Source organism: Moraxella lacunata, from assembly GCF_900453205.1.
Taxonomy (GTDB): Bacteria; Pseudomonadota; Gammaproteobacteria; order Pseudomonadales; family Moraxellaceae; genus Moraxella; species Moraxella lacunata_B.
Genome location: NZ_UGQU01000003.1, coordinates 345289 through 460236 on the forward strand (window position 1 = coordinate 345289; position 114948 = coordinate 460236).

The 114948-nt window shown below is 45.5% G+C and carries 120 protein-coding genes, 2 tRNA genes and 1 pseudogene (2 of these 123 cut by a window edge); 54 read left to right on the forward strand and 69 right to left on the reverse strand.

Annotated elements, in window-relative coordinates:
* A protein-coding gene (locus DX073_RS10615; protein WP_115008024.1) for an OmpA family protein crosses the window boundary here: on the reverse strand, window positions 1-2073 show its 5' portion. Its footprint begins 42 nt before the window's first position; only the first 2073 of its 2115 coding nucleotides appear in the window; its start codon is at window positions 2071-2073; its stop codon lies off the left edge, out of view.
* A 542-nt stretch (window positions 2074-2615) separates the two neighbouring features.
* On the opposite strand from DX073_RS10615, the gene DX073_RS10620 reads away from it, so the two are divergent.
* Window positions 2616-2861, forward strand: coding sequence for a hypothetical protein (locus tag DX073_RS10620; protein WP_115008025.1), 246 nt, complete (start codon window positions 2616-2618; stop codon window positions 2859-2861).
* Between the two features lie 256 nt (window positions 2862-3117).
* Window positions 3118-4140, forward strand: coding sequence for a tyrosine recombinase XerC (locus tag DX073_RS10625; RefSeq protein ID WP_115008340.1), 1023 nt, complete (start codon window positions 3118-3120; stop codon window positions 4138-4140).
* Here DX073_RS10625 and DX073_RS10630 read toward each other — a convergent pair whose 3' ends face one another.
* The gene (locus DX073_RS10630) at window positions 4141-5007 is read right to left on the reverse strand and encodes a nitrilase-related carbon-nitrogen hydrolase (RefSeq protein ID WP_115008026.1); all 867 of its coding nucleotides are present in this window, start codon (window positions 5005-5007) and stop codon (window positions 4141-4143) included. It abuts the gene before it with no gap.
* Window positions 5008-5300: 293 nt separating this feature from the next.
* Here DX073_RS10630 and rpoN point away from each other — a divergent pair, with 293 nt between their 5' ends.
* Window positions 5301-6911 carry an RNA polymerase factor sigma-54 gene (rpoN, locus tag DX073_RS10635; RefSeq protein ID WP_115008027.1) on the forward strand — a complete coding sequence of 537 codons (1611 nt, stop codon included), beginning with the start codon at window positions 5301-5303 and terminating at the stop codon, window positions 6909-6911.
* Between the two features lie 61 nt (window positions 6912-6972).
* Here the strand turns inward: rpoN and DX073_RS10640 are convergent, their stop codons facing one another.
* Complete coding sequence (locus tag DX073_RS10640) at window positions 6973-7437, reverse strand: DUF4124 domain-containing protein (protein WP_115008028.1); 465 nt, start codon at window positions 7435-7437, stop codon at window positions 6973-6975.
* Between the two features lie 581 nt (window positions 7438-8018).
* Here DX073_RS10640 and DX073_RS10645 point away from each other — a divergent pair.
* From DX073_RS10645 to DX073_RS10690, 10 genes are all read left to right on the forward strand, one after another.
* On the forward strand, window positions 8019-9737 hold the full coding sequence (locus DX073_RS10645; protein WP_258556951.1) for an acetolactate synthase 3 large subunit: 1719 nt from the start codon (window positions 8019-8021) through the stop codon (window positions 9735-9737).
* Window positions 9737-10249, forward strand: coding sequence for an acetolactate synthase small subunit (gene ilvN, locus DX073_RS10650; RefSeq protein WP_079324226.1), 513 nt, complete (start codon window positions 9737-9739; stop codon window positions 10247-10249). Before DX073_RS10645 ends, ilvN begins: the two co-directional genes overlap by 1 nt.
* Window positions 10250-10252: 3 nt before the next feature.
* The gene (locus DX073_RS10655; protein WP_115008030.1) at window positions 10253-10834 is read left to right on the forward strand and encodes a hypothetical protein; all 582 of its coding nucleotides are present in this window, start codon (window positions 10253-10255) and stop codon (window positions 10832-10834) included.
* Between the two features lie 216 nt (window positions 10835-11050).
* Window positions 11051-12073, forward strand: coding sequence for a ketol-acid reductoisomerase (gene ilvC / locus DX073_RS10660; RefSeq protein ID WP_115008031.1), 1023 nt, complete (start codon window positions 11051-11053; stop codon window positions 12071-12073).
* Window positions 12074-12097: 24 nt separating this feature from the next.
* The gene (locus DX073_RS10665; RefSeq protein WP_079324228.1) at window positions 12098-12625 is read left to right on the forward strand and encodes a hypothetical protein; all 528 of its coding nucleotides are present in this window, start codon (window positions 12098-12100) and stop codon (window positions 12623-12625) included.
* 291 nt (window positions 12626-12916) lie between these two features.
* Window positions 12917-13141 (forward strand): cold-shock protein, encoded by a 225-nt coding sequence (locus DX073_RS10670; protein WP_115008032.1) that lies wholly within the window; start codon window positions 12917-12919, stop codon window positions 13139-13141.
* Between the two features lie 419 nt (window positions 13142-13560).
* On the forward strand, window positions 13561-14310 hold the full coding sequence (locus DX073_RS10675; RefSeq protein WP_115008033.1) for an electron transfer flavoprotein subunit beta/FixA family protein: 750 nt from the start codon (window positions 13561-13563) through the stop codon (window positions 14308-14310).
* A 149-nt stretch (window positions 14311-14459) separates the two neighbouring features.
* Entirely contained in the window at window positions 14460-15392 is a 933-nt protein-coding gene (locus DX073_RS10680; RefSeq protein WP_115008034.1) for an electron transfer flavoprotein subunit alpha/FixB family protein, read from the forward strand.
* 153 nt (window positions 15393-15545) lie between these two features.
* Complete coding sequence (locus DX073_RS10685; RefSeq protein WP_029102738.1) at window positions 15546-16370, forward strand: threonine/serine exporter family protein; 825 nt, start codon at window positions 15546-15548, stop codon at window positions 16368-16370.
* Window positions 16370-16831, forward strand: a complete 462-nt coding sequence (locus DX073_RS10690) for a threonine/serine exporter family protein (RefSeq protein WP_115008035.1) — start codon at window positions 16370-16372, stop codon at window positions 16829-16831. The genes DX073_RS10685 and DX073_RS10690 overlap by 1 nt, the downstream gene beginning before the upstream one ends.
* On the opposite strand, the gene DX073_RS10695 is transcribed toward DX073_RS10690, so the two are convergent.
* Window positions 16832-17584, reverse strand: coding sequence for a ParA family protein (locus DX073_RS10695; RefSeq protein WP_115008036.1), 753 nt, complete (start codon window positions 17582-17584; stop codon window positions 16832-16834).
* A 68-nt stretch (window positions 17585-17652) separates the two neighbouring features.
* A complete protein-coding gene (gene rsmG / locus DX073_RS10700; RefSeq protein ID WP_404932942.1) occupies window positions 17653-18315 on the reverse strand; it encodes a 16S rRNA (guanine(527)-N(7))-methyltransferase RsmG in 663 nt (220 codons plus the stop codon).
* 82 nt (window positions 18316-18397) lie between these two features.
* Between rsmG and DX073_RS10705 the strand changes: the two genes are divergently transcribed.
* Window positions 18398-20770, forward strand: a complete 2373-nt coding sequence (locus DX073_RS10705) for a Lon protease family protein (protein WP_115008038.1) — start codon at window positions 18398-18400, stop codon at window positions 20768-20770.
* 438 nt (window positions 20771-21208) lie between these two features.
* Here DX073_RS10705 and DX073_RS10715 read toward each other — a convergent pair whose 3' ends face one another.
* Entirely contained in the window at window positions 21209-21802 is a 594-nt protein-coding gene (locus DX073_RS10715) for a 4'-phosphopantetheinyl transferase family protein (protein WP_115008040.1), read from the reverse strand.
* A 166-nt stretch (window positions 21803-21968) separates the two neighbouring features.
* Between DX073_RS10715 and nth the strand changes: the two genes are divergently transcribed.
* The 3 genes from nth to DX073_RS10730 all read left to right on the forward strand — a co-directional run bounded on the left by nth (window position 21969) and on the right by DX073_RS10730 (window position 23930).
* Window positions 21969-22616 (forward strand): endonuclease III, encoded by a 648-nt coding sequence (gene nth, locus DX073_RS10720; RefSeq protein ID WP_115008341.1) that lies wholly within the window; start codon window positions 21969-21971, stop codon window positions 22614-22616.
* Window positions 22613-23101 carry a hypothetical protein gene (locus DX073_RS10725; protein ID WP_147279723.1) on the forward strand — a complete coding sequence of 163 codons (489 nt, stop codon included), beginning with the start codon at window positions 22613-22615 and terminating at the stop codon, window positions 23099-23101. The genes nth and DX073_RS10725 overlap by 4 nt, the downstream gene beginning before the upstream one ends.
* An 85-nt stretch (window positions 23102-23186) precedes the next feature.
* Window positions 23187-23930, forward strand: a complete 744-nt coding sequence (locus DX073_RS10730; protein ID WP_062498129.1) for a Frag1/DRAM/Sfk1 family protein — start codon at window positions 23187-23189, stop codon at window positions 23928-23930.
* 89 nt (window positions 23931-24019) lie between these two features.
* Here the strand turns inward: DX073_RS10730 and DX073_RS10735 are convergent, their stop codons facing one another.
* From DX073_RS10735 to DX073_RS10750, 4 genes are all read right to left on the reverse strand, one after another.
* Complete coding sequence (locus DX073_RS10735; protein ID WP_115008042.1) at window positions 24020-25687, reverse strand: formate--tetrahydrofolate ligase; 1668 nt, start codon at window positions 25685-25687, stop codon at window positions 24020-24022.
* Between the two features lie 301 nt (window positions 25688-25988).
* Window positions 25989-26432 carry an Mpo1 family 2-hydroxy fatty acid dioxygenase gene (locus DX073_RS10740; RefSeq protein ID WP_115008043.1) on the reverse strand — a complete coding sequence of 148 codons (444 nt, stop codon included), beginning with the start codon at window positions 26430-26432 and terminating at the stop codon, window positions 25989-25991.
* Window positions 26433-26569: 137 nt separating this feature from the next.
* The gene (gene pnuC / locus DX073_RS10745; protein ID WP_115008044.1) at window positions 26570-27334 is read right to left on the reverse strand and encodes a nicotinamide riboside transporter PnuC; all 765 of its coding nucleotides are present in this window, start codon (window positions 27332-27334) and stop codon (window positions 26570-26572) included.
* Window positions 27335-27520: 186 nt separating this feature from the next.
* Window positions 27521-28750 (reverse strand): BaiN/RdsA family NAD(P)/FAD-dependent oxidoreductase, encoded by a 1230-nt coding sequence (locus DX073_RS10750; RefSeq protein ID WP_115008045.1) that lies wholly within the window; start codon window positions 28748-28750, stop codon window positions 27521-27523.
* 166 nt (window positions 28751-28916) lie between these two features.
* On the opposite strand from DX073_RS10750, the gene pgsA reads away from it, so the two are divergent.
* The 6 genes from pgsA to DX073_RS10780 all read left to right on the forward strand — a co-directional run bounded on the left by pgsA (window position 28917) and on the right by DX073_RS10780 (window position 36382).
* Entirely contained in the window at window positions 28917-29564 is a 648-nt protein-coding gene (gene pgsA, locus DX073_RS10755; RefSeq protein WP_115008046.1) for a CDP-diacylglycerol--glycerol-3-phosphate 3-phosphatidyltransferase, read from the forward strand.
* 282 nt (window positions 29565-29846) lie between these two features.
* Window positions 29847-32012 (forward strand): cytochrome c biogenesis protein CcdA, encoded by a 2166-nt coding sequence (locus DX073_RS10760; protein WP_115008047.1) that lies wholly within the window; start codon window positions 29847-29849, stop codon window positions 32010-32012.
* 475 nt (window positions 32013-32487) lie between these two features.
* Window positions 32488-33063, forward strand: coding sequence for a DUF3465 domain-containing protein (locus tag DX073_RS10765; protein WP_258556935.1), 576 nt, complete (start codon window positions 32488-32490; stop codon window positions 33061-33063).
* A gap of 127 nt (window positions 33064-33190) precedes the next feature.
* Window positions 33191-34459 carry a phospholipase A gene (locus DX073_RS10770; protein ID WP_115008048.1) on the forward strand — a complete coding sequence of 423 codons (1269 nt, stop codon included), beginning with the start codon at window positions 33191-33193 and terminating at the stop codon, window positions 34457-34459.
* A gap of 3 nt (window positions 34460-34462) precedes the next feature.
* Window positions 34463-35218, forward strand: coding sequence for a ComF family protein (locus DX073_RS10775; protein WP_147279724.1), 756 nt, complete (start codon window positions 34463-34465; stop codon window positions 35216-35218).
* Window positions 35219-35599: 381 nt separating this feature from the next.
* Window positions 35600-36382, forward strand: coding sequence for a hypothetical protein (locus DX073_RS10780; protein WP_258556936.1), 783 nt, complete (start codon window positions 35600-35602; stop codon window positions 36380-36382).
* Between the two features lie 113 nt (window positions 36383-36495).
* Here the strand turns inward: DX073_RS10780 and tfpB are convergent, their stop codons facing one another.
* On the reverse strand, window positions 36496-38262 hold the full coding sequence (tfpB, locus tag DX073_RS10785) for a type IV pilus assembly ATPase TfpB (protein WP_115008050.1): 1767 nt from the start codon (window positions 38260-38262) through the stop codon (window positions 36496-36498).
* 191 nt (window positions 38263-38453) lie between these two features.
* Complete coding sequence (locus DX073_RS10790) at window positions 38454-38681, reverse strand: hypothetical protein (protein WP_115008051.1); 228 nt, start codon at window positions 38679-38681, stop codon at window positions 38454-38456.
* 278 nt (window positions 38682-38959) lie between these two features.
* Here DX073_RS10790 and alaS point away from each other — a divergent pair, with 278 nt between their 5' ends.
* From alaS to rpmG, 7 genes and pseudogenes are all read left to right on the forward strand, one after another.
* Window positions 38960-41629 (forward strand): alanine--tRNA ligase, encoded by a 2670-nt coding sequence (gene alaS, locus DX073_RS10795; protein ID WP_115008052.1) that lies wholly within the window; start codon window positions 38960-38962, stop codon window positions 41627-41629.
* Between the two features lie 72 nt (window positions 41630-41701).
* Window positions 41702-42661 carry a WG repeat-containing protein gene (locus tag DX073_RS10800; protein ID WP_115008053.1) on the forward strand — a complete coding sequence of 320 codons (960 nt, stop codon included), beginning with the start codon at window positions 41702-41704 and terminating at the stop codon, window positions 42659-42661.
* A gap of 179 nt (window positions 42662-42840) precedes the next feature.
* On the forward strand, window positions 42841-44127 hold the full coding sequence (locus DX073_RS10805) for an aspartate kinase (RefSeq protein WP_115008054.1): 1287 nt from the start codon (window positions 42841-42843) through the stop codon (window positions 44125-44127).
* Window positions 44128-44282: 155 nt separating this feature from the next.
* Window positions 44283-44450: pseudogene (csrA, locus tag DX073_RS10810) on the forward strand (carbon storage regulator CsrA); the annotation flags it as partial.
* Between the two features lie 91 nt (window positions 44451-44541).
* The gene (locus DX073_RS10815; RefSeq protein WP_115008056.1) at window positions 44542-44886 is read left to right on the forward strand and encodes a HopJ type III effector protein; all 345 of its coding nucleotides are present in this window, start codon (window positions 44542-44544) and stop codon (window positions 44884-44886) included.
* A gap of 251 nt (window positions 44887-45137) precedes the next feature.
* Window positions 45138-45374 (forward strand): 50S ribosomal protein L28, encoded by a 237-nt coding sequence (gene rpmB, locus DX073_RS10820; RefSeq protein WP_029102716.1) that lies wholly within the window; start codon window positions 45138-45140, stop codon window positions 45372-45374.
* Window positions 45375-45394: 20 nt separating this feature from the next.
* A complete protein-coding gene (gene rpmG, locus DX073_RS10825; protein ID WP_003659281.1) occupies window positions 45395-45550 on the forward strand; it encodes a 50S ribosomal protein L33 in 156 nt (51 codons plus the stop codon).
* 414 nt (window positions 45551-45964) lie between these two features.
* Here the strand turns inward: rpmG and DX073_RS10830 are convergent.
* Window positions 45965-46051 (reverse strand) — tRNA-Leu (locus tag DX073_RS10830).
* Between the two features lie 23 nt (window positions 46052-46074).
* A tRNA-Cys gene (locus tag DX073_RS10835) sits at window positions 46075-46148 on the reverse strand.
* Window positions 46149-46578: 430 nt separating this feature from the next.
* On the opposite strand from DX073_RS10835, the gene DX073_RS10840 reads away from it, so the two are divergent.
* The 3 genes from DX073_RS10840 to DX073_RS10850 all read left to right on the forward strand — a co-directional run bounded on the left by DX073_RS10840 (window position 46579) and on the right by DX073_RS10850 (window position 53015).
* The gene (locus DX073_RS10840; protein ID WP_115008057.1) at window positions 46579-48045 is read left to right on the forward strand and encodes an efflux RND transporter periplasmic adaptor subunit; all 1467 of its coding nucleotides are present in this window, start codon (window positions 46579-46581) and stop codon (window positions 48043-48045) included.
* 9 nt (window positions 48046-48054) lie between these two features.
* Window positions 48055-51201, forward strand: coding sequence for an efflux RND transporter permease subunit (locus tag DX073_RS10845; protein WP_115008058.1), 3147 nt, complete (start codon window positions 48055-48057; stop codon window positions 51199-51201).
* Window positions 51202-51290: 89 nt separating this feature from the next.
* A complete protein-coding gene (locus DX073_RS10850; RefSeq protein ID WP_115008059.1) occupies window positions 51291-53015 on the forward strand; it encodes an efflux transporter outer membrane subunit in 1725 nt (574 codons plus the stop codon).
* Window positions 53016-53205: 190 nt separating this feature from the next.
* On the opposite strand, the gene DX073_RS10855 is transcribed toward DX073_RS10850, so the two are convergent.
* On the reverse strand, window positions 53206-54174 hold the full coding sequence (locus DX073_RS10855; RefSeq protein ID WP_115008060.1) for a hypothetical protein: 969 nt from the start codon (window positions 54172-54174) through the stop codon (window positions 53206-53208).
* Between the two features lie 172 nt (window positions 54175-54346).
* Between DX073_RS10855 and DX073_RS10860 the strand changes: the two genes are divergently transcribed.
* Complete coding sequence (locus DX073_RS10860) at window positions 54347-55585, forward strand: lipoprotein-releasing ABC transporter permease subunit (RefSeq protein ID WP_115008344.1); 1239 nt, start codon at window positions 54347-54349, stop codon at window positions 55583-55585.
* A 9-nt stretch (window positions 55586-55594) separates the two neighbouring features.
* Window positions 55595-56275 (forward strand): lipoprotein-releasing ABC transporter ATP-binding protein LolD, encoded by a 681-nt coding sequence (gene lolD / locus DX073_RS10865; RefSeq protein WP_115008061.1) that lies wholly within the window; start codon window positions 55595-55597, stop codon window positions 56273-56275.
* An 83-nt stretch (window positions 56276-56358) separates the two neighbouring features.
* On the opposite strand, the gene DX073_RS10870 is transcribed toward lolD, so the two are convergent.
* The 3 genes from DX073_RS10870 to DX073_RS10880 form a co-directional block, all read right to left on the reverse strand.
* The gene (locus DX073_RS10870) at window positions 56359-57567 is read right to left on the reverse strand and encodes an alpha-hydroxy acid oxidase (protein WP_115008062.1); all 1209 of its coding nucleotides are present in this window, start codon (window positions 57565-57567) and stop codon (window positions 56359-56361) included.
* A gap of 103 nt (window positions 57568-57670) precedes the next feature.
* Window positions 57671-59431 carry an L-lactate permease gene (locus tag DX073_RS10875; protein WP_115008063.1) on the reverse strand — a complete coding sequence of 587 codons (1761 nt, stop codon included), beginning with the start codon at window positions 59429-59431 and terminating at the stop codon, window positions 57671-57673.
* A gap of 350 nt (window positions 59432-59781) precedes the next feature.
* Window positions 59782-60192, reverse strand: coding sequence for a thioredoxin domain-containing protein (locus DX073_RS10880; RefSeq protein ID WP_115008064.1), 411 nt, complete (start codon window positions 60190-60192; stop codon window positions 59782-59784).
* Between the two features lie 167 nt (window positions 60193-60359).
* Here DX073_RS10880 and mtgA point away from each other — a divergent pair, with 167 nt between their 5' ends.
* Window positions 60360-61031, forward strand: a complete 672-nt coding sequence (mtgA, locus tag DX073_RS10885; protein WP_258556952.1) for a monofunctional biosynthetic peptidoglycan transglycosylase — start codon at window positions 60360-60362, stop codon at window positions 61029-61031.
* Window position 61032: 1 nt separating this feature from the next.
* On the opposite strand, the gene trmB is transcribed toward mtgA, so the two are convergent.
* Window positions 61033-61875 carry a tRNA (guanosine(46)-N7)-methyltransferase TrmB gene (gene trmB / locus DX073_RS10890; RefSeq protein ID WP_115008066.1) on the reverse strand — a complete coding sequence of 281 codons (843 nt, stop codon included), beginning with the start codon at window positions 61873-61875 and terminating at the stop codon, window positions 61033-61035.
* 69 nt (window positions 61876-61944) lie between these two features.
* On the opposite strand from trmB, the gene DX073_RS10895 reads away from it, so the two are divergent.
* Window positions 61945-62877 carry a DUF2628 domain-containing protein gene (locus tag DX073_RS10895; RefSeq protein WP_115008067.1) on the forward strand — a complete coding sequence of 311 codons (933 nt, stop codon included), beginning with the start codon at window positions 61945-61947 and terminating at the stop codon, window positions 62875-62877.
* A 373-nt stretch (window positions 62878-63250) separates the two neighbouring features.
* On the opposite strand, the gene DX073_RS10900 is transcribed toward DX073_RS10895, so the two are convergent.
* From DX073_RS10900 to DX073_RS10975, 16 genes are all read right to left on the reverse strand, one after another.
* On the reverse strand, window positions 63251-63673 hold the full coding sequence (locus DX073_RS10900; protein WP_115008068.1) for a hypothetical protein: 423 nt from the start codon (window positions 63671-63673) through the stop codon (window positions 63251-63253).
* Between the two features lie 89 nt (window positions 63674-63762).
* Entirely contained in the window at window positions 63763-64638 is an 876-nt protein-coding gene (locus DX073_RS10905; RefSeq protein WP_258556937.1) for a DNA adenine methylase, read from the reverse strand.
* 61 nt (window positions 64639-64699) lie between these two features.
* Complete coding sequence (locus DX073_RS10910) at window positions 64700-65602, reverse strand: DNA cytosine methyltransferase (protein ID WP_115008069.1); 903 nt, start codon at window positions 65600-65602, stop codon at window positions 64700-64702.
* Window positions 65559-65753 (reverse strand): Com family DNA-binding transcriptional regulator, encoded by a 195-nt coding sequence (locus tag DX073_RS10915; protein WP_115008070.1) that lies wholly within the window; start codon window positions 65751-65753, stop codon window positions 65559-65561. The genes DX073_RS10910 and DX073_RS10915 overlap by 44 nt, the downstream gene beginning before the upstream one ends.
* Before the next feature lie 158 nt (window positions 65754-65911).
* On the reverse strand, window positions 65912-66433 hold the full coding sequence (locus DX073_RS10920) for a D-Ala-D-Ala carboxypeptidase family metallohydrolase (protein ID WP_115008071.1): 522 nt from the start codon (window positions 66431-66433) through the stop codon (window positions 65912-65914).
* Window positions 66434-66459: 26 nt separating this feature from the next.
* Entirely contained in the window at window positions 66460-66915 is a 456-nt protein-coding gene (locus tag DX073_RS10925) for an enoyl-CoA hydratase (RefSeq protein ID WP_115008072.1), read from the reverse strand.
* Window positions 66908-67489, reverse strand: a complete 582-nt coding sequence (locus DX073_RS10930; protein ID WP_115008073.1) for a DUF4376 domain-containing protein — start codon at window positions 67487-67489, stop codon at window positions 66908-66910. The genes DX073_RS10925 and DX073_RS10930 overlap by 8 nt, the downstream gene beginning before the upstream one ends.
* Window positions 67489-69660 carry a hypothetical protein gene (locus DX073_RS10935; RefSeq protein ID WP_115008074.1) on the reverse strand — a complete coding sequence of 724 codons (2172 nt, stop codon included), beginning with the start codon at window positions 69658-69660 and terminating at the stop codon, window positions 67489-67491. The genes DX073_RS10930 and DX073_RS10935 overlap by 1 nt, the downstream gene beginning before the upstream one ends.
* Before the next feature lie 27 nt (window positions 69661-69687).
* Window positions 69688-70269 carry a phage tail protein gene (locus DX073_RS10940; protein WP_115008075.1) on the reverse strand — a complete coding sequence of 194 codons (582 nt, stop codon included), beginning with the start codon at window positions 70267-70269 and terminating at the stop codon, window positions 69688-69690.
* A complete protein-coding gene (locus DX073_RS10945; RefSeq protein WP_115008076.1) occupies window positions 70262-71401 on the reverse strand; it encodes a baseplate assembly protein in 1140 nt (379 codons plus the stop codon). Before DX073_RS10945 ends, DX073_RS10940 begins: the two co-directional genes overlap by 8 nt.
* A 39-nt stretch (window positions 71402-71440) precedes the next feature.
* On the reverse strand, window positions 71441-71791 hold the full coding sequence (locus DX073_RS10950) for a GPW/gp25 family protein (RefSeq protein ID WP_115008077.1): 351 nt from the start codon (window positions 71789-71791) through the stop codon (window positions 71441-71443).
* 91 nt (window positions 71792-71882) lie between these two features.
* Complete coding sequence (locus tag DX073_RS10955; RefSeq protein WP_115008078.1) at window positions 71883-72428, reverse strand: phage baseplate assembly protein V; 546 nt, start codon at window positions 72426-72428, stop codon at window positions 71883-71885.
* Window positions 72412-73485, reverse strand: coding sequence for a phage late control D family protein (locus tag DX073_RS10960; protein WP_115008079.1), 1074 nt, complete (start codon window positions 73483-73485; stop codon window positions 72412-72414). The genes DX073_RS10955 and DX073_RS10960 overlap by 17 nt, the downstream gene beginning before the upstream one ends.
* 2 nt (window positions 73486-73487) lie before the next feature.
* Window positions 73488-73706 carry a tail protein X gene (locus DX073_RS10965; protein ID WP_064606131.1) on the reverse strand — a complete coding sequence of 73 codons (219 nt, stop codon included), beginning with the start codon at window positions 73704-73706 and terminating at the stop codon, window positions 73488-73490.
* On the reverse strand, window positions 73703-74590 hold the full coding sequence (locus DX073_RS10970; RefSeq protein WP_115008080.1) for a phage tail protein: 888 nt from the start codon (window positions 74588-74590) through the stop codon (window positions 73703-73705). The genes DX073_RS10965 and DX073_RS10970 overlap by 4 nt, the downstream gene beginning before the upstream one ends.
* Window positions 74590-77379: a phage tail tape measure protein gene (locus DX073_RS10975; RefSeq protein WP_115008081.1), complete on the reverse strand. Its 2790-nt coding sequence runs from the start codon at window positions 77377-77379 to the stop codon at window positions 74590-74592. The genes DX073_RS10970 and DX073_RS10975 overlap by 1 nt, the downstream gene beginning before the upstream one ends.
* A gap of 36 nt (window positions 77380-77415) precedes the next feature.
* Between DX073_RS10975 and DX073_RS10980 the strand changes: the two genes are divergently transcribed.
* Window positions 77416-77607 (forward strand): hypothetical protein, encoded by a 192-nt coding sequence (locus DX073_RS10980; protein ID WP_029103122.1) that lies wholly within the window; start codon window positions 77416-77418, stop codon window positions 77605-77607.
* Here the strand turns inward: DX073_RS10980 and DX073_RS15090 are convergent.
* Together DX073_RS15090 and DX073_RS10990 are read right to left on the reverse strand one after the other, a co-directional pair.
* Window positions 77604-77747, reverse strand: coding sequence for a GpE family phage tail protein (locus DX073_RS15090; protein ID WP_115008082.1), 144 nt, complete (start codon window positions 77745-77747; stop codon window positions 77604-77606). The genes DX073_RS10980 and DX073_RS15090 overlap by 4 nt on opposite strands.
* Window positions 77748-77752: 5 nt before the next feature.
* Complete coding sequence (locus DX073_RS10990) at window positions 77753-78001, reverse strand: phage tail assembly protein (protein WP_115008083.1); 249 nt, start codon at window positions 77999-78001, stop codon at window positions 77753-77755.
* A 417-nt stretch (window positions 78002-78418) separates the two neighbouring features.
* On the opposite strand from DX073_RS10990, the gene DX073_RS11000 reads away from it, so the two are divergent.
* Together DX073_RS11000 and DX073_RS11005 are read left to right on the forward strand one after the other, a co-directional pair.
* Complete coding sequence (locus DX073_RS11000) at window positions 78419-79036, forward strand: antA/AntB antirepressor family protein (protein ID WP_115008085.1); 618 nt, start codon at window positions 78419-78421, stop codon at window positions 79034-79036.
* A 1-nt stretch (window position 79037) separates the two neighbouring features.
* Window positions 79038-79235, forward strand: a complete 198-nt coding sequence (locus DX073_RS11005) for a hypothetical protein (RefSeq protein ID WP_115008086.1) — start codon at window positions 79038-79040, stop codon at window positions 79233-79235.
* A 60-nt stretch (window positions 79236-79295) separates the two neighbouring features.
* Here the strand turns inward: DX073_RS11005 and DX073_RS11010 are convergent, their stop codons facing one another.
* The 21 genes from DX073_RS11010 to DX073_RS11115 form a co-directional block, all read right to left on the reverse strand.
* Window positions 79296-79808: a phage major tail tube protein gene (locus DX073_RS11010; protein ID WP_115008087.1), complete on the reverse strand. Its 513-nt coding sequence runs from the start codon at window positions 79806-79808 to the stop codon at window positions 79296-79298.
* A gap of 11 nt (window positions 79809-79819) precedes the next feature.
* Window positions 79820-81208 carry a phage tail sheath family protein gene (locus DX073_RS11015; RefSeq protein WP_115008088.1) on the reverse strand — a complete coding sequence of 463 codons (1389 nt, stop codon included), beginning with the start codon at window positions 81206-81208 and terminating at the stop codon, window positions 79820-79822.
* Between the two features lie 12 nt (window positions 81209-81220).
* Window positions 81221-81727: a Gp37 family protein gene (locus DX073_RS11020; RefSeq protein WP_115008089.1), complete on the reverse strand. Its 507-nt coding sequence runs from the start codon at window positions 81725-81727 to the stop codon at window positions 81221-81223.
* The gene (locus DX073_RS11025) at window positions 81727-82194 is read right to left on the reverse strand and encodes a gp436 family protein (RefSeq protein WP_115008090.1); all 468 of its coding nucleotides are present in this window, start codon (window positions 82192-82194) and stop codon (window positions 81727-81729) included. The genes DX073_RS11020 and DX073_RS11025 overlap by 1 nt, the downstream gene beginning before the upstream one ends.
* Before the next feature lie 3 nt (window positions 82195-82197).
* On the reverse strand, window positions 82198-82527 hold the full coding sequence (locus DX073_RS11030) for a hypothetical protein (protein ID WP_115008091.1): 330 nt from the start codon (window positions 82525-82527) through the stop codon (window positions 82198-82200).
* Window positions 82528-82537: 10 nt separating this feature from the next.
* A complete protein-coding gene (locus tag DX073_RS11035) occupies window positions 82538-82867 on the reverse strand; it encodes a DUF2190 family protein (protein WP_181814432.1) in 330 nt (109 codons plus the stop codon).
* A 2-nt stretch (window positions 82868-82869) separates the two neighbouring features.
* A complete protein-coding gene (locus DX073_RS11040; protein WP_115008093.1) occupies window positions 82870-83121 on the reverse strand; it encodes a Gp49 family protein in 252 nt (83 codons plus the stop codon).
* Window positions 83122-83136: 15 nt separating this feature from the next.
* Entirely contained in the window at window positions 83137-84066 is a 930-nt protein-coding gene (locus DX073_RS11045; protein ID WP_115008094.1) for a hypothetical protein, read from the reverse strand.
* A gap of 26 nt (window positions 84067-84092) precedes the next feature.
* A complete protein-coding gene (locus DX073_RS14365; RefSeq protein ID WP_181814433.1) occupies window positions 84093-85172 on the reverse strand; it encodes a 2-oxoacid:acceptor oxidoreductase in 1080 nt (359 codons plus the stop codon).
* Window positions 85173-85404: 232 nt separating this feature from the next.
* Window positions 85405-85746 carry a Mor transcription activator family protein gene (locus tag DX073_RS11060; RefSeq protein ID WP_115008097.1) on the reverse strand — a complete coding sequence of 114 codons (342 nt, stop codon included), beginning with the start codon at window positions 85744-85746 and terminating at the stop codon, window positions 85405-85407.
* A 15-nt stretch (window positions 85747-85761) separates the two neighbouring features.
* Window positions 85762-86235, reverse strand: coding sequence for a gp16 family protein (locus DX073_RS11065; RefSeq protein ID WP_115008098.1), 474 nt, complete (start codon window positions 86233-86235; stop codon window positions 85762-85764).
* Window positions 86236-86303: 68 nt separating this feature from the next.
* The gene (locus DX073_RS11070) at window positions 86304-86591 is read right to left on the reverse strand and encodes an HU family DNA-binding protein (RefSeq protein WP_115008099.1); all 288 of its coding nucleotides are present in this window, start codon (window positions 86589-86591) and stop codon (window positions 86304-86306) included.
* 78 nt (window positions 86592-86669) lie between these two features.
* Window positions 86670-87296 carry a DUF3164 family protein gene (locus DX073_RS11075; protein WP_115008100.1) on the reverse strand — a complete coding sequence of 209 codons (627 nt, stop codon included), beginning with the start codon at window positions 87294-87296 and terminating at the stop codon, window positions 86670-86672.
* Window positions 87297-87314: 18 nt separating this feature from the next.
* The gene (locus DX073_RS11080) at window positions 87315-87545 is read right to left on the reverse strand and encodes a hypothetical protein (RefSeq protein WP_115008101.1); all 231 of its coding nucleotides are present in this window, start codon (window positions 87543-87545) and stop codon (window positions 87315-87317) included.
* A gap of 22 nt (window positions 87546-87567) precedes the next feature.
* Window positions 87568-87816, reverse strand: a complete 249-nt coding sequence (locus tag DX073_RS11085) for a hypothetical protein (protein ID WP_115008102.1) — start codon at window positions 87814-87816, stop codon at window positions 87568-87570.
* Between the two features lie 9 nt (window positions 87817-87825).
* A complete protein-coding gene (locus tag DX073_RS11090) occupies window positions 87826-88053 on the reverse strand; it encodes a hypothetical protein (RefSeq protein ID WP_115008103.1) in 228 nt (75 codons plus the stop codon).
* A gap of 27 nt (window positions 88054-88080) precedes the next feature.
* Entirely contained in the window at window positions 88081-89220 is a 1140-nt protein-coding gene (locus DX073_RS11095; RefSeq protein WP_115008104.1) for an ExeA family protein, read from the reverse strand.
* A 9-nt stretch (window positions 89221-89229) separates the two neighbouring features.
* Window positions 89230-91023 (reverse strand): DDE-type integrase/transposase/recombinase, encoded by a 1794-nt coding sequence (locus DX073_RS11100; protein ID WP_115008105.1) that lies wholly within the window; start codon window positions 91021-91023, stop codon window positions 89230-89232.
* Between the two features lie 24 nt (window positions 91024-91047).
* Window positions 91048-91953 (reverse strand): hypothetical protein, encoded by a 906-nt coding sequence (locus tag DX073_RS11105; protein ID WP_220186746.1) that lies wholly within the window; start codon window positions 91951-91953, stop codon window positions 91048-91050.
* An 86-nt stretch (window positions 91954-92039) separates the two neighbouring features.
* Complete coding sequence (locus DX073_RS11110; RefSeq protein ID WP_046702073.1) at window positions 92040-92327, reverse strand: helix-turn-helix domain-containing protein; 288 nt, start codon at window positions 92325-92327, stop codon at window positions 92040-92042.
* The gene (locus tag DX073_RS11115; protein ID WP_115008106.1) at window positions 92317-92511 is read right to left on the reverse strand and encodes a DNA-binding protein; all 195 of its coding nucleotides are present in this window, start codon (window positions 92509-92511) and stop codon (window positions 92317-92319) included. Before DX073_RS11115 ends, DX073_RS11110 begins: the two co-directional genes overlap by 11 nt.
* Window positions 92512-92645: 134 nt before the next feature.
* Between DX073_RS11115 and DX073_RS11120 the strand changes: the two genes are divergently transcribed.
* The 12 genes from DX073_RS11120 (at window position 92646) to DX073_RS11175 (ending at window position 100852) form a co-directional block, all read left to right on the forward strand.
* Complete coding sequence (locus tag DX073_RS11120; RefSeq protein WP_115008107.1) at window positions 92646-93056, forward strand: helix-turn-helix domain-containing protein; 411 nt, start codon at window positions 92646-92648, stop codon at window positions 93054-93056.
* A 20-nt stretch (window positions 93057-93076) separates the two neighbouring features.
* A complete protein-coding gene (locus tag DX073_RS11125) occupies window positions 93077-93538 on the forward strand; it encodes a hypothetical protein (protein WP_115008108.1) in 462 nt (153 codons plus the stop codon).
* Complete coding sequence (locus DX073_RS11130; RefSeq protein ID WP_115008109.1) at window positions 93535-94206, forward strand: hypothetical protein; 672 nt, start codon at window positions 93535-93537, stop codon at window positions 94204-94206. The genes DX073_RS11125 and DX073_RS11130 overlap by 4 nt, the downstream gene beginning before the upstream one ends.
* 203 nt (window positions 94207-94409) lie before the next feature.
* Window positions 94410-94637 carry a hypothetical protein gene (locus tag DX073_RS11135; RefSeq protein ID WP_115008110.1) on the forward strand — a complete coding sequence of 76 codons (228 nt, stop codon included), beginning with the start codon at window positions 94410-94412 and terminating at the stop codon, window positions 94635-94637.
* Window positions 94634-94846 (forward strand): TraR/DksA C4-type zinc finger protein, encoded by a 213-nt coding sequence (locus tag DX073_RS11140; RefSeq protein ID WP_115008111.1) that lies wholly within the window; start codon window positions 94634-94636, stop codon window positions 94844-94846. The genes DX073_RS11135 and DX073_RS11140 overlap by 4 nt, the downstream gene beginning before the upstream one ends.
* Window positions 94847-94849: 3 nt before the next feature.
* Window positions 94850-95170 carry a hypothetical protein gene (locus DX073_RS11145; protein WP_115008112.1) on the forward strand — a complete coding sequence of 107 codons (321 nt, stop codon included), beginning with the start codon at window positions 94850-94852 and terminating at the stop codon, window positions 95168-95170.
* On the forward strand, window positions 95167-95472 hold the full coding sequence (locus DX073_RS11150) for a hypothetical protein (RefSeq protein ID WP_115008113.1): 306 nt from the start codon (window positions 95167-95169) through the stop codon (window positions 95470-95472). The genes DX073_RS11145 and DX073_RS11150 overlap by 4 nt, the downstream gene beginning before the upstream one ends.
* Window positions 95473-95480: 8 nt before the next feature.
* On the forward strand, window positions 95481-96020 hold the full coding sequence (locus tag DX073_RS11155; RefSeq protein WP_115008114.1) for a DUF3486 family protein: 540 nt from the start codon (window positions 95481-95483) through the stop codon (window positions 96018-96020).
* Window positions 96017-97540: a terminase family protein gene (locus tag DX073_RS11160; protein WP_115008115.1), complete on the forward strand. Its 1524-nt coding sequence runs from the start codon at window positions 96017-96019 to the stop codon at window positions 97538-97540. Before DX073_RS11155 ends, DX073_RS11160 begins: the two co-directional genes overlap by 4 nt.
* The gene (locus DX073_RS11165; protein WP_115008116.1) at window positions 97541-99016 is read left to right on the forward strand and encodes a DUF935 domain-containing protein; all 1476 of its coding nucleotides are present in this window, start codon (window positions 97541-97543) and stop codon (window positions 99014-99016) included.
* Complete coding sequence (locus DX073_RS11170; RefSeq protein WP_115008117.1) at window positions 99013-100242, forward strand: phage head morphogenesis protein; 1230 nt, start codon at window positions 99013-99015, stop codon at window positions 100240-100242. Before DX073_RS11165 ends, DX073_RS11170 begins: the two co-directional genes overlap by 4 nt.
* A gap of 127 nt (window positions 100243-100369) precedes the next feature.
* Window positions 100370-100852, forward strand: a complete 483-nt coding sequence (locus DX073_RS11175; protein WP_115008118.1) for a phage virion morphogenesis protein — start codon at window positions 100370-100372, stop codon at window positions 100850-100852.
* 270 nt (window positions 100853-101122) lie between these two features.
* Here DX073_RS11175 and DX073_RS11180 read toward each other — a convergent pair whose 3' ends face one another.
* The 5 genes from DX073_RS11180 to DX073_RS11200 form a co-directional block, all read right to left on the reverse strand.
* Window positions 101123-102778 (reverse strand): vWA domain-containing protein, encoded by a 1656-nt coding sequence (locus tag DX073_RS11180; protein WP_404932936.1) that lies wholly within the window; start codon window positions 102776-102778, stop codon window positions 101123-101125.
* A 235-nt stretch (window positions 102779-103013) separates the two neighbouring features.
* Window positions 103014-103856 (reverse strand): metallophosphoesterase, encoded by an 843-nt coding sequence (locus DX073_RS11185; RefSeq protein ID WP_115008119.1) that lies wholly within the window; start codon window positions 103854-103856, stop codon window positions 103014-103016.
* Window positions 103856-104509 (reverse strand): pyridoxamine 5'-phosphate oxidase, encoded by a 654-nt coding sequence (gene pdxH, locus DX073_RS11190; RefSeq protein ID WP_115008120.1) that lies wholly within the window; start codon window positions 104507-104509, stop codon window positions 103856-103858. Before pdxH ends, DX073_RS11185 begins: the two co-directional genes overlap by 1 nt.
* 46 nt (window positions 104510-104555) lie before the next feature.
* A complete protein-coding gene (locus DX073_RS11195) occupies window positions 104556-104918 on the reverse strand; it encodes a hypothetical protein (protein ID WP_115008121.1) in 363 nt (120 codons plus the stop codon).
* Window positions 104915-105187, reverse strand: a complete 273-nt coding sequence (locus DX073_RS11200; RefSeq protein WP_115008122.1) for a hypothetical protein — start codon at window positions 105185-105187, stop codon at window positions 104915-104917. Before DX073_RS11200 ends, DX073_RS11195 begins: the two co-directional genes overlap by 4 nt.
* A 160-nt stretch (window positions 105188-105347) precedes the next feature.
* Between DX073_RS11200 and DX073_RS11205 the strand changes: the two genes are divergently transcribed.
* Window positions 105348-106250, forward strand: coding sequence for an IS982 family transposase (locus tag DX073_RS11205; RefSeq protein ID WP_115005464.1), 903 nt, complete (start codon window positions 105348-105350; stop codon window positions 106248-106250).
* Between the two features lie 105 nt (window positions 106251-106355).
* Here DX073_RS11205 and glmM read toward each other — a convergent pair whose 3' ends face one another.
* Window positions 106356-107711, reverse strand: coding sequence for a phosphoglucosamine mutase (gene glmM, locus DX073_RS11210; RefSeq protein ID WP_115008123.1), 1356 nt, complete (start codon window positions 107709-107711; stop codon window positions 106356-106358).
* Window positions 107712-108102: 391 nt separating this feature from the next.
* Between glmM and DX073_RS11220 the strand changes: the two genes are divergently transcribed.
* The gene (locus DX073_RS11220) at window positions 108103-111066 is read left to right on the forward strand and encodes an insulinase family protein (protein WP_115008125.1); all 2964 of its coding nucleotides are present in this window, start codon (window positions 108103-108105) and stop codon (window positions 111064-111066) included.
* A gap of 54 nt (window positions 111067-111120) precedes the next feature.
* Here the strand turns inward: DX073_RS11220 and trpC are convergent, their stop codons facing one another.
* The 5 genes from trpC to DX073_RS11245 all read right to left on the reverse strand — a co-directional run.
* On the reverse strand, window positions 111121-111939 hold the full coding sequence (gene trpC / locus DX073_RS11225) for an indole-3-glycerol phosphate synthase TrpC (protein ID WP_115008126.1): 819 nt from the start codon (window positions 111937-111939) through the stop codon (window positions 111121-111123).
* A gap of 168 nt (window positions 111940-112107) precedes the next feature.
* Window positions 112108-113169, reverse strand: coding sequence for an anthranilate phosphoribosyltransferase (gene trpD, locus DX073_RS11230; RefSeq protein WP_115008127.1), 1062 nt, complete (start codon window positions 113167-113169; stop codon window positions 112108-112110).
* Between the two features lie 89 nt (window positions 113170-113258).
* Window positions 113259-113882, reverse strand: a complete 624-nt coding sequence (locus tag DX073_RS11235) for an anthranilate synthase component II (RefSeq protein WP_115008128.1) — start codon at window positions 113880-113882, stop codon at window positions 113259-113261.
* Between the two features lie 26 nt (window positions 113883-113908).
* On the reverse strand, window positions 113909-114598 hold the full coding sequence (gene rpiA / locus DX073_RS11240; protein WP_115008129.1) for a ribose-5-phosphate isomerase RpiA: 690 nt from the start codon (window positions 114596-114598) through the stop codon (window positions 113909-113911).
* A 107-nt stretch (window positions 114599-114705) separates the two neighbouring features.
* Window positions 114706-114948, reverse strand: partial view of a type II toxin-antitoxin system RelE family toxin gene (locus tag DX073_RS11245; protein ID WP_115008130.1) — the 3' portion only. 66 nt of this gene lie beyond the right edge of the window; the window shows 243 of its 309 coding nt (coding positions 67-309); the start codon falls outside the window, past its right edge; the stop codon is at window positions 114706-114708.

Here is a 114948-nt window from a genome sequence, read left to right on the forward strand (position 1 = left end):
AATTGTGGCATTACTAAGCTCAATAAAATCATCAGGTAAGGCAGGTGTACTTGCTGACGGGGTAGGGGGTGGGGTGGTGCCAATATAACCTGATGGGGCAGGGGCAGGATACACTTCGGGCAGGGGTTGTACATTTTGTACAGGTTGGGGTAGGTAGTTGCCATCGGGCATGCCTTGTACGGGCATGTTTTGCACAGGCATGGACTCTGGCATGGTCTGCATGGGTACATTTTGCACAGGCATGGGCATTTGTTGTACGGGGGCAGGCATGGGCATGCTTTGGGCAGGCATGGTGGTGTTTGGTGCTGGCACAAGCTGGGTCATGTCCACGTTGAGTGCGGTCATGGTCGCTTCATCAAACACCAAAAACTCTGTCCGCCCATTTTTAAAGCGACCCAACTCGGTCACGTTGTCCGATATTGGAAAGCTGTCGCCCACACCTTTGGGGGTCAGCTGGGTATCACTTACGCCCTGCTCTACCAAAAAGGCTTTGACCGCTTCGGCTTGACTTTGTGATAGGCTAAGATTTGCCATGCGGTCAGTGCCATCTCCGCCACTGGTGTGGGTTGCGATGATGAGCTTGATGCTCGGATTGGCTTTGATTTTCTCTGCCAGTAGTGACAGCACGCCATGGGTGTTGGCAGGCAACTCGCTTGTGCCATTAAAGTCAATCACCGCAAGGCTTGCCGAGCGTGACAAGTCGTAGCTGTTGGGCGGATTATCAAGACCATTTAGGGCGGTCGTGGCACGTTCAAAGCTCTGATTGATGACATTTGTCTTGTCCAACGCAGGAGCAGGCGAGACGTCAAACTGCGGGGCGAGCAGGGCGATGTCATTGACGATTCTAGGCAGGATGTCTATCTTTGGCGTATTGACATAGATGTGGTCGCCGATAATCTCAATGCTGGTAAACGGCTCAGCCTTGACCATCGCCATGATGCTCTCCAAGCGTTCTAGCCCTGTCAGCGATGTGCCAAAATTATCATCGATGTCCATGATACAGCCGATTTGCCCGAAGTTCTTTTGTAGCACCCCGAGCAGTTGTTCTTGGAGCTGGCTGTTGCCCACTTCGGCTTGACAGGCGTACAGCGTGCCGTTCTCGCCTGATGTTAGGGACAGACGGGGCGGATTTAGCGATTTGACGGTCGGTGTGGCGACATTGGGGTCATGGACGGGGGTGGTCTCTGATGAGCCTGATTTGTCTTTTAGTAGATACCATGCTCCACCCCCGACAGCCAAGGCGATAAGCCCTGCTCCGAGTCCCATTAATAAAGGGTTGGGGCGTGCTACCTTGGGTTTAACATGGGGTTTAATGGGGTGATGACCATTAAGATGATTATCATCATTGACGCCATCTTGGGCGGTTGTATCGGTATTGATATCATCATTTATATTATTATCAATACTGCCATTGATACCGCCATTAATGCCATTATTTATGCCATCTTGATAAATGCCATTGGTATTAATATTTTCCCCTTGTTTTTCACTATCAAAGGGTGTATTGGTATTATCATTAATATCAGCAGTTTTGGTGACACTAATAATTGGTGAGTCATCTGTGGCGATGGGAGTATTATCAATATCATCATCTGCTTGATTGGGCTGATTATCAGAATTGATAAATGCCAAATCAGCAGTTGGCGTTTGTCCATTTAATTGTTCAATCTTTTGAGCCAGCGAGCTTTGGATAAACTGGGGTGACCACGCAGGCAAATGCGTGCGACTTGATTCAAAATTCTGTGCCAAAAAAGCAATCAGCCCCTGACCCCCTGCCAAATTCGCCACTTCCACCATCATCGGCGGAGTAATGGCTTTTAGGAGTGTCATCGTGGACTGCTCATCCATGTGAAAACTGCGTGCCAAACGCCTTGCCAAAGGCTCTGCCTGCATGCCCCACAAGGCGGTCAGGCTGTGATTTTTGGCATTGGTGCTGTCAAAGCCATCATTAAGCTCAATCAAGCGTGCCGTGCTTAGGGCATAATACTGCTTTAACAAATCCGCACTCGTATCTTCGTTTGAGATGCCCATAGAGCTTGATACCAACCCATGCAAATACTGTACGATGTCCATCGCTCACCTTATCAACTGTTTTTATGCTAACCCTTTATTATACCGCAAATTCTTACAAAAATCTGTGCCATTATCGTCATCGCCTTGCCTTTTGTCTTGTTTTTGTGCTGTTTTATCATCTGATGCGGTAAGGGCTTGACATGGTGTTGGGCGGTGCGATAATCAATTGAAAAATTGAAAAATTGAAAAATTGAAAAATTGAAAAATTGAAAAATTGAAAAATTGAAAAATTGAAAAATTGAAAAATTGAAAAATTGAAAAATTGAAAAATTGAAAAATTGAAAAATTGAAAAATTGAAAAATTGAAAAATTGAAAAATTGAAAAATTGAAAAATTGAAAAATTGAAAAATTGAAAAATTGAAAAATTGAAAAATTGAAAAATTGAAAAATTGAAAAATTGAAAAATTGAAAAATTGAAAAATTGAAAAATTGAAAAATTGAAAAATTGAAAAATTGAAAAATTGAAAAATTGAAAAATTGAAAAATTGAAAAATTGAAAAATTGAAAAATTGAAAAATTGAAAAATTGAAAAATTGAAAAATTGAAAAATTGGGAAAATTGGGAAAATTGGGAAAATTGGGAAAATTGGGAAAATTGGGAAAATTGGGAAAATTGGGAAAATTGGGAAAATTGGGAAAATTGGGAAAATTGGGAAAATTGGGAAAATTGGGAAAATTGGGAAAATTGGGAAAATTGGGAAAATTGGGAAGGGAAAATTGGGAAAATTGGGAAAATTGGGAAAATTGGGAAAATTGGGAAAATTGGGAAAATTGGGAAAATTATTTAACATAACCAAAATTATTTGGTTGTCATGACAAATCGTGATAAGATAGTTGTTCCTAAATTTCCTAGTCTGATTTTACCAATTTACCAAATCCACCCAAATAATTTTCCCGATATTTATCCAATACTTATCTAGCATTTACCCAATAATAGCCATAGCCATGAGACTGTCCGCCATTTTAAACCAAACCCACTCCGCCCAATCATCCAGTGACGCTCATCCGCCAAGCCTAGCTAGGCAAGCAGAGCAGGCTCATGACATGCCCATTAGCCATGATACAGACCCAAGACAAGCCATGACTCAGACTCTGCTATCAGCGATAGAGCGGTGGCTGTCGTCACTGACAGGGCAGAATTATTCGCCCCACACGCTGTCGGCGTATCGGGCGAGCATGTACCGCTTTGGCGAGTTTTTGGGGCGTTATGGCGTGGACTGGCAGGACTGTCGCCCCAAGGATTTGGAGTGGTATGTCGTGACACGGTTGGAGCAGGATAGGGTGCAGACGGCGAGTGTCAAACGGGACATTTCTGCCATCAAGCGGTTTTATCAGTTTGCCATCAAGGAGCAGGAGCGGATGACAGACGGCAAAGCGACTATCTGTAACCCGACCATCGGTTATCGCCTAAAATCCGCCCCCAAGCCCTTGCCTGTGGTGTTGGATGTGGATTTGATGACACAGCTGTTGGAGCAAGCCCCACCCGATGACCCCGAGCAGGCGGATTTGTGGGTGCGAGATAAGGCGATGTTTGAGCTGATGTACAGTAGCGGACTGCGTTTGGCGGAACTGGCATCGCTTGATGTGGCAGATGTGGATTTGACCGCCAAATCGGTTAGGGTGCTGGGCAAAGGCAAAAAAATGCGTGTTGTTCCTATTGGCACCAAGGCGATGCAAGCCATCAATGCCTACCTGCCTTATCGCACATCATGGCAAGCCAAAAAAGTCGCCAAAACTGCCAAGCCTGATGACATCACGCCTGCCAGTACCGTCAAGGCGTTGTTCATCAGTGAGCGACATGGCAAAAGACTAAGCGAGCGTGCGATACAGCTTCGTCTGTCGCTGTGTGCCACTCGGGCAGGCATCGCCCAGGGTTTGCATCCACATTTGCTTCGCCACAGTTTTGCGTCGCACCTGTTGTCATCAAGTGGTGATTTGCGTGCGGTGCAGGAGCTGTTGGGGCATAGCAATCTTAGCACCACGCAGATTTATACCCATGTGGACTTTGGGTCACTGACCAAGGTTTATGATAAGACACATCCTAGGGCGACCGCCAAAAAGCCTTAATTATAATTCCACCCGACATTCAAATATCGGCATATTTTTACGAATATCATCTTGCTCATCTTTATCAAAATCAGCATAAATGATTATAAAGTCGCCACCGTCTGTCGTGTCTGTACCACTCACGATTTTCCCATTGGCATTTACTATCATGCCATGCCCCCACGTCTGGCGGGTTTGGGGCTTGTCCTTGTGGGTAAAATGGTGCGTGCCACCTTGTGCTGAGCCGATGATAAGGCATTGGCTGTCAAGCGAGCGAGCGGTTAGGAGTGATTGCCAATGAGCCTTGCCTGTGGTATGGGTAAAGGCAGACGGCACAGTGATGATGTCCGCCCCCATATCTCTAAGTTTTTGATAAAGCGTGGGAAATCGCACATCAAAACACACCGTCATGCCTATGCCAACCGCCATACCGCCTAGTATGCAGTGAGCCACCACGGGCGTATCGCCTGCTTCAAAGGTGCGACCTTCATCATAACTGCCCACGCCGTCCGCCACCGACGCCCGAAACAAGTGGATTTTGTCATAGCGGGTGATGAGCGTGCCTGTATTGTCAAACAGTAGGCTAGATTGGCGGAACTTGCCGTCTAATTTGCCGTCTATGGGCGTGCCATCAGGGCGAGTAGGGCAAGGGAGTGTGCCTGCTAAGATATGAATGTCGGTATCACGGGCAAGGCGTGCATAAAAATCCACCATTTCATCAAAACGGCTGGCAAGCTCTTTTTGCGACCCCATGACGCAGGCATTTTCGGGCAAAACTGCCAAATCCGCCCCGTTGTCTTTGGCGACAGAGACAGCCTGTTTGATAATGGCTAGATTGTTATCAATGTTATCTTGGGAATTTAGCTGAATGTTGGCAATCTTTGACATAGTTGTCCTTACTGGTAAATAACTTCGAATTTATTATAAAGCCATTTATCAAGCTAGGCAACTTTTGGGTAGATTTCGGATGACTTGATGATTGGCGTAATGGTCATGATGGATGGGGTTGTGATGGGATTTTAGGCAGGAAAATAAGTTATAAAATAACAATGATGGGTGTTATTGGGGTGTTATGTCGTAAAATTTACGCCTTTTGGCAAAATCTATGCAAAAATTATGCCAAAATGTTGTAAAATTTAAAAGTTGGTAGATATTTTAAAAATTAGGACAGTAGTACACCCATGAGTCTCTCATTTGGCTTGGGCGTTGGCTTAAACCAATCCCAAAAACTTACCCCACAAATGCAACAGGCGATTCGTCTGCTGGCTTTGTCGCACCTTGAATTAGAGCAAGAAGTGCAGATGAAGCTAGACAGCAACCCTTTGCTTGAACGGGTTGATGAGAGTTTTGAGGTAGAGTTTGACCGTGATGAGCTAAGTTTGGATGACTGGACGGATAATAATTGGCAAAAAAATGACAAGCAAAGCTCGGATGGCTCAGATGGTTTTGATGAGCCCTTTGAGAGTGACAGTTATGATAAGCTGACCAAGTCAGGGCTTGATGACGGGGCGATGGACAGTGATTGGGATAATGTCTATACCCCTGATTTTGAGTATGATGGCGACTTTGGTGCATCGGGCAGGCATGATGATGAGCATGAGTTTTTGGGGGCGACTCACACCAGTATCCAAGAGCATGTGCGTTTTCAGATGAATTTTAGTCCCATGAATGCCAAAGAGTCGCTGATTTTGGATTATTTGCTAGATGCCATGGATGAGATGGGTTATATCCGTTTGGGCGTGGATGAGCTGTATCAGAATTTGGCGACCCTTGCCAGCTTTTATCAGTGGGAAGAGGCGGTTAGCCCACCTGAGATTGTTTCGGTATTACAACGCATTCAGGCGTGTTCGCCAACGGGCGTGGGGGCGAGAAATCTGCCCGAGTGCTTAAGATTGCAACTTGACGAGCTGACCAAAGATGACCCTGATTTGCCTTTTGCTGATGAAGCTTATATGGTGCTTGGGGCGACCACTCATTTGGAGACGAACAACATCAAGGCACTCATGCAGGATACCGACCTAAGTTCTGCCGAGATAAAAGGGGCGATGGCGATTATCCGCAGTCTTAATCCCGAGCCTGCTTCTGAGTTTTATAAAAATGAAGGTAGTATTGACCAAAGTATTGATATTCCTGATATTTTAGTCATCGCCTTAGAAGAGGCCAAAGGCAGATATGCCAAAAAATCTTTGGTTAATGTCACCGATACCGACGCATGGCGAGTGGTGCTAAACCAAGACATCATTCCTAATTTACAAATTAACCAAGAATACGCCAGTCTCATCAAAAAAGGCGATGATGGCGATGATAATGTTTATCTTAAAGATAAACTAAATGATGCTCGTCTGTTCATTCGCAGTATCGATGAACGCAACCAAAACTTACTTAAAGTGGCAAGTTGTATCGTTCGCCGTCAGCAGGGATTTTTGGAGCGGGGCGTGGAAGCGATGATTCCTTTGACCCTAAAAAATATCGCCGATGAGATTGGACTGCATGAGTCCACCGTCTCACGATTGACCACCAATAAGACCATGCTCACCCCACAGGGTTTATACCCCTTAAAATACTTTTTCTCATCCAGTGTAGATAGTGAGGATGGCGAGGTGTCATCAATCGCCATCTCTGCCCAAATTCAAAGCATGATTCAAAACGAAGACCCCAAAAAGCCCCTGTCAGATGCTTATATTACTGGCGTATTAGAAGAGCGGGGCGTGAGTATTTCACGGCGAACCGTGACCAAGTACCGTGAAGCGATGGGGATTTTGCCATCAACATTGCGTAAGCAAAAAATTTAAGTAAAAAATAAACCCTACAACTTGATGGTGGTAGGGTTTATAATGGAGTGATATGAAAGAGTTAGACGCCTTGACAGTATTGGTCAATCAATTGTTGATGTTGTTGGCGTTTTGAGCTAATCTCTTGGTCATTTAAATAAACTCGCTCGCCATTGGCGTTGGTTTCAAAGATACGCCCACCAATGGTTAGGTTGGCAAAGTTAGCACGCAATGACTGACAGCGATTGGCAAGCTCTTGGTTTTGTAGGGCTTTGTTTTGCTGTTCTAAGTCGGCAATACGCTGAGCTTCTGGCGTTGGAGCAGGGGCGGGCATGGCAGGCTGTTGTGCCAGTTGTCCTGTATCAGCGGTGCGTCCATCGCTGCGCATCTCTAATATTTGAAAGTTTTGGGTGTCTTTGGGTTGCATTTGGCTATAGCGTACTTCGCCATGTTTACCCACGCTTTTGTAAACCGTGGTGGTGTTGGCGTTGGCGGTAATACCAAAAGTGGCAATGCTAAGTAGGGCGGTTAAAGTATGAATTTTCATGAAAAGTCCTTAATGTTGGATGATGTCAAACACATCTCCACAGTCGGCAAAAAATAATGCTAATATTGCAACAAAACCACGATAAAATCAAGACCGATTAGGCAAATAAATGCGGTATTTGTCGTTTTTTGAGTAAATTTTAGTGTTGTTTTAAAAAATTAACAATAATCTTTAAAAAACTATTGGCAAAAAAGATGTTTTGGGGTAAGATAGCAAAATCTTAGTTTTAATAACTAAATTTATTAAAAGTTTTTTAACTTATAAAAATTAGTTATATAAGTCAGCGTTTTTTATATCAAAAAAGACGTTTGTTAAGCCCAAGCGAATAGATTACCGTTTATTCATACCGACTTAACATTGCCCAAGACTTACCGGTCTGCAAGACGACATTTTCATCTTTTTGTCAGTCCTTGTACCACGTCTTTGGTAAGTTGTTTTGTTTCACCCCATTTGGGAAAAGGATTGATATGACAGAGCAAACCACCCAAGCCCCCAACATGACGGGGCATACTCAGACGGCAGACGCTGCCAAACATTTCCATGAAAATCAAGCCAAACTTGCCCGTGGCGAAACCGTTGCCATGAGTGGGGCGGAGCTACTTGTGCAAGCCTTAGTTGATGAAGGCGTAACCCATATCTTTGGCTACCCTGGTGGGGCGGTGCTACATATCTATGATGCCCTATTTAAGCAAGACAAGATTGAGCATATCCTAGTTCGCCACGAGCAGGCGGCAGGACACATGGCGGACGCTTATAGCCGTGTTACAGGACGTACAGGTGTGGTGCTAGCCACGTCAGGGCCGGGCGTTACCAACACCGTAACCGCCATTGCCACAGCGTTCATGGATTCCATTCCTATGGTGGTATTGGCAGGGCAAGTGCCAAGCACTTTGATTGGCGATGATGCCTTTCAAGAATGCGACATGATTGGCGTGTCTCGCCCTGTGGTCAAGCACAGCTTTGTTGTGCGTAACCCTGCCGAGATTCCCACGATTATCAAAAAAGCCTTTTTTATCGCAAGCTCAGGCAGACCCGGCCCTGTGGTGGTGGACATTCCAAAGGACATGACGAACCCTGCCGATAAATTTGACTATTTTATGCCAAGCGAGATTCATATTCGCTCTTATCAGCCAACATCAAAAGGACATAGCGGTCAAATCAAAAAAGCCCTAGACGTGCTACTGTCTGCCAAACGCCCTGTGCTCTACTCTGGCGGTGGCGTGGTGCAAGGTAATGCCAGCGATGAGCTTCGTGAACTTGCCAATTTGTTAAATTTGCCCGTTACCAACACGCTCATGGGGCTAGGGGCATATCCTGCCACGAGCGAGCAGTTTGTCGGTATGCTTGGCATGCACGGCACTTATGAAGCCAACATGACCATGCACCATGCGGACGTTATTTTGGCGGTGGGAGCAAGGTTTGATGACCGTGTTACCAACAACGTCAAAAAATTCTGCCCAAACGCTACCATTATCCACATTGACATTGACCCAACGTCAATCTCAAAAACCATTAACGCTCATATCCCTATTGTGGGCGATGTTAAGCCTGTCTTGACCGAAATGGTAAGCATTGTCAAATCTAGCGACAAACGCCTAGACGAGCACGCCCTTGCCGACTGGTGGACGCAAATAGGCGAATGGCGTAAACGTCATGGTCTGCGTTATGGCGATGACACGGACGCCGATGTTCATGCGATTATGCCCCAACGTGTTGTTGAAACGCTGTGCAAACTCACGGATGGTAAAGCAATTATCACCTCCGATGTCGGTCAGCACCAAATGTTCGCAGCCCTTTATTATAAATATGACGAGCCACGCCAATGGCTAAACTCTGGCGGACTTGGTACTATGGGTGTGGGCTTGCCTTATGCCATGGCAGCAAAATTGGCGTGTCCTGAAAAAACGGTCGTCTGTATCACAGGCGAAGGCTCCATTCAGATGAATATCCAAGAGCTATCAACGTGCTTGCAGTATAATTTGCCTGTCAAAATCCTAAACTTAAACAACGCCCAACTTGGTATGGTAAAACAGTGGCAAGATATGTTGTACGAAGGTCGCCATGCCCAAAGTTATATGAAATCGCTGCCTGATTTTGTCAAACTTGCCGAAAGCTATGGGCATAAAGGCGTAAAAATTACGAGTCCTGCTACTATGGAGGAGGAGCTAAAAGAAGCCCTAGAAATGGACGGTTTGGTGTTCATTGATGTGTATGTGGACAGAAGTGAGCACGTCTATCCCATGCAAGTGGCAGGGCAGTCCATGCGTGATATGTGGTTATCAAAAGGGGAGCGTACCTAATGGCACAGTTACAAAAACACTTGATTTCGGTACTTATGGAAAACGAAGCAGGCTCGCTGTCCCGTGTGGTGGGGCTGTTTAGTCAGCGTGGCTACAACATTGATACGCTAAACGTTGCCGCTACCGAAGACCCGACATTATCACGGCTTACCCTGACCACGATTACGACCGCCGATAAGATTGAGCAGATTACCAAACAACTTCATAAACTCATTGAAGTGGTCAAAGTCCAAAATCTGTCCGAAGTCTCTGGCGGTAGTCAGATTGAGCGTGAGCTTATGCTCATCAAAGTGCGAGCGACAGGGGCATACCGTGAAGAAGTGTACCGCACGGCAGACATATTCCGAGCCCAAATCGTGGACGTATCGGCAAACCTTTACACCATTCTTATCACAGGGGACGCAGGCAAGTTAGATGGCTTTATTGAAGTTATCGGACGAGATAAAATCCTAGAAGTGGTACGCTCTGGCGTGATTGGCATTGCACGGGGCGAGCGAACGCTTGCGGTGTAGGTTATGGACTGGTCTGGTTTCTTTTCATCTTTTTTTGGGGTATTAGGTGCTATTCCTATCCTAGGTTTCTTGGAAAAATTCTCTTTACAAGAAAGACAAGCAAAAAATAACATACTGCAAGAAGGATATAAAATATTCTTTTCTAGCAAGATGAATGCTTATATGGAATTGGTTCATTTGAGGTATAAATATTCTATTATAAGCTTGGAAAATCAGTCTAGACCTGATGATTTCTTAGATAGACTAAATCTTAAAAAATTTAGCGTGATTTTTCAGATAAAATCACATATCCAAGAGAATAGAATTTATTTGTCAAAAGATTTGGTTGATATTTTTGATAAATGGTACTCTCTAATTATGCCAATTTATCAAGAAGTGGATAATGTGATTTATTCTGAATTTGATAGAATTAGTCAAGAGGCTGAGTGTTTAGATGAAAAAGTTTGTGATTTGGCAAATATTGAATTAGCTGATAGTTTTATGGAAGAAATATCTAAAAACCCAAAGATTGAAGAGTACTGGAATATTCTTTTGGGTAAAATTGATGTAGATTTCATTGCTTTAAAAAATAAGTATGATTTATAGATATTTGCCAAGCATAAATATTGAAAATTTGGTATTGTTAAATAAAGATAGATTTTAAGGTTTTCCGTTCGGACTGAGCTTGTCGAAGTCTAGGAAAACCGTTATGGTTCGACAAGCTCACCACGAACGGCTTTCTAGAAAAGTATACTCAATTAACAATACCGAAAATTTTAATCCAACCCAACGCCATTTATGGCAATTTTTAAGGAAACTCGTATGAGCTTAAATATCTATTATGACAAAGATTGTGATTTGTCTATCATTCAAGGCAAAAAAGTTGCCATTATCGGCTATGGCTCACAAGGTCATGCCCACGCCCTAAACTTAAAAGATTCTGGCGTTGATGTGACCGTTGGTTTGCGTCAAGGCTCACATTCTTGGAAAAAAGCCGAGAACGCTGGTCTAAAAGTTGCCGAAACTGCCGATGCGGTCGCTGGTGCGGACGTTGTCATGATTTTGACCCCTGATGAATTCCAACGCCAGCTTTATAAAGAGACCATTGAGCCAAACATCAAACAAGGTGCAACCCTTGCCTTTGCTCACGGTTTTGCCATTCATTACAACCAAGTTGAGCCCCGTGCCGACCTTGATGTGATTATGGTTGCCCCAAAAGCCCCTGGTCATACCGTACGTTCTGAGTTTGTTAAAGGCGGTGGTATCCCTGACCTAATCGCCGTTTGGCGTGATGTGTCAGGCACTGCCAAACAGCTTGCCTTGTCTTATGCTTGTGGCGTGGGCGGTGGTCGCTCTGGCATCATCGAGACCACTTTCAAAGACGAAACCGAAACCGACCTATTTGGTGAGCAAGCGGTTCTTTGCGGTGGTGCGGTTGAGCTTGTCAAAATGGGCTTTGAGACCCTAGTAGAAGCAGGCTACGCCCCTGAAATGGCGTATTTTGAGTGCTTGCACGAATTGAAATTGATTGTAGATTTGATGTACGAAGGTGGTATTGCCGACATGAACTACTCAATTTCTAACAATGCTGAATATGGCGAGTATGTGACAGGCGTAGAAGTCATCAACGAGCAGTCCCGTGAGGCAATGCGTAACGCCCTAAAACGCATTCAATCTGGCGAATATGCCAAGATGTTCATCGCTGAGGGTCAGCTAAACTATCCGTCTATGACTGCCCGTCGCCGTAACACTGCCGAGCATGAAATTGAAAAAACTGGGACGAAACTTCGTGCGATGATGCCTTGGATTGGCGGTAACAAAATCATTGATAAAGAGAAAAACTGATTTAGATTTTCTTTTTAAATAAAAATGACCGTCCTTTGGGCGGTTGTTTTTTGCCTTGTCAGTACGCCCCAATCAGCGTATAATAGCACATTTGTGCAGATTTATTTTTTAATGATAGCTTATAATATTCACCATTTTTTAAACAGTTTGTCCGATTTTGCCATTTTGTATATTTTGGCAAGTCTTGTCATTGCCATTTTGATTTGGATTGAGTCGGCATGGGTTGCCCGTAACGGTGGCAAATTGCCCCAAAATACCCCCTTTGTCGTCATCAGTATTTTAACGTCATCATGGCTTATTGTGTCGGGACTGGCGTTGTACTTTTTGGAATTTGACGGGGTGCTGATGAGCGTGCCTGTGGTTTATGGCGTGTATTCACTGCTAAGCTGGATAAAAGGGGCGAAACTCATCGGCGATGACCTACCTGATGACCCAAAGGATATCGTCCTGCCTAGCAAATATCTCACCTATTCGCAGTCGTTTGCCCTTGTTTTTGCTGTGCTTTGCGTGAGTATGCTTGCCTTGCCCTACACCGATTTGCCTTTTTTGTAAAATTACAAAAATAAATCCCCTTTTTGATAAAAACTTTGTTATACTAGCTGTACGGTATTTATGTACCATAGATTGTGTTTTGCTCGCCTTGTGCGAAAAAACGACTTTGATAACTTGCGGACGAGTGCTGGTATCAGGGCGTATGTTAGATTTATTACTGAACCATTAAGGCAACTTATCGGTTTGATATAGAGTTTAAGCGTCGTATCTTTAACTTATTTTGCGGTTTTGGCAACATAAATATTTTCACGGCATTTTGCCATTATTTCCCCATTTTCAAGGAAAACTCTCATGTCAAACAAAGTTACTGGTACTGTTAAATGGTTCAATGAAGCCAAAGGTTTTGGTTTTATCGCCCAAGACGCAGGCGGTCAAGACGTATTCGCCCATTACAGTGCCATTACTGGTTCTGGTTTTAAAACCCTAGCCGAAGGTCAAAAAGTGGCGTTCATTCTAGGCGAAGGCAAAAAAGGCCCACAAGCCGAAGAGATTGAAAAAATCGGTATTGTTAAATAAAGATAGATTTTAAGGTTTTCCGTTCGGACTGAGCTTGTCGAAGTCTAGGAAAACCGTTATGGTTCGACAAGCTCACCACGAACGGCTTTCTAGAAAAGTATACTCAATTAACAATACCAAAAAATCTAATTGCTAATATCATTGGCTAAGCACTCAAAGCAATTTGGGTGCTTTTTGTTTTTGTTATTTGGCAATGTATTTTGGAAAAGCGTGTAGGGGTAAATTGCAATTTGCCCTATGGTTGGGTTTTTAAAGAATGCCATTGCCTATTATCCCAACCGCCAAAAATAAAAATGACTGCTCATTCACGTTAAGTATTTGACCAAAATTTGTAAATTTTAGACAATCTAGCATGGCATAAAGCTAATAAATGTGATATATTTTTATTAAATTTTTAAAACCCAAAAAACGGAGTAACCATGAAAGTATTAGTTGCTGTCAAGCGTGTTGTTGACCACAACGTCAAAGTGCGTGTTAAAGCAGATGAGTCTGGCGTGGACTTGACCAACGCCAAGATGAGCGTAAACCCATTTTGTGAAATTGCCATTGAAGAAGCGGTTCGCTTAAAGGAGGCGGGCGTGGCAAGCGAGATTATCGCCGTATCTATTGGCACCAGCCAATCGCAAGAGCAGTTGCGTTCGGCATTGGCATTGGGTGCTGACCGTGGGGTATTGGTTGAGACAGACGCCAAACCATATCCGCTACAAGTCGCCAAAATCCTAAAAGGCGTGGCAGAAGCCGAAGGGGCGGAGCTTATCCTACTCGGCAAGCAAGCCATTGATGACGACAACAACCAAACAGGACAAATGCTGGCGGCACTCATGAATGTCGGTCAAGGTACTTTTGCGTCCGCAGTGGTGGTAGAAGGTGGTGCGGTCAAAGTAACTCGTGAGATTGACGGTGGTTTGCAAACCGTGAATTTGCCACTGCCTGCGGTCGTTACCACGGATTTACGTCTTAACGAACCACGCTTTCCAAAACTGCCTAACATCATGGCAGCCAAGAAAAAGCCACTAGATACCAAAACCCCTGCCGATTTTGGTGTGGACATGACATCAAAGCTAACCACATTAAAAGTCAAAGCCCCTGCCGAGCGTAGTGCAGGCGTGAAAGTGGCGAGCGTTGATGAGTTGATTGATAAGCTTAAAAACGAAGCTAAGGTAATTTAAAGTAATTTTAAAATTAATTAAAGTGTGGAAATGCAGGGGTAATTTGTTCGCCCATAAGTCCAAGTTAGGGCAAATGTGATTTGCCCCTACATCTCCCAAAATTAATTTGATCATTTATTTGACTAAATGAAGACAAAAAGGATACAACCATGACCGTATTAGTTTATGCTGAACACGACAACCAAGAATTAAAATCGGCGACCCTTGCCACAATCACCGCCGCCAGTCAAATCGACAGCGACATTCACGTATTAGTGGCAGGCTCAAACGCCCAAGCCGTTGCTGACAGTGTCGCCCAAGTAGCAGGCGTGAATAAAGTGCTACTTGCTGATAACCCTGCCCTTGCCAATCAGCTTGCCGAAAACATCGCCCCATTGGTGGTGGAGCTAGCTGGTGCATATAGCCACATCATCGCCCCTGCGACCACGACAGGCAAGAACTTTTTGCCCCGTGTGGCAGCTCTGCTTGATGTGAGCATGGTATCAGACATCACGGCAGTGATTGACGCCAAGACTTTTGAGCGTCCTATCTATGCAGGTAACGCCACAGCAACCGTACAATCAGCAGAAGATAAAATCGTGCTAAGTGTGCGTGGTACAGCGTTTGACTCGGCACCTGCCACAGGCGGTAGTGCGTCTGTTGAGAGCGTGAGCGTGGGTGGTGATAGTGGCAAATCAAGCTTTGTTGGCGAAGAGCTTGCCAAATCTGACCGCCCAGAGCTAACATCTGCCAATATCGTGGTATCAGGCGGACGTGCGTTGGCAAGTGGTGAGAACTTCACCAAATACATTGAGCCATTGGCGGATAAACTCGGTGCTGCCATGGGTGCTAGCCGTGCGGCGGTGGACGCAGGTTTTGTGCCAAATGATTTGCAAGTGGGTCAAACTGGTAAAATCGTTGCCCCAAATCTATACATTGCGGTGGGTATCTCAGGGGCGATTCAGCACCTAGCAGGTATGAAAGACTCCAAGACCATTGTGGCGATTAACACCGACCCAGAAGCTCCAATTGCATCGGTGGCGGATTATTTCTTAGAAGCGGATTATCAAGTGGCAGTGCCTGAGCTGACGGCTAAGTTGTGATTGATAAGACTTCATTATAATTGGTAAGACTTACCAAAAACGCATTTGATGATATCAAGTGCGTTTTTTATTGCATAAACCCACACTATATTTTTCGCCCATTTTAGATTACAATAATCGCCTTATTCTTAGCCATTTGCCGTTATTCCTGCCATGTCTGATGTGATACCCAAAAAACTGCCCTATCTGTCGCACGAAGAGCAACAGCGAATCACTCGCCTGTGTGTTCGCTGTGCGTTGCTACTCATGCAGTATGGGGCGGAGTCAGTGGTTGTGGTGGATTTGACCAAACGCTTGGGCGTGGCGTTGGGGGTTGGGGGCGTGGAATGCGGACTGTCTTTTAATGCCATTACGCTCACCACGCTGTATAATGGGCATTGTATTACCACTGTACGTAACACCGTTCATCAAGGGATTAATGTGAGTATCTTGGTGCAGATTCAGCAAATCGTCCTAGATGTCGAACGTCAAAGACAAGCAGGCGGACGAGACGAACACGCCGTTACCCACACCGAAAAGCGACTGGACAACATCGATCGCACCACATATCCCAACACGCTCATGGCGTTTTTTGTGGGTATGTCTTGTGCTTGTTTTGCTTATCTTAACGGCGGTGGTTTGGCTATCTCGCTGGTAACGCTCGTGGCAGGGTTTTGTGCCATACGCACTCGCATGTATCTGTCCGCTCATCATTTTAACCCTTTTGTGGTGGTCATCATCACTGCTTTTGTGGCGACTTTGCTTGGGGCGGTGGCGTACTTTTTGGAGCTTGGGGTCAATGCCGATGTGGCGGTGGCGTCTAGCGTGCTGTTACTCGTGCCGAGCTTTCCTATCATTAACGCCTTGTCGGATATTTTAAAGGGGTATATCAACATGGGGGTAGGGCGGTGGATGTTTGCGACCATGCTGACGTTGTCGGCGTGTGTGGGGATTGTCATCGCCTTGATTTTGTTACGCATACCGCATTGGGGGCTGTGATGACTGTGCTAACGCTACTGACAAATGTGGGGCTGTCTTGCGTGATTACGCTGGGGTGGTGCTTGATGTTTACGCTGCCGAGACGTTATGTCGGGCTGTGTCTCATCATGACGGCATTGGGCTATATCACCAAAACAGGGCTGTTGGCGGTGGGGAGTCATCTGGCGGTGGCGACATTTTTTGGAGCGATGTTGCCGAGCTTTTTGGGGGTGCATTTTGCTCAGCGACACGGACTACCGCCAAAGGCACTCATCGTGCCGAGCGTGATTTTTCTCATGCCGGGTATCGTGGCGTATAAGGCAATGGTGAGTATGGTGCAGATAGGGTATTTTGGGTTTAGTATGGAGCTGTTTGTGCTGATGATGACGTACTTTTTTGAAGCGATTTTTGTCATCTCGGCATTGGTGTTGGGACTGTCTATTCCAGGGATTTTGTTTTATCGTAGAAAGCCGATTGTGTAGTTACGGCTGTCCCAATACTTCATTCATAAGCTGATGATAAGCGATAGCCCCCTTGGACGATTTTTCGTACTCAAAAATAGATTTGCCAAAACTTGGGGCTTCTGCCAATCGGATACTTCTTGGAATGACCGTTTTGTACAATTTTTCGCCAAAATAATTTTCAAGCTCTGCCGACACGTCTTGGGCAAGCGTACTTCGCCCGTCATACATCGTCCGCACCACACCACGAATGTGCAGTTTGGGGTTGATTTGGGTCAGCTTTTCAATCGTATCTATCAAATCAGCAATGCCTTCTAGGGCAAAATACTCGCACTGCATGGGGATAATCACGCCGTCTGTGGCGACAAGGGCGTTCACGGTCAACATACTAAGACTTGGGGCACAGTCCATGATGACATAGTCATAGTCTAGCTTGGCGTTTTGTAGGGCATTTTTTAATAAAAGTGGTGCATCCGCCACGTCCGCAAGCGACACGTCAATCCCTGCCAAATCACGATTTGCCCCCACCACGTCAAGGTGCTGACTTGCCACAATGGTTTTGACCAGTAGCACATCGTCAAGCAACACGTCCGCCACCGTATAATCGAGCTCATTTTTGTCAAGCCCCAGACTGGTTGTGGCATTGCCTTGTGCGTCAAGGTCAATGAGTAGCACACGTTTTTTGCCGATAAGTGCCAACGCACTTGCTAGATTAACCGCCGTTGTGGTTTTGGCGACACCGCCTTTTTGGTTGGCGATTGCGATAATTTCCATAAAATACCTTTAAAATCAATTTGCTAGATTAGGGTAAATTACCCAATATTTCAATTTTTAAAATAACTTTAACGCTTTAAATACACCACACACCGCTCATCGCTCATTTGTGGCACAAAAATAGGCTTAATGTCAATTTGCCAATCTGTCAAATTTGCCACATTATCGCCAGTCGGAGCTTTACCTTTCATGGCATATAACACGCCGTCCGTCTTTAAATACGGCTTGGCAAGATTGACAAAATCATCAAGGCTGGCAAACGCCCGAGACGTGATGACATCAAACGCCCCATCAAAGTCCTCAATGCGACTTGCCACAGGATTGACGTTGGCAAGCCCCAATTCGCCCACCATTTGACGGATAAATCGCACCTTTTTGCCATTGCTGTCTAGGGCGGTAACGTGCCAATCAGGTTTCATAATGGCAATAATCACAGACGGCAAGCCTGCCCCTGTGCCAATGTCAAGCATGCTCATGCCTGATTTATCGGCAAACGGCAAATCCGCCACAATCGCCAAACAGTCCAAAATATGCTTAATAAACGCCTCTTTTGGGGCGGTAATGGCGGTGAGATTATATGCCTTTGTCCAAAGCAAAAGATTATCCAAATAGCCGAGCAGTTGCTTTATTTGTACTTCACTAAATGTTAAATTTAGCTTATCAGAAACTCGCTCTAATTCACGAGCAAATTCGTCGGCATGGGCGGATATTTTATGATAAGTCATTGTTATAAAGTCAAGTTAATTTCAAATCCCCTATTTTATCACGTTTTAATCTGTTAAAATATCCCTTTTTCATATTTTAATAACAACAATGACCGACCAATTCGCCCCCTACCGCCTGCCCCACACCGCCCTAAAACGCTACACCGCCACCCACGCCCTACCGCCCGACAGCACGCACGCAAGCCCCGCCCCGCACGACTTTGGGCAACGCCGAGCCGTCAATGCCATACAGACCGCCCTTGACATCAAGGCAAACGGCTACCACGTCTTTGCCGTGGGCGAAAACGGGCTTGGTAAACGCACGCTCATCACACGCCTGCTTGCCGAGCGTGCCAAACACGAGCCGACCCCGCCCGACTTGGTCTATGTGCATAATTTTGACGCACCCCGCCACCCCATTGCACTGACACTACCAAGCGGTCAAGGGGCGATTTTTGCCAAGGACATGCACAAACTTTGGCATGACCTGTATAAAAAAATCATCGCCAAATTTAATAGCATCAGCTACCAAAACAGCATTACCACCATTAAGCAATCCGCCCAAAAACAAGAAAGAAATTTGCTTGATGAAATCAATGCCACCGCCAAAAGTCATAATTTGACCTTATTGCACTCTGCCGACCAAAAAGCAGTATTTACCCCCATTGATGACAAAAAACCCATTAACAACACCGCCCTTGATAAACTACAAAAAAAACTCACCAAAACAAATATAGAATTAGACAATTTAGACGATGAAGTGAATCAAAAAATAGATGAACTTCACGAAACACTTTTGATTAAAATCATCACGCCATTATTTAATCCAATTTTAAAAAAATATGTTACAAAATCTGATAAAAAAATCAGCCAATATTTAACCGACTATCAAAAAGACATCATAGAAAATATCCTATTTATCGTAGAGCATGATGAAGACTTTATGGTAAAAACGGCAAATATCCCCAATCGCTATTATGTCAATGTGGCGGTAAGCCATACGCCAAATAGCGGTTCGCCCATTGTCTTTGAAGATATGCCAACCCACCCCAATCTGTTGGGGTATATTGAATACATCACTCAGCTTGGCACGATTTTAACGGACGCAAGCATGATACGGGCAGGGGCATTGCATAAAGCCAATGGCGGATATTTATTATTAGAAGCGTCATCGCTATTAGAGCACCCCTATGCGTGGCAAGGGTTAAAGCGAGCCTTACAATCAAAATCGCTAAGCATATCAAGCCTAGAACAAATGCTAACCTTAACAGGCTCAGTATCTTTATCGCCTGACAGCACACCATTATCGGTAAAAGTGATATTATTGGGCGAGCCTGATTTATATTATGAATTATTAGAATTTGAACCTGAATTTAATAACCTATTTAAAATCCGAGCCGATTTTAATGACACCTTACCACGCAATCATGACAGCGAATTATTTATCATTGGCAAAATTGCCGACATGATAAAAAAACAAGCATTACCCACATTTGATAATACCGCCTTTGGGGCAATATTGGACGAATTGTCCGTATATGCTGACGATAAAGACAAATTGGATTTACACAGCGACAGATTATTACAACTTGTGGTAGAATCGGCACGGCAGTTTTATTTAAATCATTCTGATGATATTGATAATAAAAATAGCCCAAAAACCGTCAATAAAACCCACGTCCAAAATGCCTTAGACGACATCAAAGAGAGAAAAGGCTATTTAAAAGAATTATATTGGCAAGAGATTCAAAACGGACAACAGCTTATCAATACCACAGGAAAAGTGGTCGGACAAATCAACGCTTTGACTGTGATTGCCTATGCCGACAGCGAATTTGGCTTACCTGCCCGCCTGACCGCACTCATCGCCCCAAAATTTGGCACAGGCGAAATCCTAGACATAGAGCGAGACGTGGAGCTTGGCGGAAGTTTGCACGCCAAGGGAATGCTCATCATGACAAGCTTTTTACGCTCATTATTTAGCCAATTTGCCGAGCTCAACTTCTCAGCAAGCCTTGCTTTTGAGCAAAGTTACGCCCACATTGACGGCGACAGTGCCACCCTTGCCGAATGTGCCGTGCTACTGTCCGCCCTTGCAAATGTGCCGATAAATCAATCACTTGCAATCACAGGCTCTATGAATCAGCTTGGGGACGCTCAGGCGATTGGCGGTGTGAACGAAAAAATCATCGGCTTTTTTGACGCTTGCTTTGAGCGTGGGCTGACGGGCGAGCAAGGCGTGATTATCCCAAAAACCAACATCGGACAACTCATGCTTCCTGATAACATCGTGGGGGCGGTAGAGCGTGGCGAGTTTCATGTTTATGCGGTGAGTAGCATTTATGAAGCGTTGTTTATTTTGACCGATATGCCAATTCATGATAAAAATAAAAAAGGCGACTATAAAAAGCATACGCTATTTGGCAAAATCGTAAGACGGCTTATGGCGTGGGAAGATAATGATAGTGGAGAGAAGAAATGAATGATAAAATAAAAGCATATAAAAGCATGATGTTTTGGCGAAATGTCTGTGTATATAGCCCTTTTATTGTCATGCCAACCGTTTTTTATTTTATTCAAAGCGGTTTTGCAATTATGGTTATTTTTATCTATTTTTATCTATTTTTATATCATGAGTGCCATTTTATTAGCCAAAAGCATTTGTCCTTTTTGTGGTGAGGATTTTTATAAATCAAGTCATGGTTATCTATTTAAAAACAGCTCTGCCCTATTTAGCAATCACTGCCAGCATTGTGGCGAGCCGAAAGGCGACAATGATAAATAAATCGGTATTGTTTAATAAAAAAACACCCTGAAATTTAGATGTGTAGGGGCGAATTGCAATTCGCCCAAAACCCATAATCTACCATAGGGGAAAAATGATTTTCCCCCACAACACTCATTTAAAAACCCCAAAAACCTACACCCCAACAACCCCCACCACTCCATAATCAAATGGATATGCCACTGTTATCACGCATTCGCCGATACAGATATTTTTAAAATAAAATTTCCCAATCCTATCATGACATACATATCCGCTATTGTCTGTCATAAACACCGCCTTTAATTCATGAAGTGGCAGCCGAATTCCCAAGCCATGTGCTTTTAATACCGCCTCTTTAATCGTCCAGTAAACAAACCATAATTTATCATCTTGACTATTTTGCCAAGTGTGATATTCATCATCATGAAAATAACGTTTGGCAAGGGCGTTTTTATTTAACTTGCGATTGGCATTTTCAATATCCACACCGATATTTTGAATGGTTAAACTATATATTAGAGCATAATCAGTTTGGCAATGCGATTGATTAAAATGTAGATTGGGGATATTTTTTATAAAGGGTTTGCCATTATCATATTTATCATAAATGGGTATGGGCAAATGATTGTTTTGGCAAAAGTGCATTAAATGAGCATGGCGATGATTGTTGATGATTTGTTTTTTATCAAGCGGTGTTAAACTATCCGAGATAATATTTGATAATGGCGTATGGTATAAATAAATCATAAGCAAGATATAAAAATGATATTGAGATTTTTAAAATAACGAGCGGTGCAGTTGTGGTATAATAATCATCAATTCTGATTTTGTCTAGCCCCTTGCCATGACTGCCAAAACCACAAAAACGAAACTTACCACCGCCAAAACTGCCGACACGCCAGCTTCTCGCCCGATGAATGCCGACAAACGTGAACGGTTTTTTGCCAAGCTGTCTGAGCATATTAAAGAGCCTGTAACTGAGCTCAACTACTCGTCCGATTTTGAGCTACTCATCGCTGTCATGCTCTCCGCCCAAGCCACCGACAAAAGCGTGAACATCGCCACCGCTCGCCTATTTCCTGTGGCGAACACCCCGCAGGCGATTTTGGATTTGGGGCTGGACGGCTTAAAGAGTTATATCAACTCAATCGGGCTGTACAACTCCAAGGCGACCAACGTCATCAAGACCTGCCAAGACCTGCTAGACAAGCACGGCGGACAAGTGCCACGCACCCGAGATGAGCTGGAAGCGTTGGCAGGTGTGGGCAGAAAGACCGCCAATGTCGTACTAAACACCGCCTTTGGCGAGCCTGTCATGGCAGTAGATACGCACATTTTTCGGGTGGGCAATCGCACGGGGCTTGCCACAGGCAAAACAGTGCTGGCGGTAGAGAAGGCTCTTATGACACGTATTCCTGCCAAATATCTGGTGGACGCTCATCATTATTTGATTTTGCATGGGCGTTATACTTGCATGGCTCGCTCGCCAAAATGTGGCTCGTGCGTGGTGTTTGATGAATGTATGTTTAAGGATAAGGACAAATGGGCGGATTTGGCATGACAATTCTTAAAAAGGCAGTTAACGTATTGGGAATATTAGCAATATGCCTATTTTCATCGGTAAGTTTTGCAGGCGGAGATAATTATTCTATTAAAATCAATCAAATCCAAACGCTTACCAAGCACAAACACATCATTTATCTTGAAAAATTATCCCCCGAACCAAGCTATCAAAATACATTTAGCGGTTGTAAAGATATAAAAATTACGGTTGATTATAAATTTAAAGAAAGTAAAATCCGCCAATTTTTATTATACATTCAAGTATTATTTGGTGTTAGTTCTGAATTTCATCAAGGCGTTGAACAATTAAATGAAAATATCATCAAATTAAATCATCAGCTAACCCAAAACCCAAATGTCATTTATGAAACGGATGATGTAGAAGCCTTTCATCCTGATAAAAACAATAAATGTCATTTTTATAGCAAAACCTTAGAAGTATATGATGATAAAGAAGTATATATTCAATTTTTTGTAAGATAAAGTGATGATAATTTACCAATTATCAAAAGTGAAAAATCGGTTTAAATAATCATTTATCATTAATTTAAATTTCATATGGATAAAAATGTTTGGATTATGGTTAAGTGTTAATTTTATTTTTCCCTTACTGGCGGTTTATTGGCTGGTCAGTCCGATATTTTTATTGCCCAAAAAACAGCTTAGCCGTATCAATGTCTTATCCATCATTATGATTATGGCGTTGTTGGATTTGGTGTGGCTTGTTATCATAGTAACAACCAAAGACGGGGTGCAAAATGCCGATTTCATCATGTTTGTGATTGGGGCTGTTTTATGGATGTGTTTGGGGGCAAGGCTGTTTTATCAACATGGACAGCGTTCGGTAGCGGTCGCAAAAAGCAAACCATCAGAGCAAATAATAACAAAAACGACTGTCAATGATAAAATCACGGCATCCATGCATGATATTGATGAAAGCCAAAACAGTTATGTTGATAAAGACGAAAAATTAATTAACGACAAGCAAATCAATCATACTGATAAAAACGAAAAGTTAATTAATAGTAAGCCAATCAATCATGATGATAAGAGCGGTGATGATAACAGTAATAATGATAAAATGAGCGACAATAACCATCAAAATGACATATCGGACAATGTACCATTAATACCCCAAGAATTAACATCGCAAGAATTAATGCCACAAGAAACGTCCCAACAAAACCCTGATAGCCACAAACAGCCCAACCAAAGCGATGATGATTGGCAAGCATATAAACAAAAAATGGAGCAAGCGTGGGCGGACACAAGAGTGAAGCTCACCCAAAAATCAGAACAGCATAAGAAATAAAAAACTAAAAAACAACTGCCGATCTGGCATATCGGCTATGGCAGGTTTTTCCATAGCCGATATTAATCATCAAATGGATTCTTGGTTGTCTAAAACAACCCCACAATCTCCCCATCAACCACATCAATGTTCATGGACGCAGGGGCTTTGGGCAGTCCGGGCATTTTCATGATGTCGCCGCAGAGTGCGACCAAAAACCCAGCCCCATGCGAGATGGTGATTTCACGCACGCTGATGGTAAAATCCGTGGGTCTGCCTAGGGCTTTGGGGTCATCAGAGAGTGAGTATTGGGTTTTTGCCATGCAGATGGGCAGGTGTGATAAGCCCAATTTGTCAATGGTTTTGATGTCGGATAGGGCTTTGGTAGTGAGCGACACACCGTCCGCCCCATAGATGGTCGTGGCGATGGCGGTGATTTTATCGCCGACACTGACGTTATCATCGTAGGTTAGGGCGAAGTGGTTGGGGGCGTGCGTGGCGTCGATGACTTTTTGGGCAAGGTCAAGACCGCCTTGTCCGCCTTTTGCCCAGACATCACACAGCGACACCGCCACACCCCTGTCATGGCAGGCTTGTTCTATCAGGGCAAGTTCGGCATCGCTGTCACTGACAAAGCGGTTGATGGCGACCACCACAGGCAGTCCAAAGGCGGATTTCATGTTGTCTATGTGTTTTAGTAGGTTGGGCAGTCCTTGGGACAGAGCGGTGAGATTTTCGCCAGTCAAGTCATCTTTGGCGACGCCGCCATTGTATTTTAAGGCACGCACGGTTGCCACGACCACGACTGCATCGGGGTGAAGCCCTGCCAGTCGGCATTTGATGTTGCAAAACTTCTCCGCTCCCAAATCCGCCCCAAAGCCTGCTTCGGTGACCACATAGTCGCCCAGTGCCAGCCCGAGCCGTGTCGCCACGACCGAGTTACAGCCGTGGGCGATGTTGGCAAAAGGTCCACCATGGATGAGCGTGGGCGTGCCTGCCATGGTTTGAACTAGGTTGGGGGCAAAAGCGGTTTTGAGCAAGGCGGTCATCGCCCCTTGGGCCTGCAAATCTTTGGCGAATATAGGCGTACCATCAAAACGGTAAGCGACCATCATGTTGCCCAGTCGCTCTTTTAGGTCGTTCAAATCCCGTGCTAGGCAAAAGACTGCCATAATCTCAGACGCCACGGTAATGTCAAAACCATCAGGGCGAATCATGCCATCACTGGGTTTGCTCATGCCACCCATGATGTGACGTAGAAAGCGGTCGTTCATGTCCAAGGCACGTCGCCACAGCACTTTTTTGGGGTTGATGCCCAGCTCATTGCCGTGATGAATGTGGTTGTCAATCAAGGCGGACAGTAGGTTATTGGCACTGGTGATGGCGTGAAAATCACCCGTAAAATGCAGGTTGATGTCTTCCATGGGGACGACCTGTGCCTGACCGCCCCCTGTTGCTCCGCCTTTGATGCCGAACACAGGACCAAGCGATGGCTCACGCAGGGCAAGCACGGCACGCTCACCGAGTGTGGTTAATGCGTCGCCCAGACCGATGGCGAGCGTGGTTTTGCCTTCGCCAGCAGGCGTGGGATTGATGGCGGTCACTAAGATGAGCTTGCCTTGGTGGTCAGTGGTCGGGGTGTGGCGGATTTTGGCTTTGTATTTGCCGTAGTGTTCGATGTCGTCGTCGGACAGTCCGAGTTTGCGTGCGATGTCACTGATGGGGGCGATGGTCGCTAGGGTGTTACTGGCGATTTGGGCGTCGGTCAGTTGGGTCATGATAAGTCCTTAACATCATGTCAATGTGGTTAAATGGGTTATAAAAGGCGAGATACACCCAACCAACTTGATATTTACCACGGGTTTGTAGGGGTGTGCTGAGCACGCCCTTTTGATGACATTACCGTGCAAGGCGTGCACAGCACGCCCCTACATCCATAAATCATTGTGTTTGTAGTAATTTTAAAGTTTATTGGGTATAGCCGTCATTAATGATAAAATAAAGTTAATAATGTCATAACAGAACATTATGATGACATTATAATCATTTTATCAGCAAAAAGCCATGACAAAATTGGGATTATGATTGTCGGGCAGGGGTTTTGCCAAACAGTGCAAACGCCACCCACAAAGGTCCAATCAGCAAAAATTGCAAATCTTCAAAAAATGACGGCTTTGCCCCTTCAACCTTATGCCCAACAAATTGCCCAATCCAAGCCACCACAAACATCCCAGCCCAAAACCAAATACCAACAGGGGCAAACACGGCAATACCAAGACACAGCCCATAAAAGGCAAGCATGGCAACAAAGGATGATAAAGACAATCGCACATAAAACCACAGCACGCCTATCGTAACAACTGCAAGCAGATACACAGAAATGTGATAAAGCATGGCAACTATGGTCAAAAAGATAATCGGCACGCAAATGTAATGAATGCGTTTGTTTGTGGGATTTTGATGGCTGACGGCGTATTCGGACAGCCAAAGTGATAAGGGTTTTTGCGATTTAAATGGATGCATAAAATGTCCTTATTTTAGGCTTGTTAAAAGAATGGGTTAATTTATTGCTAATAATTTAACCCATGATAAAAACATTGTCAATCATTTAGCGTGACAAAAATTTAAAATTTTAAGTTTTTAAATTATTCTTAAATAGCTTATCGATTATTTATTTTGGCTTGATTTATCTTTTCACTGCGATACCACCCATATAAACCAACAATGGCGTTAACTTGATAAACCATTGTCTGAATGGCAAAAATATAATTGGCGGTCATGATATTAACAATAAGCCAAACCATATTAACAATAATCCACAAATACCAATTAAAAGAATATCGCATTATCATCGTGGCTTGGGCGGTAACGGACAAAATAAATGCCAAAATGTTAATGGTATAAAAGCTAATTCCCATAAAGGTAGAGCCGTCATCTTGATAAATGGCGTAATTATGAGTAGTAAGCCAATCATTGATAATTGGAAATAAATAAATGCCAATACCGATAAATAAAACGGTAATTACCCACACATATTTATTTGCTGATTGTGGAAGCATATCGCCGTCTGCATCCGTGTTCTTTTTCCAATAAATCACGCCCCAAACGTGCGTAAAAAAGTTAAAGAGCGGAGCAAGCATGAGCCCAATCGCCCCACGACTGCCTTGCACGACCACTTCCCCTGCTGTGGCAAGCATACCAAAGCCGTTGCCCATCACGTTTTTGCGAAAGGACAAACCCACCACGCACAAAAGCCCGATGTAGGAGACGATAAGATAAAACCAGTCAAGTCCTGTGTGTTCGGTGGTTTGCCAAAAGCCGACAAATAGGGCAATGACCCCAACCACAAACCAAGCGATTATCCATTGTTTTGACCAATCTTTATCGCCAAATCCTGTGATGTTATCCAAAAATTTAAATTGCATGGGTGTCCTTATTACAAATTATTTCAAAAAATTAGAAGTGATTTTAATATCATCTTAACCTAAAATGATGGTTTATTGATTATTGGGTAATTTTTTGGGTATGGGGTTAAATGGCAATTCGCTCTTAATAAATCGGTTAATAAGGTTAAAAATGGGGCTGATTTAAAAAATTCCAATAAAACATGCTCACACCGCCATCGCACACGCAAAGCCACTTGCCCATGCCCAGTGAAAGTTATAACCGCCAAGCTGACCTGTGACATCCAGCACTTCGCCGATAAAGTATAGACCATCGCACAGCTTACTCTCAAAGGTTTTGCTAGATACATCACGGGTATCCACACCGCCAAGGGTCACTTCTGCCACTCGGTAGCCTTCGGTGCCTGATGGCTTGATTTGCCAGTCGTTTAGGGTGTTGCCGAGCGTGATGAGTTCTTTGTCCTTGATGTTGGCAAGCTCGCTGTCTTTGTGCTTTTGCCAAAAGTGACTCTCTAACGCCAAGAGCAATTTTTTGGCAAAATAGGGTTGTAAGGCGGTGCGAATGTGCTGTTTGGGGTGCGTGTGTTTGTGCTTGATTAACAGCTCGCCTGCACTCATGTGTGGCAGTAGGTTGATGTGAATGTACTCGCCGATTTGCCAATAGTTGGATAGTTGAAGCATGGCAGGACCTGACAGTCCCCGATGGGTAAACAGTAGCGGTAGGGCAAATTGGGCTTTGTCATTAAAAGCGATGACGTCCATGCTGATACCGCTTAGCTCTTTTGCCATGGCTCCGATGTGGTCGGTAAAGGTAAACGGCACAAGACCTGCCGATGTTGGCAGTATCTGATGTCCAAACTGCTCGGCAATCTGATAGCCAAAACCGCTCGCCCCGAGCGTGGGAATGGACAGACCACCTGTGGCGATGATGAGTGAGTGGGCAGACAGGGTATGCTCACGGTTGTCTTTGTGCGTGGTTAGGGTGAATGTGTCGCTCTTGTTGATGGTGCTGATTTTGGTGTTTAGCCAGATGGTTACGCCATGATGGTCGCATTCGGTCAGGAGCATGTTTAGGATGTCTTTGGATGAGTCATCGCAGAACAGTTGCCCGTGCGACTTTTCATGAAAACCAATGCCATGCTTATAGACATAATTCATGAAATGATGGGGCGTGAATTTTGCCAATGCCGACCGTACAAAATGTGGATTATGGCTGATAAAATGCTCAGGACGCACGTCCATATTGACGAAGTTGCACCGTCCGCCCCCTGACATGAGAATTTTTTTGCCAGCTTTGTTGGCGTGGTCAAGCACCAGCACGCTTTTGCCACGTTCGGCAAGATGAAAAGCACAAAACAGCCCAGAAGCCCCTGCACCGATGATGATGGCGTCAAAGTGGGTGGCGGACTTGGGCGATGATGGGGTCGGATGAGTCATGATGGTGTGATGATTTTATGATGAGTGTAGAGAATAAAGGATAAAAATAAAGTGGGCATAAAAATTGCTTTATTTTACCCAAAATCTGTGTAAAAATCTTAAATTTTTACACAAAAACACCTCATTTTAGGGTATCATACGCCCATATTTTTATGTTCAGCCCGCCATGTCTAACGATAAGCCCAATAAGACTAGCATTTTTACCCTGCCCAATAACTTGACAATTGCTCGCATTGTCATGATACCACTGTTTGTGGCGATTGCGTACATGCCTCCTGCACTCGGTATTGGCGTGCCTGCCATTCCCGATAATGCCATTGCCCGCCTTGGCATGCTAGAATACAGCGATAACATGCTTCGTCATTTTTTGCTGACGTTTGTCTTTATATTGGCGGCACTGACTGATTGGCTTGATGGTTATTTGGCACGCAAACTCAACCAAAGCTCGGCATTTGGGCGTTTTTTAGACCCTGTGGCGGACAAATTGATGGTGGCGGCGGCACTCATTATCTTGGTGCAGTGGCACCCGAACATCGTGATGGCGATTAGTGCCATTGTGATTATCTCTCGTGAGATTGCCGTGTCAGCACTGCGTGAGTGGATGGCAGAGCTTGGCAATCGTACATCGGTGGCGGTCTCATATGTGGGCAAATTAAAAACCACATTTCAGATGGTTGCCATTACCGTGCTACTACTCAACTGGCAGATTTTGGAGACGCTGGGCTATACCTTGATGATTATTGCGGTGATATTGACCCTGTGGTCGATGATGATTTATCTAAAAGCGGCGTGGCCTTATTTAAAACAAAATTAATTTAAATCATTTAAAATCATTTAAAATCATTTAAAATAAAGTTAACAAAAATCCACAATCACGTGTGATTTGTGTATAATCGTTAAAAAACGGCTTATGATATAATAAGCCGTTTTTTTCTGTGGCTTATGCCATTTTATCATAGCTGAACAATATACTTCACTCTCAACTTAAAATGGTAACTTACTGATTATCTGATGGTTATTTTCGGGTTGTAGGGGTGAATTGCAATTCGCCCTTGATAAATCAATCACTGATATAAAGTTGAGAATAGGATATAATATGTCAAAATTCACTCATTCACTAACTTCCTTATCTCGCCTGTCTGCCTTATCGCTTGCTTTGGTATTGCCCATGTCTGCGACGGCACTGTCTGCCGATACCGCCAAAAGTGATGGCACGCTATCAGGGCTGTTTGCTCATCAGTCCAAATCCAAATTCCTACCCGTTCACCAAGCCTTTAACGTTTCTGCCAGTCAGCAGGGCGACACGCTTGCGGTGACATTTGGGGTAACGCCCGAGCATTATGTTTATAAAGACAAAATCAAACTGACCCTGCCCGATGGCGTGAGCATGGGGGCGTGGTCGTTTAACAAACCACACACGATGATAGATGACCCTGAGTTTGGGCGAGTGGCGGTATTTGAAGAAGACGTGGTGGCAACTGTCAAACTGACCACCACTGCCGATGTGACCGCCCCGATAAGTATCCGCTGGCAGGGCTGTGCCAAGGCAGGGCTGTGTTATCCGCCTGAGACACTAAAAACGACCATCAGCCTAACAGGCAATGCCAAAAAAAATCCTGACACACCAAGTGGTCAAACCACGGTCGCAAATAAAGCCAACCAATCGGGCAAAGGCACGCCCAAAGATGGCATGGGGCTTGGCTTGGATAATCAGCTAAATGACAAGTCAGACTTGGATAAAACCAGCCCGACCACAGAGCTTACCCAGTTGTCACAGGCAGGCATGAGCCAAGACGGAGTAGGTGTCTTTACCACGCAAAACACCGCTCCCGACCAAACACTGTCAGCCCCAACATCGCCACTGGTCACGCCTGTCTTTGGCGATGAGCAGGGGAATGCCCTAACTGGCGAATCAAATGATGAGTTGGGTGGCGGACTGGGTAATGAGTCATCTGCCAACATGGCAAGCTCCCCAAATGCCCAGACAAGCACGGCGGTCGCAGACACCAGTCATCAGGCAGTAAGCAGTCAAAGCGACCCGTTTGGCATTAACAAAAATCCTGCCCTAGCGGTGCTACTGCTCTTTTTGGCGGGGCTGTTGCTGTCCTTTACGCCATGCGTCTATCCGATGATACCGATTGTCGCCAATATCGTTGCTCATAACAAGTCCCATACCGCCTTAAAGGGATTTGCCTTGTCGGGCAGTTATGGACTGGGTGTGGCGACGGCTTATGGCGTGTTGGGCGGTCTGATTGCGTGGTTTGGGCAGGCGGTGGGCGTGCTTGGACTACTGCAAAACCCTTATGTGCTGGGGGTATTTGCCATTATTTTTGCCTTGCTTGCCCTGTATATGTTTGACATCATCAAGATAACTTTGCCGTCGGGCGTGCGAGACATTTTGCACAGAAAATCCCAATCTGCCGATGATAAGCTCGGCAGTGTGGGCGGTAGCTTTGTTGCTGGGGCGTTATCGGCATTGGTGGTGTCGCCTTGTGTGTCTGCTCCCATGGCAGGGGCTTTGACGGCAGTCTCGGCAAGTGGTAGCGTGCCTTTTGGGTTCATCGTCCTGTTTTCGTTGGGGTTTGGCTTGTCCATACCGCTCATGTTCATCGGTCTGGCACAGGGCAAGTTTATGCCCAAAGCAGGCGAGTGGATGAACCGTGTCAAGGAATTTTGTGGGCTGTTATTGCTCGCGGTGTCGCTGTCGCTATTAGAGCGACTGCTGTTCTCGCCTGTCATGCTCATCATTTGGGCGGTGTGGTTTGCGATGACGGCAGTGTGGTTGTTTAGAATGAAAAATCTGGCGTCGCACGCATTTGCCTTGGTGGGAGCGTTGTGGGCGGTGTGCCTTGTGGTGGGGGCGAGCATGGGGGCGAATGACCCATGGCGACCGCTCGCCAAACTGGGGGCGACCGCAACTGTTGCCGAGTCCAAGGCAGACATCAAAATCAGCAGTCTAAGCGAGCTTGACCCTATCCTTACCCGTCATGAAAAAGTGCTGGTGGACGTGACTGCCGACTGGTGTGTCGAATGCCGTATCATGGAACGCACGTTGTTTACCAATCGCCCTGCGGCACTGGCGGACTATCAAGTGGTCAAGCTAGACATTACCGAGACCAATGACGACAGCCGAGCGGTACTGGCACGTTATGGGCTGTTTGGGCCCCCAGCACTGCTTATTTATAAACAAGGACAATTACAGACCATGCTACTTGGCGAGACCAAACGGGCGGATTTTGAGACGGTGTTGGCACAGTTTTGATGATTTTGAAATTTTTTTAAAATTATTTTAGGGCGTGCCTGCCTTTTGTATTTGCAATGAAAAATGAGAAAAATCGCACGTTTTTCAAGGAAAAACGCAGGCTGATAGTCATTCTATCAGACAAGTTTTTGACTTCGAGCCACAAGATTTAGCCATTTTTCATGCAAAAACGATTAGTTTATTTCTAAAATATTTCTATATTGTAAATAGTGTTATAAAGGGTAGGCACGCCCTAAAAATTAGTGCCGTCATTTAAATGCAGGTATAAAATTTACAAAGCCAACAACAAACAACTGACAAAAATTGTAAGTCATTGACAAAAAATGTCAGCTTGGTAAAAATTGGTAATCATGAGTAAGGTAGAGTTGTGAACCCGAGCGTTTACAACTTTATTTTGCAAGCGTGTTTAGCTTTTGTTAAAATATGCAGTTTTAAGCCATGTTCTGATGACTTGCTTTGGGCAAAATGGGTAAAAATGGGTAAACAGACAGATAAAATGAAACAGGCTAGACAAACCAAGACAGCACTGGGTGCATGTACACACTGGGTAAGACCATTTGTACTGGGGGCGACATTAGGAGTGATGTGTTTGGCATTGACCGCTTGCCTTGATGATAACCCAAGCAAGCAAGCTCCCCAAACATTGCAGGCTCAGACTTTGGTGGATGCCCAAACCGCCCAAAACACACAGCCCAAGCAGTCAAATCCAAGCTGTCAAAATCAGCTCATCGTCACAAGCTTTGCCGAGCGACGCTCTGATGTCCAAGTGGCAGGGTGTGGCACGGTCAAAGCAACCTTGCCCGATGACAACAAAGGCTCACGTCACCAAAAATTCATCGTCTCATTAGACGGGGTGGACATGACGGTGCTTATCGCCCATAACATTGACCTAGCCCCTTATGTGACAGGGCTAAAAAAGGGCGACAGTGTGTCATTTTATGGCGAGTATGAATACACCGACAAAGGTGGGGTGGTGCATTGGACGCATCATGACCCTGCGGGCAGACACCAAGGGGGCTGGATTATGTTTGATGGGCAAAAATATGAATAGCGGTCTTTGCGTTTAATGTTTTTAAAATTTAACTTTTGGTCTTAATTTGATTTATTATTTAACAAAACATGACAAGCATGAACGCAGAATGATTTAAGCTTGTCATTTACCCAGTGTGAGATATTTTATGAAGTTTATCCCAAAGCGATTGAGCCTTGCTGTGACGCTCTCGTCACTGTCGTTAGGCGTGATGAGTGGGCAGGCATGGGCAGAAGAGATTGCCCTGCCCATGCCCAAAGTGAGTGCGGTGCAGACGAGTGAGCCTGACATTGCCGACCCTGTGCAGGGCGAACGACTGTTCTTTGACTGTGCATCCGTGGCCAATGATGGTGAGCGTTTGGCATGTTTTGACAGCATTGCCCTAGGCAAAGTGCCAAGCGTGCTTCAAGACAAACGCCCCCTTGATTTGGGACAGACCTTTAAACGCACCATCAAGGGCGACCCACAGGTGGTGCTTGCCGAGACTGCCAATGATTTGCCGACTGCTGACATCGCCCTAACAGAGAATGGGGCGGATGATGAGATAAATCCCGACATCAGTGCCAGTGGCTTTGGCAAGGTGGATGGTAGCAGATACACGCCACTGAGTTTGGCTTATGACTTAGATAGAAACAGTGGTGGACTGTGGAGGGCTCGTCCCCATAACCCCATGTATGTCCTACCAGTGTTTGTCAATACCAAACCCAACCGTTCGGTCAGTACTCCAACTCAAGAGACGTGGGATTATACCGAAAACGAAATGCGGAGTACGGAGCTAAAATTCCAAGTGTCGTTCAAATCCAAAGTTGTCGAAGATTTGTTTGGCACGAACGCAGACATGTGGTTTGGCTATACTCAGCAGTCGCATTGGCAGGTCTATAATGAAGATAACTCACGCCCGTTTAGGGCTCATGACTATCAGCCAGAGCTGTTTATTACTCAGCCTGTGGTGGCAGACCTGCCCTTTGATGGCAAGCTACGCATGCTCGGGGCAGGCGTGGTACACCACTCAAACGGCGAAGATGACCCCCTGTCACGCTCATGGAACCGTGCCTATGTCATGGCGGGGGCAGAGTGGGGTAACTTTACGGTCATGCCACGCTTGTGGGCGAGAGTTGCTAAGACCAGTGACAGTAGCCGTCCCGATGATAACCCTGATATTGTAGACTATTATGGTCATGGCGATGTGCGTTTTATGTATCAGTTTGATAAGGGCAATAACATCTCAGGCACACTGCGTTATAACCCTAAGACCAACAAAGGGGCGGTTCAGCTTGACTATGTTCGCCCCATTGGTCGTGGCGTGAGTGGTTATGTTCAGCTGTTCCATGGCTATGGTCAGTCTATCATTGATTATAATCATGAGTCCACGACCGTGGGCGTGGGCGTGATGTTAAATGACTGGATGGGGCTATAACCCTTGCTTCGCCTGCCTCCGTATGCCCTTGCCATGCTCTCATCATACGTGCATGAGTGCTGTCAGTTATGTGGGCAGACGATAGATGTTAAGCCTAAGTTGGAGATAGGGGGTGTGGCTGACCATGCCCCTTTTTATCACACGCTCTTTCACCATGCCCCACTGCTTTGCGTGTATTGTCATGCCCAGTGGGCAGGTAGATTGCCGATATTTGCCATGCGTGATGATGGGCGAGAGATTGCCCTGCATGCGAGTGCTTATTATGATGTGCCGTTAAAGCAGGTCATGACCGCCTTCAAAGACAAAGGCAATGTGTCATCGCTCATGGTGCTGTATCATCTGATGAGATATGTCAGGCGACCCCAAGGGGTAAATACTGATAACGCCGTACTTATTCCAACTCCGACCACAGGTACTCGTTTGGTGGAACGGGGTTTTCATCCTGTGCTGATTTTGACCAGATATTTATCCTTTTTGTGGCAGATACCGATATGGCAAGGTGTCGCTCGCTTGGATAATGTCATTCATCAGCGTGGTCTTAGCCGTAGCGACCGCCTGCATAACGTCAAGCATGATTTTTATCTGACCGACCCTTTGCCGACTCGTCACGCGATACTTGTAGATGATGTTGTGACCACAGGCTCGACACTACTTGCCATGGCAAATGCCATTTGGGCAGAACACCCCACTGCCAAAATTCATGGCGTTTGTGCGTTGCATGGACGGGATGGGATTCATTTGCCGATTTTGGATGGGTAAAGACCCCAAGCCTATTTTAATACCTTATTCTTAACCTTGTATGAGTTATAAGTTACCAAGGACCTTGTATGAGTTATAAGTTACCAAGGGTGAATTGATTTATCTCTCTAGATGAAAAAATAATTATGAGATAATCAGTAATTTACCATTATAAGCTGAGTGAATTTTTAATGTCCTTACTGTCACTGTCGTCAATATAAGATTTTTGTTACTGCATAATCTTTGCGGTAATTTTAGTCCTAGATGTTTACATAATAAAACATGAAAGTCATCAAAATATCACAAATTCCTTTGATTTGACTATTGATTTTATGGTTTTTTGATATTAAAATTAAACCATATAAATTAATGTTTAGTTTATATGTTACTTTTGGAGAAAAGATGATGAAAACTTTAAAGTTAGTAGCCCTAACTAGTGCGGTATTATTTTCTGGTACTGCCATGGCAAATGTTGTAACCAATGCAGGTCATACCATTGTAGATAGTGGTAAGACTGTCTTCGCCACATTAGCCAAGCCAGGTGCTGTCAATGCTGAGATTGGTACATTGGGTTATGGTGCAAGCATCGCATGGTCTGCCAACGAATCAACCGAAGTGGTTGCTGGTTGGAATGGCGGTAGCTTCGATGTAGATACCGACATCGGTGGTAGTGATTCTATCATCAACTGGAAAAAAGTGCTAGGTAATGAATGGGATGACTATCAAGGCAACCTAAAACTTGATGGCGATTATAGCAACCCTTATGTTGGTGTTAATCTACGTCCTTGGAAAAACCGCTTTACTGTAGGTACTGGCGTTATTTTTCAAGACAATAAGCTTGATGCAACCCTAACTTCCCAAGAAGGGAGAGCAACCATCAAGATTGACGATAAAGAATACAAAGTTGATGGCAATATCAATGTTAAGGCAGAGTCTGGCAATACCTTAGCTCCTTACTTGACTTTGGGTGTTAAGCCAAATATCAACAGTAACAGCCGTGTCGGTTTCTTTGGTGAAGTGGGTGCTGCTTATACTGGCAAATGGAAAACAGAAGTTAATCTAGATAATGCTGTTATTCAAAGCCAAAATGAAGCAGAATTTCAAGCTGACCTAGAAAAAACCATCAGAGATAATAATCCCACTTGGTATCCAATCGTTAAAGTTGGTGCAACTTATCGTTTCTAATTTAAGCATCTAACTTAATAACCCCAAAGTTTAAAACTTTGGGGTTTGTTTTAGTTTTGGGTTTGAAAGTTTTTTAGACTGGATTATTGGGAGATATTTTTGGTCGAGCTTTGCTAATTCAACGGAACAACCCGAAGCACTTCTTCAAGCGTGGTAACGCCCTCTGCCACACGTTTTGCCCCTTCTATGCGTAACGGTAGCACGCCTTCACTATACGCTTGGCGTTTTAGGTCGTCAAGGCTTGCGTCTTTGGCAACCAGTTTTTTAAGCTCATTAGACAACGGTAAAATCTCATATAGCCCGATTCGCCCTTTATAGCCTGTATTTCTGCATTCATCACAGCCCACAGGCATGTAGATTTTGGACGGAACAGGAGCGTTCCACGGAGCGACAAGCCCACGCCATTCGTCCGCTAGGGGCGAGTTTTCGCTCACGTCTTGGGCGGATTTGCAGTGAGGGCAAAGCGTTCTGACAAGCCTTTGAGCCATAATGCCCAAAATGGTTGCCGATGTCAAAAACGGCTGAACGCCCAAATCATGTAGCCGTGTCAAAGAGCTAGGGGCGTCATTGGTATGCAAAGTGGATAACACCAAATGCCCCGTCAGACTTGCTTGCACCGCCATGTCTGCCGTCTCGCCGTCTCGGATTTCGCCCACCATGATGATGTCGGGGTCTTGTCGCATGAGCGAGCGAATGCCGTCTGCAAAATGCAAATCAATCGCTGAGTTAATCTGCATTTGGTTAAAAGACGGCTCAATCATCTCAATGGGGTCTTCAATGGTACAGACATTCACTTTTTCGGTGGCAAGTTGTTTGAGCGTACTATAAAGTGTGGTGGTTTTACCACTCCCTGTGGGACCCGTTACCAGAATAATGCCATTGGGGTGGGCGGTGAGAGTGTGCCACGTTTCTAGTTGTTTGCCCGTCAAGCCAAGCTGGGCAAAGGTGCGTACCAGCACTTCGGGGTCAAACACACGCATGACGAGCTTTTCGCCAAATGCGGTGGGCAAGGTGGACAGACGTAGTTCGGTTTCTAGCCCTTTTGGCGTGCGTGTCTTTAAACGCCCGTCTTGGGGCTTTCGTTTTTCGGCAACGTTTAATCGCCCCAAAATCTTGATACGAGCGGTAACGGCGGTCAAAATCGCAACAGGCATTTCATAGACGGTATGCAATACCCCGTCAATTCTAAATCGTACCTTGCCCGTCTCACGGCGTGGCTCCAAGTGAATGTCGGAAGCTCGCTGTTCAAAGGCGTATTGCAAAAGCCAATCTACGACTTTAACGATGTGTTGGTCATTGGCATCAGGGTTGCTGTTATCGCCAAGTTGGAGTAGGGCTTCTACGTTGGTAACGTCCGCACTTGCCTTTTTTTGGGCAATGTCCGCCCCTTGTATGGCACGGGTGACCTGATAGAACTCGGCACGGTAGCGATTGAGCTGTTCAGGTGACAGATAAACGACCTTGATGTTTTTGGGGCGGACGATGTGGCTGATGTTGGCATGCCAATCATGATAAAAAGGTTGGTCAGTGCCAATGATGACTTCCGTGTCTGTCACGGCAATGGGCAGAATGTACTGATTTTTGGCGTACTCAAAGGACATGATACCCGTCACGCTCGGCACGTCTACTTTTAGAGGGTCAATTCGCACCACGTCCACGCCAGCTTTGCCCGCCAACCATAGATTGAGCTTATCTACAGTTAGGGGCTGATGGTCTAATAAGCTCGTGAGGTTAAAACGGGCGATATTTTGGACGGGGTGTAGGGCAGGATCGTTACGACTGGTGATGACAAGATTGTATGATTTTTGGTCAATGCGACCTTCTTTTAATAACTCATCCAAACACCAACGCAAATCGACGATTAGGGATAACTCAGTCATGACAGCTCTATTTGTGATAAATAAATACTATTGTAACATGAATTGATGGGTGTATTTCAATTTTGTTTGGTCGTACGCTGTGTAAAAATGCCATGATGGGGCGTGCTATCATGGCATATCTGTGTTTCGGCTGTGGCTTGGCTCTCTGGCTGGTATTGTGATGTTAGGCTAGATAAGCTGTGCCAAAAGCGTTACTGCGTTTTTTGCTGATTGGGGGTGGGACTGGCAGAGTTTGTCATGGCGCTCATGCGTTTGGTTACCACTAGGGCGATGGGAATGCTTACCACAAGTCCTGCGACCACCGCACCAATCATGGTTTGAGCATTACTTAGTTCATTGACAATCAAGATAACCATAAGTACACCAATTAAAACTGTGGCGGCGATGGAATAAATGGCGCTAAATAGTGGAATGTTCATGGTAAATCCCCTAGTATTTTTGTGGATAAAATCTATATGCTATTTATACACCTTTTTTACATAAATGTTAAGCATTTTTATCAAAAATTCCATAATTTTTATAAGGATTTTGTATTAATTCCAAAAATTTATTAATTTAGTCAGTCTTTCAACTAAATTTTGTGAAAAATTGGTTAAAATCACTGTTAATTATGGCGGTTTGTGATAAAATTAACTGTTTATTTATCAAATTCGCCCCATGATTTTTAAAAATCACAGGCAAGCTACGAGATACGACCATGACAACCGCTCACTTAACCAAAACCATGCAACTTGCCGAAGTTCGCCAAGCTTTTATCGACTTTTTTAAATCCAAAAACCACACGCATGTGGAATCCTCATCGCTCGTCCCCCATAACGACCCCACCCTGCTCTTTACCAATGCGGGCATGAACCAGTTTAAGGACACTTTTTTGGGTTTAGAAAAAAGAGACTACACCCGTGCCGTTACCTCGCAAAAGTGCGTGCGTGCAGGCGGTAAGCACAACGACCTTGATAATGTCGGCTACACCGCCCGTCATCACACCTTTTTTGAAATGCTCGGTAATTTTAGTTTTGGCGATTATTTTAAAAAGGACGCCATTGCCTTTGCGTGGGAGTTTTTGACCGATGACAACTGGCTTGCCTTACCCAAAGACCGCCTTTATGTAACCGTCTATCACACCGATGATGAAGCCTTTGACATTTGGCATAAGGACATCGGACTTGCCCCCGAGCGTATCATTCGCATTGGCGATAAAGGTGGGCTTTATCAGTCGGATAATTTTTGGGCGATGGGCGACACAGGTCCGTGCGGGCCTTGTTCCGAGATTTTTTATGATTATGGCGAGCATATGGAAGGCGGACTGCCCGGTACGCCTGACGAAGATGGCGACCGTTACGTGGAGATTTGGAACTGCGTATTTATGCAGTTTAACCGCCAAAAAGACGGCACACTCGAACCCCTACCTAAGCCATCTGTCGATACAGGCATGGGCTTAGAGCGTATCAGCTCGGTCATGCAAGGCAAATTTGGCAACTACGAAACCGACCTATTTGTCAATCTCATGAAAGCCACCGCCCAAGTGATTGGTGTGGAATGCACTTATGAGCCGTCCTTTAAGGTCATCGCTGACCATATCCGTGCGGTGTCGTTCCTTATCGCTGACGGTGTACGCCCGAGCAACGAAGGGCGTGGCTATGTGTTACGCCGTATCATTCGCCGTGCGGTACGACATGGCAATAAACTGGGGGCAGAGGGGGCATTTTTCCACAAAATCGTCCCTGCACTTGTGGCAGAGATGGGCGAGGCTTACCCACAGCTTGTCAGCAAACAGGCTGAGATTGAAGCGGTCATCTTAAAGGAGGAGGAGCAATTTGCCAAAACGCTGGCACAAGGCTTGCGACTGCTCTCAGGCGAGCTTGAAAACCTAAAAGCAGGCGATACCTTGATAGGCGAGACGGTGTTTAAATTGTACGACACTTATGGTTTCCCTGTGGATTTGACGGCTGACATTTTGCGTGAAAAAGGCTTAAACATCGATGAGAACGGTTTTCATCGTGAAATGGAAGCTCAGCGTCAGCGTGCCAGAGAGTCGGGCAAATTTGCCATTGACTATAATGACCTCATCAAAACCGACATCAAATCCGAATTTGTCGGCTACGAAAATCTTACCGCTGATGGCGAATTACTCGCCCTATACCAAGACGGCAAACCAACCGATACCCTAAACGAAGGCGATGAGGGCATCATCGTCCTTGACAAAACGCCCTTCTATGCCGAAAGTGGCGGTCAAGTGGGCGAAGTGGGCGAGATTACCACCGCCACAGGTGTGTTTGTGGTAGAAGACACGCAAAAATCAGGCACCGCCATTATCCATTATGGTAAAGTGCGAATGGGGCAAATTGCGGTGGGACAAAAAGGCTTTTGTGAAGTGGTTGCCGATGTGCGTTGGTCTAGTGCCAAAAACCACTCCGCCACCCACCTACTCCACGCTGCTTTGCGAGAAGTCTTGGGCGATGGTGTGGCTCAAAAAGGCTCGCTGGTGTCCAGCCAAGTGCTACGCTTTGACTTTTCTTATGACAATGCAATTAGCACCGAACAGCTTGAAAAAGTAGAACAAATCGTCAATGAAAAAATCGCCCAAAACGATACCGTACTCATTGAATATATGAATATTAACGATGCCAAAGCAAAAGGGGCGATGGCACTGTTTGGCGAAAAATATGGCGAAGTGGTGCGAGTTTTGACAATGGGTAAAAATGCCGACAATTCTGCGTTTTCTATTGAACTGTGTGGTGGTATCCACATTCGTCAAACGGGCGATATTGGACTGTTTAAAATCGTCTCGGAAGGCTCTATTGCCTCGGGCATTCGCCGTGTGGAAGCCTTGACGGGGGCGGGGGCGTTACGCTACATTCAGTCGGGCGAACGAGTATTAAACACCCTTGCCAAAGAGTTTAAAGCCAAGCGAGAAGAAGTTGCCGAGCGAGTGCTTGTTTTGACCGACAAAGTCAAGGACAGCGATAAGCAAATTGAAAAACTGACACAAAAATTGGCAAGTTTTGAAGCCCGTGCCTTGATGGATAAGGTGGTTGATGTGGGTGGCGTGCCTGTTTTGATTGCCAAAGTAGATGGCGTGGACAGCAAAGGACTAAGAAGCCTTGCGGACGATGTCAAATCCAAACTCACGGGTGGCGTGGCGGTATTGGCAAGCGTATCCGATGGCAAAATCGCCCTGACTGCCAGCGTGGGCAAAGACTTAACCCAAAAGGTAAAAGCAGGCGACATCATCAAATCCTTGTGCGAGTCCCTTAACGGTAAAGGCGGTGGTAAGCCTGACTTTGCCCAAGGGGGAGCGAGTAAGGTTGATGGATTGGATAAGGCACTGGCGGATTTACAGGGCGAGTTGGCAAGTAAATTGGCGTAAGAGTTGTAAGGGTGTGCATGATACACCCTTACACATCAAATCTAGACAATACAAAAATCAATAAATAATACGATGAATCCTTTTAAAAAATTATTGACCTATTTTATGGCGTTTATGGTTTTAGGAATTGGTGGGCGAGCGTTTGCCAATCAATTAAACTCCACAAGACCGCCAAATTTAGGAAATTATGATTGGATAGGGTCTTCCTTTGAAGGCTTGGCAAAAGTTGAGTTGTCTGGCAAATATGGCTATGTTGATGATACAGGACAACTAATTATTGAACCCATTTATGAACAAGCAGGTGCTTTTGGAGAAGGGCTTGCTCCTGTCAGAGATAACCATAAATGGGGTTTTATTGACAAAACTGGAAAGCTAATCATTCCCCATCGATATGAGTCTGTAGGAGTGCTTAATAGTGGCTTTATTGATGGATTGGTAAGAGTTGGATTGAATGGTAAATATGGTCTTATTGACAAAACTGGTCAAGAAGTCATTCCCCCAATATATGAGCAAACACACGCCTTTTTTAGCGAAAATTTGTTGCGTGTTCAACTAAATAAAAAGTGGGGATTTATTGATAAAAACAATAATGTCATTATTCCCATAAAATACGATAAAGTCAGTATCTTTGAATATGGCTTGGCAATGGTCAAACTCAATAACAAATATGGCTTTATTGACAAAACTGGTCAAGAAGTCATTCCAATCACATATAATTACATTAGTGATTTTGGTTTTTCTAAAAATGGTGCCGTACAGGTATCACTAAACAACAAATGGGGTTTTATTGACAAAAACAACAACATTGTTATTCCAATAGAATATGATTTTATTATGGGTAGCTTTGATGATGAGTTGATTGCTGTTCAAGTGAATGACAAATGGGGTTTTATCAATGCAAAAAACGAAATGGTTATCCCTTTATTATATGATTATGCGAATGGATTTTATGATGGGTTAGCAAGAGTTGAAATGAATGGCAAGAAATTTTATATCAATGAGCAAGGCAATTATGTCAAAGATTTTGAATAAAAAAATCATAATCTGCCTTAGAATTGGTTGGCTTTAATACAACCCATTAACAAACAAAGCAATTAAATCATATGAAATAAAATTCACTTTTTGCAAGAAATTAATAATTGCATTAAAGAATTATCCAACTTAATATAACTTAAACTTCACAAGCCATTTTTATTTTATAAGGAAAAATTATGGCACTAATCGTCCAAAAATACGGTGGTACTTCAATGGGAAATACCACCCGTATCAAAAATGTCGCCCAGCGTGTCAAACGCTGGCACGACCACGGTCATCAAGTGGTGGTGGTGGTTTCGGCAATGAGCGGAGAAACAAACCGACTCATCGGTTTGGCTCGTGAGATTTCAAACGACCCAGACCCCCGTGAATACGACCAAATGGTCGCCACAGGTGAACAGGTGTCCATTGCTCTCTTGGCAATGGCATTAAAAGATTTGGGCGTAGATGCCAAATCTATGACGGGTCGCCAAGTTACCATCAAGACGGATACTACGCACACCAAAGCTCGTATTGAGGCGATTGATGCCGACAACCTCAAAAAAGAGTTGGATGCAGGTAGAGTGCTGGTCATCGCAGGCTTTCAAGGGGTCAATGAATTTAACGACTTGACAACTTTGGGGCGTGGAGGCTCAGATACCACAGGAGTCGCCATTGCTGCGGCGTTAAAGGCAGACGAATGCCAAATTTATACCGATGTGGACGGCGTTTATACCACCGACCCCCGTGTGACTTCTAAGGCGAAAAAACTTGACAAAATCACTTTTGAGGAAATGCTAGAAATGGCAAGCCTTGGCTCAAAAGTTTTGCAAATCCGCTCGGTAGAATTTGCAGGTAAATACAAAGTACCACTTCGCGTCCTATCTAGCTTTGATGAAGGCAATGACGGGGCTTTTGATGATGAATTTAAACAAACTGTCGGTACGCTGATTACCGCTGATGAAGGAGATGATATGGAACGTGCCGTAATCTCAGGCATTGCCTTTAACCGTGATGAAGCCAAAATCGTTGTGCTTGGTGTGCCAGACCGCCCTGGCATTGCCTCTGCCATTTTAAGCCCGATTGGCAAAGCCAACATTGAAGTGGACATGATTATCCAAAATATGTCCGAAAATGGCGTAACCGATTTTAGCTTTACCGTGCCTCGTGGCGATTTTGACAAAGCGATGAAAATCCTAAACGAACAAGTCAAAGATGACATCGGTGCAACTGCCGTCATTGGTGCCAGCGATGTGGTGAAAGTTTCTATCGTGGGCGTGGGTATGCGTTCGCATGCAGGTGTGGCAAGCAAAATGTTTGAAACATTAGCCTCTGAGAACATCAACCTGCAAATGATTAGCACTTCTGAAATCAAAGTGTCCGTACTCATCAAAGAAGAACACTTAGAAAAAGCCGTGAAATCTCTACACACCGCCTTTGGGCTTGACCGTGAAGACGGCGAAAGCAAGGTTGCAGGGCTGTAATTAGCAATTATGTAACAATTTGGTTTATTAATCATAATCATTACGTAAAAATTGCTAAAAAAAGCTGACAAGTTACCCAAGAAGTTTTATAATAACAACTTGGGTAATTTTTATTTTTTTGCTTTTTAGCATTGTTTTTATAGCAAGGAGCTATTATGTTAATCCTAACCCGCCGTGTTGGCGAAACCCTAATGATTGGCGATGAAGTCAGCGTTACTGTGCTGGGTGTCAAAGGCAACCAAGTCCGTCTTGGTGTCAATGCCCCAAAAGATATCGCTGTTCACCGTGAAGAGATTTATCAGCGTATTCAACACGAACGCTCTATGCAAATGCACATGAGTCATTTAGAGCAGGGCGGTTTTGCACCACCATCATTTGATGACGACGATTATTTTAATCGCTAATGGATGTATGATGAATCACACTGACATTTCACGGTTATTAAATGGTATTGAGCAGGGCGGTTTGACGTTCAAAGACGTGCTTGCCTTTATTGATGCCAATTACACTTATACGCCTGTCGCCTTTCATAATGGCGAAGCGGTCAATCCTGCTGGCACCAACGAAGGCTCTGCCAAGGTGTTTAGCCTTGCCAAACTGCATGGGCTAAATCAGCTTGACACCTTAAAGCTATTTGCCGAGCATTATCAGGCGGTGCTAGACACGTCAGACGGCACCGACCACGCCAATATTCGTAACTTTTTGCATTATGGCTGGCAAGGGTTTGGCATGCCTGTGAGTGCTTTGACCGCTCGTTAATTTTGTAAATTTGATAAAATAAGCCCGATTTTAAAATTTTACTTGAAATACGAGTGAAATTGGTGTAAAATTCGGGCTTTGATTTTTCTGTCACTTTCTATTTATTGTCGCCTTTAACAATAAAGATGAAATGACATCACTAACAAGTTTGAATAATCCGCCTAGTCCATACCTAATTTTGTGGCGATTGTTTAAATGGCACAACCGATACCGCTCAATATCCGTGCCACATCGTAATATAGGAGTTCATCATGTCTCGTGTATGCCAAGTTACTGGAAAACGCCCACTCGTGGGTAATAACGTATCTCACGCTAACAACAAAACCCGTCGTCGTTTTTTGCCAAACCTACACAATCATCGTTTTTGGGTAGAATCTGAAAACCGTTTTGTGCGTCTTCGTGTATCTTCAAAAGGTATGCGTATCATTGACAAGCACGGCATTGACAAAGTGCTTGCCGATTTGCGTGCCCAAGGTCAAAAGATTTAATTTAGCAAAAGGATAATACCATGAGAGATAAAATCAAACTCGTTTCTACGGCTGGCACTGGTTATTTTTATACCACCACCAAAAACAAACGCACCATGCCTGGCAAAATGGAAATCAAAAAATTTGACCCAAAAATTCGCCAGCACGTTCTATTTAAAGAAGCAAAAATCAAATAATTTGCCCTTTAATTGGAAAAAACGCTTAAAAACAAAAAACCAAATTCGGTATTCGGATTTGGTTTTTTGTTTGCTGATAAAATAGGGTTGTTACAAAGTTGGTTTATGGGTGGGGTACTTACCACACGCTTTTTAAACTATATACATGATGAACTTAATATTTACCACAGGTATGTGGGGGCAAGTTGCAATTTGCCCTTGATGATACACCCTACAAAATGAAAAATTACCATGGTTTCCGTAGTAAAGTTTAATTTTGTTAGCTGTATAACGATTTTAGGAAGTGCTTTCCATGCCCTAGCATATTTTAAAATTAAATAAATATAAATAGAGTAAAAAGGTCTGCCATTGTGCCATATGATTTATTTAAGCAAATAAAAAATCCTTAGAGAGTATCTAAGGATTTTAAATGAATGGTGCCCGGGGCCGGACTTGAACCGGCACGCTCAAAAGAGCGAGGGATTTTAAATCCCTTGTGTCTACCAATTTCACCACCCGGGCGGATTACTAAAAGTAATCAAAAATGGAGGCTGAGGTCGGAATCGAACCGGCGTACACGGAGTTGCAGTCCGCTGCATGACCACTCTGCCACCCAGCCTTGTCTTGGTCAGTCAATGACCTAAGTGGTCGCTATAATATCATGTTTTGGTAAAATTGCAAGTATTTTTTTAAAAAAAATTTTAAAAATTTTCGTCAAAAGTTCATAAAAACGGTCGTATTGTTCACAACTAGCCCAAAAAATCAAGTGCTTTTTTTGGTATTGATGTCAATAAAATTCATAACTTTTCGGATAAATTAGAGTATAATAGTCAGGTTTAGCTGTTTTTGAAAAAACAGGCATTTTTATCCAAAATGCAATGGCTTTAGCGTTTTACTTTTATTGGTTAATTTTCATTATAATATCATATAACATGAATAATATCATAAATATGAATTATTGAAAATCTATAAAAGCGTGTAATCAAAAAAGTAAAACCCTAAAACTCTTTTTATGATTACTTTAAAATATTTATAGTAAGCAGGTATTTATGAAATTTAATTTAAAAGTATTAACATTCTCTGTGCTTGTGGCGACCATCGCCCTAGTGGGCTGTGGTAAAAACGACCAAGGGGCAGGCGGTGCAGGAGCGGGGGCAGGTGCTGCTCAGCAAATGCCCCCAGCGACCGTAGAAGTGCAGACGGTGTCGCTACGTTCAATACCCGTGGTCAAGTCCTTCTCAGGGCGTGTGACAGCGGTTGAGACATCCGAGGTGCGTCCACAGGTGACGGGTATTATTGAGTCTGTTGCTTTCCAAGAGGGCAGTTACGTCAAGGCAGGGCAAGAGCTGTACCGCCTAAACCGTGATAATTATATCAGTGCTGCTAACAGTAGTATCGCTGCCATTCAGACAGCGGAGGCAAGCTTGATTAGTGCCAGAGCCAGTCTTGCCGCCCAAGAGGCGACCCTTGCCCAAGCTCGGGCAGATTTGGCTCGTGTTGAGAGCTTGGTGGGTATCGATGCGGTATCAAAACAGCTGTATGACCAGCATAAGACCGCCGTGAGAACCGCACAGGCAAATGTTGAGGCTGCCAAAGCAACGGTCAATCAAGCCAATGCGTCAATCAACAGCGCCAAGGCAAACCGTGATGCCAGTCAGCTTGACATGAGCCGTACCATCATTCGAGCTCCGATTAGTGGTAAGATTGGCATATCGGCAGTCACCGCAGGGGCATTGGTCTCCGCCAGTCAAGCCACACCACTGGCGACCATCTCACGCACTGACATGGTGTATGTGGACATCAGCCAGTCATCATCAGAGTTACTAAGACTGCGTCAGCAGATGGCAAGCGGGCAAGCCAGTGAGGGCTCAACAGAAGTGCAAATCGTTCTAGAAGATGGCGAGACCTATCCGCTCATCGGACGTTTGGCACTCTCAGATGCCAGCGTGGATGAGGCGACAGGAGCGGTTAAGCTAAGAGCGGTGTTCCCGAACCCTGACGGACTGCTTATCCCAGGAATGTATGTCAATGCCAACCTGGCCCAGTCAGTGGTGCATAACGCCATGCTACTGCCCCAAACTGCCATCATTCGCACACCCAAAGGCGAAACTCAGGTCTATGTGGTCAATCAAAACAAACAAATTGAAGTGCGTAATGTCAAGACCGCAGGCACGTTCCAAGGTCAATGGGTAGTAACCGATGGTCTGACCAATGGTGATAATGTTGTTGTGGTTGGCGGTGCTAAGGTTAAGCCTGAGCAGGCGGTTGAGACACGTCCATACTCACCAAATGGTCAAAATCCCCAAGGAGTAGGTCAAGCCCCTGCCCAAGGACCTGTACAGAATCCTAACCAAGCCCCAAGCCAAGCTCCACAACAAAACAAAACCAGTCAGCAAGGACAGCAAGAGCAACAGGCACCAACAGCTCCTACTCAAAACCAAGCACCGACAGATGATGGTGCTGAACAAGCAGAAGCCCAAGCGATGGCAGATGCTGCTGATGAAGTGGCACAATAGGGGTAGGTGATGTCAAAGTATTTTATTGAACGACCCATTTTTGCGTGGGTCATTGCTATTTTGATTATGCTTGTGGGTATTATTGCGGTACGCAGTTTGCCCATTGAGCAGTACCCACAGATTGCCCCGCCAACGGTGTCGGTCAGTGCTGTCTATCCAGGCGCTGATGCCGAAACAGTGGAAAACACCGTAACGCAGGTCATTGAACAGCAGATGAAAGGGCTTGATGGACTCATGTATATGTCATCAAGTTCATCAGCCAATGGTTCAGCGTCTGTTACGCTTACCTTTGAAAATGGGGTCAATCCAGACACCGCACAGGTGCAGGTGCAAAACAAACTGCAAGCAGCGACCAGTTCCCTGCCTACTGACGTACAGCGTCAAGGCGTGTCGGTAAACAAGTCGAGCAGTAGTTTCTTGATGGTGGCGTCTTTTATCTCAGAAGATGGCAGTATGACCCAGTCGGACATTGCTGACTACATCAACTCAAACGTGGTAGACAGTCTAAGCCGTGTCAATGGTGTGGGTTCTATCAATGTGTTTGGCTCGCCTTATGCCATGAGGATTTGGCTAGACCCTGCCAGATTATCATCTTATTCGCTCATGCCGTCTGACATCTCAGCAGCGATACAGTCGCAAAACGTGCAGGTGTCAGCAGGTCAGCTTGCCAATTTGCCAACTGACCTTGACCGCCAAGTGATTAATGCTACTGTAAGTGTGCAGAGCTTTTTACAAACACCTGAAGAATTTGGTAACATTTTGGTCAAAACTGACACGTCAGGGGCGAAAGTCTATCTACGAGATGTGGCGGATATTGAGCTGGGTTCAGAGAGTTATGCGGTAAAAACCCTCTATAATGGACAAGAAGCCGCGGGTTTGGGTATCATGCTCGCCTCTGGTGCCAATGCCTTAGAAGTGCGTGAAGCGGTACAACAAAGGCTTGATGAGTTATCACAAGGTTTTCCCAAGGGTTTAAAAATTGTCGTGCCTTATGATACCACACCATTTGTGAAGTTATCCATCAAGCAGGTGGTGATGACGCTATTAGAGGCGATTGTGTTGGTATTCTTAGTCATGTTCTTATTCTTGCAGAACTGGCGTGCGACCATCATTCCCACACTTGCCGTGCCTGTGGTTATCCTAGGAACGTTTGCGGTACTGCTGTTTTTTGGTTTTACCATTAATATTTTGACCATGTTTGCGATGGTGCTCGCCATCGGTCTGCTTGTCGATGACGCCATTGTTGTTGTGGAGAACGTCGAGCGTATCTTAGAAGAAGACCCGAATATCTCGGTCAAAGATGCAACCATTCAGTCGATGGGCGAGATTAGTAAGGTGGTTATTGGTATTGCCTTGATTCTGTCAGTGGTATTTGTACCGATGATTTTCTTTGGTGGTTCATCTGGGGTGATTTATCGTCAGTTTGCTGCAACTCTTATCACCAGTATGTCGCTGTCGGCAGTGATTGCATTGGTGTTTACCCCTGCTTTATGTGTGACTATTCTAAAACGTCAAGCTCATAAAGACATTCATGCCCAAAAAGGCTTTTTTGGTTGGTTTAACCGCTTTTTCTTTAAAGCCAGTCGCAGTTACGAGAACTTTGTCGGTAAAACCTTTAATGCCAAATGGTTCTTTGCCATCGCCTATGCAGGTGTGATTGCGGTATTGGCACTGATTTTTGTGCGTTTGCCAAGCTCATTTGTACCAGAAGAAGACCAAGGTATGCTGATGACATTGGTGCAGCTGCCAGCAGGTTCGACGCTTGATCAAACTGCTGCGGTCATGGAAAAGGTGGGTGGCTACTTTCGTGAACAAGAGGCGGATAACGTAGAGTCGGTCTTTACCATCTCAGGGTTTAGCTTTGGGGCAAGTGGTCAAAATGCGGGTTTGGCATTTGTTAAATTAAAAGATTGGAGTGAGCGTACCTCGGATGAGAGCGTGGCACAGGCGATTGCAGGGCGTGCCATGGCGCTTAATGTCATGATTCCAGAGGCGACACTTGTGTATCCAATTGCCCCACCTGCGATTCAAGGCTTTGGTAATGCCAGTGGCTTTGATTTACAACTCCAAGACATCGGTGGTGTGGGTCATGAGAAGTTGTTAGAGGCACGTAATATGCTACTTGGCATGTCTACTCAAAATCCAACTGTGGCAGGTGTCCGTCCCAATGGTCAAGAAGATGCTCCTAAGCTCAAAGTCAACATCAACCAAGAGCAAGCAGCTGCCTATAACCTAAATATGGCAACTGTCAATGCCACGCTTGCCCAAGCCTTTGGCGGCAGCTATGTTAATGACTTTATTGACCGTGGTCGTATCAAAAAGGTGTACATGCAAGGTAATCCTGACAGCCGTGCCACGCCTGAGGACATCAGCAAATGGCACGTGCGTAATGCCGAGGGACAGATGATTAGCTTTGGGGCATTCTCAGACAGCGAATGGCAGTTTGGTAGCCCTGGCTTAAACCGCTATAATGGTCTGTCATCACTAAATGTTCAAGGTGCTGCCGCCCCTGGCAAGAGTACCGGTGATGCCATGCTTGCCATGGAAGAGATGATTGCACAACTGCCTGAGGGTATTGGTTATGAATGGACAGGTCTGTCACTAGAAGAGCGTAAATCAGGCGGTCAAGCATTGCCACTTTATATCATCTCCATGCTGGTGGTATTCCTATGTTTGGCGGCGTTGTATGAGAGCTGGTCGATTCCATTCTCGGTCATGTTGGTGATTCCGCTGGGGGTTGTCGGTGCGGTCATCTTTACCATGCTGCGTGGCTTTGCCAATGACGTGTACTTACAGGTGGGTCTATTGACGGTCATCGGTCTGTCCGCCAAAAACGCCATTTTGATTATTGAATTTGCCAAAGAAATCCAAGAGTCGGGCAAATCCTTAAAAGAGTCGGTCATGACAGCAGCTCGTATGCGACTGCGTCCGATTATCATGACATCGCTTGCTTTTGGTATTGGTGTGGTACCACTGATGATTGCCACAGGGGCAGGCTCTGGCAGCCAAAACGCTGTTGGTACGAGTGTGGTCGGTGGCGTTATCACGGCGACTTTCTTGGGCGTGTTCTTTATTCCGATGTTCTATGTATGGGTGCGTTCGATTTTCCCATACAAATACAAAAAGACAACGAATGCGGACGTTCATAACGCCTAAGCGTGGCAACCAATAGGAAGACATTGCCAAATTAGCCTGCATTGTGTATCATGACATGATTTGGGCTAATTTGGTTAAAGAGAGATATTATGAAAAATAACATAAAAACATCACGTGTGTTCATGCTAAGCACGCTTGCCTTGTTCATGACTGCGTGTAGTACCATTCCCCAAAAATCACAAAGTGTACTGGCTCAGCCAAAAGTGCCTGTAGAGTTGCCTTATGAAGTGCTTGATGTTGATACAACCATCAGCACGCCTGAGGCACCAAGCTTGGCAGGCATGCGTTGGCAAGATTTTTATGCCGACCCTAAATTAAAAGCTTTGATTGAAATGGGTCTGACTCACAATAAAGACTTACAATCAGCCATCTTGGCGGTGCAAAGTGCCAGGGCTCAGTATCAGATCACCAATGCCAATGCCTACCCCAATATTGGCGTATCGGGCGGGGCAACTCGTGGGGCAGATGCTCGTGATAGAAATCCTAGCACCAATTATAATGTTGGACTTGCCCTGTCAAGTTATGAGCTTGATTTGTGGGGTCGGGTTGCTAGTGCCAAAGAAGCAGCACTACATGACTATCTGGCACAAAATTCTGCCAAAGACGCTGCTCAAATTTCTATCATCTCAGCAATCGCCCAAGGCTATGTCAATCTTAGCTATGCCATGGCACAACGTCAGCTCGCCCTAGAAACGTTAAAAACTCGTGAGCATTCACTGTTCATTAACAATAAGCGTTTTGAGGCGGGCATTGATGCCAAATCAACCAGTCTGCAAGCCGAAGCGTCGCTAGAATCTGCCAAATTGGCAGTCTATCAGGCGGATACCAATATCTTAAAAACAAAAAATGCCTTGCAGTTATTATTGGGAACCCCGATACCTGTGGAGCTATTGCCTGATTTAGGCGTAAATAACATCACCACGCAAAGTCTATTTAGTACGGGTCTGCCCAGTGAGTTGTTATACTATCGCCCTGACATTGTCCAAGCTGAACATCGCCTAAAAGCAGCAGGAGCGAACATCAATGTGGCTCGTGCTGCTTATTTTCCTAGCATTAGACTATCAAGCAACATCGGCTATGGCTCCACTGATTTGGGGGATTTGTTCAAATCAGGGACGTTTAGTTGGTCGGTGGGTCCGTCTATTAGCCTGCCAATTTTTGATGCAGGATACAGACGTGCTAATTATGAAGTCGCACAAATCGGTCAAAAGCAAGCCTTGGTGAATTATGAAAAAACCATTCAAACGGCATTTAAAGAAGTCTCTGATGTGCTTGCTACCCGTGCCACCATGGAACATCAGCTAAATTCACAGTATCGCCTACAAAAAAATTATCAAGAAACCTATAACATTGCCCACGCACGTTTTCGCTCGGGGCTTGATAATTATCTTAATGTGCTAGATGCTGAGCGTTCGCTTTTTGCCAATCAACAAAGTATTTTGAATTTGGAATTACAAAAAATTCTAAGTCAGATTGAGCTTTATCAAGTATTAGGTGGGGGAGCGACGCTCTCGGCTGAGCAGATTACAAACTTTAATAAACAGCGTGAAGCCATGCAGACAGCAAGTCTTGCCACCCATGAGCAGTTGGCAAATGCCCAAATCAAAGGGGTTAATACTGTCACTAGCCCAGAGCTTGTACAGCCTGAGCCTAATAATATCAGTGTGGTAGAGCCATCAAATGTAGGTGGTGTGGCAACGAAGCTTGCCACGACCAATGATGCACAGGCGACCAGTATGCCTGCCACTGACCCATCGGGATCAACCACCATCACCCCTGCTGATGATAGTGAGCCTGTGCAAGTAACTCCTTGATTTTGTCATCAAAAAAGTCCGCAATCTGTGTTGGGTTGCGGACTTTTTTCATAAAGTTAAGTGATGAGCAAAGGTGTTGTTTAAAAATGGCTTTTAAAATTGTGACTTGACATAGATGGTCATTGATATAATACGTGAAAATTATGGTCAAGATGATGAGTGGGGCTTGGCAAATACGCCATCAATATCGCTAGATGTGAGATTGCCTTTGTTGGTTTTCGGCATAGATTGCCACTTGTAGCCAGATGTTTGCTTGAATGTAGTCTTGCACTTGAATCTGACGGTTTTGCTCATTGCTGACGGCAGCGATACGCACCACAAAGGCTTCGGCATTGGGTTCACGTAAAATTGCCACATCAAAGAGCGTGATAGGCACGCCAAAAAATTCAGTATGGCTTATGCCCAATACCTGACCTTGGCACCATGCTTCATCTTCTTGCCCGAAGGTGTCGCCAAACAGATAAATACAGCTCTCCCCAAAGTTAATTTCTACAGGGGCAAGGGGTGTGTTTTCATCGCCGTCTTTGGGTGTCCATGTTTTTATTTGCTCATCAATGTCATCAGGCACTATGCCACCATTATCCGTCACGATGTCATTAAAGGCACGATGATAGTGAATGGCTTTTGGGTTTTTGACCAGTAGCGTCTCATCTTTGTTGCTTGGTTCAATGTTGTACGCCCATGCACTAAAATTAGCAAAGTAATTTTTTGGGGTTTTGTACTCGTGGCGATTGATGGCGTAGAGCTGGTCAAAGGCGTAGATGGTTGTGCCATCGGCGGTTCTAAGGCGTAAAATGGCGTCAGCGGTACGCTCACAGCGAATCACTCGCTCAATCTGACAGTTCACGCCATAAGGGCTATGCACCGCAGGATAGGCATTGATAAAGGCGGTGGGCTTGCCGTTATCCATGGCAAGGATTTGCTTGATGTGACAAGGAGCGTCTTGTCCGAGTAAAAGGGTCTTATGATCAGTACGCCCCACGGTCAAACCAGCAGGCAGAGTGGCGGTCTCTAACATGGCTTGGAGCCAATCTGGCACGTCATCGGCAATGTTGTTAGTTAAAATCGCCCAATGATCGCCATGTCCTGCATTTTTGTCGCAAGGCAAGTCTATCTTTTGGGGTGGCACTTCATATTTGTAGTCGTAGCGAATGCTCATGGGAGTTCCATATGAATAAATACCCCATCTTTATAAGGGGGAATTTTAAAAAATCAAGTCATCTTATCCTACTGATTTGGATAAAATTTATCATCATGAACGACAAAATCCCCAAAAGTATGCCAAAATGGTGTAAACTATGGCGTCAAATTTTAAAAGGCAATCCCCATTTATGTTTCGTCCCCTTGCTTTATTTATCGGGTTAAGATACACCCGAGCTGAGCGTAAAAATGGCTTTATCTCCTTTATCTCACTCATCTCAATGATTGGGCTAACCCTTGGTGTGGCGGTGCTTATTACTGTTTTGTCGGTGATGAATGGTTTTGATAGGGAGTTAAAAACCCGCATTTTGGGCATGGTGTCACAGGCAAATGTCAGCTCTTATGAGATTATGCCTGATTGGCAAACACTTGCCAAAAAGATTGAAGAGAATGACAAAAATGTCGTGGCAACCGCTCCATTTATCGGATTGCAAGGCATGCTAACCGCTCACGGACAGGTGGCGGGGATTATGGTAACAGGTATTGAGCCTGAGTATGAAACCAAAGTGTCCATCATTGGCGAACATATGGTGCAAGGTGACATCCATGTATTAAGGGCGGGGGAGTTTGGTATTGTCTTGGGTGAGAGCATGGTGCAATCTATGGGACTGATGATGGGCGATAAGGTAACCTTGGTAATGCCCGAGGCATCGGTATCGGTGGCGGGTGTTGTTCCTAGATTTAAGCGTTTTACCCTTGTGGGGACGTTTAGCATCAGCCCTGAGATTGACAGCACCATGGCGTATGTTGCCATGCGTGATGCAGGCGTGCTACTGCGTCTGCCCGAGGGGGCTCAGGGCATTCGCCTAAAAATGAATGATATTTTTAAAGCCCCCCAAGCGGCACTAAAAGCACAGAACATCGCTCCTGAGCGTTTGATTGCTAATGACTGGACAAGCACGCACGGCAATCTATTCTCCGCTATTCAAATGGAAAAAGCCATGGTGGGACTACTGCTTTTTTTAATCATTGTGGTGGCGGCTTTTAATATCGTGTCTAGCCTTGTAATGCTTGTGACGGATAAAAAATCTGACATTGCCATTTTAAAGACCTTTGGGGCAAGTCCTAAGCTTATCATGCAAGTCTTTATGGTGCAAGGCATGATTATTGGCGTGATTGGTACGATAGCAGGGACGATATTGGGCATAACTTTTGCTTTGACGGTGAGTGATATTTTAGGTTTTATTAATAATTTCTTTGGACTGCATTTGTTTGATGCGTATTTTGTCAATTATCTGCCATCACAAGTAAAGGTGAGTGATGTACTGCTTATCACGTCCGCATCATTTTTATTGTCATTTGTCATGACTATTTATCCTGCTTTGCGTGCGTCAAAAATTCAGCCCGCCCAAACCTTGCGTTATGAATAAGGAAATTAGATGAGTATTATTTTAGAGGCAAAAAATATCAGCAAAATCTATGACGAAGGCAAAATTCAAACATCTGTACTGACAGGGCTTGATTTAACCGTTCATCAAGGCGAACGTGTTGCCATCGTTGGTAGTAGCGGTTCGGGCAAAAGCACGCTGTTGCACTTATTGGGGGGCTTGGATATACCGACCACAGGCGAAGTGTGGCTCAAAGGCGTGTGCCTAAATCATCTAAATGAGACGGCACGTGGGCAGATGCGTAATGAGCATTTGGGTTTTATTTATCAGTTTCATCATCTACTGGCGGAGTTTAGTGCCACCGAAAATGTCGCCATGCCCCTGCTCATGCGTGCTGATGTCAGTATTAACGAAGCAAAAGATAGGGCAAATGAACTGCTAGACCGTGTCGGTCTGTCGCACCGTACCCACCACCGCCCAAGCGAGTTGTCAGGCGGTGAGCGTCAGCGTGTAGCGATTGCCCGTGCGTTGGTGACACGCCCGAGTTTGGTGTTGGCTGATGAGCCAACGGGCAACCTAGATGATGATAACGCCTTGGCGGTGTTTGAGCTACTCTCAGAGCTACAAGATACGCTTGGCATGGCACTACTCATGGTCACACACGACAGGGCATTGGCGGCACGAGCTGATAGGGTGCTACACATGAAAAGTGGGACGTGGGCGCAGTTTTGATGGATGGTTCAATGAACTGTATGGGTTTGCCATAGGTAAATGCATCAGTAAAAAACCACGTCCTAAGACGTGGTTTTGTGTTTTTACCAACGAATTGGCGTAACATGGGGGTTACTGGCTTTGAGATTCTCGTAAGTGCCTTTGACAAAGATGTCTTCATTGACGGTGCTGATGTTGGTATGACCGCAGAACGCCATCGTGATGTCGCATTCTTTGTAGATAATCTCTAAGGCACGGCGAACGCCATCTTCGCCATACGCCCCCAAGCCGTACAAAAATGAGCGACCTATCATTGTGCCTTTTGCTCCTAGTGCGATGGCTTTTAGCACGTCTTGACCTGAGCGGATACCACTGTCTAGCCAGATTTCGCATTTTGAGTTTTCTGCTTGTACCGCTTGCACACAGTCGGCAAGGCTAGCGATAGAGCTTGGGGCTCCGTCCAGCTGACGACCGCCGTGGTTGGAGATGACCATGGCGTCCGCCCCTGATTTGGCAGCCAAAATGGCGTCTTCGGGCTCCATGATGCCTTTGATGATGAGCGGGCCGCCCCACAGCTCTTTGATACGAGCGACATCGTCCCAGTTTAAGCTTGGGTCAAACTGCTCTGCCGTCCAAGATGATAGGCTAGACAAATCGCCCACCCCTTCGGCATGACCGACAATGTTGCGAAAGGTATGGCGTTTGGTACCCAGCATATTAAAACACCATTCAGGTTTGGTCATAAGGTTAAGAATATTCTTTAAGGTCGGCTTGGGCGGTGCAGACAGACCGTTTTTGATGTCTTTGTGGCGTTGTCCTAGCACCTGTAAGTCGGCTGTTAGGATAAGAGCAGAGCATTTGGCTTCTTTGGCACGGCGAATCAGATTTTCCATGAATTTTTTATCACGCATGACATACAACTGAAACCAAAACGGCTTGGTGGTGTTCTCTGCGACATCTTCAATAGAACAAATACTCATCGTTGAGAGCGAAAAAGGAATGCCAAATTTCTCAGCAGCACGAGCGGCGTGAATCTCACCGTCTGCCCACATCATGCCTGTAAAGCCTGTTGGGGCGATTGCCACGGGCATATGCACGTCTTGCCCTATCATTTGTGTGGCAAGCGAACGACCTTCCATGTCCACCAGCACACGTTGGCGTAGCTTGATGCGGTCAAAATCGGTCTCGTTATTGCGATAAGTGGTCTGTGTCCACGAGCCTGAGTCCACATAGTCATAGAACATGCGGGGTACTTTACGCTCGGCAATACGGCGTAGGTCTTCGATTTCGGTGATTTTACTTAAATCTGCCATAAAACAGCCTTAGTTTTTAAAGTTTTGAAAATGGGGTGTATTTTACAATAATTTATAAAAAATAACAAAAGGGATTATAAAACCCCTTTTGTTAAATCATGCTCTAAGCTCGCTCGCTTTTCTTGCTGATAACAGTCATGATGGCAAAGAAAGCAATCGCCCACAATGCTGCCGCAATCCACCATACAGGGTTAAAGATGAACGCCATGCCCACCAGACCTGCTTGTATTACATAATAACTCATGGCGATGAGTGTCTTACGAATAACCAAGCCTTCACGGTTCACCAGTCCGACCACCGCACAGGCAGCGACGACGTTATGCACGCTAATCATGTTACCAGCGGCACCACCCACGGCTTGCAGGGCGACCACTTTGGCGGCGTCATTGGCACCTAGGTCAATCTGAGCGGCAGTGCTCCACTGAAAATGGCTAAACATCATGTTAGAGACGGTGTTTGACCCTGCAATGAATGCTCCCAATGCTCCAATCCATGGTGCAAAGAGAGGCCATGCTCCTGCAAACATATCGGCCGCTCCTGCTGCCAGTACTTTTGGCATGGCAAGAATCGGCTCGGCAACATCAGCAGGCGTGCCAGAGTTGATGAATACCTGCACCATCGGAATGGAGAACAGTAGGGCAGGGGCGGCGGCTATCATGGTCTTGCCAGAGGCTGACCAGCTTTTTTTGACGGTGTCGCCTTTCATGCCAAACAAAAAGATACAGATAATGGAGACGAGCAGTAGCACGGTCGCAGGCGAGTACAGTAGCTGTGTTTTGTTAGTGATACTGGTGTCTAAGATGTTGCTAAATGTGATGACTGCATTACTGCTTAGCCAGTCTTTTAATGGCTTGATGGTACGAGTGGCGATTAAAATGCCAATGACCAGCAGATAAGGCGAGAACGCTTTGACCACAGAGAATTTGGCTTTTTCATTCACATCAATGTTGGTGGCGGTCAGCGTGCCCTTCCATTCTTCTTCCCATTTATCACGGCTTTCAAAGTCAAAGGTGTTTTTGGGGGTCAAAAAGCCCATTTTGGCAGCTGGCACGACAATAGCAAGACCGACCACGGCTCCGACCAAAGAAGGCAGTTCGGGTCCGACAAATTTGGCGGTTAAATAGTAAGGGATAACAAAGCACAGACCAGCAAAAATGGCAAAAGGAGCGACTTCAAAACCTTGGCGGAACGAGCGTTTTGCCCCAAAGAATTTGGTCAAAAAACAGCACAAAATCAGCGGAATCAAAAAACCCACCACTGAATGCACAAAGCCAACATTTGCCCCGATTTGGATGATATAATCGCTAAAAGCGGTGCCTTGTTGGGTAATGGCGGCATTGACGTCTTCTTTATTTTCAAGCCCCGAGTTCACGCCGATAAGAATGGGCGTGCCTACTGCTCCATAGGAGACAGGAGCGGACTGAATGATAAGAATCGCCATGACACACGCCATTGCAGGAAAGCCGAGTGCCAGCAGTAGGGGAGCGCCCACCGCTGATGGCGTGCCCCAACCTGTGGAGCCTTCGATGAGTGAGCCAAACAGCCATGCCACGATAATCATCTGTACACGGCGGTCAGGCGAGATGCCCATAAAGCCTTGGCGGATGGCGACAATGGCTCCGCTCTCTTTTAGGGTATTAAGCAGTAACACCGCAGCAAAGACGATGAATAGGACGTTGGCGGCGGTTAATACGCCATGAATGGTCGCAGCGGCAACTTGATTGCCAGAGGTTTGCCATACAAATAATGACAACAAAGCGGTTGCAAAATACGCCACAGGCATGGCAATCTTGGCGGGCAGTCGCATGACGACCAATAAGGTAAAAACAATTAAAATTGGTAATAATGCCAAAAAGGTCAGCATATACACTCCTTTGTCCAACAAAGACTGTATGCCCATTTGTGTTATGATTTCAATTTTAAAAATCCATTAAAATTGTTGGGTCATACAAAATAACAATCGTTTGTGATGATTGATGCATCACAAAGCCCTATTTTGGTAAAATTTAGCAAATACCACAATATAAAAATGGTTATTGGCAATAAATCTCATTAACTAAATAATGAGCCAAAGTGCTATTTTACTCAAAAATTCATTAAAAATAAATAACATATTTTAACAAATCATCACATTTTTATTGTTTTTTTCGATAAATTTTAAAAATTGATAAAAATATTTTATAAAAATTGGTGTGATTTGTGCTTTTGGTATGCTTATCGGTGATGATTATTCGGTAAAAGATGAACAATATCCATAATCCCAAACGGATAGCACAGCAGGCGGGTGGGGGTGATAAGAATGGGGATGAGTGTGCCCAGATGGTCAATCAGCTCTTCGCTGTCGGCTAGGTCAAGCACATGAATGGCGGGCATGCGTGGATACATGGCTTGGGCTTGGGTCAGTAGGGCGTGGCTGGTGTGGCACAGATGACAGCCATCCGTGCCTAAAAGATACCAATCTGTGGTAGGGTTGGATGCGTGGATGATTTGCTGGCTGTCTAAGCCTGCAAATGTCACCAATAGTAGAGCATGGAACGTGCGGTATTCGTCATGAGCCAGGTCATTCAGGGCAAAGCGGTCGTTTGTTAATTTTTGTAAGTATTTGATAAAATTAATATTATTCATAAAAAATAATGCCCTGCGGCAAAAAATCGTGTAAAATAGGGCGTTTATTATAGCAAATACGCCCCAAGTTTATATTATTAGTTTATCTTATGTTTAAAAAAACCACAAATACGCCGTCTTGGCCCAGTCCCGACCCACAAACACCCCCCAAACCCAAAAGACGGGGACTGGTGGCATGGCTGTGGCGATGGGCGATAGCTCCGCTGTTGGTGTTGGTCATCAGCTTTCATCTGCTAATCGCCGCCATGCTGGGCGTGTGGAAAGTCGCTCCTGTCGGTAACTCCATGTTTATGGTCGCTCATCGCCTATCGGGGGGCGAAGTGACACAGGTATGGGTGGATTATGATGATATCGCCAAAGCAGTCAAACAGGCGGCGGTGGCGAGTGAAGACGCCAAATTTGCCACGCATAATGGCTTTGACATGGAAGGTATTGAGCGTGCCATTAAAGCAAACGAAGCAGGCGGGGCGGTGTCAATGGGTGGCTCAACCATCAGTCAACAGCTTGCCAAAAATCTATTTTTGACATCGCACCGCTCCTATATCCGTAAGGGCGAGGAGGCGATTATCACGGTGATGATGGAGCAGATGTGGGACAAACAGCGGATTTTAGAGGTGTATCTGAACGTGGCAGAATTTGGCGAGGGGATTTATGGCATTGAGGCGGCGGCACGGCATTATTATGGCAAATCCGCCAAAAACCTAAGCCGCGAGCAGTCGGCATTGCTCATCAGCATGCTCCCCAATCCCAAATATTACCAAAAAAATCTCAATAACCGCCGTCTGCAAAACAAAAAGCGGATTATCATGAAGCGTATGCCCAGTGCGGTATTGCCTTAGATTACACCTTTTGATATAGCAAATCCCAAGACGCACGCCCATAATCCGCCCCACGTTTTTCAAATTTGGTGGCAGGGCGAAAATCAGGACGTGGCGAAAAGTTGCCTTTGCCTGCCATGTTTTCAAACTCGCTCATGTTATCTAGCACTTCCAGCATCCACAAGGCGTAATGCTCCCAATCGGTCGCACTGTGAAAAATCCCGCCTGTTTTTAGTTTGTTCGCCACCAAGGTCATGCGGTCGGTCGTTACAAAACGGCGTTTGTAATGTCGCTTTTTTTGCCACGGGTCGGGAAAATAAAGCTGTACCGTGTCCAAATGCTCACTAGGTAAATTGTTTAATAAGGCAATCGCATCGCCATTTAGCACCTTTAAATTAGTCAGTCCCAATTCATGAGATAGATAAGCAGTACGCCCAATGCCTGGTTCGTGGACTTCTATGCCGACAAAGTTGCGAGCCGGCTCGGCTTGTGCCATTTCTACCAAGCTGTCGCCCATGCCAAAGCCGATTTCTAAGGTCAAAGGGGCGTTCTCGCCATTTGGCGTGTCTTTAAAAAACACCCGCAAATCGGTGATGTTAGATACATCGCCCAACCTGCCCAAATCCTTACCGTGATTGATGATGTACGGAGCAAAGGTAGGGTCAGTCAGGGCGGTCTCGGCATACTGGCTCAGGTGCGTTCGCCGTCTCATAAAGGTGGCGATGGCGTGGCTGTATTCGGTGGGCGTGCGAGCTAGGTTTTGGATTTCTTGGCTGATGGTATCCCGAGAGATGTCAGGGGTTTGGCGGTCGCCCCCAACAGGGGCAAGGGGGGCTTTTGGGGTGGATTGGTCTGGATTAGTCATGGTATATTATCTAAAAAAGGCGTAAAATAGTGCCTATTATAAAGCATTCATGGGTTAAGTACAAAATTTATGTTTCGTTTGCCATTTTTAGAAGACACGACTCCGCCTCCATTTTATTTGCCCCACTTATCCGACAAAGAGCGGATTCAGCTTGACAAGTGGTTTATTGGCACACGCTCGCAAAGCTATTATTTAAAGCGGTTTGGGCAATTTGATAAGGCAGGCAAACTGCATGCTCGCTGGAACTGGTCGGCGTTTTTCACCACGTTTGGCTGGCTGTTATACCGCAAGCGTTATCTGGACTGCGTGGTGTATTGTGTGGCAGGGTGGTCGTTTATTAAGCTCAACATCGTCATCATTTTGGCGGTGTGTGAGTTTTTATTTGTGGGTAAACTGCCCGATGACTATCAGATGTACACACGGCTCATGATAGCTGGGGCGGTGTGGCTGTTTTGGTCGGGCATGGTGGCACGCTGGGCGGACGCGTATTATTATCGCATGGCACGGCGTGAGATTGCCGATGTGGTGGAGCTGTATCCTACTGACAAAGACGCCCAAAAGGCACATCTGGCAGAGCATGGCGGGGTCAGTATGGTGGGGCTTAGCGTGGCGTTTGCCATGTTTGGGACGTTGCTTGCGATTATCGTGTTACAATTTGTGCCGATTATCGCCATGCAAAAAGAGCAGGCGGTGATTTTTGAGAGTTATCGCAGTACCAATGCCATTGCCAAGCGAGTGGAGCTCATCTATGAGCAAACTGGCACTTGCCCTGTGGGTCTGCCTGTTACTACCGACAACCAAAGGGTGAGCGTGGAAGTGGTGGCAAGCCTGCCTTATGCCAAGACCGATTGTGCGGTGGTGGCAACGGTGTCAGGGGCGAGTTATCCGGTGCGGTATTTAAACGGTCGGCATTTGGCAATTTATCATCAAATAGATGATAAGGTGTGGCGGTGTCAGACATCGCTAAATAAAAAACAAACACCAAAACGTTGTGTGGGTTGAGTTTGATTGATAACCATAATTGCACAAGAAATTTTGGATAATTTTCCAAACTTTTAATTATGGCAAATTAACCCCAATTTGCACCAATGTCAAATCTTGAAAAGTGCCTTTGTAGGGGCGTGTTGAACACGCCCTTTGGTGGGGTATTTTGAAATTAAACGATTATATCTCTTATCAATGCCAATTTTTAACATCAATTCATCACAAAACAAGCCCATCATGATGCCCGCCGCGAAAAATCTCGCCCATTTTTGCAATAAATCCCTTTTTGATTTCCTTTCACTAGGTGCAAAACAATTTCATTTTGACAAATCTCCATAAAAATACCCCAAACTTCACAGCTTGGGGCATTTTTATTTTTTTAGGTTTTGATTTATCTTAAAAATTCCACAATCTTGGCAAGTTCACCTTCAATGTGCCTGATAATGAGTCTCTCAGCTTGGTTGCACTCTTCAAAGTTTAAGCTAATGTTGTTTTCCGCCAGCTTTTCTTTGATGAGTTTGACATAGATGTCAATCATCGTGGTGTCCGTGACTGTCTTGTTTGTTAGAGCATATTTGTCTAGGTAAGCACCAAGCTCATCAATGCTATCAATTTCAATCTCATCAATCAGATCGCCACACTCTTCATTATCCCAAACACTCATTACAATCTCTTTATCATCACTTAGAGCGATTAGGATAAAATGGTCATCAGAGCCACGAAACCATAAAGCATTGCCATCGTCTAGTTCTGACCCAAAATCTACCACGCCATACTCTTGAACATAGTTTGCAATCGCTTGAATATCTAACATTTTTAACCTCTTAACTTGTTAATGTATAAGGCACATACTGCCGTACTCATAGAGCGTAGTCCAGTCTTTTTGCAATGAATTTTCACTTTTTAAAACTTAACCAAAATATTATCCTCATAGCCAATTTGTGCGTTAATGCGAGCATTGACAACAATCCGCTCAAACTCGCCAACTCTTTGCCAAGTGGGTGGCTCGTACTGCTCTACATAAGCCATATAATCCATCAACTCGCTTTTGGTGGAGCTAAAAAAGATAAAGGGCGGGCGCACAAACTGCATCAGCCGTAAAAATTTCGTCATACCAAAATAGCCTTGCTTGGCATAAGCCCCCTGTGCGGTGCATAGATAAGGTGGGTCAAGCAACAGTAAACAATTTGGAGTGTCTTGGTATTTTTGTAACAACTTTTCAAAATCTAGGCACTCAAGGCTAAGTCCGTCAAGATAGCCATCTGCGGTGTCGTAGTCAGTTTTGACAACACGGTTATAAAAGGTGGACTCTGCCAAAAACTCATCAAGATTGCCCACTTGTCGTCCACTAAACAACAGCCAACCTGCCAGCGTCTGTACATCAATAAAAGTCCCGTTGTCGGCACTTTTACGAAGGTGGTCTAGGACTTTGGCTTTGGCGGTGTTTGATAATTTCACGCTTCTTGGCTCGTCTTTTAAGATTTCAAACAGCTCTTGACGTAAGCGATTGGTGGTGGGAATGTGGGTAAGACGCTCGGCATAGCCGTCAAAGTCGTTATAAATGACTGTTGCCTTTGGCAAAATACGCTTGGCGTTGTGAGCAAGCAGTCCAGAACCACCAAAGACATCAAGCACTGTAAAGCCTTCGCCGTCATTTGGGATATTGTCTTTTAGGATTTTTTCAAAGCGCTTTAAAAACATTCGCTTTTGCCCTGTAAATGGCAATGGAGCGGTTTTATGGTGTTTGGGGGTATTGGTAGATGATGAATTGAGTGTCATAAACGATTTTTCCTATGGTTAGGCGTTCAAGACACTCAAAATGGTTGGAATGCTGGTTAAATTATGGGTTAAAAGCCGTCATTAAGTGGCTTGCGATAAACTGTGCGACTTGCGGACAGACGGCGTTTCCCGCAGCCCTAGCCTCAACAGCGTTGGTCTCATCCAATCCTTTGCAAAGCCCATCATCGACAGTCGTTCGCTCCCTGACAGCCATCGCACCCCGTCCGTCTGGGACAGCGACGATATCGGCACAATTGATGTTGATGGCGGATGAACCAACCCCTGCCAGTAGCGTATGGTGTGCGTCCGCCCAGCCCGATTGCGGTTCAGTCTTGCCAGAAATGCGTTCCACTGACCCCAAGTCAGCCATAAGGCTAAGTGGTGGGTATTCTCCAAGACCTGCAACCAAGAATACTCGACGGCGTTTTTGGGGGACTCCGAAATAACGGCTGTCCAGCACTCGCCAAAACCCCACATACCCGCATTGGGCAAGCGTTTCAATGACTGCTTGTAAGTCGTTGCCATCGTTTGAATTGATGAGACCTGTGACATTTTCAAGCACGACAAATCTTGGCTTAATTGCTCGGACAATGTCCATAGCATCAAAGAACAATCCTGTGCGTTTGCCGTTAAGTCCTGCTCGTTTTCCTGCCATTGATACATCTTGACAGGGGAAACCGCCAATGATGACTTGGGCGGCCCCGCCATTTGGCAAGGCTTGGAGTTTTGGCAAGCAGGTTTGGACATCATCAAATTGCTTGGCGTGGGGGAAGCGGTCTTGTAAAACCGCTCGGCAAATGGGGTCAATTTCCACTTGCCAGCTGGTTGAAAAACCTGCCCACTCAAATCCCAAGTCAAATCCGCCAATGCCAGCAAAGAGACTGCCGACACTGGGTTTTGATTTTGGGTTTGTGGGTTGGTTAGAGGTGGATTGGGTTGGTTGGGGATTGTTTTGAGCATTCATAGGTTTCCTTATTGTAAGGGTTATGATGCTCGTGGCATTCTTTGGTTTGGGTATTGATTTGATTCAAGGTTTTGCATCTTGGGCATTTAATGGCAAAATTGCCTGTGCCAATGGCTAAAAGTTTATCGCATTTTGTGCAACGCTGTTTCATTTTTTGCGTAATCCTATGGATTTTGTGGTAAAATAACACCGCTTAGCTAAGCAGGCGGTTCTTTGGGCTTACGCACTCAACCTGCGTGGCTGGTATGGCAATGCTCCAACATTGTCATACCGACCGTCTTTTTCTTTTATTGTGCAATTTAAGTCATTTTATTCTCCTTGTAAGCCTTGTAAGTACACGGTTTTGCCGTTTCGTTTGGTGGCGGTTAAGATTTGATTTCTTTGACCTTTACCGTCTTTTTTAAAGCCGATATGTACCCACGCACCATCACCCCTTTCAGGAAACTCCAAAATTAGCTGGTCAAAGGCAATCAAGCCCTTGTTTCGCATTTGGATGATTTCTTTGGCAAATGCCACAGATGTAAAGCCTGTGGCATCACAATCCGCCGCCAGTCCAAAGCGATGAGCGGAAGTCTTTGAACCGCCAACCAGTCTATTGACCTTTTTACTGCGAAAGCAAGAAGTGACGATAATGGCGATGGGTTTTTGGTATTTTTCATTCAGATAGGCACGGATTTTTTCAAGCTGATTAGCAGTATAAGTGATGTTGGCAAGGTCAGCTTGGCTTGGGGTATTACTCACGCCGTGCCGTCTCGCCGTCTCGCTACGGGTCAGCTCACGATAGCTAAAATGTGGTGTGATTTGGGTTGGGTAGTTACTTGGATTTGGCATTGATTTCTCCTAAATAAAGTTAAAAATTAGTTATCCAAAATGGATAAATGGCGGACAATCTCAGCAAGTTGGTTGGGGCTAAACCGAAAGCCTTGATTTGACCCAAAAATGGCGTTATAGCACCACTCAGAACAAAAGAATTTATCTGCGTTTTGTGGTAGTCCCACCACACAGCCCAACGCCCCCAAAAGGTCATAACCTAAGCCGTGATTTTGTCGGTAATAACGGATAATTTGTTCGGGCGAAATGCCATCAAGAGCGATTAAGTCCCATTTGTCAGGATTTAAGGGCATGATTTTGGTGCGGACACCGCCTTCACGCACACTTGATGAATAGCATTGGTAACGACCGTCAGGCAAGGCAATGGCAATCTCAGTATGGCTGTATTTGCCACGAGTAAAAAAGCGGGTAACGCCATCGCATAGGCGGTGAGCGAGCTTATCGCCACGCCCACGGTAACAGGCAAGATAGACTTTATTCATTGATAGCTCCTTGTTCATAAATGGCTGTCCAACCCTTTGAATAATCGTATTCCAAGGGTTTTTCAGCTTGTAACATTGCCAAACGGTGCTTTTCAGCATTGGCAAAGTCAGCTTGTTCGGACTGTAAAATCGTCATTGCAAGCTCAGTGATGAGTGGCTTGGTTAATCTGACAAAGCTGTTATCCATCGTTTTCCACATAAGCTCTGACGGTAGCTCAGGCAAAATCTGCAAGGCAAGGTACTGCGTGCGAGAGCTATCGTCCGTATGAAACCACTTTTTGACTGATTTGACATAAACCCCGCCACGAGTGATGGTGTGGCGTTTTTGTTTGATGGCTTCCCAGATTTGCGATTGGTGCTGTTTTTTGATGGCTTCTAGGTCAATTTGCGCATCATTAAAAACAAATTTGCCATCAATAAAGCGGGTATCGCCTTTGTGATTTTGGCAATATCGACTATAATCGTCATCGCTCACAGCAATCAAATCATCTACATCGATGTCGTATAGAAATAACAGCTCACCGTCAATCAGCTCAAAACGCCCGTCATCATCAATCAAGTGTATGTAATACATTAATAACCCTCCACAATCACAAATAAATCAATATGTTCAGATGCACCGCCGTGCATTCTTGATAGATTTAGCCAAACATTGCTTTTGTCAATGCCTTGATTGCGAAATGCCCAAGCCACTTCGTGTTCGGCTGCTTCTGATGAAAATTGAGCTGATGAAGCAATGTCGCTACTTCGCATTGTTTGAGCTTGTACAGATAGGACTTTGTTTGGCATAGCCGTCCATAAAGCAATTGGGATTTTATAGTTGGCAATATCGTGATTTTGATAGCCTACCGCATTATCATCTCGCCCAAACCACCAATCCCTAAAATGTTTCAAGTGAAAATATTGTCTAATTAAGCCATCAGCGGACACCACCACTTGACCTGTCATCTCTATGGTATTGGTTGTGCCACCCAATGCTGTTGCTGTGCCGTTTATGGTGCGATTGAAGTCTCGTACAGTTGCCTTGGTTAATGTAGTCGCCATACTCACATTCCCCGACCCATCAAAATTGACATTGCCAGTGACAGCTCCTGTTAAGGCGATGTTGCGAGCCGTTTGTAGCTTGGTTGCCGTGGGCGAGTTACTATCACGAGTAACAATAAGCTTACCAGCAGTATCTGATGATACGCTGATGCCGTTCGTGCCTGTGATTTGTGTACTTGAGCCGACCGATGCCGTACTGCCCACGCCAGATGCCACGATGTTTAGGAATGTATTGGTGTTCGTGGTGGCGGTGTTTGCCGTGCCTATAGCGGTGGTGGCGGTAACCAGTCCGTGCGTTTGGGTCAGACCTGCTGTTACACGACCCTTAGCGTCCACCGTTACTGAATTATAAGAGCCCGCGGTTACGCCAGAGTTGGCAAGGGTCAGAGCGATACTGGCATTAGCCGAGCCGTCAAAATTGGCTTGCCCTGTGCCATCTCCAGTCAGGGCAATTTGGCGAGCGGTGGCAAGTTTGGTGGCGGTAGCGACATTGCTTGATGTGTAAGCTAAATTGTTGGGTTTGCCACGGATGCTCTCCCAGTCAGCACCATCTATACGCACCCACGGCAACCATTCTTCACTACCTGCGGATACTTGCGAGGATAGCCACATTTCTGTTGAATAGGCACAGATAGCCAGTTGATGCACCCATGTTTTGCTTGAGCCACCCATGCTAAAAAGTTTGTAGGCACGCGTATCTGGCAGGTTTACCCCACCACCTGCCAGTGCATACACTCCATCATCTTTAATGGTACGTACATCTGTACCACGAGCGAGTGTTGAGACACGAACTTTTTCATCAAGCTCACTTTTGAGTACCTTACCCTGATTTGCGGTTAAAGCCTGATTGGTGGCGGTGCTTGTCAAGGTGTCATTAAGCTGGACAATGCCCTGCGTAGTTGTGCTAGCACTTGGTACGCCTGTAATCTGGCTCCAAGCGTGCGTATGGCTTGATGGCGTAAAAGCACTAGGCTTACCATCAATCTCATTCCAGTTGTGGCGATGGTCGGCAGGGGCTTTGGTATTATCAGTGATTGCGATGTTTTGCGTACCGTCAAATGCCACGCCGTTGATGGTGCGTGGGGTTTGTAGCTTGGTTGCCGTTGGCGAGTTACTATCACGAGCAACAATGAGTTTACCTGCCGTATCACTTGATACCGTAATACCGTTCGTGCCTGTAATTTGTGTGCTTGACCCAACAGATGCTGTCTGACCCACGCCACTTGCTACGATGTTTAAGAATGTGTTGCCGTTCGTGGTGGCGGTATTTGCCGTGCCTTGGGCGGTGGTGGCGGTAACAAGTCCGTGCGTTTGGGTCAGACCTGCTGTTACACGACCCTTAGCGTCCACCGTTACTGAATTATAAGAGCCTGCGGTTACGCCAGTATTTGCCAAAGTCATCGCACCTGTGGCGTTTTGTGAGCCGTCAAAATTCACACTCCACGAGCCGTCCCCTGTCATTGCAATATTGCGAGCGGTAGCCAGTTTGGTGGCAGATACCGCATTCTCAGTTTTGCCAAGTTTGCCACTATTGACCGCTCCAATCTGCCTTGCCAGCTCATTTTTTAACCACAGAGTACGATTGGCAAGCTGTCTTGGAGCTCTATTGTCAATACCGTTTTCACCGCCCATCACGGGGTCGGAAGTTTCAAGCTGATAAATACCAGCTTCCCAAGTGGGTGTTTCTTGCAAGTTTGCCATAATCTTTTCCTTACAAATTAAAGTCAGTTAAGCCGTGCCACGAGTGTATCTGCCATCTCGGGTAATTTTGCCATTATGCCGAATGCTTGCCTGTGTAAAGTCAAGGGCGGACAAGATACATCTGGCAGGGGCAAAGGCGGACAAAGTCTTTCTAAGTAGGTTCGCCTGTTCAATCGTGATAGGTTCGTGAATGATGATGCGGTAATACGCCCAGCGGTCAGAATGTCCGTAGTTATAGACACCGTCTCGCCTTGTAATCTCACCATTGTGTCGTTTACCACCAAAACCTTCTTCAAGCGTGGCATTGCCAAAGCCAAGCCGTCTGACAATCTCTTTGACTGCCCACGGTGTGCCTTTATAACGATGTAGGTCATACGCCCCTTTGATGAGATTTCGCCTTGCTTCATCGCTCTCGGCAAGCCAATAGCCATCCACTCCCGCCACGCTCATACTGTCCGCCAAAATGGGTAAATGCTCACTATCCACCAAATCAATCAAGCGAATGAGTAGCTTATCTATTGGCAAATCATCAAGGGCAAGTCCTAAATCCGCCAAAGCGGTAAAGGTTTGCTCTTTGGCAATCACATCGGCATAAATGAGCTTATCCATCGGTTTGCCCCACAATGCTAATATTGATAGTCTTACAAATGGCGACCGTATCGTCAGGGATGTTTATGAGGCTTGGACTAATGAGTTTGACATCATAAACGCCTGCCACTTGTAAAGTTTTGGCAAGGTTTAAGGGAACAACATCTTGCCCAAGTTTGCTTTCTGTCTCTTTTTGATAAACATTAAAAGCACTTTTGGCATTTGCTAAGACTTCATCAGCATTTGCCCCTGTAAAGGTGGTCAGCTCTGCGTTGAGCGTAAAATTAACCACTTTGGCACTATTGACCGTGACTGTATCGCATAGGGGGCGTACCTTTTCATCATTCAAAGCTTTATTCACTTCACGAATTAGCGTATCGGAGACTGGCATTGTCTTGCCAAGCAAATACACCGCCACTGTACCGCCAATAGGCTGTCCTGTTCGGTCTATGGCATTGCCTACATAGACATCAATAATCTCCTGACTAACTGAGCGGGCAAAATAGGCATACGCCCCTTTTGAGCCTGCATTACTAAACCGCTCAAAGGCAAGCATAATCCGCTCACGGTAGCTGTCGTCATTTTCCACATCTGCCCCATTTTGGCTGATGGTGGTGTTTTTGGCGGACACGCTGATGGTAGGGTGTGGACGGCTTTTTAGCGCATTGATTTGCCCTACGGCATAGCCATTGCCCACCATGCCTGTTTGAGTGCAGATAGCAGACAAGGTAATTCTTGGCGCGCTTTGGGTCAGCTGTCCGCTCTGTACGGTGGCGAAGGCGACATTGCCTGCCAAGACTTCTGTACCCTTGTCAATGGTAATGGTCACATTACCAATCTCATCAGGCTTTACACTAAATTCAATCAAGGTATCAGCTGGCTGTGCCGTTAAGCGATTTGTGCCAAAGTCCGCCCCAGCGACATCAAGCATTAAGCCTGTGGCATAGGGAATGTGCTGTTGGCGGTAGGCTTCGTTGAGCTGTTTTCGTAGTAATAATTCACGATAAGCAAAGGTGTTAATAAGCAAGCGTTCAATATGAGCAGGTTGTAAGACTTTGCCTGCACGAGCTTCATAATCTTTGATAGTTTCGCTTAAAATCGTGGCAATGTCATCGTCCACGATTTTTAGGTTTTCTCGTTTTGGTAATGCCACGCCTTGCCCCTATGCTCTTATGTTTATCAAATCTGTGTCTTAAAGTATAAATTCGCTTTTATAAATCTCGCCTTTGACACTGTCCGCCACTTGCCAATCAATCATCATTGTTAAATGCGGTGCTTGCCCCATAAAACAAATGTCTTTAATCACGGCTCGTCTTTCCCAAGTTTGAATTGCCAAATGAATTTCACGCACCACATTAGGGATTAAAATGTCAGTCGGTGCGTCCAGATAATCCAAATGAGCCGAGCCAAAGGTTGGTCGCAAGACATCAGAGCCTTTTTTGGTGGTCAAAATAATCTCAATACAGCGATGAATATCATCAATATCCGTGATTGCCGTGCTGTTAGATGATAATTGCCAATGGCGGTGGTTGGTGGCTGTCATTTTGAGACCTACAAAAAAATACACCCAAAGTGATTGGGTGTATTGTAGGGGGTTTTGGAATTTGGGTCTTTTAAAGGGTTTTAAGAAAAATCTAAGGTGTACCCGTTCGGCTGTTGCCACCAGCGACACCGCCGTGCGTGTGCGATTTTAGGCTGACCCCACCGCCCACCACATCTATGCTTGCGGTCAATTTGCCTTGTACCTGCACATTGCCTGTCATGACGGTACTTGGGGTGTCAAGCGTTACTTTCTTTGCAGATTTTATCAGTACATCGCCACTCGTTTCTACGATGATTTGTCCGTTTTGGCGGTTGTGGCTAATGACGGTGTCATTACTAAATCGCTTGACCCACAGCTCGCCATTGCTGGTTGGTGTGGTATCTTTGTCATTATAAATCACGCCAAGTACCACACCGCCATCGCCACCCGCATTCATCAAGCACACAGCGGTTGCCCCCACATCGGGCAAGGCGTAGAACTGATTGCCACCTGCTCCCATTGTGATGACAGGGAGCCAGTCGCTCTGCATATTTTCCAAGGCATTGAAAGTTACTTTCACTTTGTGGCTTTTTGGGTTAATTTCACTCACTTCGCCAAATTGGAGCGTGGCGGATAGGTTGTTATGAGCGTAATTCATTGGAGTTTTCCTGCGTTTCGTTGTCTTTTGGGTCGCTCATTCTTGGGTCAATGTATTCAAGCATTTTAATCTCAATCGTGGTTAAAAAACCTTGGTTATTTAGGGTATGGCGAGCTTGTTTCACCAAATACTTACCGCTAAATTTACCAAAGTCTTGCACTAAAATCGCCTGTCCAGCAACAAGCATTGCGTTTCCCACCAGTTCAATTTCCCCTGCGATTTGCTCGTCCGCTTGGTTTTGGGCGTGGGCATTTGCCATTGCTTGTGCTTCGCCGTCGGTGGCATTGTTGGGGGCGGTGATTTTTAGGGTGTCGGTGGCGGTAGGTTTTGCCCCTTTTCTTTTGGGTTTGGGCTTGGCGGTTTTGGTAATGGTTTCTTTCTTTTGGGTGTTGTAGGTGGAAACCTGTACTTCACTTGGTGTGTCTTTGATGACATCACGAAAACGCACATCAATGACCGAAGTTTTGTCCAGCACCGCCACCGCTTCATTTTTGCCCAGCTTTTCATTGTCGTAAAAAACCAAAGTCTTATCCACAATCTTAAAGCTATGCCCATAAGTCTTGGCAAGGCGGGTCAAAAACTCCACATCTCGCTCTTGATACTGGGTTACGGTGGTGATTTTAATGTCTCTGATTTGCCCAGTTACGGACAGATTTAAGCGTTTTGCCACCGTGCGGACAATGTCGGCAAGGGTGGTGTCTTTATAGACTTTGGCTTGATTGGTGCGGTTTGCCTTGCTAATGCCTGTCGAGAGTGCCTTTAACACCACCACAGACGGTGGATAGCGGTACTCAATCTCACTAATCTCAAATCGCCCCAATGCCACAAGCTCGCCTGTATCATCAGCCAGCGACAGCTCCACACCATCGCCATTGTCAGGATACCAATCATACAGCCAGTCGCCATTCACATCTTCAAGTGTTAAAGCAATCTCGTCCGATTGGTCTGACAAATAGTCAGTATAAGTGATTTCCAAAAGATAAGGCGTGATGGCGTTTGTGATGTCTTTTTGCTCATAGATGACAGCAAATTTGGGCTTGTCTGTATTTTGTATCATTGTCAATCTCTAAACCAAGGGGGTAGATTGGTGTTTTTGGCTTGTGATTTTTGGATAATCGGCACAAGCACGGTCGTGCCTGCGGTCAAGGTCTCAGATAGGGCAAGCTGTGGATTGGCGTCCATAATCCGCCCAATCTCATCCACCGTGCCATAATAGCGATGGGCGATTAAGTCAAAGCGGTCGTGTTCATTGCAGGTGTGGATTAATACGCTACTCATCTAAACAGCCCCTTTAATGGTTTTTTACTGGCGATTTTGGCGGTGAGTTTAGACACGGTGGATTTGCCAATGCTCATTGCTCCCATTGCCCCTGTAAAGGCGGTTTTTGCCTGTGTCAGATTGCCACTTTGCACCGCCCCAATACCAACGCCCACCTTGCCCAGCGTATCCGCTACCGCGGTGCCAAACTTGCCCATACCGTCTAATTTGTCAGCATAAGCGGACAAAGCAGGAATGTTTGATAAGCCTTTGATAATGCCAGTGCCGTCTGATACGATTTCTGATAAGGTCAAAGCATAACGAGCAGGGTCGTTTTTGAGTTCATTCAACAAGGCAAGTTTTGCCCCAATGCCATCAAGCAGTCCACTACTTCTATGCCACACCCCCACATCTGCCATTAGGCTTGCTGTCTCTATGTCTATGGGAGCATTGATACTGTCGTCTTTGACTGACAATAACGGCACGCTGTCCATCGTGGCAATGGCTGGGGTGGGGTTTGGGGCGGTGGGGTCGCCGATAAACTCAGTCAAATCCACATCAATGTCCATCGCCAAAGTATCGCCCGTGTCGTTTTGGGCGGTGGTGGTTACGGATAGTTTATCAATGGTATAAAAGCCTATCATCTGCCCTGAGCCTGTAACCAGTGCCTGTGCGTCTTGGGAAATAAAGGCTTGGTGCAGGGCTTGATACTGCTGACTCACATCGCCCAGTCGCCAATGTAGGCGTAAGCTAAATTTGAGTTTATCAAGCAGTAACCCCAAGCCTTGTGTGCGTGGCTTGCCCTGTATCACTTCGTGATAGGCAAATTTGGCGTTGTGCGTGGTGGTAAGGGCGGTAAAGCTGTCGGTCATTTCAAAGGGAATCTGCCCTAGCATTGCGTACATCAGTAGGCTCTCCGTGCTTTGTCTTGTTGCATACGGTTAAACATCTTTTCAAACTCGGCTTGGGATAATTGTAAGGCTCTTTCAATTTTACTCATATCGCCGCCACCTGCGTTAATGGTGGGATTAAAGTGAATGGTAATATTGCCTTGACTTTGAGAGTTGATGGCGTTGGCATTTGTCATTCTGTCTTGATGCTGACCCACGCTTGTGCTGATTTGGGCGGACAGATTGCCCATTTTTGCCCCAAAGTTTGCCGTAACGCCACTTGCGACAGAGCCAATGGCGGACACAGGCTTTTGACCGCCTTTGTCAATACCAATCGCCAAGCCTTCGGACACCCACGAGCCAAATTGACGAAACACACGGCTAGGACTGTTAATACCAAGCATTCTTTTGGCGGTACCAGCGACATTGCCCACGGTGCTACTAATCGCCCCAACCACAGCTCCTGCCATTGATTTGATACCACCAATCAAGCCTTGAATGATATTGACCCCAAAGGTGCGAAAGCGACCAACCAAGCCACTTAAAAAGCCCCAAACAGCAGAAAAAGCAGTGGAAAAGGCGGAGACGGGGTTAAATCCAGAGATAACTGCACGCAGTCCTGCCACCGCTATCGTAAAGAGTGAGCGAATGCCATTCCAAATACTGCCCGCCACCGCAAAGAGCGTGGATAACGCACCGCTCCATACGCCAATAATGGTGCTTGCCACCCCAACAACAATATTAACAATGCCAATAATGACCGCCCCAACGGTTTGACCCATTGACCTTGCCCCATCGCCTGCCATTTGACTTTGGGCAAAAAATTGACCGAACCAATCTATGATTGGGGCAACAAGTGGGGCAATACTTGCCCATAGTCCACCAAGCACCGCCACCACAGGGGCGAAAGTGGCTGATAATTGACTGCCAATGCCGCTAAAAGTTGCCAACAATGGAGCAACGCCTGTCATAATGCCGTCCCACAGACCCATAAAGAATGAGCTAATCGGAGTCCAATATTTATAAACCACCAATGCCACACCTGCCAACGCAAGGGCAAGCCAACCAATCGGCGTGGTTAAAAGTGCCTTACCAAAGCCCATTACTGCCACTCGCAGAACATTGAACACGCCAGAGAGCGAGCCAAGCCTACCAAAGGCGGAAGTTAGGGCGGTAATGCCTGATTTGACAAAAGTCATACCTTTGCCAAATGCCAATACCGCCGTTCTTGCTTGGCGTGAAGTTAAGCCAAATAACTGCAAGGCGGACGCTGGTTTATTCATACTAAATAAAGCAAACGCCAATCTAAACTTTTGAAAAATCCCCACAAAACCAAGCAACTGACCGCCCACGCCAAAAATCGATAATGACAGCCCATTTAACAAAAATCTGACAGCAATACCACTGGCACGAAAAGCAAACAAAGAACCCACAACCGTTACCAATCCTTTAACCAAAGCAGGATTGGCGGAAATCCATTCAATCAGTCTGGTAACGATTGGACTAATCTGACCTACCAGTCCCACAAGGGTTGGCAATACCGCAGAGCCAACTTTGACCCCCAAATCCACCATTTGATTTTTTAGGGTTTTGATGTGATTTGCGGTTGTGGCGGCTTGGTTGTCAAACTCTCTGGTCATTGAGCCAAGATAGCTTAGATTGCCTGATGGGTCTTTTTCATTGAGTAGGTCAAGCTGTCGCCCATACTCACCAACGCTATTTGCCAACAGTTGCACATCATCGTTATAGTTACTACCAAACAATTTTGTCAAAAAGGGATACTGGTCATCTTCTGGCAACTCTTTGATTTTTTGCAAAAATTGGGTAATTGCTCCTTGTGCATCTTCGTTCATCGCACGGGCAAATTCGCCTGTCTTGTAGCCAAGCCTTGCTAAGTCGTCATCGTATTTGCCCGTTTTCATCATCGCCATTGTAGAGAGCATACCCTCCATTGCTTGTGCAGCAAGTTCTGGCGGTTTACCCATACTCAAAAAAGTAGAACCAAGAGCCGCCGCCTGATTTTCGGTCAACTTTAATTGTCTAGCAGTACCGCCCACACGAGTAAGCACATTGACAATGTCGGCGGCATTTGAGTTGGCATTGTCTGACAAATGGTTAATGGCATCGCCAAGACGGTCAATGTTTTCAATCGGTACTTTTAGGACATTAGACAGCGTTGCCATTGCCTTACCAGCGTCTCCTGCTGCCATATCAAAGGCAACACCCATTTTGGCGGCGTTAGTTGCAAAGCCGAGCAGGTTTTCACGAGCCACACCTGATTGCCCACCTGCGGCAACGATTTGTGCAATCTCTGTTCCTGCCATTGGAATGGTGTGGGTCAGCCTTAAAATGTCGTCTTGCATTTGTTTGAACTGCTGTGGCGTATCAAAATCCACCACTTTTTTGACATCTGCCATCGCACTTTCAAAGTCAATGGCAAGCTTGACAGGCATCGCAACCGTCGCCCCAAGACCCACCAAGTCCATCGCTTCGCCCATTAAGGCACTACGAACTTGTCTACCATTTTCAATATGGGCATCTACACGAGTTCGCATATCTGCCACACGATTGACACTTCTGATACTATCGCCAAGCCGATAATACTGCCCAATCAACTCGCCCACATTGCCAGACCCCCTGGTCATCGCACGGTCAATCTGTCCGCCCAGTCGTCTGTGTTCATCGGTTGCAATGCGAGTGGCTGACCGCAAGGATTGTACGCCACCGCCAAGCTGAGTAAAGGCTCTCATTGCCCCACCGATGGCGGCGGTTGCGACAATGGATATTGATAATTCGGTTGCCATAAGGTACAATAGTCCTAATTATTTAAGGGGGTGTGTATGCTTGCAAGTGCGATTATTGGGTTTTTGCTTGGCTATGCGTTTGTTGCTTTATTGCCTGCGGTGTGGAGTTTGCTTAAAATCTCCTTTGAGATTGTGCGTGCCTTGTTTGAGTTGTTTAGAGAGATTTACGAGTTAATTCGCTATGGCGTACAAGACCCCACAAAAGAACCCACCCCAAACCGCCCCTAAAAGGCGGTTTTTTGATAGCCAGCCTTTATTTGGCGGCTGGCTTGGGCTATCCAGCGTTTGACATCACAGATGGTCATATTTTCAAGCTCAAAATGACCAAAGCCAAACCACCACGCAAGGTCAGCGAGTGCCTCGTCCAGCTCCTCTACTTTCCCGCCGCCATCTCCTTCATCACTTCTTGTAGCTTGGCATAGTCGCTGATGTCTAGGTTGTCAAGGTCTTCTGGCACAAGTCCCGTCAAGGCGGACAGTAGGTGCATTTCTTTGTCGGCATCGTTTTTGTGTTCGCTCATCTTTCTGATGTCTTTGACTTTGGCACGGCGGACACTTAGGGTGTCAAGGGTCTCGCCTGTGCCTAGGGTGATGGGATAGTTTAGGGTGATGCTAATGCTCATAACCGCTCCGATAACTGTCTGATAAATCAAGGATAAAATATGTGGGGCAACTAAGCACCCCACTAGCGTTGCACAGGGATTATTATAGAGCGTGGCAAGGACAGGGTCTTTTAAAGGGTTTTAAGAAAAATTTAGATAAAAAAAGTGAAAGGCTGTTGCATACAGTGAAAAAGTGGGGTATAATATGCTCCAAGATATGCAAATATCCCAAGGTCTCAAAAGCCTTTATAACGAACGCTCCCACAAGCGTTACTGTGGTATTTTTTTGCCTATGCAAAAAGATAAAAACCTTAAAAATATGGTCGGGGGTGCAGCGAATACAATACCCTTTGGGAAATTAGCTCGGTCGCTTTCGTTACGACTTTTGAGCCCCCGACCACCCTAAGATTTAGGGTTTCCATCAAAAGGAATAACGAAATGACAACTCAACTTGTCCCCACCCACACCGCCAATCTCAATGGCGAACTTCAACCCCTTGTCAATGCACGAGATTTGCATACTTTCCTAGAAAGTGGGCAAGACTTCTCCGACTGGATAAGAAAGCGTATTGAAAAATACGATTTTGTAGAAGGTCAAGACTTTTCCATAAATTTATGGAAAACCCCAACTGGCGGTCGCCCAACCACCGAATACCACATCACTCTTGATATGGCAAAAGAACTGTCAATGGTAGAACGCAACGAAAAAGGTAAACAAGCTCGCCGTTACTTCATTGCAATGGAAAAGCAAGCCCACAGCCAACACGCCCTACTAGATAAAGTGGATAACGACACCGCTTGGCTGATTGATGAACTCCAAGACGAAGTACTGCGGACACAGCCAGAGCTGTTAAAGCTTATCGGCTACTACAACAAGGACTTATCCCAAAAAGAGATGGCACTACTGCTTGGGGTGTCTGACACCACCATTCGCCACCGCTTATCAAAACTGGCTCGCTTGGGGTTTATTGACTATACGCCAAACGCCAAATTTGTGGCAATGGGACAGCTCGGCTACAAGTCAATGAAACAAGCACAGCTAACTTTGGGGGTGTAAGATGAAGATGATGATTGAAGAATGGGACACCATTCCCCTAAGCGAAGTGATTGGCTTGCTTGATGTGATGATTGATTTGGGGGCATCACAGACCAACACAGACACCATTCAGCTGTCGCACACCAGTTTTATTGACACCTTATCAATGATAAAAGAGCGTCTAAAAACTGTGGAGCTAAAACTTACCCCAATGCCCTAAGCTCAAATACCAATAAACCCCCAAATCTCACGGTTTGGGGGTTTTGTTTGGGTATGGGCGTTACGCCCCCACCACCCTACGAAAGTTCGCCAGCACATCCGTGCCATTCACACGATACTCATTTTTAAAGGCATTAAAATAAAAGATTTCTTTACCGTCCACCAGCTGACGCACTTCGTGGGCTTGAAAAGTGCTGGAAAACTCCGCCTTTTCTTTGGGTTTGTAGCTTCCCAAAGGGTTTTTGGAGAATGTGCCTGTTAGGATTGTAACCAGTGGCACCTCGCTTGCCAAGCCTTGTGCATCGTGCTTTTGAATGTCAGCACGCACCATCAATTGTACCGCCTTAAATGGGTGATAGACAGTGGCAAATACTTCTTCATAAAAGCTGTTCCAAGTAATCTCGCCCTCCATCGCTTCTACGCCTGATGGTAGCTTAATCGTACCGACCAGTCCAAGACCCTTGTATTCATCTTGACTGACTTCCACATCAGGTAGTTTGATTTCGCTGGCTTGACCGAGTAGGCTGTTGCCGTTTACGTAAATGTTGGCGTTAAAAATGGCGTTAATTTGCATTGCTTTTCCCCTTATTTTTTACCAGTCAAATTGACCAAGTATTTTCTTGTCATTACGCTGGCATTGGTAATGCGTTCGGCTGGTAGTTTTGGCGTGTAGTCATAGACCAGCGGAATTTGCCCTTTGCTAAATGCGTCCACAAGGTCGTATTCATAATCCAATGACACCGAGTAGCCCACAATGGATTTAAGCGTTCCCAAATAAGTGCGAATGCCCTCGATAAGGCTATCAATTAACGCATCATCTATCGGTCTGTCCACATATTGCAACTCAAACTGGCGGATAGACTCATCAATGATGTCACCTGTGCGTTGAGCGACTTCAAAGTTTTTGATGTGGCTGACGGACGGAAAGCACGCCAAGCGGTTGCCCCACGCTCGAAAGCCAGTGCCATAGCTGTTAAAGACGGTGGTAATGCCTTTTTCGTTCAGGCGGTTGGTCTCAGACTGTGGGTCATCAATACGAGCGGTCAAAGGGATTTCTAGGGCGGTTAAACCAAGTAGCTCGTGGTTGGATTTTGAATGCCAATAGCCTTTATCCACATCCACTTTCATACGCAGACCCGCCAAATGCGTGGCAAGGTGTTCTGTACCAAGAATGCCCACCACATAAGGATAGCACAGCTCGGCACGGTCGCTACTGGTGTTAAAGTTAATCGTGCCAGTCGCCCCACGCCCTTGTAGGACGGTGGATAAGCTAGTTCCTTTGGGGGCGTTGATGTAGGCGATGGCGTTTAATTTATTTGCCATGGTAATCATTGCACTGCTTGCCGTGGCGGTCTTGTCATACTCTGGCACGATGATGATTTTTGCATCCGCTCCAAATTTACCAAAGCCTTCGGTTAAAAGTTCAAGTCCTGTGCGTTTGCCTGTACTTGCCACAAATCCACCCAAAATGTCGGCTTCGGTTACTTTGGTGGGGTCGGTGTAGGTGTAGCTAATCGTTGGGGCGGTCGGACGAGCTTTAAAAGTAATCTCGCCTGTTAAAGTGTTGATTTCATAACGGTCGGCAGATAGCACCGTTTGACCATCTTTGACAGTATAACCCCGTTGAATGGCAGATTTGCGGGTTTTGGCGGTCAAAGTATTAACATTTACGGTCAAGACTTCGTCAGTAACCACAGTTTTGTGACGAGCAGGGTCACAGACATTGACCACATAAGCAATGCCTGCTTTGTAGCGTGTCCAGATATGAGCAGCGTCAGGCAAGGTAAAGCCTGCTTTGGTGGCTTCATCACCGCCAAACTGGGCAAAATCTTTGGCGGTTTGACAAAGAGTTAAAACATTGACATCGCCAATGGGGGCTGTGCCAACAATGGCGGTAATCGCTCCATTAACCGTGTAAACAGGGCTAGAACCACCGTCAATGCGTTTGGTTTCGGTGCCGTGATGAAAAGACATAAAATACTCCTTTTAAGGGGTTTTTGGTTTTAAGTTGGGGTTTAGCTCGTCTGTGGGTTGTCTTGTGTGGACTTGCACCACTTTTGGGCGGTTATCAGGCTGACAGACTTCCACACTTTGGGTCTCGGTGCGTACTTTTAATTCATATTGCCACGCTCCACCGTCTTGGTGCAGATAGCGTTCGCTTAATAGATGAATTTTGTTGCAATGCTTAGGACGAAAGCCTGTGATGACCGCTCGCACTTTGTCAAGTAGGCTAATTGCCCCCTTGTCGTGATGCACACCACGCCCAAAAACGGTAAGTGAAAAGGTTAATTTACGAGTTTGGACAATGGCGTGCGTGTCGTCCGTCATCTCATAATCCGACCCTTGATAACCAATCAATACCGCCCCAACAGCGTGAATAAAGCGATAACTGGCAGGATTATCAGGAAACAAATCCACTTCAATGCTTGGCAAGCCTTGGCGAAGTTTTTCTCGCACACTTGTCAAAATCGCCAAAGTAACGCTGTCTGTCATCAGTAACCACTCCAATCTGATTTGCCACGAGAACGCACTCGGTACGCCCCACGCTCTTTTTGTAAGGCGTTTTCGTTTTTGGTAAGGTCGGTGGCAAACAGGTGCATTTTGCCAGTTTGGACAAGATTTAACATTTTTAAAGCATCGTCATAGGCGGTTTGCAAGGTTTTTGGCATTTCGCTGGCGTTAATCCGCCGTTTGTGTAGCCAATATCTTGCAATGTCGCCACACCAAGTGTTTAGTAGCGTTGGCACAGATTGCAAAGGCAGAGCATAACGCCCCGCCAAATAGCCGTCCGCCACTTGACAGGCGTAAGTAATTGCCTTATCCACCACCGCCCAATCAGGCTCAATGCCTTCATAATCATAATGGTTTTCTAGGTCATCACGACTAAGCTGGATAAGCTCTACCTTGCTACACAAGGCAACCATATCTTCACGGCTGACATGAGGGGTGGTATGGGTCATTGGTTAAGCCTTTTTACGAGTGGATTTTTTAGGTTCGGCAGTTTCGGTAGTAGCCACTTCATCGCTCGCTGTGTCGCCATTGGCAGTTTCGTCCACTTGTGGGGCGACTTCATCAAGTGTTGGCTCAGCTTGTTCTGGTATTGGCTGTGGCTCAAAAACTGGCTCGGATACAGGTTCGACTGGCTCATCTGACACATCATCAAGTAGCGTGGTATGGGCGGAGACTTCGCTATATACTTCATCTATCAAATCAATGATTTGACCTGTTTCAATGCGTACCAGCTCGCCATTTTGTTCAAGGATTAAAGGCGTATTTACTTGCACTTTTTTCATTACTTGCTCCTTATCTTAATAGGACTTTGACGGGTTCGTTTGCACCACTTGCCGATGATAGGGCAAGAAATTGCCCAGTCTCGGATTTGATGGCACAGCCTTGGGCATCGGAAGCCACTTTGTCGCCTTGCTCAATCGCACCACCAGATTCCACAATGCCTACGCCCAAAATTTCTACTGCTACGGACTCGCCAGATTTTGCGTCCACAGGCACGATACCAAAAATAGGGTCATCGGCTGTGGCTTGTTTGCCTTTGGCGGATACAAAACGATTGCCGATAAGCTCGCTCATTGCCAGCATTGTTACAGCAATGATTGCTGATTTGGTTGGATTTGCCATTGTTATTCTCCCTGTAAAAGCGTGTTTTTGATGTGATAGCCGTGTAATGCCCATAGCTCGTTAATGGCATTATCAAAGGCAATTTTACGCCCAATGTTTTCATCAAACTGTTTTGGGTCAATGCAGCCAGATTTGCCAATCACGGTATAGCCACTTTTTAAAGTTAAAGCACACACGGTGCAGGTTTCGCCAAAGCGGGCATACTCTTCTTTTGCAATCAAGGCTTGCAAGTCTTCTTGGGTAATTTTGGTCATTTTAATCTCCAAAGGTTAAATCACATTTTCAAACAAAAAGCCACACGCACCGCCCACGACAGCAGCCTTTCTGATGTCGGTATAACGCACATATTGCACCTTACCGCCTTCGCCATCATATCTGTCCACGACAGGCAACCCACGACGACGGAAAGTATAGCCAAACGCAGGCACGCCCTCGTCATTGCCACTTGGCACTTGGTCTGGGCGGACAATCAGACTGGCAAAATTGCCCCAAATCGGTTTAGTTTGCTTATTGCCCACAGGGATAGACACCGCATTACCGATGAGAATTTCATCAAGCTCTAACAGCTCTTTTAAGGTGGCGACATTGAGTAAGGGCTTATTGGTACTGTCGCTAATCAGCGAGCGAAGTTTGGCACTTCGACGGATTTGGGTGTAGACCTGACCACTTAGCACAAGCGTCTTAGGTGTTACGCCTGCTGCACTACGCACCTGCTCTTTGGCATCGTCAATGATGGTTTGGATATCGGCATCGTCTTCTGTCCACTTGGCAGATGCAAAGTCCTTGCTGTGGGCATTGGCATAGACCGATTTTGTTTGGATAAGGCGAGCGATTTCAGCTTCTTGGCGAAGTTGCACCCCTTGCACCACACGGCGGGTGGCTTTGGCGTGTTCATCAAATTGACTCTCGTGCTGTTCTCGGTAGTCCACGCCTGCGGCTAAGTCGTGTTCTTCTAGCACCACAGGCATTGTGGTGGACTTATCTAGCGTGATGATGTTGCTGGCTGCACCGACCGCTCGCTCGGTCTCATATTCCACCAGCGAACCTTTGCCAAAAACTGGCACCTTAATACCTTCTTTATCGGTATAAACCACAGGCATAATCCGCTCGCCAATAAAGTCCGCCTGCATATAACCTAAGGCAAGATTGGTTAAGACCTCGTCTTTGCCACGCAGGTGTGATAGATGTGTTGCACTCATGATATGCTCCTAAATGATGTTAAAAATTAAGCCGTACGGCGGGCAGCTTCTTCATAGCTGATGTTATCGCTTTTCATCAAAGCGACCGCTCGCTCGTGGTGGGTCAGGCTTTCGCTAAAATTTGCCGTGCTTTTGGTGACTTTGTCGGTCAGGTGCGAATGCTGTTTTGGCAAATTGCCCAAAAATTCTTTAAAGGCGGCTGCCAACGGCTTTTTGTCATCGCCTTCGCCAAAGTCAGCGGTGGTATCATTAGGAAATTCGGCAAAGTTTAACACTTGGGTCAAAAGTTCTTTGTCGCAGGGCTTAATCTTGCCGTCTTTGACCAGACTTTCGGCAAAATTGGCATTGACCTGATTTGCCACATCTCGCTCTTTTTTGGCTTGTTCGGCTTTAAACTTGGCAAGTTCAGCTTCGGCTTTTTCGGCTCGTGCCACAGCGTCATTTAATTCATTCATTGCAGTCTCGCTTTGGTTGTTGGTGGAATTGGGATTGGGGTTGGAATTTGAGTCGTCGGATTTACCATCGCCATCAGTATCGGTTTTTGGCATATCGTCCGTGCTTGGATTGGCGGTGTCACCTTCACTTGTAGATGGCTGGCTTTCGCTAAAATTAAAAAACTTAGCAACGATATTTTTAATATCAAAGACCAGTTTTTCGCCCTCAGTCAGCTCGCCAAAGCTGACAATGCCGTCCGTGTTGTCATTAAAACTCACAGGCGATAAGCCTTTGACCGCAGGGGGCAACGCTCCTAAAAACCCAATGTGGCGTAAATACCAGTTATCAGGCTTAGGGTTGCTTGGGTGTTTGGGTGGGTAGAAACTGGCGGAGAGTTTTTTGTAACGCCCTGATTTGACAAGACCCACAAAGCCTTCGTCCATTTCGCCAAATTCTGCATACAGTTTGTCGCCTTTGGCGGATAGGGATTTGACCCAGCCATAAGCAGGAGCGTTGTCGTCTGGGTGTCCGATGACGATGGGGGCTTCGTGAAAGCTTGGATTGTAGCCATTTGCAATGGCATTAAGGTCATCGGGCGTGATAGTAACTTCTTTGCCCGAGTTGTCGGCTCGTGTACCAGCGATAAAGATTTCGTGTTGTAAGGTTTGCATAACAAAATCCAATGTAATTTTGGGCTATTATGCAAAATTTTGGTATTATGGTCTTTTAAAGCGTTTTAAGAAATTCGGTGGGGAATTTAAGAATTTTACTAGGATTTGAAAAATGGGCAATTTTAGGGGCTTGGGGGTGGTATATAGGCAAATATGGGGATTTGGTGGGATAAGGGCGTTAAAAGCGGTTTTGACCGTTTTTGACCGCCTTTTGTGGGGCGTTTGGATAACATCAATCGTCCCACAAGGAGAATTGGCGGGTATTAAACTCAAATTGGCGTTGTTCTTTGATGATGGCGTAAATGCGTTGCAAGGTTACGCCATACTTTTTGGCAAGCTCATCGTGGTTGTCACCTGTAAACTCGTCATAGATTTGGCGGTTGCGACGGGCGGCTTTGCCAGAGATGTTTTTTGGAATGTACAAATTCTCCCCGCCAAATTCGTCAAGCACGGTATCGGTACTTTCTTCGGCAATGGCGGTCGCCTGTGTCTTATCCACGCCTTGACCGAGCAGGGCGTGATAAATGATGTCATATAGGGCTTGACTAAATTCGTGTTGGCGGGATTTGCTCATTTTGGCTTCCTTTGGTTAAGTGTTGGTTTGGTTTGGTTTTTCTACCCGTTTACGCCAGTTTTTTAGGCGTTCTATGATGTTGCTGGCTTGCTCACTATCCAAATCATCTATGGCGGTTTTGGCTTGATTTTGGATATAGCTTGCCAGTGCTTGCTCACTCTCATTTCTAACCGCTCCCAGTGCGTGTAAATCCAGCCACAGATGACGGATAAGTTTGATTTGTTGTTCTATGTCAAGACTTGCCTTATCGTCTATGGGCTTTGGGTCTTTTTTCTTGTGTGTTACCACAAACCCAAGCTGCTTTAACCTTGTCAATACCTTGTTTAATTCACTAACATTCATCGCTTTGGTGCTGTCTTTGCCAGTCATACCCACAAGGAGTGAGCGGTAAGTGTCGTCATCAAGGCACAGTTTACTTTTGCCGATATGGATAAGCTGAATGAGTTTGGGCTTATTTAATGCACCTCGTTTAGTTTTATATTGGCTCATTTTGATTTTCCTTAAATTGGTGATGATAAGCAAGGCTTGCCCCTGCTTATCATTTGGGCTTGGTGTGTTTAATTAACGGCTTCTTTTAGCCCTTTGCCCGCCTTAAATGATGGGACTTTTTTGGCTGGCACTTGGATTTTTTCGCCTGTTTTGGGGTTACGCCCTTTACGCTCCTTGCAATGCTTAACCTTAAATACACCAAAATCCTTAAATGACACATCATAACCCTCTGCCAATGCACTTGTAATTACTGAAAGTGTCGTGTCAAGAATTGCCTTTGTGGTTGTTTGAGTATAGCCTGATTGCTCAGCAATTTGAGCAACAATTTCTGGTTTGATTTTGATTTTCTTAGACATAATGTTTACCTTTTAAAAAAATGGTCTGTTGGGACAATGACAAGGCGACCAACTCTTGCCATTGTTTTGATTTAGGGGTTAAAGATTGGCAAAATCAAGGCTAATCTGCTGATATTTGCCGTATTCATCTCGTTCATAAAACCGCATATACTCTTTTGATGAGATGACTTGGGTGGCATCACTGATGGCTTGCATTGCTTTTTGCCATTTGTCATCAACGATGTTAAGACTACGCAAAGACAAAACACGGCGGATATTGATTTTGCCTTCTTTATCCACTGCAAAGGCGTTATCAATGATGGCTTTGATGTTGTCGTTGCTGTCGGCTGTCCACTCACGCAGACATTCGTCAATGAGTGATTTTGCAACCTGCAAGCGTTCGTCAAAGACCAAGTTATCTTGGATAGCAATTTGCACCTTGTATTTGCCATCAAAGCTCATCAAAGACACATTGCCTTTTTTACCGCCAATATGAGTATCGTACTCTTGAGCGGAGAGTTCCACGAAGTTGTGAAATTCAGCAAAAAACTGCTCTTTGATAGACCGCATTTGAATTTGTAGGCTTAGGGCTTGTTTGACAAGGTTAATGACAGTTTCGTCTCTTAGCTTGTCAATTTCCTTGATTTTATCAAGGGGGATAAGGTGTCCTTTGTCATTTAGGCGGTAGCCGTCTGGGATTGGGGCATTGGGGGTTTGGGGTGTCATAAAATTACTCCGTTTGGATTAGCAATCATTGTTTCGTTCGTGAAATCTATCTTGGGCTTCTAATGCCTCATCTTCGTTGTGAGCCAAAACTACAAGATATTGATTAAAGGCTAGCCTTTCAGTCAAAAAGTAAGAAAACTTACCTTCGCACATATGTTGATTGCACTTATGGGCGACTTCTAGGGCTTCGTCTTTGTTGTGAGCCCGAACTTCCATTGAAATGGTGTCAATTTGGGGTTTGGTGGTCATAAAGTTACTCCGATTGGGTTGATTAAGTTAATTCAAGATAACGACATTGCAAAGTGTGAGCAGTCATAAACAGTCGCATTTTTAGCAGGTCATCGTCATTGTCTTGGTTGAGTTTGAATAAATCATCTTTGGCAGTTATAATCGCCGTTGCCAGTTTTTCTTTGTCAAGTTCGCCACGCTTAATCAAAATCTGCAGGGCTTCATCTAGCATTAGCAAGCCTAGCGAGTTTTTGGCGTCGGTCTTGTCATCAATGTGTAAAATCATTGGCATAACACACTCCTACAAGGTCAGCACAAACAACATAGCAACCATCAGCACCATCACGCAGATAAGCAGTAGGATAATCCAACCTGCTTGACGGTTTTGGCGGAGCTTGATTTGTGATAATTCAAAACGCATACCATCTAGCTCTTGGCGTTTGCCTTGTAAGATAAGATACTGACCAACCGTTAAGGGGTTGGCAAGTTTCTCAGGGGTGATGTGTGTGTTTTTGGAATGCTTATTCATGGCTTTTTCCTTAAAATTAAATCAAGTTTAAATACTTTTGATAATATCGCCATCTACCCTATCAAAACCCAAATAAACGGTTTCGTTCATGGCATGGGCGACTAGGTTATTGACCGCCAAAGGATAAAGCAGACTGTGTTCGTGCGTGCCAGCTTTGGTGCGAGATTTAACGGTTAGACGCTGACTTATGGCATCAAGAGCGGACTCATCTAGGATTTGTTTAATATCGCCCCCTGCTCGCTCAAATTTGTGCTTTAAGTAACCCGCCAATTTACCATCGGTCAAAGGCTCTAAGGTGGCAAGCTCACAGCGTTGCACCACTTCACGCACGGTAGGGTTATTTTCAGCCAGCTTGGTGGCAAGCTCGGTCTGTCCAATCAGCACAATGCCAAGCAAGCGGTCAAAGCCTGCTTTTAACTCATAAAAGCGTTTTAGGTGCTTTAAGGTGGGAATGGGCAAACCGTGAGCCTCCTCAATGACAATCAAGTGGCGATTGCCCGCCTTGTGGCTTTCGGTCAGAGCCTTATGGATTTGGCGAAAGCGAGCCTCTGGGCTTCTTTTGGGTTTTTCGCTTGGGGCGACTGCTTCTAGGATAGCCTCGGCAATGTGTACCGATTTTAAGGTTTTGCCCTTGATGTCATTATCCTCCATCGCCAGCACATACGGCTCAATGAGAGTGGTGGCTTTGCCGTCCTTAAAAAGTCGGTCGTGCAAATCCTCACGCAGGGTAGATTTGCCTGCACCGCTCTCGCCAATGACCGCAAGAAACCCACCATTACTCGCCACATCATATAGGCGTTCACGGATATAGCGGACATCGTCAGATTTAAAAATATCGTCCGATGAGCGGATTTCGTCATCAAAGGGGTCTTTGGCGAGCCCAAAATGGCGACGGGTCTGTGGGTTTAGGGTGGATTTTCTAAGTAGCATAAGTTCATCCTTATCTTGACTTATGGGGGTTTTTAGGTTTTGGCTTTGGGTCAAAATGCTTGGTACGCTGACCCCATTTTTTACAAAATAGTCGGCAAGATTTGCCTTAAATGCTTTGGTATTTTTGCTTGGAAAAACACCGTGAACCACAGCATTAACAAGAGCGGTTTTGCTAATGCCCAGCTCATTTGCCACGGTCTGATAAGATTTTCCAAGCTTGTTAAAGGCGGTTTTCATTCCTCATCCTTATGCAATTTTTAAAATCTGTTTAAAAGTGGACTCATCCATCAGCTCATCAAACACCTTATCAAGACCACTTTGGGCAATGCCGTTAGGATAGCGTTCTTGTAGCACCTTGACCGCCAAGCTCCAATCCGCCCCAAGTGCTTCTAAGCGTGGTTTTAATTGCTTGGCGATGTCCACTTTGGATAGGACGGGCTCGGCAATCATTCTCTCATAGCGACTTTGCTCCACGCTTTGTACGCCTTTTTTGGGTAGATACAGCGTATTGTCATTATCCAGCACGGTGTCATTGTGCTTGTACGGGTCAAGTTTGCCATCAAAGGGCAGGGCTTTGGCTTTGCGTTTGACTTCGGCTTGTTCAAGCGTATCTGTCCCCATAGCGATTTTTTGAAGTTCTTTGGCGTGGGTTTGGGCTTTGGTGTCATTGTGAGCCTTATAGCCTTGACCCACGATGACGGCATTTTCACGAAAGCCCATTTCATCAAAGACCACTTCTGGCACAGCCACCCAAGTTTCTTTGCCGTCCGCCATTGGCACGCACACCCTAGCACCGTCCACTTCCCACGGATTTTGGGCGACTAAGATTTTTTGTCCGACAAGTACAGGCAATGCTGAGACATCGTACACCTTGCCCTTGTAGCGAATTTCAAGCTCTGGGGTAACTTTGGCTTCTTTTGGTACAGACAAAGCAAGTGATTTGCAATACTCGGCAGGTGGGGCAATGATAAGCTCATCTGACTTTATCTTTTGCCACGCACGATAGCGGGTCATACCGTGCCGTGAATGAATGGCTTGGCTGTTAAAATAACGAAGCCACTTATCGCACAGGGCATTTAGGGTATCAATGTCATTCACTTCCACAAACTTTAAGCCACTCTCAAAATGCGTCTCCACAATGTCGTTGGCTTTTTCCACTTGCCCTTTGGCTCGTGGGTTGTTGGGCTTGTTGATTTGCACCACCACATCTAGGGCTTGGCACAGGGTCTTAAAAGCGGAGCTGGTGTTAGCCGAACCAGGGTCTAGCATGACCATCTTTGGTACGCCACGGATAGGGTCTTTGCCGATGTCAGCTTTTGGCGACATCATACGAATAAAAAAATCGCACAAATTTGCCGAAGTCTCCCCACCAAAATAATAATGACAATACACCGCCCCACTGGTGTGGTCTGTGCCTGTATATCGCCAGACACGGTCATTGATGATTTTGACGACATTGGCAGGCTTGTTTTTATAAAATTCATCGTGGCTTGCGACACGCAGTCCTGTATCTTTGCCTTGTCTTGGTAAGTAATACAAAATGCACAAACTGGGGTCAATTTGCCACAGATGATTGGGGTGTAAAGACTTCATAGACACCACAGGGGCAGGCTCTAACAGTTGGTCAGGGTGCAGATGATAGGCTTTTAGCCCACGCACAATCGCCCCCACTGACAAAGCTGTGCCGTCTGTGTGGCACGCCTGTATCATACCGTTGGCACGAAGCATCGTTACCGCTCGCTCCACCGTCATAATGCGTTTGCCATTTTTTCGCATACCCTCCATCACCACGCTACTAATCAGCTTGGCATCATCAAGGGTCAAAGTCATCTCGCCTTTATCACTTCTTGCTTTGCGAGTAGGTTTGACTGCCACACTTTCTAGCTTGCGATACAGTGTTGAGACGCTCATACCCAGCTCGTCCGCTTTGGTTTGTAGGTAGCGTGATTTTTCGCCACGCCCTAGATTTTGGGCGGTTTTGGCGATTTCGCTTAGGCGTTCTATCAAAGCTGGGTTTGGGGCTGTATTATCGGTTGCCATTGTTTTGACCCTTATGATTGTTTATTACACTTCGTCTTCTGAATAATCAAAAGGCAACGGCATATCTCTATCATCCGCCCCCATAGGCTCATCTTGTGTTAGCCAAACAGGGACTTCGCCCGTCGGAGCGTCCGTTGGTAGCAGGTATTGCCCACGCAGGATTTCACAGTCCAGGATAAGCTGATTGATAGCTCCCACCATGAGGGCGGTATGGTCGCTTCCGTGTGCTTCTTTATGAGCCATAAGCCCATCAAAAATATCTTTTAATTTGCTAATCTCGGAGCGAGCGGACACTTCTGCACTTGCCAGTTGTGCCGATAATTCACGAGCGACATCGGCAGGTTTGGGCTGTTTGTTTTTATTTTTGGCGAGTTTTTCAGCAAGCTCGTCAATCTTGGCATTTTTCTCACTCATCACCTTGTCTTTGGCTTTACTGTCTTCACGAGCTTCACGCAGGGCGACACGAAGCTCATTTCTTGTCATACGGTCAATGTCATCTAGCGTATTGCCGTTAATATCGCCCCCTTCGGCAAGCTCCACTAGGGTGTCGTCATCTTCTACTAACAGCTCCAACAGCTTAGATTTGCCAAGCCCAATCAGTTTGGGCTGAGCCTTTTGCATTTGTGGCGTGGCAAAGCGTTTGGTGGCGTTCATTAGGCGTGTAATTTCCTTTGTGTGCAAACCTAGTTCTTGTTCAGCAATTTCACGAAAACGACCGTGTTCGGTATGTTCTTTTAGTACAATCAAAGTTTTTCCAAGCTCAAACATACCCTCTAAGGTTTTGACAACCGCTTGGCGACCTCGTTCAATCCAAGTGGCTTCGTTATACACCTCGCCATTACCCCATTGCTCCATCACCTGCATACTGTGCAGGGCTTGTTGGTTGATGGCATCAGCGGTAATAACTTCTACGCTTTCAATTTCACTCATTTTTGATACCTTTTGTTGATGTTAATTTTTTTAAAATGGACGCTGGCGTCCATTTTGCCTAAAAATCCCGATGTCGGCACTTTTGCCTAATAGCCGATACCGACATTGCGTTGGATTTCGTCCATTCTTGCTTTGAGTCGTTCGTGCTGTTTGCGATAATTTTCAGCGATTTGCAGGGTGCGGATAGAGTAGGCATAGTTGCCGTTGTCCAGTTTTTGCACCAAGCCTTCGCTGATTAAATCCGCCAAATCACGGCTGACTTGGGTGGGGGTAAATCCTAAGTTATCGGCAATTTCTTTATTACTAATCCCAATCAAGGGGTGGTTATGCAAGGCTTTAAAAACTTGTAGGATACGAGTGCCTTTACCGCTCATCAGCATTCTCCTGTTTTAAACCAAGCTCAACGGCGATTTTGTGAGCTTTACCATAATTAGCTTGGATTGAACCATTCAAAATACGGCTGACATAGGTTGGGTCATACTGACGAGCTTCGCACCAAGATTTGATGGTTTCGCCACGCTTTTTGAAACTTTCTTTCACTTTTTGGGCGTTTGGCATATCTACTCCAATTGTTTTGTGATAGAATTACAAAACTAACAATATTTAAACAATATTGATTAAATTTCGTTTATGTCGCCTATTTTATACGAATATTTGTTCGTATTCAATAGTTTTTTGGAATTTTTTTTCGTATGAAAGACAGAATCAGAGAAGAAAGAGAAAGGCTTGGATTTACACAAGCTCAATTTGCAGGCATTGGCAAAGTTACACCACGCTCACAGCAGAACTACGAAACCACCGAGCGTAAGCCTGATGCAGATTATTTGGCGGAGATTGCCAAGATTGGAGCAGACATTACTTATATTGTAACAGGGCAACGCATCCAAAACAGCGTAAACGAACTGGACAGCAAGTTATTAAGTGCATTTCGCTCCGCCAGCCCAAGCGTACAAGCGTTCGTGTTGCAAGGACTGGGTATTCAAGCAGAACAGATAAAAGACACGCCAGCCACCACCTTCCAAAACACCATTCACGGTTCAGTTGGACAACAAATTAACAATCCGCAAGGCACAGTTACGCTTGGCGACATTGCTATGCCATAGGGTTGTATGGAGTATGTGTTGTGAAAAATGAATTTTACGGCAATATAGGACAATTGGTTCAAGCAGGAACAGCAAATGTCAGCGTAAATACCACAGGCGAGAGCGTTTGGCAAATGTTTGGGCATTGTAGCGATGATGAGATTTTGCAAATCAAAGAACAAGTGCAAAATGAAATAGTCTCTCTTAAACATAAAGGTTTGCAATGTGGACTGTCTGGTCTTTTTGTAATCCTGACTTATGCTGGCTTATTTTATTTTGATGTTTACCAACGAATTTTAGGTGTTCACAGTGTATGGGGAATGGGTTTAGCAGTGCTTTGCCTTATGGCTTGGGTTACGACTATGGGCAATGCCATCAAATATGACATTGAGCCAAAAATAGACAAGCTCAAAAAAGACTGCGAATGCCTAGACGACATTCTAAGATACCGAAAATACCTACTTTCAGCCAACAACCATTCAAATGACAAGGATTTACAATGAAAAAATTCACACTTCTACTGCTTCCACTAGCACTCATCGCCTGTGGCGAGCCTAGCACCGACACCGCCAAAGAGCCTACTACTACCACTCCAAGTGTGGAGAAAGCTGAACCGTCAGCCACTCAGTCAGCTCTGCCCGATGATGAATATAAAAAGCAGTTGGACAGCCTGACCGATGGCGTACCATATAAGCTAAGTGGCGATGGTGTTGTCATTTTTGAAAATGTGTCAGACATGATGACAGCCTTTAACGACTATCAGCACGAGGGACAATTCAAAGTATTGGGCGACAACCCCGTACACTTGGAACTTTATGGCTTAAACACTGAAACCAACACCAAAGAAAACCTAGAATATGACCAACAAAAAGCCTTAATCTACGGCATCTACAAGTCGTTCACTCATACTGATTTGGATAAATTAACCATTAGTGCTGGCGTTAGAGATATGAAAGATGCAAGTAAGGTTATTGTTCAGCCTGCAACCCTAACTGTTACCAAAGAACAGGCGTTAAAAGCATTGCAAGCCCACACCAATGCCAAAGATTTTAAAGATTTGGTTGCTGATACCAGTGCTGATTTTGTGGTAAAGGGCTATTCGGGTTCTAAGTTGAGTGAGATGCTTTATAAAAATGAAGTGCAAAAAGCAATTATTGATGAGTTAAAATAGCCAAAAAATAAGCCCCCAAGCGTAAACTTGGGGGCTTTGGCTATCTAGTAGCTCTGTTCATATCATACCAACAAGACTTGTTTTTGGCAAGTCTTTTTTTGTTGTCATCAAACCGTCCGCCCAAGCAATTTTTAAAACGCTTTAAAGGACTTATCACGCTCATCTTGGCATAATATCCCCCAAATTTTAGCATAAGTTTGACAATGAAAATTCTTGACCTTATCACAAACCCAAAAACAGGACGACTGTCGCACACTCGCCTTTGGGCAAATGTGGCAAGCCTTGTCGCCACCGTTCAGTTTGTGCGATTAAATACAACCGATTGGCAATTATGGCTTGTGTATTTAGGCTCGGTTGGCGGTTATGCAGTCGCTCGTTGTCTGATTGCACAGGGCGGTAGCGTCCCACCCACCAAAGGAGAGAGCCTATGAGCGACACAATAGACAAAGCCCAATACCAAAGTGAGCTGATTTTACAGCAGCAAATCCGCATTGCCACCCAAAAGACAAGTCTACCCACCCGCACCCATTGCATAGATTGTGATGAACCCATTCCGCTTTTAAGACAACAAAAAGTTACGGGGTGTCAAAGGTGTGTGGTGTGCCAAACCCAGTTTGAAAGCCAAAGAGCAAGGGGGTAATAAGTGGATAAGACTTTTATTAGCATTGATTTTTGGCAACTCGTTGGCTTTTTATTGTCATTTTTGGGGGTATGTTGGGGCTTTGGCAAAATGCTCCTTGCCCAGTTTCAAGCCCAGCAAGACGAACGCCAAAAAGCCCAAGATAAATTGTCCGACAAGGTTGAGCATTTAGAGACCTTATTTGCCGAGCAAAAAGCCGTCCTACCCGAAAAATTTGTCCTACGAGAAGACTATATCCGTAACCAAGCCGTCCTAGAAGCCAAAATGGACAGCATTCAAAAGACCCTAACCGACCTGTATAAAATGGAGAGCCAAAGACAATGAACGAAAAAGCACGCCGCGAAGGTATGCGTTGGCATATCATCAATACCCTGCACAAGGCTCGTCCGTACACCACTAGCGAGATTTTTTTGCTGGATGTGATGCGGGGGATTTATGCTGACATTACCGCCTTAGAACTTCGTCAGCAACTTGAATACTTATCCAATGCCAGCTTTGTCCAACTCACCAAACAACCCAATGGCGTATGGTATGCCGACTTGACTTATCAAGGCGTGGACATTGCCGAGTACACCACCGATTGTCCGCTAGGTATTGGGCGACCTGAAAAATACTGGCAATCTTAGGGGGTGGTATGGCACAAAGAAGCAGTGTTGAGCGGTTGCCAGAGACTGTCCGCCACGAATTAGAACGCAAACTTGCCGACAATGGCTTTGGCAACTACACCGAGCTTGCCGAGTGGCTAAAATCGCAAGGCTATGAAATTAGCAGAAGTGCAGTGCATCGCTATGGGGCAAAAATTCAAAAACGCTTTGCCAGTATTAAGGCAAGCACCGAGGCGGCACGGCTGATTGCAGAAGGGGCGTCTGATGAGGGCGACACTCGCTCGGAAGCACTGATGGCAATGGTGCAGACCGAATTGTTTGACGCACTTGTGGAAATTGGCGATATGGACAATTTGGGGGCGGTTGAGCGATTTAATATGGTTGCCAAAGCCTCCAAAAATATTGCTGCTTTGACTTCGGCAAGTACCAATTTAAAAGAATATCAAGCCAAATTACAAGTCAAAATTGAACAAACCGCCAGCGAAGTCGCCAAAGCAGTCAAAAAAGGCGGGCTTTCAGATGAGACGGCTGACGAAATCCGCCGTAAGATTTTGGGGATTGGAGAATGAGCCAGCCAAAACGCACCAAACTTAGTCAGGAAATTAGCAACATTTCTCGCAGTCCAATGGTGTTATTGCCTTACCAACAACGCTGGTGTGCTGACACATCGGCGGTTAAAGTGTGTGAAAAATCACGGCGTATTGGCTTAACTTGGGCTGAAGCTGGCGACTCGTCTCTTTTGTCAGCTAGAACAAATGGAATGAATGTTTGGTATGTTGGCTATAACAAAGATATGGCATTAGAGTTTATCCACGACTGTGGCAACTGGGCGAAGTTTTATGGGCTGGTTGCCGAAGAAGTGGAAGAGACTGAGGAAATCTTTGTCGATGGCGATGATAGACAGGCGATTTTGGCGTTTGTCATTCGTTTTGCGTCAGGACACCGCATTACCGCCTTGTCATCTCGCCCCAACAACTTGCGTGGTAAGCAAGGGCGTGTCATCTTAGACGAAGCAGCTTTCCACGAAAACTTGCCAGAGCTATTAAAATCAGCGATGGCCCTGTTAATGTGGGGCGGTCAGGTTCATATTATTTCTACCCACGATGGGGTGGACAATGCCTTTAATGAGCTTGTCAATGACATCAGAGCAGGCAAAAAGCCTTATTCTTTACACCGCATTAGCTTTGATGATGCCATTGCCGATGGTTTATACCAACGCATTTGTCTAAGGCTTGGCATAGAGTGGACGCCAGAGGGCGAAAGGCAGTGGATAGCGGACATTCGGGCAAGTTATGGCGAGGACGCCAAAGAAGAGCTGGATTGTATTCCTAAAAATGGTGGTGGCAAATGGCTGAATCGTGCTTTAATTGAAAGTCGTATGAGCCCTTATACGCCTGTCATTCGCCTTGATAAAAGCGATGAATTTGCTTTATTGCCTGAATATAGCCGTGCCAAAGAGATTGATGACTGGATAACAGACACCTTAGAGCCACTCCTTGACGGCTTAGATAAAAGTCGTATCAGCTTTGTGGGCGAGGATTTTGCCAGAAGTGGCGACAAAACTGTGATTGTGCCACTATTGCAATACCCAAATTTAATCCTAAAACCACCCTTTATCCTAGAACTGGGCAATATGCCCTTTGCTCAGCAAGAGCAGATTATGATTGCTTTATTAAAAGGATTGCCCAATTTGCGGGGCGGAGCGTTTGATGCTCGGGGTAACGGTCAATCGCTTGCCGAAAAAATGCAGGACACATTTGGAGCGGACATTATAGAGGCTATTATGCTGTCCGAAAGTTGGTATCGCACCCACACCGCTCCTTTTAAATCCGCCCTAGAAGATGGCACACTTACCGACCTACCCAAAGACGAAGATATTTTAAACGACTTGCGAGCCTTTGAGCTCATCAATGGCGTGCCACGCATTCCCGCCACTCGCACGCAGGGTGCAGATGGTAAAAAACGCCACGGAGATGCGGGCATTGCTTTATTGCTTGCTCATTATGCCAGCCGTGAACTCAATGTTGGACAAATTAAGGTTGCCACTCGCAAAGTTAAAAGAAAAAGCAAACTCACCCAAGGATTCTAAATGACAAACCCTACCCAAGCCCCAAAACTGGACAAAAAAGAACTCTCCACCCAAATCGCCACCGCCCACCGCTATTTTGGGTTATATGGATTTAGCCAAATTTTGCCAAATCCTGACATTATCCTAAGACGACTGGGTAAATCTAGTCTGTCAGCATATCGTGAATTACTCATTGACCCCATTGTGGCAGGGGCGGTACGCCGCCGCAAGGCAAGTGTGGCGGGCTTAAATTACCGCCTTGACAGTGATTTGTCTGACAAACAGCAAACCATCATAGGCCAGATTTTTGACAGCCTAGACATTTATGGGTTGATTGGACAGATTTTAGAGGCGGTGTTGTATGGCTACCAACCTATTGAAGTGATTTGGCAGTTTAAAAATGGTGTTTGGATACCTGTCAAACTCATTGCAATCCCCCAAGAATGGACAGGCTTTGACGCTGATGGCGAGCTTTTGCTGATTGACGGCATTACCAAGATCACGCCACCACCCTTTAAAATCCTTTGCCCAACCAATAACGCCAGTTTTACCAATCCTTATGGCACAGCCGAGCTGTCTTGTGTGTATTGGGCGACTGTTTTTAAACGGGGTGGTTTAAAGTTTTGGGCGGAGTTTGCCGAAAAGTTTGGCTCGCCTTGGATTATCGGACACGAGCCTCGCTCTAACACTGATGATGATACCAATAAACTCCTTGACGCCCTAGAAGACTTAATGGGTAATGCGGTAGCGACAATCCCCAACGACAGTAGCGTGGAAATCAAAGAAGCCACAGGCAAAACAGGCTCATCACAGGTGTTTGATGATTTTATCCGTTATTGCCGTAGCGAGATTAACATTGCTCTACTGGGTCAAGACCAAACCACCGAAAAAGACACAAGCCACGCCAGTGCAATGGCAGGACTTACGGTAACAAAAGACATTCGTGATAATGATTGCCGAGTGGTGGAGAGCTGTTTTAATACACTTTTGGCGTGGATTTGTGAGCTGAATTTCCACAAGGTAAGTCCACCCAAATTTGTGCTATATGAAGACGAAATAGGCGATAAAACCCTAGCGGAGCGAGACCAGATTTTGACCGCTCTTGGCGTGTCTTTTAATCAAAGCTATTATGAGCGGGCTTATAATTTATCGGCTGATGAATTTACCCTAAATACCAAGCCAATGCCCACAAACACCGTACCAACCACCCCCAATTTTAGTGAAAAATCCTTTACACCGCAGGGTGATTTGTCTGACAAATTGGCGATAGGCGTGCCAAGTGATGATGATTTGACCGCCCAAGTGGGGCAAATGCTGGGCGATTTTGCCAGTTTGGACAGTGTTAATTTGGATAATGAAACCGCTCTTTTGGAACAATTAGCCAGTCTTTACCCCAAAATGAACATTGACGAACTACAAGACAAACTAACCCAAATGCTGTTCATTGCCGACACGCTGTCACGCCTACACACCCAAGAAGAAATGGGGATGCAATGATGAGTAGTATTGATAAACTCACAAATAAAGAGCTAAAAGCCTTATTTGATATGCCCCCAGAGCGAGCCATTGAACACCTAAAATCCAAAGGCTTGCATATCGGTTGGGATTGGACGGACACGCACGCTTTGGCTCACGCAAGAAGTTTTACAATCGCCAAAATGACCGCCCTTGATATGCTCTCCACCACCAAAAAAGCGATAGAGCAGGCAATGACAGACGGCACAGGCTATAAGAGTTTTGAAAATACCATCAAACCCTATTTGATACAGCAAGGGTGGTGGGGCGAAACGCTGGCAAGAAACCCCAAAACAGGTCAGCTTGAACAAGTCAAATTAGGCTCAAATCGTCGCCTAAAAACCATTTATCATACGAACCGCCGCACGGCAGTGATGAGTGCCAAATACGAGCGAATGAAACAGGCGACAGATACCCACCCTTATTGGCAATACTCCGCTATTTTGGACAAACGCACTCGCCCCAGCCACTCGGCAAGACACGGAGCGGTCTATGCCCACGATGACCCCTTTTGGTCGCACTCGTATCCACCAAACGGCTTTGGTTGCCGATGTACTGTCAAAGCAATCACGACAAAACAAGCCGAAAAGGTGGGCATTAAACAAGGCAATGATGAGCGAGTTTTGGGCGAAAATGGCTTTGGTGGCAGTCCTGTTGCCAGTCATTTGTTTGATAAACTTTGGTATGACAAAGCCAAACAAGCTCTAGGACAAAAACACGCTCTGCAAGAGATTGCCAAAGATATGGCATCTGATGTGCGAGTGGCAGGGTTTTTGGCGTGGGTCAGGCAAAGCCAAATCAATGGACAAGTACAGGGGCGGACTTATGGGGTGGGCGTATTGCCCCAAAAGTCCTTTGAAAGATTGGCAGAGAAAGAAGGGCTTGATTTGGATGGGCTGTCGCCTGTGGTGGGTTTTCGTGATAAGGTCATTACAGGTCGTAAAAATACACGCCATACCGTCAGTAGCGATGCCTTAGATACAACGGCCCTAGAAAAAATTATTAGAGATTTTGGCAAACCTGACTATGAATTGTGGGACACCCTTAACAGCAATTTGTTGCTTATCTATAAAACTGACAGCAAACAAGCCATAAAATTAACCATACAACACACCAAGCAAGGGGCGGAAGTTATCAGTGGTTTTTATCAAGATTTGGGGGATATAGAAGGGCAAATCAAAGGTGGGATATTTGTAAAAATCAAATGAACCCCATAGCACTGACGGACTTGAACCGTAACCAGTCTGGCATATCGTACGATATGTTACTCTCTCCGCCCACGCAGAACGGGCTATGGGGATAATTTAATTATACCAAACTTAGGAAACTTTGCCAATGCTCATCATCAACCTAGACGACAGCCAAGCCCAAAGCACTTTGGCTCAATTATTAAGAAATGCCAGCAATAGCCGTGTCATTATGCAAGGACTTGCCACAGAATTAGAGACAATGACCGCCGACAACTTTGAAAATGAAGCCTTTGGCGGACAGGCGTGGGTGCGTAAAGCCTTTGGTAATGGCAAAACCCTAACCAATACAAGCGAGCTAAGAGATAGCATTACAAGCTCGGCAAGCAGTACAACCGCCACCATTGGCACCAATATGATTTATGCTCGCATTCATCATTTTGGCGGCACAATTAGACCAGAACAAAAATCCCATCTTGTCTTTGCCACGCCAAACGGCTTTGCAAAAGTCAAATCAGTTACACTGCCTGCCCGCCCATTTTTACCCGTTTCCCCTGATGGACAATTACAAAGCGATGGCGACAGACGATTGATAGAAGTCGCCTTAGCTGCTTTAACGGCTGGCACCTAACCAAATTTCTATAAACTTAAAAACCACCCGCTACCGCCAATCTATGTGCTAAAATAGGACAACAAAAAAGACAGGCATTTTTACCTGTCTTCCCCATAAAACCACAAATCTAAACTCCGCCAACTTGTTGCACCCAGTGTAACGCTCTTGCAAAATGGTCTATCTTAACTTATCCCACATTGTTTTGAATTGTCCCATTTATTGCAGAGTGTGTGATTGGTTTATTGTGATGGGGTTTACCATCACAGACAGGCTTGTTTTTGAGACAGATTAAGGTTTTTGTGGCGTGCTAAGCTCTTTGGCGGTTTTGATAAGCTCACGCAGTTCGGCACGCAGTTCATGTTTATCAGCACCGCCCACATCAGCAAGCATGGCTTGTACGTCATCATAGGTCAGATTGCCAGTATATTGTCCGCCTTTTAGAAGTTCGGCAAAGGTCGCCACAGCAAGGGCAAGGCGTGTGTTATCGTCCGCTTTGGCGTGGTACATGGCAGGCGTGATACTTTGGGTTTGTTTGATACTTTGGGCTTGGTTGGGTAATTTATAACGAATGGCAAGTTGGGCGTATTCGCTGGCATGGGCGGTGGGGCTAGGGTTAGATGAGTAGCGTTTGTCCGCCAAATAACCTGCCACGCCCACAGGGATAATCTCATATAAGGCGGTAACGGCATGACCTGCCCCGATGTCGCCTGAGTCCACATTGTCATTATTAAAATCCGCTTCATCTAACACTCGGTTTTCATAGCCAATAAGGCGGTATTCTTTGACGGTGGCAGGGTTAAATTCTACTTGGATTTTGACATCTTGGGCGATTGTGGTGAGCGTGCTAGATAATTGGCGATGAAGGACTTTTTTGGCTTCATTGGTGCTATCAATGTAGCTATAATTGCCGTCCCCTGCGTCCGCCAACTGCTCCATTAAGTGTTCGTTATAATTACCTGTGCCAAAACCAAAGGTGGAGAGTGATACGCCTGATTTGCGTTTTTGGGCGACCATGTCTTTTAGGGTATCAAAATCGGTAATACCAACATTAAAATCACCATCAGTCATGAGTAAAATGCGATTAATACCATCTGTTTTGTGGTGTTTTTGGGCTTCAAGATATGCCATTTGTATCGCCTGCTCGCCAGCGGTGGCACCCCCTGCTTTCATCTTGTCAATGGCGTCAAGCAGTTGGCGTTTGCCTTGCTCGGTGGCATAGGTGGCAGGCAAAATCAATTTTTCGCCATCAGCATAAGTGATGATACTCACGCTGTCCACGTCTCGTAATTGGTGCGTGAGTAGGGTTAGGGTTTGTTTGACTAGGGGTAATTTATCGTTGCTGTGCATACTGCCCGAGACATCTACCAAAAAAACCAAATTGGCAGGGGGCATGGCTTGCGTGCTTGTCTCTTTGCCTTGTATGCCGATACGCAAAATCTTTGCCCCATCTTTAAAGGGCGAATCGGTCAGGGCGGTATGCACGGCAAAGGGCTCTTTGTCGCTTGGCTTGGGATAATCATAATCAAAATAATTGATAAACTCTTCGCTACGCACCGCCCCTGCTGGTGGCAATCGCCCGTCATTTAATAGACGGCGAGTGTTGGCATAACTGCCTGTGTCCACGTCTGCCCCAAAGGTAGAAATGGGGTTTTGGGCGACAGACTGCACAGGGTTGGGAGTGTGCGTGGCATAGCGTTCGGTGTTTTGGACAGGCGTGTATCCTACCCCTCTTGCCATGGGGGTAACTAACAGCATTTCACGACTGGCAAGTTTCATGCTTGCCGTGTATGCATTCATGTCTGCTGGTACTTCTAGGGCGACCACACTTGGCATGGCGACCACGTCATTATGATTGGCGGTGTCGGTGGATTTGACACTTTGACAACCTGCCAACATGACGGCAAACAGGCTTGTCATTAGGACGGATAAGGGCAGGGCTTTCATGGATACTCCTTTATTTAAAATTTGGTATGGCTCAATAAAGATATTTGGTGTTGTGAATTAACCAACCCTTTGGGTGAATTGGTCAGGATAAATTATATTGCCATTTGATAAGGCGTTGATTTTTGGGCGAATAAATTGCCCCTACATGTCCAAATTTTAAAATATATCTTATTGAACGATGTCAAAAATTTAAATTGTCCAACCATTTAATCACAAAGCAAAGCTATTGTAAAGACTATTTATCAAGAGAGACAAATACCAATTCAGGACGGTTAAACAAGCGTGGCACTCTCGTGCTTTCTCGTGCCAAGCCACGGCTCACGATAAATTTGGTGTTATTGGCATTGGCAAATTCATACAATCCGCCAGCATATTTGGGAAATAACCCTTGATTGGGGGCGTACACGCCATTGATGACAAATGGTACTCGCCATTGTCCGCCATGAGCATGACCTGCCATGATGATATCAAAAGGATAATTAAGATACGTATCAATATGCTCGGGGCGGTGGGTTAATAAAATATGGACGTGATTTTTAGTATCATTATTTAAATTATCCGTTACCGTTTTTAAATCCTTATCAAACGCTCCGCCGTCTGGGTCGGATATGCCATGAATGACGACATTGGTATTTGGCACGGATACACTTTTGCCATGAATAATTGATACGCCATGAGTGTGAATTTTAGCCATGACTTTATCATAATCAGTACGGCTTAGCCAATTTTCATGATTGCCGTCCACATAATAGGTGGGGGCAATATTGGGTAATTGGCTTAATAATTCATCAGCATTATTAAAAGGCATTTTATCATCATAAATATCCCCGCCCAATAATATCACGTCAGGTTGTTTTTGTTTTAAACCATCTATTAGCCATTTTTGATTATCGCCATAATAACAAGCGTGCAAATCGGTAATTAGGGCGATATTTAATATTTTATCACTTTGATAGCCAATATCATTAAATTGATAATCCACAACCTTTAATAAATTGCTATAAATAATAATGGCAAATAAAATGGATAAAGCGATGAGCATTCTTATCATCGCTTTTTTATATTTGTTAAAAAACATCACGGCAAGATACGCTCACGCTCCCAACCGTTTTCGCCTTTGCGATAAACAATGCGGTCGTGCATACGGTTGGCTCGCCCTTGCCAAAATTCTATTTTATCGACCAATAGACAATATCCGCCCCAAAACTCAGGCTTGGGGATATGCTCGCCAAACTGCTCGGATAGCTTGGCAAAATCGCTTTCCATGACTTCACGGCTAGCGACCACGCCACTTTGGGGGCGACTGACCCATGCGGCAAGCTGGCTGTCTTTGGGGCGTGAGTGGTAGTAAGTCTCTGATTTATCATCAGATAATTTGACCACACGCCCAGACGCTCGCACTTGGCGTTCTAGCGTATGCCAAAAAAACAGGGCTTCGGCAAATGGATTGTCCGCCAAATCCTGCCCCTTGTCGCTGTCATAATTGGTATAAAAAATCATCTGAATGTCGTCATCATTAGGGACAATCTCACGCATGAGCAAGGTACGCACGGACGGACGCCTATCCGCCCCACAGGTGGCAAGACTAAATGCATAGGCTTCGCCAATTTGCTCGGATATGGCATCATCTATCCATTTTTGTAATAAAGGATAAGGGGTGTCGCCAATGTTTTTTTCAATGAGTTCGTCTTTTTCATAGGACAGACGACTGGCACTAAAATCAATTCCCATAAGGTTTACCTTTTATTAAAATTTGGGTTAAAAATCATTTAAAAAATTATCTTAATTTATCTTGACTTGGTAATTCAAAAGGCGGATGCGTACTAATATCCACTAGTACAATTTCATCATCAAAGCGTTGATAATGCAAAATGTATTCGCTTGTCATATCGCCAAACTCGCCTGTATAATTAGGTATGCCAATATGGTAATGCCAAAGACAATATTTTTGAGCATGATTAAAATTAGCTCGCTCTTTTTTGGTGTGGGGATTGGTTGGAATAGATGATTTATTACGACCTTGCAGACCACGCAAGCCGTGTTGTTTAACATGAGCCACAAATACCAAAACCGCTTGCCTAATATTATCATCAAATGTTGGCATACGAGCTTTAAAGTCATCAGAAAAATCTATGTTCATCTTGCCAACCATTTATCAAAACTTGCCAAATCCGCCAATGCCCAATCAGGTACTCGCTGGGTATGTTTGGCACGCCCATTTTCATCGGTTTCGCCAATGGCTTTTGTCAAACGTTCTATATCAAAATGATGTTGATAAAACCAATCATAATAAGCATCTTCATCATCTTTGGCAAAAGTGGATATAAGCAATTCATCAACCGTCATACCTGCTTGCTCGGCTTTGGCAGTAATCAGCTCTATGGTGGTTAGGGGGAGGTCTAATATCATGGATTTTCTCTTTTAAATATTAAAATGATATTTTTATTTAAGGGTATTTTTAAATATAGATTTTAAAATTGGATATATAGACCCCACTCTCAACTTTCCCTTGAAATAAAAAAAGACATAGCCCAATCCAAGTTTCACCACAAAACAAAGGGAGTAAGTTATGTCTTATGATGATTTTATCATTAGTGTCTATCTTATGGTAGATGCTTTTTATAAAAATATTGTAACTAAGCCTATCAGAACCAAAGGCTATCCTCCTGCCTTATCCGATGCCGAAGTCATCACTATGGAACTTGTTGGTGAGTGTTTGGGTTTTGATACAGACAAAGGTATTTGGGCTTATTTTACCAATCATTACACTCACTACTTTCCCAAATTAGGCTCATACCCTAATTTTGCCAAACATTGTGCCAATTTGCTTTGGGTAAAAGATAAGATGATGAATGCAATCAGCATACACAGCCAGAATGAATACAACCCTTATCTGATTGACAGTTTTCCCTTGCCTGTGTGTCGTTATGGTAGAGCAAGACGAAACAAAAGCTTTAAATCCGTGGCAAGTTTTGGGTTTTGTGCAAGTCAACATGAGCATTATTTTGGCTTTAAAGGTCATCTACTGACCAGTGTACAAGGTCAAGTGATTGGCTTTGGTTTAACACCTGCCAACATTGATGATAGACAAATGGTATTTGAACTAACAGACATCCTACAAAACCAATCAAAGCAACACATCTGTCAGTTATTTGGCGACAAAGGGTATTTATCCAAAGATCTGCAAAGCGAACTTGCCAAAGCTGACATTGACTTACAAACACCGCTTAGGGACAATATGACCGATGACAGGGATAAAGGGTTTTTAAGCCATCTTAAAAAAAGCAGAAAAACCATAGAGACCGTCATCTCGCAACTGTCACAAAGATTTAACATTCAACAAACAAAAGCAAGAGATTTATGGCATCTGTCTAACCGACTTACTAGAAAGCTACTTGCCCACAGTTTTTGCATAGAGATTAACAAACAACTTGGCAACCCACCGCTTAAGTTTGAGATGATTTTTAGTTGAGAGTGGGGTATATAGGGGTAATTTATTCGCCCAAATGTTAAATTTACCATAAGGTAAACTCAATTTACCCTACACACCCATTTCAAATTATCTATGATTTAAAAATCACCCCAGCACCGCCTTTACCTTGTCCGCCAATTCTGTTGCCAATGTTTGTGCCGTATCGCCATCTTTGGCTTCAACCATAACCCGAATCACAGGCTCGGTGCCTGATTTACGAATCAATAGTCGCCCTGTGTCGCCAAGCTCGCTCTCGGCTTGGGCGAAGGCGGATTTTAGTTCGTCATTGTCATAAGGGTCGCTCATTTTGGCTAGGCGGACGTTGATGAGCGTTTGGGGGTATGGGGTATAACCCTTTGTTAAATCAGACAGTTTACCGCCTTTTTTGACCAAAATCGCCAGCACCTGCAAGCCCGCCACAATGGCGTCCCCCGTGCGTGATTTATCAAGGCAAAGAATATGCCCCGATGACTCTCCGCCAATGGTGTAGCCGTGTTTTTCAAGCTCTTGCATGACGTAGCGGTCGCCCACTTTGGCACGGACAAAATCAATGCCTTGATTTTTAAGAAAGTTTTCAAGTGCCATGTTACTCATCAGCGTACCGACCACGCCTTTTGGGGTTTCGTCCGCCCCATTGGCAAGAATGTATAAAATGGTATCGCCGTCCAAAATCTGTCCGTTTTCATCAACCATAACAATGCGGTCGCCGTCCCCGTCTAGGGCAATGCCCAAATCAGCTTTGTGTTCCAATACCAATTTTTGCAAGGTTTCGGGGTGGGTTGAACCACAGTTGTCATTGATATTTGTGCCGTTTGGCTCATTGGCATAGGCAATGACAGTCGCCCCAAGCTCACGCAAGACCCGTGGGGCAACGCTGTACCCTGCTCCGTTGGCACAGTCCACCACAATGGTTAGCCCACGCAGGTCGTATTGGTAGGGGAACGAGCCTTTGCAGTACTCAATATAACGCCCCTTAGCGTCATCAATACGGTAGCTTTTGCCAAGCTCGGTGGGGTAGTGTTCAAGGCGTGAAAGTGTGTCGCCATGTATCATCTCGTCCAATTTGGCGTTGATGGCGGATTGGGTCTCGTCTGAGATTTTTTTGCCTTCGCCTGAAAAAAACTTTACGCCATTGTCGCCATAAGGGTTGTGGCTCGCCGAGATGACCACGCCCATGTCGGCATGAAAACTTCTTGCCAAATGAGCAATGGCAGGTGTCGGCAAAGGCCCGAGTAGGTGTACGTCCACGCCTGCCGAGTTAAATCCTGCTTGCAAGGCGGATTCAATCACATAGCCCGACAGACGGGTGTCTTTACCGATAACCACGCTGGGTCGTCTGCCTGTTGTGTTTTGGGCGGTCAAAACCTGCCCTGTGGCATAGCCCAATCTTAGTAGAAAGTCAGGGGTAATGGGAAATTGTCCAAATGCCCCACGAATGCCGTCTGTACCGAAGTAGCTCATGATGATTGCCTTTTAAAATTAAAATGATAAGAAAAAAATAACCCTAAGTATACCGCCAAATCATTCTCTAATTCAATACTTTTTCAGTAGTATAAAAGTTAGGGCGTGCCTGCCCTTTATAAATTTAGAAATATTGTAGAAATAGAAGAATGTTTTTGCATGAAAAATGGCTAAATCTTGTGGCTCGAAGTCAAAAACTTATCTGATAGAATGACTATCAGCTTGCGTTTTTTCCTTGAAAAACGTGCGATTTTCCCTATTTTTCATTGCAAATACAAAAGGCAGGCACGCCCTTATCAAAAAACAAGAATTTTTATCAAAATTTACAAAAGCCTTGTTTAAATTGCAAATTTTTGCCACAATATAGCATTTTTTCATCACGGAACCATTCATGACAAATCTTAACCTACACCCTGCCTTTACCTTAAAATCTAAGCACCACATAGAAGCCCTTGATATCACGGTGCTACTTTGCGAGCATACTGCCACAGGGGCAACCCATTATCATCTGGCGTGTGATAATGACGAAAACGCCTTGATGATTGGCTTTGCCACTCAGCCCATGACTTCTCGGGGCGAAGCTCATATTCTAGAACACGTTGTCTTGTGCGGTTCACAAAAATACCCCGTACGAGACCCGTTTTTTAGCATGATTAAGCGGTCATTGCAGACCTTTATGAACGCCATGACGGCAAGCGATTGGACGGTGTACCCCTTTGCCAGTCAAAACAAAAACGATTATTTTAACCTATTATCCGTCTATCTTGATGCGGTGTTTTTCCCCAACATTCACGAGCTAGACTTTGCCCAAGAAGGCATTCGTTTGGAGCTTGACGCACAGGGGCGACCTGAATATCACGGCATTGTCTTTAATGAGATGAAAGGGGCGATGAGTGGCGAGATTGACCAGCTTTACTATGCTTTGGCACCACACCTGTATCCGACCACGACTTATCATTATAACTCAGGGGGCGACCCAAAAGAGATTGTGAAGCTGACCCATGCTGATTTGGTCAATTTTCACAAGGCTCATTATCATCCGTCCAACGCCATTATCATGAGTTTTGGCGACATTGACGTGGCGGACATTCAAGCACGCCTGCACGATGATGCCCTAGTGCGTTTTGATGATGCCGAAAAGCCGTCTCGTGGCAAAAAGTTCGTCTCCATGACCGAGACTCGCCTAAATGAGCCTGTGCAAGTCTATGACACTTATACCGCTGACGTGAGTGGCGAGAAAATGACCCATAACGTGTTGGCGTGGCTGCTACCAAGTCTTACCGACCCCAAACAGCGTCTGGCACTTCGCCTCATGGAGGGTGTGCTGATAGAACACGCAGGTTCGCCCCTAAGAGCCTACCTTGACAGCTCGCCACTTGGCACGTCCGCAAGCCCGCTACTGGGCTTGGACGACAGTCATTATGAGATGGCGTTTTATGCAGGCGTGCGTGGCTCGGAGCACAAGCTTGCCGATGATGTGGAAAACGGCATTTTGGAGCTACTTCGTTCTGTGGCGGAAAACCCCATTGATAATGAAACCATACAGACCATTTTACATCAGATAGAGTTAGACCAACGCCACATCGGGGGCGACAGTATGCCTTATGGCTTGACACTCATGCTTGAAGGGTTTGGCACGGCACTTCATGGCGGAGACCCTGTCGATGTGTGGGAGATTGATGAGCATTTGGCGTGGCTATCGGAGCAGGTCAAAGAGCCAAATTGGGTGCAAAATCTCATCAAAACGCACCTCATTGACAACCCACACCGAGTTCGCCTAACCCTATCGCCTGATAAGGACAAAGCCCAACGCTTGATAGATGATGAAAAGGCAAGTTTAGATAAGCTAAATACCACGTTAAGCGATGATGATAAAGCACTCATTCGCCAAAAGTCTGCCGAGCTTGCCACACGCCAAGCGATGATAGATGACGTGGATATTTTGCCAAAAGTGGGGCTAGATGACATTCCCAAAGCGATAAAATTCGCCCACGCCATCAAACAGCCGATAACCATTGGGCAAGACGAACGTACACTTTATGAGTATCATGCAGGGACAAATGGACTGTATTATTATCAGCTTGTCATTGATTTAAATAATGATTTGGACATTTTAAATAATCCACTATTACCGACTTATCTGGGGCTACTGTCAGAGCTGGGTACGGATAAATATGACGCACGCACGTTCCAAGCGGTGCAAGCGTCCATCTCATCAGGTGTTACCGCTCGCATTTCACAGCGTACCGACCGCCATGATAAGGAGGCGATGACAAGCTATCTAGTAGTGGCGACCCGTGCCTTAGCTCGTAAGCCTGAGGCGATTGGGCTTGTGAGCGAAGTGTTAAACGACACCATTTTTACCGAAACCGACCGCATGAGCGAGCTGTTACAGCAAAAACAAGCGTCTTGGCAATCACGTCTATCAGCAAGCGGACACAGCTACGCCATTCAGACCGCCAGTCGGAGCATGAGCAAATTATCATCGCTAGAATACGCCTACTCTGGCTTACCTGCCCTGTCGGCATTAAAGTCGTTTTTAAAGCAAAGCGAAACCGACCAAGCGGTTTGGCAAACGCTATCAGCACGCCTAGCCCAAATCCATGAGCAAGTACAAAACCTACCCAAAGACGTGATTTTGGTGTGTGAGGCGGACAAGGCGGACGAATTAAAGGCAGTGATAAAAGACGTGCTAAACACACCGCATAAGCCTGCCAAATCGTCTGTCGTGGCACATGATACGCTAGCGTTTGATGAGCTTGTCAAGGGTGATGACAATAAAGACATCGCATGGCTTATCGCCACCAATGTCTATCATAATGCCACAGCCTACCCTGCGACCACATCGGGGCATGAGGACACACCTGCCTTGACAGTGCTGGCTCCGTTTTTAAGAAATGGCTATCTGCATTCGGCAATCCGTGAAAAAGGCGGAGCGTATGGCGGTGGGGCGAGTTTTGATGCCAATTCGGCAAGTTTTCGCTTTTATAGCTACCGAGACCCGCACTGCGTGGCGACTTTTCTTCATTTTGAAAAGAGCATTGACTGGCTACTTGATAACGACCATGACGCTGATAAGTTGGAGGAGGCGATTTTGGGGATTATCGGCGGTATGGACAAACCTGCGTCCCCAGCAGGCGAGGCGGTCAAGGCGTGTTTTAGCGAGCTGCACGGTCGCACCAAAGAAATGCAAGAAGCCATACGAGCTAGGCTCTTAGCGGTAACGATAGACGACCTAAAACGAGTGGCACGCACTTATCTAAAAGATAAGCCCCACGTCAAGGCAAGCCTTGCTCCACTTGAAAAAGAAAGCCAAATGGCAGAGCTTGGGTTTGATTGTCATAAGATTGGTTGAAGTTAATGAAAAACCCCCATGCCATGTGGTGTGGGGTTTTGGTTTTTGTAGTATTTATACGCTTTTTAGCAATTTCTCCAACGCAAGCCCTGCATTGTCCGTTTTCATAAATTGCTCACCGATAAGGAAGTGATGAATGCCATGCGACTGCATCAGGTGTACATCGTCCGCCCCATGAATGCCACTTTCGCTGACGATAAGTGCGTCATCGCCCACATTTTCACGCAAGGTCTTAGCAAGGCGAATAGACGTATTCAAATCCACATCAAAGGTATTAAGATTGCGGTTATTGATGCCATAAATGTTGTGGGCAGATTTGGGCAATTTTAACGCACGAGCTAGCTCATTTTCATCATGAATCTCAATCAGCACGTCCATGCCAAGCTCTATCGCCACCTTGTGCAAATGTGCCACGGTCTCATCATTAAGGCACGCCATGATAAGCAAAATACAATCCGCCCCAAGCGTGCGACTTTCATAAATGTGGTACTCGTCCACCATAAAATCTTTACGCAAGGCAGGCAAATTACAAGCGTTTTTGGCTTGGATAAGATAGTCGTCATGCCCCAAAAAATACTCACGGTCAGTCAAAACAGACAAACAAGTTGCCCCTGCCGACTCATAGCCTTGGGCGGTGGCAATGGGGTCAAAATTTTGGCAAATCACGCCTTTGGACGGGCTTGCCTTTTTTATCTCGCTAATCACGCCAATCTTGCCTTGCTCTACCGCTCGTAGGGCATTGGCGAACCCACGCACAGCAGGGGCGGATTTGGCTTTTTGTTTTAACTCGTCAAGGCTGATTTGGGTACGAGCATGGGCGATTTCTTGGTGTTTGGTGGCAATAATTTTTTGTAAAATGGTGGGGGTGGACATGGTTTTTCCTTTTAAAATTTTGGTGGTATGCTGAGCTAGGTTTTCCGTTCGCCCTGAGCTAAGTCGAAGGGTCGGAAAACCGTCATGGTTCGACAGGCTCACCACGAACGGTTTTCTTAATGGCATGATTACAATTTAGGCGAATTTATCCCTATGATCCTTAAAAAATCAATGATGAAACGTTTGGGTAAATGCCACAAATTCCTGCATTTTTTGCCATGCCTTACCACTTGCTAGGGCCTCTTTGGCAAGGGCGACACCGTCTTTAAAGTTGTCTGACACCCCTGACAGATACAGGCTTGCCCCTGCATTTAGAGCGATAATATCGCACGCCTTTTGGGTGCGTGGGTCGGTTTGTCCTTGTAGGGCGGATTTGATAAGGTCAAAACTTTCATCAGACGAGCCAACCGACAAGTCGTCAAGCGACTGCATGGCAATGCCGACATCGGTGGGGGCGATTTTAAAGGTGGTTACCTTGCCGTCCTTGTATTCCGATACCGTTGTGGGTGTGGCAAGGCTTATCTCGTCCAAGCCGTCATCAGAATGCACGACCCACACATGGCGACTGCCAAGTTTGCCCATGACGTGAGCGAGCTTTTCGCACAACGCCACATCATACACCCCAAGCAAGCTATTGGGGGCGGACGCAGGATTGGTCAAAGGTCCTAAGATATTAAAAATCGTCCGCACCTTCAACTCTCCACGCACCGCCTTGGCATGACGCATGGCAGGATGATGATTGGGGGCGAACATAAAGCACACGCCTGTATTTTTGGTACACTCGGCAACTTGACTTGGGTCAAGGGCAAGGTTTGTGCCTGCACTTATGAGCAAATCGGACGCACCTGAACGGCTTGACACGCCTGTGCTACCGTGCTTGGCGACCACACCGCCACAGACCGCCACCACAAAGGCGGACGCTGTGGATACGTTGAACAAATTCGCCCCATCTCCGCCTGTTCCCACAATGTCCACCGCATTATCCACGTCCAAAGCAACAGCATTGGCAAACGACCGCATAACACGAGCAGAGATGGCAACCTCGTCCACCGTCTCGCCCTTGATACGCCAAGCTGTGATAATGGCGGACAGTAGCACATCGGGGCATTTGCCTGTCATGATAAGGGTCATGAGCGTGGCGGTATCGTCATCGCTTAGGTTTTCGCCATTGATTAGGGTGTTTAGGGTGTGTACCAAAAAGGCGTGAATGTCGTGGTCATTTTCTAACATGGATTTCCTTTTAAATTTTTTTTAAACGAATAATTTTACCGAATTTGGGCGAATAAATTGCCCTTACAGTACTGTTTTTAAATAAAAAATCACGCCACCGTTGGCAAATTTTTATCATCTAACACAGCAAGCCCACAGCGTTTTAAAAAGTTATTAAAAAGCTGATAACCATGCTCGCTTAAAATAGACTCTGGGTGAAACTGCACGCCTTCAATGTCTAACTCTTTATGACGAACACCCATAATCTCGCCCATAGAGCCGTCCGCATTCTGTGTCCAAGCGGTGATTTCTAAGCACTCAGGCAACGTGGCTTTGTCAATGACCAGCGAATGATACCGCACCACCGACACAGGGTTTGGCAAATCGTGAAATACGCCCATATCCTTATGATGCACGTCTGATAATCGTCCGTGCATGACCTCGCCTGCTCGCACGACATAGCCCCCAAAGGCTTGCCCAATGGCTTGATGACTCAAGCACACGCCCAAAATGGGAATTTTTCCGCCAAAATGTGTCAAAATCGGCACCGTAACCCCCGCCTCGGTCGGTGTGCAAGGGCCGGGCCCTAGGATAATGGCTTGTGGGGCAAGAGTGGTTATCTCATCAAGGGTAATCTCGTTGTTGCGTTTTACCACAATGTCCTGCTTTAATTCGCCAAAATACTGAACAATGTTGTAAGTAAAACTGCAATAGTTATCTATCATTAAGAGCATGTCAAATCCTTATTTTTTTATTTACCTTATTTTGTCGTCTTGTCAAATTTTACCGTACTTACGCCGTCATCGCCTGCTTTTAGCATGATGTGAGCCGACTGACTGGCAAAGATACCATTACACACCACGCCCACGATGTTGTTTAGTGTGCTCTCTAGCTCGGCAGGGTCTGTGATGTCCAAATCATAAGTATCCAAAATCACATTGCCATAATCAGTGACAAAACCTTCCCGATAGACAGGCTCACCCCCGAGTTTGACCAGTTCACGAGCCACATAGGAACGGGCTTGGGGCAGTACTTCCACCGCCACAGGGAATTTGCCCAGTTTGGTGACTGTTTTGGAGTCGTCCACCATACACACAAAGCGTTTGGATGCTACCGCCACGATTTTCTCACGGGTCAAGGCACCGCCACCGCCTTTTATCATGTTGCCATGAGCGTCTATCTCGTCCGCCCCGTCAATGTACAAATCAAGCTCGCCCACCGCATTTAAATCAAAAATTTCAATGCCTAAGGCTTTTAATTTATCTTCGGTCACTTGTGAGCTTGCCACCGCCCCTTTTAGGCGAACCTGTGGCAACAGCTCAATCAAGCAGTTTACCGTACTGCCTGTCCCCACGCCCAAAATCATGCCGTCTTCGATGTAGGCAAGGGCGGATTTGGCAACGGCTTGTTTTTGGGCAAGTTTGGGGTCAGTGTGGGCTGTGTTAGACATGATGATTCTCATAAAAATTTGGGGTTATTTTACGCTAAATTTAGCAAAAAATAAATCATAAAAAATCAGCTCTACCATACTAAATAGAGCCACAGCCTATAAGTGCGTCAAATACTATCATACACCGTATCACGCCGTCCCACCGTAATCACAAGCACCACCAGTTTATCATCCCTAACTTCATAAACCAAACGATAACCCACCTTACGAAGTTTGATTTTGTATAAGTTCTTAGCATTCGCCCCGTGTGGTTTATTCTTGGGAATGTGTGGATTTAACAGCACTTTTTCTAGCTTTTTTAAAAATTGCTCGGCAATCGTGGCGTTTAATTTTTCAAATTCTTTTAACGC

Coding starts and splice junctions, on each gene's coding strand:
- trmB (WP_115008066.1), bottom strand. CDS start 61,875: ATGACTAATCCAGACCAATCCACCCCAAAAGCCCCCCTTGCCCCTGTT.
- DX073_RS11120 (WP_115008107.1), top strand. CDS start 92,646: ATGAAAGACAGAATCAGAGAAGAAAGAGAAAGGCTTGGATTTACACAA.
- DX073_RS10970 (WP_115008080.1), bottom strand. CDS start 74,590: ATGTACGCAATGCTAGGGCAGATTCCCTTTGAAATGACCGACAGCTTT.
- DX073_RS11060 (WP_115008097.1), bottom strand. CDS start 85,746: ATGAGCAAATCCCGCCAACACGAATTTAGTCAAGCCCTATATGACATC.
- DX073_RS10860 (WP_115008344.1), top strand. CDS start 54,347: ATGTTTCGTCCCCTTGCTTTATTTATCGGGTTAAGATACACCCGAGCT.
- DX073_RS11100 (WP_115008105.1), bottom strand. CDS start 91,023: ATGGCAACCGATAATACAGCCCCAAACCCAGCTTTGATAGAACGCCTA.
- DX073_RS11030 (WP_115008091.1), bottom strand. CDS start 82,527: ATGAAAAAAGTGCAAGTAAATACGCCTTTAATCCTTGAACAAAATGGC.
- trpC (WP_115008126.1), bottom strand. CDS start 111,939: ATGTCCACCCCCACCATTTTACAAAAAATTATTGCCACCAAACACCAA.
- DX073_RS10805 (WP_115008054.1), top strand. CDS start 42,841: ATGGCACTAATCGTCCAAAAATACGGTGGTACTTCAATGGGAAATACC.
- DX073_RS11105 (WP_220186746.1), bottom strand. CDS start 91,953: ATGAGTGAAATTGAAAGCGTAGAAGTTATTACCGCTGATGCCATCAAC.
- DX073_RS10840 (WP_115008057.1), top strand. CDS start 46,579: ATGAAATTTAATTTAAAAGTATTAACATTCTCTGTGCTTGTGGCGACC.
- DX073_RS10940 (WP_115008075.1), bottom strand. CDS start 70,269: ATGGATAAGCTCATTTATGCCGATGTGATTGCCAAAGAGCAAACCTTT.
- DX073_RS10790 (WP_115008051.1), bottom strand. CDS start 38,681: ATGAACATTCCACTATTTAGCGCCATTTATTCCATCGCCGCCACAGTT.
- DX073_RS11005 (WP_115008086.1), top strand. CDS start 79,038: ATGAAGATGATGATTGAAGAATGGGACACCATTCCCCTAAGCGAAGTG.
- DX073_RS10715 (WP_115008040.1), bottom strand. CDS start 21,802: ATGATTTATTTATACCATACGCCATTATCAAATATTATCTCGGATAGT.
- DX073_RS10640 (WP_115008028.1), bottom strand. CDS start 7,437: ATGAAAATTCATACTTTAACCGCCCTACTTAGCATTGCCACTTTTGGT.
- DX073_RS11150 (WP_115008113.1), top strand. CDS start 95,167: ATGAACGAAAAAGCACGCCGCGAAGGTATGCGTTGGCATATCATCAAT.
- DX073_RS11110 (WP_046702073.1), bottom strand. CDS start 92,327: ATGAGCGGTAAAGGCACTCGTATCCTACAAGTTTTTAAAGCCTTGCAT.
- DX073_RS10630 (WP_115008026.1), bottom strand. CDS start 5,007: ATGTCAAAGATTGCCAACATTCAGCTAAATTCCCAAGATAACATTGAT.
- DX073_RS11135 (WP_115008110.1), top strand. CDS start 94,410: ATGAAAATTCTTGACCTTATCACAAACCCAAAAACAGGACGACTGTCG.
- DX073_RS10895 (WP_115008067.1), top strand. CDS start 61,945: ATGTTTCGTTTGCCATTTTTAGAAGACACGACTCCGCCTCCATTTTAT.
- DX073_RS10910 (WP_115008069.1), bottom strand. CDS start 65,602: ATGAATGCTCAAAACAATCCCCAACCAACCCAATCCACCTCTAACCAA.
- DX073_RS11235 (WP_115008128.1), bottom strand. CDS start 113,882: ATGCTCTTAATGATAGATAACTATTGCAGTTTTACTTACAACATTGTT.
- DX073_RS10925 (WP_115008072.1), bottom strand. CDS start 66,915: ATGAATAAAGTCTATCTTGCCTGTTACCGTGGGCGTGGCGATAAGCTC.
- DX073_RS10980 (WP_029103122.1), top strand. CDS start 77,416: ATGCTTGCAAGTGCGATTATTGGGTTTTTGCTTGGCTATGCGTTTGTT.
- DX073_RS11200 (WP_115008122.1), bottom strand. CDS start 105,187: ATGATATTAGACCTCCCCCTAACCACCATAGAGCTGATTACTGCCAAA.
- DX073_RS10815 (WP_115008056.1), top strand. CDS start 44,542: ATGAATCACACTGACATTTCACGGTTATTAAATGGTATTGAGCAGGGC.
- DX073_RS10880 (WP_115008064.1), bottom strand. CDS start 60,192: ATGAATAATATTAATTTTATCAAATACTTACAAAAATTAACAAACGAC.
- DX073_RS10690 (WP_115008035.1), top strand. CDS start 16,370: ATGACTGTGCTAACGCTACTGACAAATGTGGGGCTGTCTTGCGTGATT.
- DX073_RS10990 (WP_115008083.1), bottom strand. CDS start 78,001: ATGAGCATTAGCATCACCCTAAACTATCCCATCACCCTAGGCACAGGC.
- pdxH (WP_115008120.1), bottom strand. CDS start 104,509: ATGGGAATTGATTTTAGTGCCAGTCGTCTGTCCTATGAAAAAGACGAA.
- rpmB (WP_029102716.1), top strand. CDS start 45,138: ATGTCTCGTGTATGCCAAGTTACTGGAAAACGCCCACTCGTGGGTAAT.
- glmM (WP_115008123.1), bottom strand. CDS start 107,711: ATGAGCTACTTCGGTACAGACGGCATTCGTGGGGCATTTGGACAATTT.
- DX073_RS10735 (WP_115008042.1), bottom strand. CDS start 25,687: ATGACCCAACTGACCGACGCCCAAATCGCCAGTAACACCCTAGCGACC.
- DX073_RS10765 (WP_258556935.1), top strand. CDS start 32,488: ATGGGTAAACAGACAGATAAAATGAAACAGGCTAGACAAACCAAGACA.
- DX073_RS11165 (WP_115008116.1), top strand. CDS start 97,541: ATGACAAACCCTACCCAAGCCCCAAAACTGGACAAAAAAGAACTCTCC.
- DX073_RS10695 (WP_115008036.1), bottom strand. CDS start 17,584: ATGGAAATTATCGCAATCGCCAACCAAAAAGGCGGTGTCGCCAAAACC.
- ilvC (WP_115008031.1), top strand. CDS start 11,051: ATGAGCTTAAATATCTATTATGACAAAGATTGTGATTTGTCTATCATT.
- DX073_RS10850 (WP_115008059.1), top strand. CDS start 51,291: ATGAAAAATAACATAAAAACATCACGTGTGTTCATGCTAAGCACGCTT.
- DX073_RS10845 (WP_115008058.1), top strand. CDS start 48,055: ATGTCAAAGTATTTTATTGAACGACCCATTTTTGCGTGGGTCATTGCT.
- DX073_RS10900 (WP_115008068.1), bottom strand. CDS start 63,673: ATGTTAGATATTCAAGCGATTGCAAACTATGTTCAAGAGTATGGCGTG.
- DX073_RS11115 (WP_115008106.1), bottom strand. CDS start 92,511: ATGCCAAACGCCCAAAAAGTGAAAGAAAGTTTCAAAAAGCGTGGCGAA.
- DX073_RS11140 (WP_115008111.1), top strand. CDS start 94,634: ATGAGCGACACAATAGACAAAGCCCAATACCAAAGTGAGCTGATTTTA.
- DX073_RS10930 (WP_115008073.1), bottom strand. CDS start 67,489: ATGTATTACATACACTTGATTGATGATGACGGGCGTTTTGAGCTGATT.
- DX073_RS11085 (WP_115008102.1), bottom strand. CDS start 87,816: ATGCCAATGATTTTACACATTGATGACAAGACCGACGCCAAAAACTCG.
- nth (WP_115008341.1), top strand. CDS start 21,969: ATGAATGCCGACAAACGTGAACGGTTTTTTGCCAAGCTGTCTGAGCAT.
- DX073_RS11080 (WP_115008101.1), bottom strand. CDS start 87,545: ATGACCACCAAACCCCAAATTGACACCATTTCAATGGAAGTTCGGGCT.
- DX073_RS10680 (WP_115008034.1), top strand. CDS start 14,460: ATGACCGTATTAGTTTATGCTGAACACGACAACCAAGAATTAAAATCG.
- DX073_RS11015 (WP_115008088.1), bottom strand. CDS start 81,208: ATGTCTTTTCATCACGGCACCGAAACCAAACGCATTGACGGTGGTTCT.
- DX073_RS11185 (WP_115008119.1), bottom strand. CDS start 103,856: ATGTTTTTTAACAAATATAAAAAAGCGATGATAAGAATGCTCATCGCT.
- rpoN (WP_115008027.1), top strand. CDS start 5,301: ATGAGTCTCTCATTTGGCTTGGGCGTTGGCTTAAACCAATCCCAAAAA.
- lolD (WP_115008061.1), top strand. CDS start 55,595: ATGAGTATTATTTTAGAGGCAAAAAATATCAGCAAAATCTATGACGAA.
- alaS (WP_115008052.1), top strand. CDS start 38,960: ATGACAACCGCTCACTTAACCAAAACCATGCAACTTGCCGAAGTTCGC.
- DX073_RS11000 (WP_115008085.1), top strand. CDS start 78,419: ATGACAACTCAACTTGTCCCCACCCACACCGCCAATCTCAATGGCGAA.
- DX073_RS10705 (WP_115008038.1), top strand. CDS start 18,398: ATGACCGACCAATTCGCCCCCTACCGCCTGCCCCACACCGCCCTAAAA.
- DX073_RS10760 (WP_115008047.1), top strand. CDS start 29,847: ATGTCAAAATTCACTCATTCACTAACTTCCTTATCTCGCCTGTCTGCC.
- DX073_RS10625 (WP_115008340.1), top strand. CDS start 3,118: ATGCCCATTAGCCATGATACAGACCCAAGACAAGCCATGACTCAGACT.
- DX073_RS10770 (WP_115008048.1), top strand. CDS start 33,191: ATGAAGTTTATCCCAAAGCGATTGAGCCTTGCTGTGACGCTCTCGTCA.
- DX073_RS11010 (WP_115008087.1), bottom strand. CDS start 79,808: ATGCAAATTAACGCCATTTTTAACGCCAACATTTACGTAAACGGCAAC.
- DX073_RS11180 (WP_404932936.1), bottom strand. CDS start 102,778: ATGAAAGCCCTGCCCTTATCCGTCCTAATGACAAGCCTGTTTGCCGTC.
- ilvN (WP_079324226.1), top strand. CDS start 9,737: ATGGCACAGTTACAAAAACACTTGATTTCGGTACTTATGGAAAACGAA.
- DX073_RS10685 (WP_029102738.1), top strand. CDS start 15,546: ATGTCTGATGTGATACCCAAAAAACTGCCCTATCTGTCGCACGAAGAG.
- rpiA (WP_115008129.1), bottom strand. CDS start 114,598: ATGTCTAACACAGCCCACACTGACCCCAAACTTGCCCAAAAACAAGCC.
- DX073_RS11035 (WP_181814432.1), bottom strand. CDS start 82,867: ATGGCAAATCCAACCAAATCAGCAATCATTGCTGTAACAATGCTGGCA.
- DX073_RS10855 (WP_115008060.1), bottom strand. CDS start 54,174: ATGAGCATTCGCTACGACTACAAATATGAAGTGCCACCCCAAAAGATA.
- DX073_RS11070 (WP_115008099.1), bottom strand. CDS start 86,591: ATGTCTAAGAAAATCAAAATCAAACCAGAAATTGTTGCTCAAATTGCT.
- DX073_RS10655 (WP_115008030.1), top strand. CDS start 10,253: ATGGACTGGTCTGGTTTCTTTTCATCTTTTTTTGGGGTATTAGGTGCT.
- DX073_RS11155 (WP_115008114.1), top strand. CDS start 95,481: ATGGCACAAAGAAGCAGTGTTGAGCGGTTGCCAGAGACTGTCCGCCAC.
- DX073_RS10675 (WP_115008033.1), top strand. CDS start 13,561: ATGAAAGTATTAGTTGCTGTCAAGCGTGTTGTTGACCACAACGTCAAA.
- DX073_RS10935 (WP_115008074.1), bottom strand. CDS start 69,660: ATGGCAAACTTGCAAGAAACACCCACTTGGGAAGCTGGTATTTATCAG.
- pnuC (WP_115008044.1), bottom strand. CDS start 27,334: ATGCAATTTAAATTTTTGGATAACATCACAGGATTTGGCGATAAAGAT.
- DX073_RS10665 (WP_079324228.1), top strand. CDS start 12,098: ATGACCGTCCTTTGGGCGGTTGTTTTTTGCCTTGTCAGTACGCCCCAA.
- DX073_RS11045 (WP_115008094.1), bottom strand. CDS start 84,066: ATGAGTGCAACACATCTATCACACCTGCGTGGCAAAGACGAGGTCTTA.
- tfpB (WP_115008050.1), bottom strand. CDS start 38,262: ATGACTGAGTTATCCCTAATCGTCGATTTGCGTTGGTGTTTGGATGAG.
- DX073_RS10800 (WP_115008053.1), top strand. CDS start 41,702: ATGAATCCTTTTAAAAAATTATTGACCTATTTTATGGCGTTTATGGTT.
- DX073_RS10670 (WP_115008032.1), top strand. CDS start 12,917: ATGTCAAACAAAGTTACTGGTACTGTTAAATGGTTCAATGAAGCCAAA.
- DX073_RS11090 (WP_115008103.1), bottom strand. CDS start 88,053: ATGAATAAGCATTCCAAAAACACACACATCACCCCTGAGAAACTTGCC.
- DX073_RS11065 (WP_115008098.1), bottom strand. CDS start 86,235: ATGAGCCAATATAAAACTAAACGAGGTGCATTAAATAAGCCCAAACTC.
- DX073_RS11170 (WP_115008117.1), top strand. CDS start 99,013: ATGATGAGTAGTATTGATAAACTCACAAATAAAGAGCTAAAAGCCTTA.
- DX073_RS10740 (WP_115008043.1), bottom strand. CDS start 26,432: ATGCATCCATTTAAATCGCAAAAACCCTTATCACTTTGGCTGTCCGAA.
- DX073_RS11075 (WP_115008100.1), bottom strand. CDS start 87,296: ATGACACCCCAAACCCCCAATGCCCCAATCCCAGACGGCTACCGCCTA.
- DX073_RS11195 (WP_115008121.1), bottom strand. CDS start 104,918: ATGAACATAGATTTTTCTGATGACTTTAAAGCTCGTATGCCAACATTT.
- DX073_RS10960 (WP_115008079.1), bottom strand. CDS start 73,485: ATGATACAAAATACAGACAAGCCCAAATTTGCTGTCATCTATGAGCAA.
- DX073_RS11160 (WP_115008115.1), top strand. CDS start 96,017: ATGAGCCAGCCAAAACGCACCAAACTTAGTCAGGAAATTAGCAACATT.
- DX073_RS11205 (WP_115005464.1), top strand. CDS start 105,348: ATGTCTTATGATGATTTTATCATTAGTGTCTATCTTATGGTAGATGCT.
- DX073_RS10915 (WP_115008070.1), bottom strand. CDS start 65,753: ATGAAACAGCGTTGCACAAAATGCGATAAACTTTTAGCCATTGGCACA.
- DX073_RS11025 (WP_115008090.1), bottom strand. CDS start 82,194: ATGACCCATACCACCCCTCATGTCAGCCGTGAAGATATGGTTGCCTTG.
- trpD (WP_115008127.1), bottom strand. CDS start 113,169: ATGTTAGAAAATGACCACGACATTCACGCCTTTTTGGTACACACCCTA.
- DX073_RS11095 (WP_115008104.1), bottom strand. CDS start 89,220: ATGAAAACCGCCTTTAACAAGCTTGGAAAATCTTATCAGACCGTGGCA.
- pgsA (WP_115008046.1), top strand. CDS start 28,917: ATGTCTAACGATAAGCCCAATAAGACTAGCATTTTTACCCTGCCCAAT.
- DX073_RS10750 (WP_115008045.1), bottom strand. CDS start 28,750: ATGACTCATCCGACCCCATCATCGCCCAAGTCCGCCACCCACTTTGAC.
- DX073_RS11130 (WP_115008109.1), top strand. CDS start 93,535: ATGAAAAAATTCACACTTCTACTGCTTCCACTAGCACTCATCGCCTGT.
- DX073_RS10780 (WP_258556936.1), top strand. CDS start 35,600: ATGATGAAAACTTTAAAGTTAGTAGCCCTAACTAGTGCGGTATTATTT.
- DX073_RS11020 (WP_115008089.1), bottom strand. CDS start 81,727: ATGACAGACAGCGTTACTTTGGCGATTTTGACAAGTGTGCGAGAAAAA.
- DX073_RS10645 (WP_258556951.1), top strand. CDS start 8,019: ATGAGTGGGGCGGAGCTACTTGTGCAAGCCTTAGTTGATGAAGGCGTA.
- DX073_RS10870 (WP_115008062.1), bottom strand. CDS start 57,567: ATGGCAGATTTAAGTAAAATCACCGAAATCGAAGACCTACGCCGTATT.
- rpmG (WP_003659281.1), top strand. CDS start 45,395: ATGAGAGATAAAATCAAACTCGTTTCTACGGCTGGCACTGGTTATTTT.
- DX073_RS10875 (WP_115008063.1), bottom strand. CDS start 59,431: ATGCTGACCTTTTTGGCATTATTACCAATTTTAATTGTTTTTACCTTA.
- DX073_RS11220 (WP_115008125.1), top strand. CDS start 108,103: ATGACAAATCTTAACCTACACCCTGCCTTTACCTTAAAATCTAAGCAC.
- DX073_RS11175 (WP_115008118.1), top strand. CDS start 100,370: ATGCTCATCATCAACCTAGACGACAGCCAAGCCCAAAGCACTTTGGCT.
- DX073_RS11040 (WP_115008093.1), bottom strand. CDS start 83,121: ATGACCAAAATTACCCAAGAAGACTTGCAAGCCTTGATTGCAAAAGAA.
- DX073_RS10905 (WP_258556937.1), bottom strand. CDS start 64,638: ATGACACTCAATTCATCATCTACCAATACCCCCAAACACCATAAAACC.
- DX073_RS10725 (WP_147279723.1), top strand. CDS start 22,613: ATGACAATTCTTAAAAAGGCAGTTAACGTATTGGGAATATTAGCAATA.
- DX073_RS10730 (WP_062498129.1), top strand. CDS start 23,187: ATGTTTGGATTATGGTTAAGTGTTAATTTTATTTTTCCCTTACTGGCG.
- DX073_RS10975 (WP_115008081.1), bottom strand. CDS start 77,379: ATGGCAACCGAATTATCAATATCCATTGTCGCAACCGCCGCCATCGGT.
- DX073_RS14365 (WP_181814433.1), bottom strand. CDS start 85,172: ATGCAAACCTTACAACACGAAATCTTTATCGCTGGTACACGAGCCGAC.
- DX073_RS10920 (WP_115008071.1), bottom strand. CDS start 66,433: ATGCCAAATCCAAGTAACTACCCAACCCAAATCACACCACATTTTAGC.
- DX073_RS10955 (WP_115008078.1), bottom strand. CDS start 72,428: ATGAATTACGCTCATAACAACCTATCCGCCACGCTCCAATTTGGCGAA.
- DX073_RS10965 (WP_064606131.1), bottom strand. CDS start 73,706: ATGAGTAGCGTATTAATCCACACCTGCAATGAACACGACCGCTTTGAC.
- DX073_RS10950 (WP_115008077.1), bottom strand. CDS start 71,791: ATGACAGCCACCAACCACCGCCATTGGCAATTATCATCTAACAGCACG.